The following is a 113,603-nucleotide window of genomic DNA, read 5'->3' on the forward strand; positions in this document are numbered from 1 at the left end:
GACGCGCCGGGCTGGAAGGCCCAGGACCCGCCGCGCGCCCAGGCCATCGTGGACTACGGCATCCACTCCCTCATCGCGGCCCCGCTCATGGCCCGGGGCGTCGTACTCGGCGTGGTCAACTTCTGGCGGTCGCAGAAGCAGGAACCCTTCGACGAGGACGAACTGTCCCTGGCCGAGGAACTCGTCGCCCGCGCCGCCGTCAGCATGGACAACGCGCGCCGCTACACCCGGGAACACGCCCTCGCCGTGACCCTCCAGCGCAGCCTGCTGCCGCGCGCCCTGCCCGAGCAGAGCGCCATGGACGTGGCGCACTTCTACCTGCCCGCGCAGTCCGGGGTCGGCGGCGACTGGTTCGACGTGATCCCGCTGGCCGGCTGCCGCGTCGCGCTGGTCGTCGGAGACGTCGTCGGACACGGCCTGCACGCCGCCGCCACCATGGGACGCCTGCGTACGGCCGTGCACAACTTCTCCTCCCTCGACCTGCCGCCCGACGAGATCCTGGCCCGCCTGGACGACCTCGTACAGCGCATCGACCACGACGGGGAGGGCGACGACGTCAACGGCGGCGTCCTCGGCGCGACCTGCCTGTACGCCGTCTACGACCCCGTGTCCCAGCGCTGCACGATGGCGCGGGCCGGCCACCTGCCACCCCTGGTGGTCGCCCCCGACGGCACGACGGAGATCGTGGAACTGCCGGCCGGACCCCCGCTGGGGCTGGGCGGCATGCCCTTCGAGACCGCGGAGCTGGACCTCGCGGAAGGCAGCCAGCTCGTCCTCTACACGGACGGGCTGATCGAGGAGCGGACCCGGGACATCAGCGAGGGGCTGGAACTGCTGCGCGCGGCCCTCAGCCACCCCGACCGGGACCCGCACGAGAGCTGCCGGGCCGTGCTCGACATGCTGCTGCCGCCCCGGCCCACCGACGACGTGGCCCTGCTCATCGCCCGGACCCGGACGCTCGGCCCGGACCGGGTCGCCCAGTGGGAGGTACCGTTCCAGCCGAGCGCGGTGGGCGCCATGCGCAACGCCGCGGCGAAGAAGCTCGACGAGTGGGGCCTGACGGACCTCGGCTTCGCCACGGAACTGATCCTCAGCGAGCTGATCACCAACGCCCTGCGGCACGGCAGCGCACCCGTACGGGTACGCCTGCTCCACGACCACAACCTGACCTGCGAGGTGTGGGACGGCAGCAGCACCGCCCCGCACCTGCGCTACGCCGCCACCACGGACGAGGGCGGCCGCGGCCTGTTCCTCGTCGCGCAGCTCAGCGAGCACTGGGGCACCCGGTACACGCCCGAGGGCAAGGTCATCTGGGCCGAGCTGGCCCTGCCCGGCGCCGCGGGCGGCACGGAGGCCGCCCTCGCGGCCTTCCTGGACGTGGACCCCATCTGACGGTCCCCGCGCCCCGCGGGCCCCTCAGACCGCGCCGGGGACGCCGCCCGGTTCCGCCAGCATGTCGTCGACGATCCGCATCCGGGTCTCCGGCAGGCGCTCCGCGATCGCCTCCACCATCATCGCGACCCCCTGCGGATCGGGCGCCGAACAGCGCTCGCGCGCCGCCTCGTCGGGCCAGCGGGCATACGCCACCCAGGTACCGTCGTCCGCCCGGTGCAGCCGGGAGCCGTAACTGCCGCACTGCGCGTGGATGGCCGCCGTCACCCGGTGCCAGCCGTCGGCGAACTGCTGCTCCATGCCCGGCCTGAGCCGCCATCGATAGATCACGGCGAACACGCCCCGATACCCCCGCATCATGATGTGGATCTTTGCTCGCCACCCTAGGGGGTGTCCCCCAGCGCCCGCCGAGCAGGCGGAAACAAACCCGGGGAGCTTCGCGGACGCGCTCGCTACCATCGCCTGGTGCACGCCGAACCCCGCCCCTGGTCCCCGTATCCCAAGATCCCCTCCAACACCCGGCTCGGGGAGGTCCGCGGGCGGAACTGGGTGGCCCACGAGAAGATCCACGGCGCCAACTTCGCCGTCGTGTGCGACGCGTCGGGCGCGCACCCCGCCAAGCGGCGCGAACTCCTCACGGACGGCGGGCTGGACGACTTCTTCGGCGTCGGCCGGATCTGGCCCGCGCTGTCGGTCGCCGCGACCCGCTGCGCCCGGCGCCTGCGCGAGGACACCGGAGCCCCGGTCTCGGCGGTCGTCACCGTCTACGGCGAACTCGCCGGCGGCCGGTACCCCCACCCCGGCGTACCCGCCGTACCGGGCGCGGAGCCCGTCCAGACCGGCGTCTGGTACGCACCCGAACTCCTCTGGCTCCCCTTCGACGCCACCGTCACCGACCACGACGGCCCGCGCTGGGTCGGGGACCGGACGCTGCGCGCGGCCGCCGCCGAGGCCGGGCTGCTGTGCGTCCCGCTGCTCGCCGAAGGCCCGCTCGCGCGTCTGCAGGAACTGCCGTCGGTCTTCCCCACCCGGCTGCCCGCGCTGCCCGGCAACCTCGCCGAGGGCCTCGTCGTCAAACCCGCCGACGGATCCCGCGAACCCGGGCGGCCCATGGCCAAGTTCAAGCAGCCCGCCTTCGCCGAGGACGAGCGCTTCGACGGCTCGCGCCCCTACCGGGCGCCCGCCGAAGGCGCGGCAGGAGTCCCCGGCTGGCTGCTCGCCCACGGCACCGGCCTGCTCACCCCGGCCCGGGCGGCGTCCGCCGTGAGCAAACTGGGACCGCGCACCCCGCCGGACGAGCTGGCCGCCGAGATCGCCCGCGACGCCACCGAGGAGGTGGCGCAGGCCCTGGGCGGCCTGGACGCGTCGACGCACCGCGCACTGGAGGAGTGCCTGCACGCCGGAGCCCTCACCCTGGCCCGCTTCGACGCCGCCGACCGCCGCTCCTGACACCACCGGCTCCGTCGGCACTGTGCATACTGCTGGCATGAAGTCCCCGATCGGCTCCCGCATCCACCTGATGATCACCTTCGTCCTGGTGACGTGCGGCGCGGTGGCCGGAGCCTGCCTCGGAGTGCTCGTGTCCGGCCGGCTGATGGCGGTGGTCTTCGGGGCCGTGGCCGGTCTCGGCGCCGCGCTCGGATCGTTCTTCTCCCGCCGGCAGGTCCTCGCCCTCTTCCAGCCCGACCACGAGGCCGTCCCCGCCGACGGCTACGCCGAAGGCCTCGCCGACGCCGCCCTCGTGTGCATCGCGACCTATCAGGCAGCCGTCTTCCCGCTCACCCCCGACGGGGTGACCGAGTCCGAGCGCGAGGCCCGCCGCACGATGGCCTACCGCATCTCCGCCTACGAGGGCCTGCCGTACCCGGTGCGGACCTCGGCGGCCGCCGCCCTCGAAGCCATCGACGACGGCGCGGACCCCAGGCTGGCGGAGACCGCGATGAAGGCGCTCTGCCTCACCATCTACGACAACCGCCACGGCCGCTGACCCCGGCGCGCGGGGGGCCGCCCGGTGCGCTGAGCGCATTGTCCGATCGGCTGGTCGGCAACGGTTGGGCCTCGGTCCGGCCGTCGGCAGTGGCCTGATGCGGATCATGGCGTTTTCCGGTTATGGAATCTGACGGGATGCTGTTCGCTCGGGCGCCGCTCGACGGTGTCGTCTGGCTCGACACACTGGTCCACGATCCGGACTGCCGGTCATGTCCGCGCCTGCGGGGGCCGGGAGAGGAATCCGAGGAGGCCGACCCCGACGCCGACGGGCTCCCGGTGCTGTCGGGCCGGGGCCGGAACTGGATGGTGGCCGCGTCCGCGGTCACGGTCGTTTCGGCCGTACTGACCGTCGTGGCGAACTGAGCCCTCCCGGCCAGGCCCCGCGCGCACCCGGGTGTGCGCGGGCTCACCTGCACCGGTGGAGGGTGAGCGTCCAGGTCCGGTGACTGTGCTCGCCGGGCCGGTCGGGGTGTTGTTCGGTGATGGTCGCGGTGATCTCGTCGCCGGCGCGGTGGAGCGCGCCGTGGTAGCGCCAGGCTTCCGCGGCGTCGATGGCGAGCAGTTCGGCGAGGACGGTGTCCTCCAGCCGGCGGCCGACGGCGCGCAGCACTCCGGCGTCGAGAACCAGGATCGTGCCGTCCGTGAGGACGAGCGGCTCCGGGGTCTGCGGGTCGGTGAGCGACGGTCCGCGTTCCACCGTGCCACCGGGCAGCAGCCGGACCACCCGGCTGCCGGTCGGGATGTTGCGGTCGGTCTCGACGACGCGGATGCCGGTCCCGATCACGTAGTGGCCGTAGCTGCGCCAGGAGTCGTAGAGGGCGCCGTCGCGGTCGTACGCCCAGGTGTCGAAGGCGTCGTAGCCCTCCAGGCCGAGCACGAACCGGCCGCCGCCCAGGGCCGCGCCGCGGGCGCCGCGCAGTTCGGCGATCCGGCTGCCGTCCGTCAGGTCGAGCAGCACGGCCGGGCCCAGGTTTCCCCAGGCCGTGTACGCGAGGGAGTCCGTCGTGACCAGAACCCGGCCGCCGGAGATGTGGGCGGCGTTGGGGACGCCGGAACAGAGCGCGGTCCAGCGGGTGCGTCCCGAGTCGTCGATGCAGCTGATCTTCCCGGCGGCACCGTGGATCCGCAGATCCTGCCGCCGGGCGAGCGGCCTGCCCCCGGCACGGGACGGGCCACCCGGCGGCAGACCGGCCCTGCGCCCCCGTGCCCGCACCGTGACCCGCCACCCGCCGGACCGGCCGTCCTCCTGCGATATCCCCATGGACCCAGATGCTAAGGCCGGCCGGACCGCGGCCCCGTCCGCAACCGTGGTCGATCCGACGACGCACCGTCACCAAGCTGTGAAGCTTCTGCGGGACGCTGGTGCTCAGCCAGCACGGCCCAGCCCGGCGCGTTCCGCGCATTCCCCAGGGGGGACCATCATCATGAGCACCGTACGCAAGGCCGCCATCGCCCTCGCCGCCGTATCCGCACTGGCCCTGACGGCCTGTGGCCCCACCGAGGACGGCGCGGCGGGCGGGTCCGGGACGCCCGCCGCGAGCCCGACCGCCGGGCCCGGCGGGAGCGCGACCGCTGCCCCCAGCCCGAGCGCGAGCGCGTCGAAGTCCGCGGCACCGAAGAAGACCACGACCCCGTCGAAGTCCCCGAAGCCGGGGTCGACCGACCCCGACTTCGACGTCTTCCCGTGCAGCACGTTCGACGTGACCTTCACCGCGAACCTGGCCGAGCCCACGACCAGCAGTTACCTGCTGAAGATCACCAACAAGGGCACCAAGGCGTGCAGGGCGCTCGGGCACCCGATCGTCACCTTCGGCGACCTGGACGGCCAGGCCACGCAGCGGGGCGCGGCCCCCGGCATCGAGGACGCGCTCCGCCTGGAGCCGGGCCAGTCGGCCTACGCCGGGCTCATGGGCGGCGCGAACGACGGCAAGGGCAAGACCGTCAACTCGATCGCGCTGACCATGAGCACCGAGTCCGACCTCAAGCAGACGCCGCTGAAGGCGTCCACTCCCGGCCTGTACGTCTCGCCCACCAAGAACTCCGTGACCGCCTGGATGAACAACGCGGAGGACGCGCTGAGCCTGTAGACCGGCCCGCCGGCCCCGCGTGGCGGTCGCCGGCACGTCCGCGTTCATCCGGTCGGCCGAGCAACGCAGGCCGGCCGCGCCCCGCCGGGTCAGGCTGTGGACAAGGACCGTCACCACCGCACAGACGAGGACCGAGCCCATGTCCCACAGCCGACGTATCAGCACCCTCGTGGGCGTCGCAGCACTGCTCCTGACGGCCAGCGCCTGCTCGGGCCTGGGCCGGAGCACCGTCGGCATGCTGACCTTCCGCGGACACGACTCGCCGGTCGAGCTGAGCTACTCCAACACGCCGGTCGTCGGCTGCCACAAGATCGGCATCCCGAAGGGGGCCACGCACGTCGAGAACAACACCCTCGTCGACATCGTCCTGTACCGGACACCGGACTGCCAGAAGACCGACAAGGCCGACGGGATCTACGTGGCCACCACCCTCTCGAACGTCACGGCCCCGGTGAGCCTGCCCTGGCGCAGCTTCAGCGTCATCCACTGACCCCGCACCCGCCTGCCCCCGGGCCCCGCCGCTTGCGGGCGGGCGCGCTCTGTTCCATAGTCCGAGGTATGGACGAGCGCGAGGCGGCGCTCCGACAGGCGCACGGCCATGCCGTCCGCTGGCTGGCCAGTCTGTCCGACCGCCCGGTTCCCGCCCGTGCCTCGGTCGAGGAGATCGTGCGCGCGCTCGGCGCCGAGCTGCCCGACGGGCCGAGCACGCCCGCCGATGTGGTCGACCTGCTCGCCACGGCCTGCGAGCCGGGGCTCACCGCCTTCCCCAGCGGCCGCTTCTACGGGTTCGTCATCGGCGGTACCGAGCCGGCCGCACTGGCGGCCGACTGGCTGGTCGGCGCATGGGACCAGAACTGCGTGATGCGCGCGGTCTCGCCCGCCTGCACGGCGGCGGAGGAGATCGCCGAAGCCTGGCTGCTCGACCTGCTCGGCCTGCCTCCGGACAGCGCCGTCGGTTTCACCACGGGCGCCACCATGGCGAACTTCACCTGCCTCGCCGCCGGGCGCGACACGGTGCTGCGGCGCGCCGGCTGGAACGCGGCCCATGACGGACTCGTCGGCGGGCCGCCCGTACGCGTGGTGGCGGGCCGGGACCGCCACATGTCGATCGACCTGGCCCTGCGCTACCTCGGGCTCGGCCGGCCCGAGCTCGTCGGGGCGGACGGCGAAGGACGCATCGACCCCGGGGCCCTGCGCCGCGCCCTGGCGGCCGGCCGTCCCGGCCCCACCATCGTGGTCCTCCAGGCGGGCGACATCCATTCGGGCGCCTTCGACCCCTTCACCGAGACGGTCCGTATCGCTCGCGAGGCCGACGCGTGGGTGCACGTGGACGGTGCGTTCGGCCTGTGGGCGGCCGCCTCCCCGGCCCACGCCCACCTCACCGACGGCTGTGCGGGGGCGGATTCCTGGGCCACGGACGCCCACAAGACCCTGAACGTCCCGTACGACTGCGGCCTCGCCATCGTCCGCGACCCCTCCGCCCTCCGGTCGGCGATGGGCGAGCGCGGCGACTACCTCATCCAGCACGAACACGGCGACCCCGTCGACAAGGTCCCCGAACTCTCCCGCCGCGGACGCGCCTTCACCGTCTGGGCCGCCCTCAGATCCCTCGGCCGCCAGGGCGTGGCCGACCTCGTCGACCGGCTGTGCCGGCACGCCGGCGCCTTCGCCGCCGGCCTTGTCGCGATGGAGGGCGCGACCGTCCTCAACGACGTGGTCTTCACCCAGGTCTGCGCCGCGTTCGGCGACGACGCGCGCACCGACCGGGTACTGACCCGCCTCCTCGACGAGGGCGCGGCCTGGATCAGCGGCTCCACCTGGCACGGCCGCCGCGTGATGCGCATCTCGGTCAGCAACTGGTCGACGACCGACGAGGACGTCGCACGCACCCTGGACGCGATCCGCCGCGCGTCCGACGGCACATGAGGACAGGTCAGGGCTCCTCACCGCCGTAGGCCGCGATGTCCTGCGCGACGTTGAAGTCCGGGCCGTGCTCCGCCCGCATGTCCTCGAACCACCTCATGGTGCGCGCACCTGCGTACGAGACCAGTCCCGGCGAGACGCCCAGCCGGAAGCCGCCGAGGAGCGGTTCGTCCTCCGGTGTGCGGGGGAGGATGTTCAGCGGCGACGGGCCGTCCGAGGCGTACACGACGCAGTCGGCGGACACCGCCAGCGGGAACAGGCCCGCCGTCCGCGCCGACGTGAGCATCTTGCGGTGCATGTTGGTCCGGCCCTTCGCGGAGACCGCGGCCCGGATGTCGGGTCGCCAGGTCGGGCGCTGCGGAGCCTGCCACGACTGCCCGCCGAGCAGGGCCAGACCACCCTCGGCGGTCGCCTCGATCGCGCCGAGCACGGCCGCCGCCCCGGGATCGCCCCGGTGGCGGCGGGCCATGGCGTCCAGCAACTCCTTCTCGGTGAGACCCGGGACCATACCGAGGTCGGCCATGGTGGCCAGGTAGCCGTCCCGCAGCCGCTCGTACCAGGGGTCGAGGTAGGGGGCGCTCCTGGTACGGACGTACGCCTCCAGGGGGTGGACCGCGAAGCCGAGTTCCACCGCGTACGCCAGGGTGGGGGTGGTGTACCAGGCCGCGCCCGTCGGAGGGCGCCCGTGCGGTGTGAACGGGGAGGGCAGGCGCGGGTCGAGGGTGATGTGGGACAGGTCCACCAGCCAACTGCCGGGAAGCGACTTGTCGAAGCCCGGCCGCCTGACGTGCACGGGGGCGTCGAGCCCCACGCCGAGCCGGCTCGCCGCCCCGACCGGCGCCAGGTTCACCCTGATGCCGACCACGTGGGACGCGCCGAGTTCGGCGTCGGCGGGCGGCCGCTGCCAGGAGTGCGCCTCCTCCATCAGCACCTGGTCCGGAGTGCGGCGGTGGCCGGGCGGGTGGAGGCCCGCGAGCATCGGGTGCCCGTCCGGGGCCTCGCACGGCGCGCAGTCCACCGCCTCCGTGAGCGCCGAGGGATTGGGCGCGGACACCCAGGCCCCGGTCCGCTTGTCCCGTACGGCACGGGTCGGCGGGCGCAGCGCGGTCATCAGCGACAGCCCCGTGGCCGCCGGAGAGCCGTGCGGGGTGATGACGCGCTCGGCGTACGTGCCGAGCACACGGGCGGCCGCGGCGGGCGGGAGCTGCGCGGTCGCACCCCAGTGGCGGGGGTCGAGTCCGCCCCAGGGCAGTACGCACAGCTGGACGCACTGCCGTCGGCTCCCCCGGGCGGGGCGGTACAGCCGGGTCCAGGAGCCGAATCCGGTCCGGGTCGGCTGCCAGCCCGACCGCCGGAGCCGTACGAGGACCTCGTGGCCGTCCGGGAGGGACCACCGGGAGCCGCCGGGACTGGGCGGGAGGCCGAACCGTTCGGCCGCGGCCGGGGTGAGGACGAGCAGCGGATCGGCCTCCCTGCCGTGGCGGTGCAGCCGCGGCGCGCCGAGGCCCGCCCGGGTCAGGGCCCATTCCAGGAGCTCGGCGAGCGTCGTCGCGGGGGAGTACAGCACGCGGCCGCCCGCGCAGTGGGCCCGTACCGTGCCGTTCTCGGCATCGACGACGGCCAGCGGCCCGTTCTCGAACTGCTGCGGTTCCGCGGTGGCCGATCCGTTCCCGAACTGCCGCGGTGCCGCGGTGGCCGCTCCGGCGGGCAGTCGCGGCGCCGCGGTGGCGGGCCCGGCGGCCCGGTTGCGCAGCCGGATCCGGGCGGCGACGGCGTTCTGGGCGAACTGCTGCGGTTCGGCGCTGCCGCGCCGGGCCATCCGGCGCCGGACGGCCCGCCAGGCGTCCTCCAGGCTCAGCTCCGGTCCCACGCCCGCGATGCCGTGTTCCAGCACGGAGATCAGCTCGCCGGTGAACTCCGGGAACGGGGCTCCCGGCGGGACGAAGGAGCGCCGTGTCGCGGGAGCCGACGTCAGGACGCAGTCCCCGTGGTCGTCCCCGTCCACCGCCTCCCCGCCGCCGGCCGGGTGCCCGGCGGGACGTGCGGTCTCGTCCAGGGCGTGCGCGAGGTCCTCGCGGGTCGCCCCGCCGATGCCGGACATCGCACCCGCCAGGCCGCTGTAGCAGCAGTCCAGCAACGTCACCCGGTGCCGCGCCCGGTACCCGGCCTGGCGCACCACGTCACGCAGTGTCCGGTACGGCAGCGACCCGATCTGCGGATGATCCGCGTCCGCCTCGGCCAGGGCCAGGTACAGCTTCTCGTCGCGGTCGCGCAGCCCGTGCCCGGCGAAGTGGACGAGGAGCGTGTCCGTGGCCTCCAGGGCCGCGTCCCGCACCGCGCCCAGTATCCGGGAGCCGGAGGCGTCCGCGCCCAGCACCGTGACGTGCGCGGCGGGCAGGCCCCAGACCGACGGGTCCTGCAGCAGCTCGGCGAGACGGTGTGCCCCCGCGGCGGTCGCGGGCAGCGGCTCCAGGTCCGGGTGGCCGTAGTCGCCGACCCCGATCAGTACGGCCCGGCTCGCGTTCGGATCAGGAACCGGCACCGGGGGATTCCTGCGAAGCGCCCTGCGAGAGGCCCGGGCCGGCCTGACCGCCGGCCAAGGCGCGCGCGACGCGCGCCGCGTCCTCCGCGGTACCGTCCTCGACGACGATGCGGACCCCGTCGTACTCGACCACCAGCTGCGCGCCGGAACGCTGCCGGGGCGGCAGCGAGGCGCGGAACGTCCGGTGCGCGTACACCAGCGCCGTGGCGGAGAACCCGGAAGAGACCGCGAGACTGATCCACTCGACCAGATCGCCCGACATGGCTCCGCTCGGGGCCGTCGCGCGGACCCGCCGGACGGCCGTGGACCGGGACACCTCGCGGTCCTGCGTCAGCCAGTCGGCGAAATCGCCGGTCAGCCCGGCGGTCCCGGACGCACCCGGGTCGTCCCCGTCATCGGCCCCGATCCTTACGCGCATGTCGGCCATCCCTGGTTCCCCCGCTTCTCCGTAGGTCCAACTGCCCTGCCGGCGAAGGCAGGAGTCGCCCTCACCCTATCCGTGTCGATCTTGCTTGATGCGCCGTTCGGTCCGGCGGGAGGCGAGGGTCACGGGCGTCGGGCCGTCGGGGCGGACGGTGATGCCGTACGCCGCCCCCGTGGGGACGGCCCGGAAGTCCGGGACGTGGTCGGGCAGCAGGAGTTCGAGCAGGGCGACCGACTCCCGCAGGGCGAACTGCTGGCCGAGGCAGGCACGGGGGCCGATGCCGAACGGCAGATAGGAGCCGGGCCGCGTCGGACGGCCACCGGGAACGGTGAAGCGCCTGGGGTCGAAGTGCTCCGGATCCGGCCACAGACCGGGATCCCGGTGGGTGAGGTAGGGGCAGACCAGCAGATCCGTGCCCGCGGCGACGCGGTAGCCCGCCAGGACGTCGTCCTCGGCGGCGTGCCGGGGCAGGATCCACGCGGACGGGTAGAGCCGCAGCGTCTCGCCGACCAGTGCCCGGATCGCCTCGCGCCGCTCCGCCGAGCCCGCGCGACCGGCCGCGAGGGCCTCCTCGCGGGCCGCGGGGTGGCGGTCGAGGAGCAGGTACAGCCAGGTGAGCGTGGTCGCGGTGGTCTCGTGGCCGGCGACCAGCAGGGTGACCAGCTCGTCCCGCACCAGCCGGTCGGTGTACTCGGGGTGCTCGGCCGAGGCATCGACCAGCACCTGGAGCAGCCCCGGCCCGTCGGGGCCCGGGGCGCCGTCCCGGGCGGCGGCCACCGCCCGCCGGGCGACCTCGTCGATCCTGGCCAGGTCGTCGGCGACGGCGTCCCGGGCGTCCACCCGGTCGGCGGGCAGGCTCGGCAGCGCCGCCACCACGGTGGCCACGGAGGTCAGTTCGTGCGCCGTGGCGTCGTCGAGCGGGTGCCCGGTCAGCGCCCGCCAGATGGTGTCCAGGGCGAAGCGGCGCATCTCCTCGCCGAGATCGAAGGTCCGCCCGGTGAGCGCGTGTTCGGCCCACCGTCCGGCCGTGGTCCGGGCCGCCCCGGCGATCCGCGCCTCGTAGCGGCGCATCCCCTTCCCGGTGAACTGCGCCTGCAGCAACTTGCGTTGGCGCCTCCAGGCCTCGCCGGTCGCGGCGAGCACCCCGTCGCCGATGAGCAGGCGGGCGCGGTGGGAACGCTTGACGTACCGGTCGGGGTGCAGGGCGAGGACGTGCTGGACCGCCTCGGGCGCGGTGACCAGGACGGTGGGCTGCGGCCCGAGCCGGAACGCGGCGACACCGCCCAGCCGTTCGCGTACCTGCGCCAGCAGGTCGACCAGTTCACCCCCGTGGGCGCGCCACCGCTCCACGCAGCCGGGGTCGGCCTCGGGGAGCGGTCGCCCCGCCCCGGACCGCTGCACGGTGGGCGGCCCGCTGCTGGCGTCGATGGCCACGGCTCTGCTCCTGTCCGGCTGTCGGGACGGTGACCGACGGATGCGTCGGCATCACGGACTGTACGGGGACGGACGGGTGCGGTGACAGCGCCGGAGGGCCGATGGCCCGATTCAGCCCGGTGGCTGGGGTTCGGGCCCGCCGATGCGGGCCGCGAGGAGGGCGATGTCGTCGTCGGCGGAAGCGGGCACCAGGTGGGCGATGAGCGAATCGCAGAGGTGGTCGAGCGATTGCTGGGGCGCGGCGAGCAGGCCGGTGAGTTCGGCCAGGCGTTCGTCGATGTCACGGCGGCGCGCCTCGATGAGGCCGTCGGTGTAGAGGACCAGGGTGCTGCCGGGCGGAAGGGCGATGTCGGTGGTCGTGAAGGAGATGCCGCCGACGCCCAGCGGGACGCCCGGCGGGGTCTTGACGAGGTAGACCGTGCCGTCGGGCTGGACCACCGCCGGGGGCGGGTGGCCGGCGCGCGTGACCGTGCAATGGCCGGTGGCGGGGTCGCAGACCACGTAGAGGAACGTCGCGAGCATCGGGTCGGACAGGTCGGCGAGGGCGGCTTCGAGCTGGTGCAGCAGGGCGGTGGGGGGCATGTCGAGGCGGCCGAGGGCGCGGACGGTCGCGGAGAGCCGCCCCATCACGGCGGCGGCCGCGATGCCGTGGCCCATGACGTCGCCGATGAGGAGCGCGGCCCGGCCCCCGCTGAGGGGCAGCACGTCGTACCAGTCACCGCCCACCTCGTTGACGTCGCTGGCCGGCAGATAGCGGTGGGCGATCTCGATGCCGGGCGGCGGGGTGACGTGCTGGGGGAGCATGCTGCGCTGGAGGACGACCGCGGTCTCGTGCTCGTGGTGGTAGAGGCGCGCGTTGTCGATGCTGATGGCGGCGCGGGCCGACAGCTCACCGGCGAGGGTGACGTCGTCGGAGCCGAACGGGCCGGTGCGCCCGGTGCGGTAGAAGGTGGCGACGCCGAGGACCATGTCGCGGGCGATCAGCGGCGTCATCATGAAGGAGTGCACGCCCAGCTCCATTAGCTGGGCCGGTTTGGGGGTGTGCCGGGCAGCGGGGGCGACGGCCCGCTCGTCGAGCTGGGCGATCAGGAAGGGCTGCCGGGCCGCGAGGGCCTGGGTGTACGGGGCGGTCGTGGGGAAGACGAGGGTCCGGCCCAGGGGCGCCAGGGCCTGCGTGACGGCGGAACCGGTCAGCGGTGCCTTCCCCAGACGGCGCAGGGCGACACCCCCGGCCAGTCCCGTGCCGGGTTCGATACCCCGGGCGAGGGAATCCAGGACGTCGACGGTGACGGCACTCGCGAGGTGCGGGACGGCGAGGTCGGCGAGCTCCTGCGCCGTGCGCTCCAGGTCGAGGCTGGCGCCGATGCGGGAGCTCGCCTCGCTGAGCAGGGCGAGACGGCTGCGACCCGCCTCCGCCTCGGTGTGGTCACGCTGCTGCATCGTGATGTCGAGGAGCGAAGCGATCACCCCGATCGGCCGGCCGCCGGGATCCTCCACGCGCACGTACGAGCACGACCACACGTGGTCGTGGTCCGGGTCGGCAGGGGTCCGGCCGGTTCGGCGCCGGTCGAGGACCGGCTCACCCGTCTCCAGGACCCGGCGCATCGCCTCCTCCATCTCGTCGGCGTTCACCTCGGGCAGCAACTGGGCCAGCCGCCGCCCCACATGGGCGGACTCCGCGAGACCGTTCATCGCCTCGAGGGCCGGATTGACCTGGAGGAACCGCAACTGCGTGTCGAGGACGCCGATCCCGACCGGCGAGCGGGCGAACAGCCCGTCCCAGACGGCCGACGAACCCCGGATGCGGCGGGCCGCATGGGCGTCCGCGGCGAAGACCAGCACGGCCGAGGCGCCGTGGCGGCGGTCCGGGACCGGGCAGGCCCAGATCTCCAGCTCCAGCGGGTGACCCTTGCTGTGCCAGGCGGTGACCGTACCCATGACCCCGCGCCCGGTCGCGGCCGTCTCCCACAGGGACCGGCCCAGGCTGCGGTCGGCGCCCGGATGGAGCAGATCGGAGATGTGCCGTCCCAGTACCTCGGGCGGGGCGTAGCCGAGGAGCTGCTGGGCGCCCTGGTTCCAGCGCACGATGATCCCGTCGTTGCTGGTGGCCACGAGCGCGACCGGCAGGGCGCCCAGCCAGCCTCCGGCATCCTGGGCGGCGCTGCTGATCAGATCGTCGAGCGGCATCTCCTCATGCATCCTGCACCCGCTCCTCGGGGGCGGCCCCGGCCTCGCGCCGCGCCGGCCCCGCCGGGGCGGCGTGCGCCACCGTCGACCCGGCCACCGTCGACCCGGCGCCGCGGCCGTGCCGCGGTCCGCCCGTGCGGCCACCCACCCGCTGCGACATGCGACTGCGCGTGGTCCACATCTCTCATCGTCGCCCGGATGGCACCGCGGCGCCCCCCGGCCGGGCGGCTCCGGCCGCCGCCGGGGCTTCGGCGCAGCGCAGGCGCCCGGCGGTCACGGGGGCGCCGTCGGCCACGTTGCGGTCGAAGGTGACGCTCCTGACCCGGACCGGCCGGTCGCCGACGGTGACCTCGACGACGGCGTCGAGCTCCGGGTCCACCTGCGTCCGGGAGCCGGGCAGGGCTGCCGCCACGGTCGCCGCGTCGTCTTCCCGGCCGGTGGCGTACCGGACGACCGGGGGCCCGGGCGGGCGTACCGCGGGGGCGGTCGCGGAGGAGTCGGTGACGGCGAAGCCGTTGCCGCGCAGGGCGGCGGCCACCTCGGCGTCGTCCACCCGGACGGCGATCCGGGCCGGATCGGCCGGGGCCGGGTTCTCCGCGACGGGCTGGATCCGGGTGTCGCCCGTGATCGGGCGGTCCGCGCCCAGGGCGGCCCAGAGCGCGGCGGACCGGGCCTCGTCCCACACCAGGGTGGAACCCACACCGGGGACGCGGTGGTCGAAGAGCCGGATGGGGACGGTCGCGAACTCCGTCCGGTCCGCCCGGAGGTGGCCGAGCGCCCAGCCGATCCGCACCAGGTCGTCCAGGCCCGTCCGTTCGTCGGTGCGTACGGTCTTCAGCAGGGTGCGTACGGTCCGCGCCGTGCTGATGGGGCCGGCCAGGGCCCCCTCCGCGGTGAGCCGGGCCAGCAGGTCGTTGACCACCCGCTGCTGGCGGCGGACCCGGCCGAGGTCGCCGGGCCGGAGGTCGACGTGACGGGCCCGGACGTAGCGCAGTGCGCGGTTCCCGTCGGCGAGGTGGCGGCCGGCGCCGATGTCGAGCCCGGAGTTCTCGTCCTTGAGCGGCCGGTCCGTGCACACGGTGGCGCCGCCGAGGTTGTCGACCGTCTGCTCGAAGCCCGTGAAACCCGTCTCCAGGTAGTGGTCGATGCGCAGACCGGTGGCCTTCTCGACGGTGGCCACCGTGAGCGGGCCACCGCCGAGCGCGAAGGCACCGTTGATCTTGCCGCGGCGGCCCGGGCCGGCGGCCGTGGCGGTGGTGGCCGCGTACTCGACGTAGGAGTCGCGCGGGATGGAGACGATGCTCGCGCGCCGCCGGTTCTGCGACAGGTGGACGAGCATCATCACATCGGTGCAGTTGCACCCCTTGCCGCCCACGTGGAGCCGCCGCTTCTCGGCCGCGGAGAGTCCGGCGCGGCTGTCGATGCCGACGACCAGGATGTTGGTGCCCCGGCCGCCGCCAACAGCACCGCCACCGCCTGCCGGCGCGCTCGCGGCCGAGACGGCCTGGGAGCCCGCGAAGGAACCGCAGGAGAGGGCGGCCAGCAGGGTCAGGGCGACAGCGGTACGACGCAAGACACATCCCCAAAATAGAACGAACCGACTGAAATGGGGAATGTACTGGTCTGCTGTGCGAGCGGCCGGTCTGTACGCGCCGGGATTCCTCCCGCCGGGGGCGGGCTTGGTACATCTGCCCGCCGCGGCGGGGAGGCCGGCGCCGGCCCGGTCAGCGCTCGGACAGCTCCGACGGGGCCTCCTGGACGATCCAGCTGTTGCCGTCGGGGTCGTCGAAGGTCAGGAAGGAGTTCCAGGTGCCGCCCTTGCCCTCCTGCCAGCCCGATGCGCCGAGGTTCCGGACGGGCGACACGTCCACCCCCCGGGCCACCAGTTCCTCGCGGGCCGCCTCGATGTCCGTGACGCACAGCTGGAGGCCGTGCAGGGTGCCGGGCTCCATGGTCCGGCCGCCGGGCGCTCCGGGCATCCCCTGGAGCATGGCGATGGAACACCGGGAACCGGGCGGCGTCAGCTGGATGATGCGCACGCCGGGGGAGACCTCGTCGTCGAGGTCGACGCCGAAACCGACCTGGTCGGCGTAGAAACTCTTCGCGCGATCCATGTCGGTGACAGGGACGGGGACGACTTCGAGCGTCCAGTTCATGGAGTGTCTCCTTCGGGGATCGGGGGATCGGGGGATCGGCGGGTCGCACGGCGGGGCGGGTCCACCGTTTCCCATGGAGGACCCGTGGCGCACGTCGAAACGCCCGGCGGCCGCCGACTTCTGCGGGAGGGACGGGGCGGTTGTCGCGGGTCAGTCGTCGGGGAGGACGCGGCCGTCCTCGTCGAGCGTCAGGTGGATGCGCGCGGGGTCCTGGCTGTTGACGTCGGACGGCCGCGGGCCCTCCGGCCCGTCGGGCCCCCAGCGCAGCAGGCGGCGGGTGCGGACGATCTGGTACAGCGTGCCCTGGAACTCCAGCCGGTCCACGCGCCCGGCCCGGAGCGTGTCGGCGGCCCCGGCGTACGCCGCCATCTTCGCGGCCCGCAGATCGGCGCTCTCCCCGCCGCCCGCGGCCGTCCACGTACGGGCGTCCGTGCGCGGGTCGGCGTCCTCGGGGATCAGACCGCGCATCCGCGGCCACATCCACGTCAGGGCGAAGTCCAGCGACTTGCGGGCGGCGTGCGGGGTCGCGTGCGGGCCGCTGACCGGCCGCCAGCCGTCCTTGGTCCGCTCCACGACGCTGAAGGTCGGCGGCATCAGCAGAACGTCCGGGTGGGTGTCCAGGGCTCGCCGCGAGTCGGCGCGCACCTCCTCGGGGAACCGGCCTCCCATGTAGCACAGGCCGCGCAGCGCCAGCTGCTCGAACGCCTGGGTCGGGGTGACCGGGGCGTCCGGATCCACGACCAGACCGTCGTCGATCGCGGGCTCCCGGGCCGCCCGGTCCCAGACGGGGACGAGAGGCTCCGGATCCGTCGGGCGCGGCGTCTCGATACCGCCCGGGCCCGAGGCCGCGTACTCCTCGGCCCGCACCACCCGGTACCGGGTCCCGGACACGACGAGTTCGTCGACGGGTTCGCGCTCCAGCCGGGCGACCGCCGCCAGCAGCTCGCGCCGCTCCGCCCGGTCCTGCGCCTCGTCCTTCGCATGGAACCACAGCCGCGAGTTCAGCCCGTCGCGTGCCTGCTGCGGGCAGCCGGACGTCACTTCCAGCACCACGCGCCACCGCGGCCCGTCCCCGGCGGACTGCGCCGCGACCCCGAACAGCGGGCCGCGCACCACCACATCGCCCGCCCGCGCCACGGCGTCGAGCGCGTCGGCTTCCACTGCGGCTTCCACCGGTTCCACCGGCACCCGCACCACCACCGGCCGCGACCCGCGCGGCCTCATGTCCCCACGGTCCATGGCCCCATCCTGCCGACCGGTGCGGTGCGCCGCCGCTGATTCGCGGATTCCCCGGCCCCGGGGGGCCCGCGGGCGGTACCGTCCGCGCACCCCTGACATTCGTCACTGTCCGACCGCCGGCACGTGCGCGAGCCTGGAGGAGGGAACGAAGCGGAGTGACGAGGGGCAGGGGGCGGCCATGGCGGTGCAGGGACCGACGACCGGACCGGCGACGGGGGCCGTGACACCGCGGCCGACCCGGAGCGGGATCTTACGGATATGGGCCCGGTCGCTGACGGCGGTGGTGCTGCGTCGTCCGCCGGCCCCGGGCCCGCGGCACTCGGCCGGGACGCGTCAGGTGGTCCTGGTCCTGGCGGTGACGGAGGTCGTCGTGGCCTTCCCGCTCTCCTCGATGCTGCCGCCCGCGGTCCGGCCGCTGCACGCGGTGCTGGAGCTCCTTCTCGTGCTGGGCGGCCTCGGCCTGGTGGCGGCGCTGGTCCGCCACCCGCACGAGGTGGACGAGGAGCGGGTGGTCCTGCGGACCGGATTCCTCGGCGACGTGACCCTGCCGCGCCCGGCGGTCCGCTCCACCTCCCCGGTGATACGCACCGTCCCCGGCCGCGGCCCGAGGCCCGTGCCCGGCGAACCGGACGCGGTGGCCTGCTCGGTGGAGAGCGCACTGAACGTGGCCGTGCACCTGGACCCGCCCGTGCTCCTGGACCTGGGCCCGGCCGGGCCGGTGGCGGCGGCGACCGTGTACGTCTCGGTGGACTCGCCGCCCGCCCTCGCCGAGGCCCTCCGCCGCGTGGTCCCGCCGCACCGGGGCTAGGCAGTCTCTTCCGGATCTTGCCGGCAAGATTCGAAAGAGACGGTTAGCCTGGACAGGGAGAAACCACCCGCCGGCACGTGGGGAGGGAGGTCCCCGTGGTGACCCCGAGACTGCGCCTGACGACAGTGGACGCGGGACCCTTCACCCTGCCGAGGAGCGACCTCCTGTACGGGGCGAGCGGCACGGTCACCGTCCCCTCGACGGTCGCCGTCATCGAGCACGCCACCCACGGGCCGATCCTCTTCGACACGGGCGTCAACCACCGCGTCGCCGACCCCGAAGCGGCCGAGGCCCACTGGGGTCCGGGCCTGCGGTCGGCGTACGGCGCCGAGGGGTTCACCCGGGCACACGCCGTCGACGCGCAGCTGGAGCGCCTCGGCTACCGCCTCGCCGACGTCAGGTACGTCCTCTACTCCCACCTGCACCTCGACCACGCCGGAGGGATGACCTACTTCCCGCACGCCGTGCACGTGGCCCAGCACGACGAACTGCGCCATGCCTGGTGGCCGGACCGGTGGACGGCCCGCGGTTACGCCTTCGCGGACTACGCGGGCAGCCGGAACTACGACTTCCTCGAACTGAGCGGTGACACCGACCTGTTCCGGGACGGCACGCTCACGCTCGTGCGCACCGCCGGCCACACCCCCGGCCACCAGGGAGTCATCCTCGACCTCGACCACCACGGGCGGATCGCCCTCATGGGCGACGCCGCGCACCTCCAGCAGGGGATGGAACACGACGTGCCGATGCTCAGCGACTGGAACACCCAGGAGAAGATGCTGACCTACGGGCGCCTGCGCGTGCTGTCCCGGTCCGGTATCCGGGTCTTCCTCTCCCACGACCCGGACCACTTCGCGGCCCTGCCGCACGACGGCGAGTTCTGGGACTGAGGAACGGCCGCGCGCCACCCCACCGGTCGCTGTCCCCCGAGGGGGTCCGGTGGGGTGGGATCGTGCAGCGAGGCAGCCCGCCTCAACCCTTGAATGGGAATGCTCCGACTGTAGGGCGAGCCACTGACAACGCCCGGACGGCCGAGCAGCCCGAACTCGAACATGCATCCGAGAGGTCGCCCGGTCCGGCGGGCTCGGAATGCCGGGCCCGCCCGTCCGGCGCACCCTGGGGAGAGGCGGGACCGGTACCGACACCGTTCCGCCCCTGGTGCCGCCCTCCGGCGGCCCCGACGCGTGGGGAGGCAGAACGCATGGCCAAGTCCGACGAACCGAAGGGCTGGGGGCCGCTTCCGGACCCGCCCCCGGAACTGTTCAACGTGCCCCCGGGCGAGCCGCTCGACGACGCACGGCGCACCGCGGTCCTCGACTGGACGGTGAACCAGTACGTCGCCCTCGGATGGCGCGTCGAATCGCGCTCCCCGACCCAGGCGGTGCTGGTGCGCGGCGGGAACGTCAACCACCTCCTGCACGCGATCCTGACCATCTTCACCTGCCTGCTGTGGGGCGTCGTGTGGATCGTGCTGGCCCTGGGCAACAGGACGGAGCGCGTCGCCCTCACCGTCGACCCGACCGGCCGCGTCCAGACCGTGCACGGTCCGGGCTGACCCGGACCGGCCGGTCCGGTCACACGTCCGGGAACTCCGCAGCGATGCCCAGCGTGGGGGCGATGGCCCGCCAGATCGTCGAGCGGGCCGCCGCGAGGTCCACCCGCGGGTCGTCGAGCATCAGCCGGATGCCGAGGCCGTCGCACAGTGCCAGGACCAGGGTGCCGAGCGCGGTGACGTCGCAGTCGGCGAACTCCCCCGAGCGGATGCCCCGTTCCACGGCCCCGCCGACCCACGTGTGCAGTTGGTCGTACAGGTCGACGGCCAGGTGCCGGGCCGCCGGATCGCGCTGGGCCCGCACCCACAACTCCTGCCAGAGCTTCCAGTCCTGGCGCAGCTCCGCGTCGGTCGGCAGCATGCTCCGCAGGATGCGGGCCAGGACGACCGAGGAGGGCACCGAATCGGGGACGTCCTCGGTGTCCGTACCGGTCTGGGCGAAGGAATGCGTCATCGCCTCGGCGAAGAGCTTCTCCCGCGTGTCGAAGTGGTAGTGCAGCAGGGCCTTCGACACACCGGCGTGCTCGGCGACCTTTCGCATGCTGACGTTCTCGAAGCCGATCTCGGCGATGACTTCGCACGCGGCCGTGAGGATTCGCTCACGCGTCTCGAGTGCGCGCTCGGCCTTGGTCACGTTGGCTGCTCCCCGTGTCGGCGCCCGTGGACCGGGCGGGTGGGCCCGGTTGCCGTGGCCACCACGCCACCATCCTCGCGCATCCGGCCGCCCCCGCGGTCGCCGTAGGTGTGGAAGCCCCTGCCGGTCTTGCGGCCCAGCCGGCCCGCGTCGACCATCCGGGCCAGCAGCGGCGGCGGGGCGTACAGCGGCTCGCGGTACTCCGCGTACATCGACCGCGCGATGGCCTGCACCGTGTCCAGGCCGATCAGATCGGCCAGGGCGAGCGGTCCCAGCGGGTGGGCGCAGCCCAGGGTCATGCCCCGGTCGATGTCCTCGGCCGAAGCGGCGCCGTGCTCGGCCATCCGCACGGCGGCCAGCAGGTACGGCACGAGGAGCGCGTTCACGACGAACCCGGCCCGGTCCCGGGCGCGCACGACCTCCTTGCCCAGTACCCCGGAGGCGAACGCGTGCGCCCGCCGGACGGTCTCGTCACCGGTGAGCAGGGAGGGCACCAGCTCGACCAGCGGGAGTACCGGTACCGGGTTGAAGAAGTGCAGGCCGACGACCTGCTCCGGCCGCGAGACGGCCGCGGCCAGCCGGATGACGGGTATGGAGGAGGTGTTCGTCGCGAGGACCGCGTCCCGGCGCTCCACCACCCGGTCGAGCAGGGCGAAGACCTCCAGCTTCGCCCGCTCGTCCTCCGCCACCGCCTCGACGACGAGGTCCCGGTCCGCCAGCCGTGCCGCATCCGTGGTCACCGCGATCCGGCCGACGGCGGCGTCCCGTTCGGCGGCCGTCAGTTTGCCGGACGCCGCGGCGCGGGCCAGGGAGCGGCTGATCCGCTCCAGGCCGGCGGCCGCGGCCGGACCGGACGCCTCCAGCACCACGACGTCCCGTCCGGCCCGGGCACAGACCTCGGCGATACCGGATCCCATCAGTCCGCAGCCCACGATCCCGACCCTTTCGACATCGGTCATCGATCGGTCCTCCCTCTTCTGGTGCTTGGCGCTTGCGGGGTTCCTGCTGCTTCTGCTGCTCCTGCTGTCGACGGGGCGGGCCCGGACCGCCGGCCCGGGCCGCCCCCACCTGTCACGCCCCGCCCGTCACTGCGGGGACGGCATCCGCAGAACGCCCGTACCGCGCTTGACCAGTTCGCCCGCGATGATCAGGCGCTGGATCTCGGAGGTGCCCTCCCAGATCCGGTCGACGCGCAGTTCGCGGTACAGCCGCTCGACGGGGTACGAGCGGTCGTAGCCGCGCCGGCCGAAGATCTGCAGGCACCGGTCGACGACGCGGCCCGACGCCTCGCTCGCCGCCAGCTTGGCGATGGCCGCCTTCGCGTGCAGCGTCTTGCGGTCGAGGACGCCCTCGTCGACCTCCCAGGCCACCTGGTGGGTGTACGCGCGGTTGACGGCGATGTCGACGGCGCTGTCGGCGAGCATCCCCTGGATCAGCTGGAAGTCGGCGATCGGGGAGCCGAACTGACGGCGCTCCACCGCCCAGTCCCGGGCGAGTTCCAGCGCCCGCTCCGCCGCCCCGATCGTCCGGGCGGCGATCATCAGCCGTTCCTCGGTGAACCACGAGCGCGTGATGTCGTAGCCCTGGCCCACCCCGCCGAGCACCGCGTCGTCGGGCACGAACACCTCGGTGAAGGTGAACTCGGGGTGCTCGTAGACGAAGGTGTGCATCCAGCGCGGCACCCGGGTCATCTCGATGCCCGTCGTGTCCTTGTCGACGAGGAAGAGGGTCGGTGCGCGCTCCTCGCCGGCCGCGGCCAGCACGATCATGAAGTCGGCGTGGTCGCCGACGGTCACGAACCACTTCTCGCCGTTGAGCACCCAGCCGCCGTCGGTCCGCGTCGCCGTGGTCCGCAGGCTCTGCGGGTCGGAGCCGGCCTCGGGCTCGGTCACCGCGTAGCAGTCCCGGCGCTGCCCGCGGATCACGGGGACGAGGTAGCGCTCGCGCTGCTCGGGCGTGCAGAAGGACAGGGCGTTGGCCGGACGCCACACCATGTCCCACAGCGCTCCGGTGAGCCGGCCGAGCTCCGCCTGGACCGTGACCTGCTCCAGGATGCTGAGGCCCGCGCCGCCCCACTCCACGGGCATGTTGACGGCCTGCAGCCCGCTGTCGAGGACGGCATCGCGGATCGCGGTGTGGGCCTGCGGCGGCAGCCCGTTGTTCTCCTCGCAGTCGAGCTCGTACTTCGTGATGAAGTCGGTGAGCGCGCGCGCCGCGCTCCGGAGCTCTTCCTGACGGGCGGTGAGGCGGAAGTCCATGTCTGTCTTTCCTCTTCGGTCGTGGTGGGGGAGCGGTCGTCAGGAGGTGGGAAGGGCGAGGGCCCGGGTCCCGCGTTTGATCAGCTCGTTGGCGATGATCAGGCGCTGGATCTCGGAGGTGCCCTCCCAGATCCGGTCGACGCGCAGTTCGCGGTACATGCGCTCGACCGGGTACGTACGGTCGTAGCCGCGCCCGCCGAAGATCTGCACGCACCGGTCGACGACCCGCCCCGCCGCCTCGCTCGCCGCGAGCTTCGCCGTCGAGGCCTTCGCGTGCAGCGTCTTGCGGTCGGTCTCCGGCCGGTCGGCCTCCCAGGCCACCTGGTGGGTGTACGCGCGGTTGACGGCGATGTCGACGGCGCAGTCGGCGAGCATCCCCTGGATCAGCTGGAAGTCGGCGATCGGGGAGCCGAACTGACGGCGCTCCACCGCCCAGTCCCGGGCGAGTTCCAGGGCCCGCTCGGCAGCGCCGACGGTCCGGGCCGCGATCATCAGACGCTCGTCGGTGAACCACTCCTTGGTGAGCTCGTAGCCGTTGCCCACACCGCCCAGCACGTCCTCGTCCGGGACGAACACGTCGGTGAAGGTGAACTCGGGGTGCCCGTTCACCGCGGAGTGCATGAAACGGGGGACCCGGGTCATCTCGACCCCGGGCGCCTGCTTGTCCACGAAGAACAGGGTCGCCGCCCGCTCGGGCCCCGCATCCGCCTGCACCAGCAGGAAGTCGGCGATGTCCCCGCAGGTCACGAACCACTTCTCGCCGTTCAGCAGCCAACCGCCGTCGGTACGCGTCGCCGTACTCGTGCCCGACCCGGGATCGGAACCCGCACCGGGCTCGGTCACCGCGAACGCGTCGAACCGCTCGCCCCGGATGACCGGCAGCAGGTACTTCTCCCGCTGCGCCTCGGTCCCGTACGCGAGGACGTTCGCGGGCCGCCAGGGAATGTCCCACAGGCAGTTGGTCACCTTGCCGAACTCCTCCTCGACGATGACCTGGTCCAGCAGGGACAGCCCGGCGCCGCCCCATTCGGCGGGCATGTTGATCGCGTAGACACCGGCGTCGACGGCGGCGCGGGTCAGCTCACGGACCGTTTCGACGGGCAGTGGGCCGCCGGCCTCCTCGGACCGGTCCTCGTAGGTCATCAGGAGCCGCGCGTAGGCGGCGGCGCGGGCCTTGAGGTCGGCCTGCTCGGGCGTGTAGCGGAAGTCCATGGGTCGTCAGTCCTCCAGAGCACGGGGGGTGGGGGTGGGGGTGGATCGGTCAGTGCAGGACGGCCCGCGCGTCCAGGGCGAGCGCGCCGTCCGGGCGCACCAGCAGCGGGTTGACCTCCAGCTCGGCGATCTCCGGGTGCGCCGCGGCGACGCTGGTGATGCGCTCGATGACGGCCGCCGCTGCGGCCACGTCGACGGCCGGCCGGCCGCGTACGCCGTCCAGCAGCGCCGCACTGCGCAGACCGCGCAGCAGCGCCTCGGCCCGCCGGGCCGGTACGGGCGCGAGCGCGAAGGCGACGTCGCGGAGCGACTCGGTGAGGACACCGCCGAGCCCGACCAGGGCGATCGGCCCGAACCGCGGGTCCTGGTTCACGCCCACGATCAGCTCGATGCCGTCCGTGAGGTCGGCCATCGCCTCGACCGAGTAGGAGGGCGCACCGAGCCGGGCGTGCATGTCCCGGTACGCGGCGAGCAGCGCGTCCCGGTCGGCCAGGCGCAGCGCCACACCGCCGGCGTCGGACTTGTGCAGCACGTGCAGGGCCTTGAGCACGTACGGACCGTCGAACTCGGCGGCCGCGGCGAGCAGTCCGGCTTCGTCGGTGATCTCGCGCGCCGCCGGGAACGGCACGCCGGCGGCGTCGAGCAGCGCCCGTACCCCGTGGTAGCCGGGGTCCGCGAGCGGTGCGGCGGCGGGCGGCAGCGGGGGCACGCCGGGGGCGTCGGCGTCCGCCGCCCCCCGTCCGGTCATCGCCGCCAGCGCGCGGGCGGCGTCCTCGGTGGCGGCGAACACCGGCACCCCGGCCCCGGCCAGCACCCGGCAGCTCGGCGACCGCGGGTACATCGACTGCACGACCAGCGGCTTCGGCGCGGCGGCGAGGTGCGCGACGATCTCCTTGGCGGCCCGGGCCTCGCCCTCCGCCAGTACGGAGCCCCCCGCCGGGCCGCCGCCCAGACCGCCCTCGGAGGCGGCGTACCCGCCGAAGTAGCCGGTCATCAGGACGGCGTCGACCTCGTCGGCGGTGAGCAGCGACCCGACCGTGTCCGCGTAGGACAGGGGCCGCTGTTCACCCATCCCCGCCAGGTCGACGGGGTTGCCGACCGAGGACTGCTCCCACAGCACGCTCCGCAGCACGTCCTGCGTCGGCCCGCCGAGCTCGGGTACCTCCAGCCCGGCGTCCTCGGCCGCGTCGGCGGCGACCGCGCCGTGGCCGCCGCCGTCGGTGAAGACCGCGGTACGCCGGCCGCGCGTGCGCACCCCGGCGGCCGACGCGGCCAGTACGACCGTCATCTCCCGCGGCGTGCGGACGAGTTCGACCCCCGCGTCGCGGCAGGCGGCGGCCACCACGTCGGCCGAGGTGGTCAGGGCCCCGGTGTGCGACTGCGCGCTGCGCGCGGAGGCGGAGCCCCGGCCGGCCGTGAGCAGTACCACCGGCTTGCCCGCCGCGGCGGCGGCCGCCGCGAAGGCCCGGCCGTCGCCGAAGTCCTCCGCGTACACGGCGATCGCCGAGGTGGCCTCGTGGCGGGCGCAGTCCTCGACGAGGTCGACGAGGGTGACGTCGGCCTGGTTGCCGAGGGAGACGAAGCGGGAGAAGCCCAGGCCGTGCGCCTCGCCCCGGAGCTGGAGTTCGAGGGCGAGATTGCCGCTCTGGCTGAGCAGGGCGACGCCGCCGGGGGCGAAGCGGTCCGAGGCGAGGTACAGCTCGGTCGTGTTGTCGGCGATGCCCAGACAATTGGGGCCGACGAGGACGGCTCCGGCGGCCCGTACCCGGGCGGCGACCGACCGCTGCCGGGCCAGGCCGGCGGGACCGGCCTCGGCGAAGCCCGCGGTGATGGCGACGATCGCCCGCGCCCCGCAGGCCAGCGCCTCGTCGACGGCGGCCTCGAAACCGGCGCCGGGTACGGAGATCACCACCAGGTCGACCGGTTCGCCGACGGCGGTCAGGGAGGCGACCGCGGTGCGGCCGAGTACGGTGCCGCCGCGCCGGTTGACCAGGTGCACGGGCCGTCGGCCGGGGGCGCGCAGGGCCTGGGAGGCCACGGCGTGGCCGTACTTCGCGGGGTCGTCGCTGGCGCCGACGACGGCGACCGAGCGGGGGTCGAAGAGGGCGGTCAGATCGCGTCCCATGTCATCCCTCCACGCGGAGGGCGGAGTTGGGGCAGCTTTCGACGCAGGCGCGGGCGGCGTCCTCGGTACCGGCCGGGACCAGTACGGCGATGACGTTCGCGTAGCCCCATTCGTCGAGTTCGACCAGGTCGGGTGCGGGTTCCTGGCACAGTCCGTAGCCCTGGCAGCGGGTGGAGTCCAGCAGGAGTTTCACGGCGTTCCTTTCAGCGCGGGCGCAGGGGTCCTGGGGGTGGTGGTGAACCGGGAGGCGACCTCCGGTACGGCCACGGTGAGACGGTGGCCGCCGTCCTCGGGCGTCGCGTCGGCGCACACCGGGCACGGCACGGCGAGGTGGGAGCGGACGAGCCCGGGGAAGGCGCGGAGCAGGCTGCCCGCGATCCCCGCCGCGGCGTCGAGGAGTCCGCAGGCGCCGCGCCCGGTCAGGCCCCGCGACCAGCGGAGCAGGCTGTCCGCGGTGTCCGGGCCGGCGGTCCCGGCGGCGAGGCCGTACAGGGCCTTGCCGACGGCGGCGGTGCCGGACACGCAGACCCCGCACTGGCGGGCGCTCTCGGCCGCGAGGTGGGCGGCCGCGTCGGCGGCGGTGGTCACGGGGCAACCGCCGGGGGAGAGGAACCGGATGGCTCCGCACCCCAGGGCGGTGCCGGCGGCGGTGAGCGCGCCGGGTTCGAGGGGGAGGTCCAGGGCGCGGGCGTCGACGAGTCCGCCGAACAGCCCGCCCATCAGGGCTCCGGTCGCGTCGGGCGTCCCGTACCGCGCGGCCAGCGTGCGCAGCGGGACTCCGTGGGGGACCTCGGTGAGCACCGGTTCGGCGGGGCCGCCGCCGGACAGGGTCACCAGGGTGCCGCGGGCGATGGCGCGCCGCAGGTCGGGCCGGGTGGCGGTGAGGGCGATCCGGGCGAGCGTCTCGACGTTGGACACCAGGGTCGGCGCACCGCCCACGCCGCGCTCGAAGGGGCGGGGCGGCTTGGCGGTGGGCAGCGCCGGGCCGCCGTCGATCCGGCGGACCACCGCCGTCTCCTCGCCGGCGACGTAGGTGTGGCCGGTCTCGACGACTTCGACGGGCAGCGGCGGCGGGTGTTCGGCGAGGGCCCGGCGTACGCTCTCGGCCGCCGCCGGGTCCGAGAGGTACACGAAGCCCCGTACGGCGCCGGTGACCGCGGCGGCGCGGGCGAGGCCGTCGAGCACCAGGTGCGGCCGGGCCCGCAGCAGCCAGCGGTCCTTGGCCGAGCCCGGTTCCCCCTCCTCGCCGTTCGCCACCACGACGGGGCAGCCGCCGCGGTCGCGGACGGAGCGCAGTTTGACTGCGGCCGGGAATCCGGCGCCGCCGCGACCGAGCAGCCCGGAGGCGGCGAGGTGGGCGAGCAGTTCCGCCGGGCCGGTGGCCGTGCCGTAGCCGCCGGTGGCGCGGTAGGCGTCGGCGCTCTCGGCGGCCTGCGGCGCCGCTCCGAGGACGGTGCCCGGCGGCTGCGCCGTCGGGAGTCGGATCGTGGTCATCGGCCGGTTCCTGTCGTGGTGGGGGTGCGCAGGGTCCGTACGGCGCGCTCCAGCGCGGTGCGGTCCTGGGCGGTGCGGCCGTATCCCGGTCCCGGGAGGCCGATGAGCATGCGGTGGTGGTCGAGGACGACCTCGCCGGCGAGCAGGGCGGCGGCCCGGTCGCCCGCCCGGGATCCGGCGGCCACGCCGGTCACCAGGTCGGTGACCTCGGCGAGGTAGCGGAGCCAGCTGTGCCGGCTGCCGCGCAGGATCAGGCGCTCCACGCGGCGCCGCTCCCGGGCCGTCAGATCATCGGGCGGTGGCCCTGCGGACGCACCGTGTGACGAGGCGCGCAGGGCGGCGACCGCCGTGGGGAGTTCTCGCTCCGGTTCGGGGGTGAGTCCGAGCCAGTCCAGACGCCGACGACCGCTCATGCGTGCCTCCGGGGAGATCGGAAGATCGGGGAATCGGGAGATCGGGTGGGATCCGGGTGCGGGCCCGGTACGGGCCGGGCGGGCCGCACGGCGGCCGGGTCCGCCCCTATGAGCAGGGGCGAACGGGGAACGGGGCCGGTGCGGCGACAGGAAGACGCGTTTGCTGACCGATCGGTCAGGCAAGAATTACGCTAGCTGACCGATCGGTCAGTGAACAAGTCTTGACCCGGTGGAAATGAGCCAGCAATGTGGCTGTCCAATCGGTCAGCCGGTTCCGGCCTCCCGCCCCGGCCGCCTGCCCGCCGCCCGGGGCCGCCCTGCCCTGCTCCCACCGCACCAGCCTTGCCTCGCCATCGAACGCCGACACCGATCGCCGCACCCGGCACGGAGGAGTCACCGATGCACTCAAGAGCTCCCGAATCACCGACCGGCCGTACCGGCCGGTCCGAACGCACCACCGGTCCGGCCCGCACCGGCCCGACCGGCCCACCGGGCCACGCCGCGGCCCCTGCACCGGCCGGCCGCGAGGCCCCCGCCATCGACGCCCCCGGCCCGGCCCTCCCCGCCCGGTACTACACCGACCCCGAGACCGCCGCCGCGGAGACCCGGCACGTCTTCGGGCGGTCGTGGCAGCTCGTCTGCCACGAGTCCGACCTGCCGAACCCGGGAGCGCGGCTCGCCGCCACGGTCGCCGACCGCGAGGTCCTCGTGGCCCGCACCGAGGACGGCGGTCTCGCCGCCCACCTCAACGTCTGCCGCCACCGGGGAACCCGCCTGGTCACCACCCCCGAGCCGGACGGAAAGGCGATCCGCTGCCCGTACCACGGCTGGACGTACCGCCTCGACGGCAGCCTGGTCGGCGCCCCGGAGGCCCGCCAGATCCCCTGCCTCGACAAGCCGAAGCTCGGCCTCTTCCCGGCCCGCGCCGAGTCCTTCCTCGGCTTCGTCTTCGTCAACCTAGACCCCGACGCCGTCCCGCTGGCCGAGAGCTGCGCGGGCCTCGCGGAGGCGGTCGGCCACTACGCCGGAGCCGACCTGGTACCGATCGGCCGCGCCCGCATCCACGACCTGGCCGCCGCCGAGGTGCAGCAGGCCAACTGGAAGGTGGCCGTCGACAACTACCTGGAGGGCTACCACGTCCCGGTCGCCCACCCCGGCCTGATGCGGCTGCTCGACTACCAGGGCTACACCTGCGAGATCGAGGAGTCCTACGCGCTCTTCGCCTCACCCCTGCGCGACAAGCCGTCCTCGAACTGGGCCGAGCGCCTCTACCAGCGCATCGCCGCCCCGATGCCGGGGCTCGGCGAGGCCGACCGCCGGATCTGGCGGTACGCGGTCATCTACCCGAACACCCTCATCGACTTCTACCCCGACCACGTGCTGGCCTGGACCGCGATCCCCACGGCGGTGGACCGCGTGGCCGTACCCGGCGCGTTCTACACCCGCCGCGGCACCGGCCTGCGCACCCGCCTCGCGCGGCGCCTGAACATCCACATCGGCTGGATCACGAACGACGAGGACGCCGAGCTGGTCGCCCGCGTGCAGAAGGGGCTCTCCACCCCCGGGTTCGAGCCGGGACCGCTGTCCCGCCGGGAGTCGGCGGTCGGCTGGTTCGCCGGCCGCATCCGGGCCGATCTCGACACCCCCGGCGACTGAGGCCCGCCCCACCCGCCCGGCCCCGCCCACCACGCCACGACCGCACCACCGCACGACCACAGCGCGGCGCCCCCGCCCCCGCACCGTCCCCGCCCCCGCGCCGCGCCCGCCGCACGACCGAGCCCCCACGTACCGCTCGTTCCCCGCCGTCCCCCTGCGGCCCCTACGGAGAGGACCCCATGTCCCCCGAGGCACTCCCCCCGACCAGACGCGCTTTCCTCCGCGCCGGCACCGCCGCCGCCCTCGCCCTCACCGCCTCCGGATGCGGCTTCGCCACCGCGGACGACCCGGCCGGGCGGGCGACCGCGGAAGCACCCATCGACGTCAAGGTCGACGGCGACCTCGTCTACTTCAACTGGGCGGACTTCGTCGACCCCGCCGTCTTCGAAGGCTTCCAGAAGGAATACGGCGTCAAGGTCGTCCAGTCGAACTACGACTCCATGGAGGGCATGGCCGCCAAGCTCAATGCCGGCAACCGCTACGACATCATCTTCCCCACCGCGAAATGGGCCGAGCGCCTCGTCGCCGGCGGCCGGCTCCGTACGATCGACCACTCCCGCCTGCGGGGCGCCGAAGCCGTGTTCGGCGGCTACGGCTACTTCGCCGACCCCTGGTACGACCGCCGCTCCGCGCACACCGTCCCGTTCACCATGTACAAGACGGGCATCGGCTGGCGCCGGGACCGGCTCGGCGACCTGACCGGCTCCTGGCACGACCTGTGGAACGAGAAGGCCAAGGGCAAGGTCTTCGTCCTCGACGACCGCGACGAGGTGCTCGGCCTGGGCGCGCTCAAGCTCGGCCTCGGCCTCACCACCGGCGACCCCGGCGACCTCGCCCGCGTCACCGACACCCTGCGCTCGCTCCGCCCCCGCCTGCGCGGCTTCTCCAGCGACAGCTACAACAACCTCCTCAACGGCAACGCCGACATGACCCAGGCGTGGAGCGGAGACATGGCCGCCATGCTCGCCCAGGCCGAGGATCCGGCCGTCTTCGGCTTCGAGGTCGCCCGCGAGGGCGCCCCCGTCAACTCCGACTGTTACGCCATACCCGCCAACGCGCAGCACCCCGGCACCGCGATGCTCTTCATCGACTACATGCTCCGCCCGGAGAACGTGAAGAAGAACATCGAGTACATCGGCTACCCGATGCCGGTCCGCGGCACCGAGGACACCTACGCCGCGCTCGTCGAGCCGTTCCCCCAGTGCCTGGTGACCGCCGACGACCTGGCGGCCGACCTCTTCTTCCGCAACGGCGACGCCGGGACCGAACGGGCCCGTGACGCCGCCTGGACCGACGTGAAGGCCGGCTGACATGGCGACACGAAGCAACCGCACCGGGACCGCGCTCCGGCCGCCCCGGGAGCCGGCCGAGCCGCGAACGCCGTCCCGGAACCGGAACCGGAACCGGACCAGGCCCGCGCCCGCCCCGGGCACTCCCGCCCGGATACGGCAGCCGCGCCTGTGGACCTGGCTCCTGCTGCCCGGCACCCTCTGGATGGCCGGCTTCCTCGTCGCCTCCCTCCTCCTCGTGGCCACCCTGGCGCTCGGTACCACCGACCCCCTCGGCAACCCGCGCTTCGGGCTCGACTTCGCCAACATCGCCGCACTGGCCGACCCCGCCTACCGCACCGTCCTGCTGCGCTCCCTCGGCTACGCGCTGATCACCTGCCTGATCTGCCTGGCCGTGGCCTACCCGGTGGCCTACGCCATCGCCCTGTGCGGCGGCCGGTTCAAGAACCTGCTGATCGCCGCGATCGTCGTCCCGTTCTTCGCCAACTACCTGGTCCGGATGTACGGCTGGTCCGTCGTCCTCTCCGACGACGGCCCGCTGCTGAAGGCCCTGCGCGCGACCGGTCTCGCCGACGACGACACCAAGATCCTCCAGACCGGTGCGGGCGTGATCGCCGGACTCGTCTACGGCTTCGTCGTCTTCATGATCATCCCGCTGTACGCGGCGATGGAACGCATGGACACCTCGCTCATCGAGGCCGGCCGCGACCTGTACGGAGGCCCCCTGCGCACCTTCTTCTTCGTCACCGTCCCCGCCACCCGGCAGGGAGCGGCCGCCGGTTGCGTCCTCGTCTTCCTGCCCGCCATGGGCGACTTCGTCAGTGCCCAGCTCATGGGAGGCCCCGACCAGATCATGATCGGCAACCTGATCCAGGACAAGTTCTTCCAGGGCCAGAACTGGCCGCTCGGCTCGGCCCTCACCATGCTGCTGATGGCGGTCCTGTTCCTCGGGATGCTCGGCTACCTGCGACGTACCCGCAAGGACGAGGCGGAGGCCGCCCGATGAGCACCAGTACCGGCACCAGCACGGACACCAGTACCGGCACGGGCGCGGGCACCGGCCGTGGCACCCCGCGGCGCCGCCGGCGCGGAGCCGAGCGCCGGCCCCGCTTCGCCATCGCCGTCACCGCCCTCTTCTTCGCGCTCCTCTACCTCCCCGTCGGCGTCGTCGTCCTGTTCTCCTTCAACGCCCAGAAGTCCCTCACCGTCCTCGACGGCGTCAGCCTCCGCTGGTACACGTCCCTCCTCCACGACGAGGTACTCCTCGACTCGCTCGGCATGAGCCTGCGGGTCTCCCTGGTCGCCATGGCCGGCTCGCTCGTCCTCGGGGTGGCCCTGGCCCTGGGGCTCGTACGCAGCCGCGGCCGCCTCGGCTCCTTCGCCGGCCTGATCATGCTCGTCCCGCTGATCACCCCGGAGATCGTCACGGGCGTCGCGGCGATGCTCCTCTTCAAGGGCCTCGGCATCACCCTCTCCACCACCACCGTGATGCTCGCGGAGATCACCTTCTCCGTCTCCTACGTGACGGTGATCCTCCGCTCCCGCATCGCCGCCCTCAACCCGGAGGTCGAAGAAGCCGCCATGGACCTCGGCGCCACCCGCGGGCAGGCACTGCGCCTGGTGACCCTGCCCGCGCTGCTGCCCAGCATCCTCGCCGCCGCAGTGCTGATCTTCGCCCTCGTCTTCGACGACTTCGTCCTCGCCTACTTCACCACCGGAGTGGACCCGCAACCGCTGTCCGTGCGCATCTACTCGGCGATCCGGTTCGGCGTGCAGCCCACCATCAACGCCGTCGGCACCCTGATGCTGGCCGGCTCCATCGGACTCATCGTCCTCGCCCTCGCCATCCCGCGCCTGTTCGGGCGCAAAGGCGGCCTCGACCTGCTCTCCGGGAAGTGACACCCATGCCCGCGACACCCGAGCACCCGACCCCCACGGCCGTCCCGGCCCCCACCCCGGCCGCGACGCCCCTGCTGACCCCGACGCCCGTCCACCCGACCCCCGCCGTCCGGCTCGACCACGTCAGCAAGCGGTACCCCGCCGCGGGCGGCGCCCATGCCGTGCGCGACGTCGAACTCGACATCGCCCCCGGCGAGTTCTTCTCCCTGCTCGGACCCTCCGGCTGCGGCAAGACCACCCTCCTGCGGATGATCGGCGGCTTCTCCGACCCCACCGAGGGCAGTGTCCTCCTCGACGGCCGGGACGTCACCGGCCTGCCGCCCGACAAGCGCAACGTCAACACCGTCTTCCAGAGCTACGCCCTCTTCGACCACCTCTCCCTCGCCGACAACGTGGCCTTCGGCCTCAAGCGCAAGGGAGTCGGCCGCGCCGAGATCCGCGAACGCGTCTCGGGCATGCTCGAACTCGTCCAGCTCGGGCACCTGGCGAACCGCAGGCCGGCCACCCTCTCCGGCGGCCAGAAGCAACGCGTCGCCCTCGCCCGCGCCCTCGTCAACCGGCCCCAGGTCCTGCTCCTCGACGAGCCGCTGGCCGCCCTCGACCTCAAACTGCGCCGCCACATGCAGGTCGAGCTCAAGCAGATCCAGCGCGAGGTCGGCATCACCTTCGTCTTCGTCACCCACGACCAGGACGAGGCCCTGACCATGTCGGACCGCCTCGCCGTCATGAACGAGGGCCGCGTCGAGCAGTGCGGAACGCCCGAGGACGTCTACGAGCGCCCCACGAGCAGCTTCACCGCCTCCTTCATGGGCACCTCCAACCTCGTCCCCGGCACCTACCGATCCGGCCGGGTCGTCCTCGACGACGGCCCCGAACTCCCCGTCGGACAGCGGCCGTCCGTCTCCGAGGGCAGCAGGGTCAACCTGTCGATCCGCCCCGAGAAGATCTGGCTGTCCGACCTGGAGCCCGACATGGCCCGCGCCACCGGGGTCGTCCGCGAGACCGTCTACTGCGGCCCCACCACCACGTACCTGATCGAACTGGCCCCCGGTGTCACGGTGTCCGTACTGGAGCAGAACACCGTCCGGTCCCGCAGGGAGGACCGCTGGAGCGGTGGCGAGCGCGTCGAGATCGGCTGGAAGCCCGAACACTGCCTCGTCCTGGACTGAAACGGCCCCGACCGAAGGAACACCCCCATGAACCACGACGTCATCGTGCTCGGCGCCGGCCTCTCCGGCCTCGCCGCGGCGCGCGACCTCGCCGCCGGCGGAGCCGACGTCCTCGTCGTCGAGGCCCGCGACCGGGTCGGCGGACGCGTCGAACAGACCGAACTCCCCGACGGCCGCCTGGTCCAGCTCGGCGGAGAGGTCGTCGGCCGCGCCCACACCGCCTACCTGGACCTCGCCGCGGAACTCGGCCTCACCCCGGTCCCCAGCTACGTCGCCGAGCCCGGCGCCCTCACCCGCGCCACGCCCGAAGCGGTCTCCGCGGGCGATCCGCCCCACTGGTTCGGCCCCGGCGACGACGCCTGCCACCAGAAGGTCACCGCCGCCTTCCGCACACTCGCCCGGACCGTCGACCCGGCCGCCCCCTGGTCCCACCCCGACGCGACGGCCCTCGACCGGTCCTCCGTCGGCGACTGGCTGCGCGCCCAGGGAGCCACCCCGGCCGTCGTCCGCCTCTGGGAGATCGGCCAACTCGCGCTCGCAGACGGCTCGTACGAGCGCACGTCCCTGCTCGCCGCCCTGCGCAAGCACGCCGCCGTCCCCGGCCCCGGCGCCTACGACTACGAGGCATGGGAAGGCCTGCGCGTCGCCGAGGGATCCGCCACGGTGGCCCTGCGCATGGCGGACGCCCTCGGCGGACGCATCCGCACCGGCGCACCCGTCGAGGCCGTCACGGTCGCCCGGCCCGGCCACTGCTCCGTACGGCTGGCCGGCGGCGAGACCCTCACCTCCGGCGCCGTCGTCAGCGCCCTGCCCGTCGGCCCGCTCCGCCGGATCGCGGTCACCGGCGTCGGCGACGAGCGACTCGCCTCCTTGCACCGCCAGCGCAACGCCCTCGCCGCCAAGTTCGTGGCCGCGTACGACCGGCCCTTCTGGCGCGCACTCGGCCGCAGCGGCCTCTCCGAATGCGAAGGGGTCCTCGGCAGCACCTGGCCGCAGAGCGACGGCATCCTCTCCGCCCTCGTACCGCCCGAGAGGCTCGGCGTCCTGCTCGCCGCACCCGCCCCGCTGCGCACCCGCGAACTCCTCGCCGAGATCGCCCGCCTCTACGGGGACGACGCCCACCGGCCGCTCGCCACCTACATCCGGATGTGGGGCACCGACCCGTGGACCCAGGGGTACGTCACCCAGTGGACCCCCGGCGACGTCATGGCCATCGGCCCCCGCCACGGCACCCACGAACCCCCCTTCTACGTCTGCGGATCCGACCAGTGGGTGGCCGGTTACATGGAAGGCGCCGTACGCACCGGACGCGACGCCGCCAAGGAGGCGCTGCGCCGTGGCTGACCCCGTGCTCAACCACGTGGCGGGCGTGGACCGGCCCGCCGCCTCGGGCGAGACGATGGAGCTCGTCGACCCCGCCACCGGCCGGGTGCACGGCCACGCCCCGCGCTCCGGCCGGGCCGACACGGACGCCGCCTGCGCGGCCGCCGCAGGCGCGTACGCGCACTGGTCCACGACGACACCGGCCGTACGCCAGCGCGCCCTGCTCGGCATCGCCGACGCGATCGAGGAGCACGCGGAGGCCTTCGTGGCCGCCGAGTCCGGCGACACCGGCAAGCCGCCGCGGCAGTTCAGGGCCGAGGAACTGCCCGCGATCGTCGACACCCTGCGCTTCTTCGCCGGAGCCGCGCGCAACCTGCCGGGCCTCGCGGCCGCCGAGTACACCGAAGGCCGCACCTCCGTACTGCGGCGCGAACCGGTCGGGGTCTGCGCCCAGATCACCCCGTGGAACTACCCGCTGATGATGGCGGTGTGGAAGATCGCCCCGGCGCTCGCCGCGGGCAACACGACCGTGCTCAAGCCCGCCGACACCACTCCCGCGTCATCCGCGCTGCTGGCCCGCGTCGCGGCCGAGCACCTGCCGCCCGGCGTGCTCAATGTGGTCTGCGGCGACCGCGACACCGGACGCGCGCTCACCGCCCACCCGGACGTGGCCCTCATCGCGGTCACCGGCAGCGTGCGCGCCGGCCGGCAGATCGCCGCCGCCGCGGCCGCCGACCTCAAACGCGTCCACCTGGAGCTCGGCGGCAACGCCCCGGTGCTCGTCCACGACGACGTGGACGTGGCGGCGACCGCCGCCGCCCTCGCCGCGGTCGCCTACTACAACGCGGGCCAGGACTGCACCGCGCCCACCCGGCTGCTGGTCCACCACCGGGTGCACGACGCGTTCCTCGCGGCCTTCGCGGCCGAGACGGCAGGGCTGCGCACGGGCGCCCCGGACGAGCCGGACGCGGACTTCGGCCCGCTGAACAACGCGGCCCAGCTGACCTCGGTACGGTCCCTGCTCGAGCGGCTGCCGCGGCACGCCCGGATCGTCACCGGCGGCGCCCGCCTCCCGCGGCCCGGCTTCTTCCACGAACCCACCGTCGTCGCCGGCGTGCGCCAGGACGACGAGATCGTGCAGGAGGAGATCTTCGGCCCCGTGGTGACCGTGCAGCCCTTCACGGACGAGGCGGAGGCCCTGTACCTGGCCAACGACGTCCGCCACGGCCTCGCCGCCAGTGTGTGGACGAGGGACCACGACCGCGCCATGCGCGCGACCCGGGCCCTGCACACCGGCATCGTCTGGGTGAACACCCACGGCACCACCGTCTCCGAGATGCCCCACGGCGGGGTCAAGCACTCGGGCTACGGCAGCGATCTCTCGATGGCGGGGCTCCTGGACTACACCCAGGTCAAGCACGTCATGCTGTGAGCTCGCCCGGGGTGCCCCCACGGGATCAGCCGTTCAGGGTGGCCATCAGCTCGGGTGCGTAGCGGTCGCCCGAGGCCACGCCGTAGGGCGCCACGGCGTCGATGGCGGCCAGCTCCGCGGGGGTGATCGTCACGGCGGTGGCGGCGATGTTCTCCTCCAGGTAGCGGCGGCGCTTGGTGCCGGGGATGGGGACGGCGCCCTGGTGGAGGGTCCAGGCCAGGGCCAGCTGGGAGGGGGTGACGCCCTTTTCGGCGGCGAGCCGGCGCACCTGGTCCACGACGGCGAGGTTGCGGTGGAAGTTCTCTCCCTGGAACCGCGGGTCGGTGCGGCGGAAGTCGTCGGCGGCGAAGTCGTCCGGGCCGGTGATGGCACCGGAGAGGAAGCCGCGTCCGAGCGGGGAGTAGGCGACGAGCCCGATGCCGAGTCGGCGCAGGGTGTCCAGTACGCCGTCGTGCTCGATGCCGCGCTCGAAGAGGCTGTACTCGGTCTGTACGGCGGCCAGCGGGTGCACCGCGTGGGCGCGGGCGATCGTGGCGGGGGAGACCTCGCAGAGCCCGATGTGGCGGACCTTGCCGGCCTCGACCAGCTCGGCCAGGGCTCCCACGCTCTCCTCGATCGGCACGTTCGGGTCGACGCGGTGCAGGTAGTAGAGGTCGATGTGGTCGGTGCCCAGGTGGCGCAGGGAGCGGTCGGCCGAGCGGCGGATGTACTCGGGGCTCGCGTTGTGGCCGAGCAGGGTGCCTTCGTCGCTGAACTCGATACCGGTCTTGGTGGCGACCACGGCCGACCCGCGGCGGCCGGACAGGGCCTTGCCGAGCAGCTGCTCGTTGCGGAAGGGGCCGTAGCCCTCGGCGGTGTCGAGGAGGGTGACGCCCAGCTCCAGGGCGCGGTCGATGGTGGCGAGGGACTCGGTCTCGTCGGTGGCGCCGTAGTGGGCGCTCATGCCCATCAGGCCGAGGCCCTCGGCGCCGACCTCCAGTCCCTGGCCGCCCAGTGCGCGGATCTCCATGGTGTGCTCCTCACGAAAAAGTAACTAACTGGATAGTTTGAGTCTGCGACGCCTCGGCCCGTCTTGTCAATAACTGGATAGTTACTTGCTAGGCTGCGGCCCATGGCACGGGATTCCAACGCGACGAAGGCGCGGCTGCTCGACGCCGCCTTCACCGAGTTCGCGACGTACGGCATCGCGGGCGCGCGCGTCGACCGCATCGCCGAGGCGGCGCAAGCGAACAAGCGGCTCATCTACGTCTACTACGGCAACAAGGAGCAGCTCTTCGACGCCGTGCTCCAGCGGGCCCTCGCGACGGGATCGGAGTCCGTCCCCTTCGACGTGGAGGACCTGCCCGGCTACGCGGGGGCGGTCTTCGACCACCTCGTCGAGCGGCCCGCGCTGATGCGCCTCGTGCTGTGGAAGCAGCTGGAGCGCCCGGGGGCCGCGGACGAGGAGTCCATGTCCTACGAGGGCAAGATCGCGGCGGTCCGGCGGGCGCAGGAAGAGGGCCGGATCGATGCCGCGGTGCCCGCGGCGGACGTCCTGACGCTGGTCATGGGCCTGTCGCAGGCCTGGTTCGGCGCGGTGGGCGGCCCGGCGGCGGACGCGGCGGGCACCGGCTGGGCCGCCGAGCGGCTCGCCGAGCACCGTGCGGCGGTCGTGGAATCCGTCCGCCGCATCACCGCCCCCGCGCCCCCGGCGGCCGGAGCCTGAGCGGATCCACGCTCAGCGGCGCGGCCCGGCGAACTCCAGCAGCGTCCGCTCGTACCGCCCGCCGAAGCCCACCCGGGTGACCGCCCGGAACGGGAACTTCGACAGGTTCGGACTCCATCGCGCCTCGGTGTCGATCTCCCGCAGCCGCAACGACTTCGGCCGTACCGCGGCCACCTCGCCGATCCAGCAGGCATCCGGCGCGACCCGCTCGACATGCAGGGACACCAGCCCGAACGTCCGGGAGGCCCCCACCGCCAGGTCTGCCGGCCCGTCCAGGACCGGCGCCGGCTCGGGCGCCCGGGCCGGCCACCGCCCGCGCCGCCGCAGCGCCCGGACGGTCAGGCAGTCCGGGCCGCCCCGCCACCCGACCTTCGTGATGTCCGCGGTGCGCACCGCCGCCCAGCCGTCGAGCCGGAGATCACTGCACAGGGCGATCAGGGTCCACGCCGCGCTCGTGCCGACGACGAATCCGTCGAGCCGGTCGGCGCCCCGGATCGCCGACCGGTGGACGCGGACCGGAATGCCCGACGACAGGGCCTCCGCGAGCCGTGCCGCGACCTTGTCGTCCGCCTGGTGGGTGCTGTCCATGTTGTCCCCATGCTTCATGGACAGATCCTGCACCGCCCGGGGGCGCGGCGGCACTCGGGTTTCCGCCGCTCCCCGTCTCCGCGTCAGCGGGCGAGGAACGGCCGCAGCGCGGCGAGGAGTTCGACGGGGGAGTCGAGTGCGATGAGGTGGGCCGCTGCGGGGAACTCGACCAGGGTGGCACCGGGGATCCCGGCGGCGTACCGGCGGGCGATGTCCTGGAAGTCGGCCACGTCGAGCCGGCCGATCCCGACCAGCGTGGGCACACCGATCGTCGCGATGTCGCCGCCCGCGCCGCCCTGGGAGTGTTCCCCGACCGTGTCCTGGTTCACCAGCGACGTCCGCACGGGGGTGCGGAGCCGTTCGGCCAGGCCCGGAGCGACGTCCTCCCAGCCGCGACCGGGCCCGCGCAGCCACATGTCCAGGTTCACGCGGACCGCGGCGTCCAGGTCGCCCGCGGCCAGGGCCGCCGTCTCGGCCTCGTCGTAGGCCACCATGTCCGCCGACCAGCCGTAGCCGGGCCACGGCGGGGCGAGCAGCGTCAGCGACCGGACCCGGCCGGGGTGGGCGAGGGTGAAGTTCACGGCCACCCGCCCGCCCCAGGACGCGCCGACGAGCCGGACGCTCTCGTGACCGAGGTGGTCCAGGAGCCGGCACAGGTCATCGGTCTCCGTGAACGGCCCGGTCGGGGGTGCGGACTCACCGAACCCGCGCAGGTCGTACCGGATGACGGTGTTCTGTTCCGCCAGGGCGGGCACCACCGCGTCCCACATGGTGTGGTCGGCGACACCGGCGTGCACGAGCACCACGGGCGGACCTTCGCCGGTGACGGTGTAGGAAAGGTGGCCGAGATCGTCAGCAAGGATAAGCATCCGCAGATAGTCGCAGGTCAGCACCGCGCAGGCCATCCGAATTCACGGCACCGCGGACTCATATGGACCCATCGCGCCGGAAAGCGGACGATGCGAGCAGTTCCCGCAGGAGGCCCACGACGAGCCCGGGCCGTCCCACGAACGGGGAATGGCCCGTCCGCCACTCGCGCAGACCACGTAGGTGGAGGGAGCGTCCTTCCAGCTCTGGCGCTGCGGAACCCCTCGCCCGCAGCCGGGGGCCTGGGCTCGCAGGAGGCCGACCGCACGGGCGGCGAGCGGTTCGGGGCAGTCGTCGTAGAGGGCGGCCGCGGCCGGATCGGGGCACAGCCGGGTCGAGCCGTCGGGCCCGGGGCGGATCGCCTCCCGGAGCCGAGAGGACGCCCCACCCAGACCGGCCGCGCTCTCACCGGCGTCCGGCACGAAGGCCGCCACGTACACCAAGTGCCCTGCTCCGCGCACCCCGGTGGAGCTCGGGAACCACGACCTCGGTTCCGCAGGCCCGCAGAGACCCTGCCACTTCGGCGAAGTGCTCAGGACGGTGATACAGGCCGTGCACGAGCACCACAGCGGCCATGCGCCCCGCCTCACGGTCGGCATCGACCCAGTGATCTTCACACGGCAAGATCCGGAAGAGACGGTCCGGTTCCTCCGGCCGGTCCGACAAAGTGCGTGGACGGACCGTCGATGATCAAGTATCGTCCGAACCCGGACCACATCGCACGAGACGAACGGAAGGAGGCGAGTGCCGTGCAGTTCTCAACCATCCAGCGCTCCCTCCCCGTTACCCCGGTGTGGTTCATCTGATCCGAGGCCGGGAGCGCACCACGCAGTACCCATCCCGGAGGATTCCATGACCGACCCGGTCATCCGCGCGCTCGACGAGAGCGACGCCCACCTGTTCGACGCACACCCCGATCCCCTGAACGCCCGCGCCGCCCACGAGCGCACCACGCACCGCCCCGACTGGAAGCGGGTGGCCCTGCGCGACGGCACGGTCGTAGCCCGGGGCGCCTGGTGGGGCGGCGCCGACGACAAGGAACCCGTCAACGTCAACTGGTTCGACGTCGCCGAGGGCGAGGTGGAGGCGGGGGCCGAACTCCTGCGCTCCGCCCCCTGGCAGGTCGAGCTCGAGATCAACCTCCCCGGCGACTGGCGCGACCACCCCGACCTGACCGCCGCCGCCGAGACCCGCTTCGCCGCCGCCCGGGCGGCCGGCTACGAACTCCTGGTGGAACGCTTCCTCTACCGCTGGACCCCGGAGTGCGGACTCCCCGAACGGCCCGGCCGCCTCGTCTTCGGCGCCGAACCCGACGACGCGGTCTTCTTCGACGCGCTGCGCCGCATCCACTCGGCCACCCTGGACGCCCACGCCCTGAAGGCCATAGCGGAGGGCGGCCTCGACCAGGCCGCCCAGGAGGAGCTCGACTTCTTCCACTGGTGCCCGTCCCCGCGGGAGTGGTGGCAGGTCGCCCGCACCCCCGAGGGCGACCTGGCCGGGATCCACATCCCGGCGCACAACCCCTCCGGACCGACCATCGGATTCATCGGGGTCCTCCCGGAACACCGCGGCCGCGGCTACGCCTACGACCTCCTCGCGGAGTGCACCCACTTCCTGGTGGAGCACGGCGCCGAGGCCGTGACCGGAGCCACGGACCGGGGGAACTTCCCCATGGCCGCGAACTTCGCCAAGGCCGGCTTCCCCGTGGTCCGCGAGCGCGTCAACTTCCACCCCGCCGCCCCGTCCGCCTCGTAGCAGCGGACCGACCCTCGCCCCGCGCCGTGCTGTTCCGGCTGCGGGGCGAGGCCCGTGCCGCTCCGTACACTGACGGGCATGGCATGCCGCATCAGTGAGCTGGTCATCGACGCCGCCGACCCCGAGCGGCTCGCCGCCTTCTGGAGCGAGGTCCTCGGCTACGCCGAACTCGGCCGGGAGGACGACGGGAGCATCGAGATCGGGCCGCCCGACGCGGGCTTCGGAGGCCCGCAGCCCACCCTCGTCCTCAGCCCCGGCAGCGCCCCACGGACCGGCAAGCTCCGGCTGCACATCGACGTCAACCCCACCGACCGCGACCAGGCCGCCGAGCTGGAGCGCCTCCTCGCCCTCGGCGCCAGGCCCGCCGACGTCGGTCAGACCGGCACCGAGAACTGGTACGTCCTCGCCGACCCGGAGGGAAACGAATTCTGCCTCCTGCACAGGCGGCTCCCGCCCCTGTGACCACGCGGCCCGGCCTCCCCGGCCTCCGTGTCGACGGTATGTCAGAGCCCGTGGAGCGTCACGGTCGCAGTGGCTTCGCGCAGCTGCGGGGTCTGGGCCTGGATCAGGTGGAACAGGGCCTCCCGGGCCAGTCGGCCCGCCGTGTTCCCGTACTGCACGGCCCGCCCGCCGGTCGCCGCCACACAGGCGGTGGCGGCCCTCACCGCGAGGTCCAGGGCCGCGGCCCGGACCCCGGTCCGCGCCGGTACCTCCTGTTCGGGGGCGAGTTCGTCCCGCAGGGCGTACGCCTCGCTACGCAGCCGGGCGGCCTCCTCCGCCAGCCGGTGGGCGAGCGTCCCGTACGTGGCTCCGGCCCGGGGCGCGGCCGCCAGCAGCAGGTCGACGGCTGCGCGCAGATGTCCGAAGACGGCCGGATTGGCGTTCGCGTTCTCCAGATCGTAGGACCGGGCCCATTGCGACCTGGGCTCGACGGAGATCACGTCCTCCAGCGGCACGACGACGTCCCGCAGCTCGACGGCGGCCGTGTGCGTCGCGCCCATCGCCCACAGCGGCGGTGACTCCACCGCGGCCATGCCGAGGCCGGTGCCCGGCCCCCTCGGGCAGTCGACCCGTACGAACAGGGCTCGGTCATCGGCGGTGACGGCGCCGATGACCGCCGTGTCCGCGAGACCCCAGCCCGTCATCCAGGGCACCCGGCCACGAAGCCGCCACCCCTGTTCGCAGCGCTCCGCGGACACCGGCGGCCGCGGATGGCGCAAGTACGCGAAGCCCGCCGTGGCCTGGACGGCACCCGTGCCCAGTCCGGGCAGCCAGCGGTCACGGAGTCCGGTGTTGGCACTGGCGGTCAGCGCCTTCACGAGGCCGAAGTGCTGGGTGTAGACGAACCAGGTGGACGGATCGACGGCGGCGAGGATCTCGTGGACCTCCCGGACCACCTGACCGCGGGTGCAGCCGCCGCCCGGTGCCGGTTCGTACCCGAGGACTCCGTGGGCGCCGCTGCGGGCCAGCTCGTCCAACCGGGCGCGGGACACGCCTTCGACGGCGGTGCGCTCCGCATCGGGCGCCAGCACGGTGGCCGCCACGCGCGTCACCGCCCCGACCAACGGCTCGGCCGCCAGGCCCGGCGGCGTCTCCAATGCCGTTCCCCCGCCCGGTACGCCTCGCATCAGCGCCGGTCGGGAAGATGCCAGCGGTGCGGGGCGGCGAGCGCGTCGATGCTGTCCGGCCCCCAGGTTCCCGGGGCGTACGGCTCCACGGGAGGGGGCGCGTCCAGCAGCGGGGCCGAGACCTCCCACAGGCGCTCGATGCCGTCGGATCGGGTGAAGAAGGACTGGTCGCCGAGCATGGCCTCGAGGAGGAGGTGCTCGTAGCCCTCCAGGGAGTTGTCGGCGGTGAAGGAGCTCCGGTAGCCGAAGACCATGTCCGCCTCCGCCAACCGCATGGCGGGACCGGGCTCCTTGACGAGGAACCGGGCGGTGATGGAACCGGGGTCGGCGAAGTCGATGACGAGCTCGTTGCCGCGGCCGTCGACGGCCGCGCGCGCGTTCAGGGGGAACATACCGAGGACGGGCTCGCGCAGGCTCAGGGTGACGACGTGCCGGCCCTCGGCCAGTGCCTTGCCCGAGCGCAGGAGGAAGGGGACACCGGCCCAGCGCCAGTTGTCGATCTCGACGCGCAGGGCGGCGAAGGTTTCGGTGTCCGAAGCCGGATCGACACCGGGTTCGGCGCGGTAGCCCGCATACTGCCCGCGGACGACGTGCGCGGGATCCAGCGGCCGCAGGCTGCGGAAGACCTTGACCTGCTCGTCCCGGAGCGACCGCGCGTCGAGGACGACCGGCGGTTCCATGGCGACGAACCCGAGCAGCTGGAAGAGATGAGTGACGATCATGTCGCGGAAGGTTCCGGTGCCCTCGAAGAAGTGCGCACGGCCCTGGATGTCGATCTGCTCGGGAACGTCGATCTGCACATGGCTGATGTGCTCGCGGTTCCAGAGGGGTTCGAAGAGGCCGTTGGCGAACCGGAGGGCGAGGATGTTGTCCACCGCCTCCTTGCCGAGGAAGTGGTCGATGCGGAACACGCGGGACTCGTCGAACACGGCGTGGATGGCCCCGTTGAGGGCGCGGGCGGACGCGAGGTCGGTCCCGAAGGGCTTCTCGACGATGACACGGGCGTCCTGGGCGAGGCCCGTGGCGCCGAGGAGTTCGACCATCGAGGTGAACGCGACGGGCGGGACGGCGAGGTGGAACAGCCGTCGCGGGGTGCCGCCGACGGCCTGCTCGGCCGCGCGCACAGCCGCCACCAGCGGCTCGGGAGCCTGCGGATCGGCCGAGCCGAAGGACAGGGCGGACTCGAACTCCTCCCATTCGGGGCCCTCGGGGCGCGAGCGCCCGAACTCCGCCACGGCCTGGAGTGCGTGGGCACGGAAGTCCTGGTCGCTCAGGGCCTCGGCCGCCGGGGCGGAGCCGACGATGCGGTAGCGCCGCGGCATCAGCCCCGCCTTGGCGAGATGGAACAGGCCGGGCAGCAGTTTGCGCCGGGCCAGGTCTCCCGTGGCACCGAAGAGGACGATGACGTGGTCGGCCGGGCCCGACCCGGGTGACGGTGCGGACTGCGCGGACTGGGTGGGCTGGGTCATGGCGGGCATCCTCACGCGTCGGCGCCGGGGCGCTCCATGGCACGACGTACGGGACCGGTATCCGTCCGCCCGGGTCCGACCCGTACGAGGTGCACGGGTGGGCCCGAGGCCATTCGCCGCACTTCCGTTCCGGGCGGTCGCATCGTGTCGCATCGCCCTGAGCACCCACTGTGCGTGTTCACCACTGTTCCGGCACCCGGGATTCCACCACCCGGGTCACGGGCGACGGGTCCGTTTCGCTGACGGTCGGGTGTCGCCCCCGGCACTAGTCTCGGACCGTGGGACAGCCTCTGGAGAGCGTCGAAGGCGCAGGACCGTTCGTCACCCGGCGCACCTGGCGGCGTCCCGAGGGGGACACCGTGGTCTGGGATTCGCGGCTGGCCCGCAAGCGCGGCACGCTGTCGGTCCGGAGCCAGGGGGACACGGCCGGCCGGGCCGCGCCCGCCGAGCCCGGGGCACTGCGCCGCCTGCGCAGGCTCAACGTCGTCGCTTCCGGTGCGTTCGTCATCGGCGGGGCGCTGTTCGCCGTCGGCGCCGCGGTCTCCCAGTTCGGCTCGGGCGATCCGCTCGTCAGCGCGTGGGTGTACCTCGTCGGGGGGCTGTTCTTCAGCACCGGGGGCTACGTCTCGGTCCTGCAGGTACTGAACGCGCCGCGGCACGCCGCGGGCGGCGGCTTCCTGGAAACCGCCCGCTGGCGGTGGTGGGGGTACGAGCCGATGCGGCTGGACTGGCTGAGCACGTTCGTCCTGTTCAGCGGGACGCTCGTGTTCGGCGTCAACCTCCTGGACTCCTTCCTGGAGGGCCTGACCGTCCAGCAGGTCAATCGGCTTATCTGGACCCCTGACGTCATCGGGTGCGTGCTGTTCCTCGTCTCGGGGCATCTCGCGTTCGCCGAGATCTGTCATCGGCCCTGGCCGTGCATCCGCTCCCGCAGTCTCGGATGGTGGGTCGTGGCGGTCAACCAGCTCGGTTCGGTCCTCTTCATGGTCTCGGCGCTGGCCGCCTTCACCCGTCCCGCCACCGGAAGCCTGGTCAACGTCGACATCGCCAACTGGGGAACGCTCACCGGTGCGCTGTGCTTCTCGGTCGGCGGGGTGCTGCAGCTCTTCGAGCGGCCGTAGCCGGCCCGCGGCCGCCGTACGGAGTGGACGCGCTCATCCGTCCGGCTCTCGTCGAGGAACGGGAACCAGGGAGCGGCCCGGTCAGGTTCGGTAGGGGTACAGGGCCACGCTCTCCGATCCGACGCTGATCTGCACCCAGGAACCGTCCAGGCCGCTGGGGACGGGTGATGCCAGGTCGAAGAGCACGGGCCAGTGGCCCATCCGGAGGCAGGCGGCGCCGTCGTCGGTCAGGTGGAGGCGGCCACTCATGAGCACCCGGTCGCCGTCCTGCCGGAGTTCCGGCTCGGCGGCAGCGGCCGGCCAGGTGTTCCGGCCCCAGTGGATGTCCTCGTCGACGTGCCATTCGATGAGGTGCCGGCCGTCGGCATCCTGGGGATCACCGCGCCAGACCACCACGGCGGTTCCGACCGGGGTGTGAACCCGAACCGTCATGTGCTGTTGCGGGCTCTGCGGCAGGCTCTCCGTGCGGACCGACATCGCCTCATCATGCATGACGTCACGTCTTGGGACCGAGGAATCGTCCGGTGGCCGTGGTCAAGCGGCGGTGAGCCAGTCCGGGTATGAGTTGGCGAGGTCGTCGCGGCAACGCACTGGTGCTGTTCTCTGCCATGACACCGCATGGTGTCACCTCCCCGGCAGACAGCCCTGTGACCCGTTCCGGCGGCGCCAGAACGGGTGGTCCGGCCACCGCCGTTCCTCGGCGTAGGACTGGGCGTGATGGTGGTGGTAGGCGTCCGCCACGCCGTTCAGGAACGAGGCGTACGACGCGAGGGCGCCCGTGTCACCGGCCAGGCAGCGGTCGACGGCCAGGCCGGCGCGGGCCCCGGTGTGCAGGGCCGTGAGGATGCCCTGGGAGGACAGGGGGTCGAAGGCGATCGCGGCGTCCCCGGCGGCGACCCATCCGGGGCCGGCCGGCGGGGACAGCCGCAGTCCGTGGGCGGCCGTCCAGCGCGGCGCGGTGGAGCCGGCCCGGTCGTAGCCGCTCAGACGGTCCCCTACGTGGCGGGTGCGCTCCGCCGCGTACCGGAATCCGTGCGCGGTGCGCAGCCCCGCCGGGGCGAGGTCGGCGTCGGTGAGATGGGCGACCACCCGCCCGGCGGGCACCCTGGCGGTGTACCACCAGCCCTCGGGCACCGCCTCGACGAGCGTACGCAGCTCCAGGTCCTCGGCGGGTCCGGGGCCGCGGGTCCGGTCCGCCCCGGAGCCGCCGAGCAGCGTGAAGACGGCCACGAGCCGATCCTGCCGGCGGCGCGGGGCCAGGCGGCGGCCGATGAGGGCGCGGCGGCCGGTCGCGTCGACGACCCAGCCGCTGCGCACCTCCGTCACGGCGCCGCCCCGCTCCCGCAGCAGCAGGCGCTGCTCCCCGGCCGTGTTGCGGTGGCCGATCACGGTGGCTCGCCGGATCAGCGCGCCCGCGGCCACCGCGGCCTCGCGCAGGAAGGCGTCGAAACGCCCGCGGTCGAGGTGCCAGCCGTGGCCGTGCGGGTCGAACAGGTGGCTGTGGCCGTGCAGCCGCGCCGATCCCCAGGACGCGTAGGTGCCCGGGCAGACCAGGTGCGCGTCGGCGGCGAAGGTGGTCCAGAGTCCCAGGTCGTGCAGCAGGGGCCGGGCCGCCGGCGGCAGGGTCTCACCGATCGTGAAGGCCGCGGCGGGGGCGCCCGGCGGGCCGCCGTCCACCAGCAGGACGCGTCGGCCGGCCCGGGCCAGGACCAGGGCGGCGACGGCCCCGGCCGGGCCGCCCCCGGCCACGACGGCCTCGAAACGTCCGGCGTGGGGAACCGGGCAGGTCCGGGCGGTCACGGCGTCTCCGGGAAGCGGGCGACCTTCTCGAAGTATCCCGCCATCACCTCCCCGTCGGGCCGCCCGGCCGAGGCGATGGCGGCGGCCACCGCTTTCTCCCGCACCGCGGGATCGGCGGCTTCGGGCACGTGCAGGCACACCAGGTTCCGCAGTGGGGGCGGTGCGTGTTCGGGATGGAAGCTCACCTCGGACTCCACCAGCATGCTCGCGGGGAGACTCACCGGGTCGCCGGAACCGGAGCTGGAGTCGGCGGCGGGGCCCTCCCGGCGCGCGACGATGCCGAGCTTGCCGAAGTCCTTGACCATGGCGTTCATCTGGGCGACGCGGTCGGACGGCAGCCATCTGTCCCACACCGCCCTGTCCTCGAAGGCGGTGCGGCGGTCCTCCGGATCGGCGGCCGGGTCCACGGCCGTCCGGTAGTTCTCCTCCGTCAACACGTGGTTGGGCACCCGCGCAGGCCAGAAGGTGGGCAGGTACGGGTCGTACCGCGGCCCGAAGCCCAGGTAGTACCCCGACCGGCAGCGGGCGGTGTCGGTCTGCCAGGGCACGGCCATCCAGCGGGTCAGCCCGCCCGGCTCCTGGCCGTACACCGGACCGTCGACGGCGAGCGCCGTCTGCGGGGTGAGCGTGGAGCCGTAACCGGGTTCGGGCCGCGCCGGGTCGCGGTGGCGCACGCGGAAGGGCGCGGAGTACAGGCTGGCGTGCCGCATCGGCCAGGTGAGCTCACAGCCGGGGTGGAAGGCGTCGGCCAGGCAGTACGAGAGGGCGGCCCGGTCGAGGGCCGCCGGGCGCTGGGCGAGCGGCAGGGCGTCGAGCGTCGTGGGCGGCGCGGCCCGGGGGTCGTAGTCGGCGTCGAAGTCCCCGGCGGCCCAGCGGGCCAGCATGTCGTACTGCAGGGGGGAGAGCGCCAGATGCTGCCGCGCGGAGACGGGCCGTACGCTCATCGAGTCGCCGTAGATCGGCGGCCAGGGCACGGGGGAGAGGCCGTCGCGGTCGGGATCGCGCATCATCGCCCAGATCTGCCGGCGCAGTTCGTCGCGCCGGGCGCCGTGGCCGGCCAGCTCCGCCAGTCGCTCGGGAGCCAGGAAGTGCTCGCGCCCACCGTGACCGAAGAGGGCCGCGATGCCGCGGTTGACCCACTGCAGATCGCACAGGCGGCGCAGCACCGGCAGCACGTCGTGGGTGAACGAGACGCGCTCCGGGGGCGCCAGCATGCCCGCGGCCACGAAGGTGTCGCACATCAGGTCGTACATCGTGCGCACCGACTTGAGCTCCGGCGCGAAGTTCGGGGGAGCTACCACCACCCAGGCCGGATCGACCGGGACGTCCCTGCCGTCGATGCGGACCCGCGCGGTGACCGGGCCGTCGCAGGTGTCGTCGTGCCAGCCGTCGTTGTTGGCGAAGTGCGTCGCCTGGGCGGCGGGGTAGGAGGCGGACACCCCGCGCCCCCCGAGGAACAGCAGGCGGCCGGCGCCGTCGGTGCGCAGCTCGCCCAGGTGGACGGGGTGCCCCAGGAACGTGCCCGAGTCGAACGCGTACTCCGGCTTCCCCGCGCGTTCGCGGCCCCGGATCGAGCGGGGTCCCGGGGTGATCGCCAGCCGGTGGCGTTCCCCCGCGGGCACCGTGGTGAGGTTGCGCAGTGTGGTCGCGGGGGCCTGCGCCGCCTCGGGGATGTCCAGGGCCAGCTGGAACTGGTACCAGGCGGCCTTCTTGTTGGCCACCTCCACGGTCCAGTGCAGGTCGGCGTTGTCCGCCGTCAGCTCGGCCACCGCCTCACCGGCGGCGTTGTAGCCGTACACCCGGAACCGGACGGCCTGCCGCTTGAGCGCGCCCCTCGCGTCCTTGTACGTGCCGGTGGCCGGCGGGGGAGCGCCGTCGACCTCCGGGGCGAGGAAGAACTCGTCCGCGCTGTCGCCGACCCTGGCCACGCCGATCGCCGGGTGCACGGCGGCCCGTACGATCCGGGTGTCGCGGCCGTGCGGCTCGGTGGCGGCCGGCCGCGCGGGACCGGGTTCCGCCGCCGGAATGCCGTTGGCATCGCGCCGCCGGGCCGCCGACGCGTGGTAGACGACCTTGCGGGCCTCGGCGATGCTGCCGACGGGCCGGTGCTCGGACAGGCTGTGCCAGGGGTTGAAGGCGAGGTTGTCCCCGTACGCCTTCTGCCCCCGTGCGGTCGTGTCCTGCTGATGCAGCGTCAGCGTGGCCACCTTCACGGGGACGCTCTCGTCCTCCTCCCAGCGCACGGTGGCCCGGTCCAGCGGCATCCGGTCCGGGTCCGTCCGGAACTGGAGCAGCAGGTCGAAGGCGGCCGGGCCGGCGGCCAGGCGGTGGCGCAGGTCCCCGCGCAGGAAGGAAGGGTCCTCGTCCGGCGGAGTGGCCCGGGGGTCACCGTCCGCGCAGCCGGCCGGGACGAGCTTGTACTTCACGTGCCGGTCCGGTCCGAAGGAGTACGGCAGCACGCCCCAGTACGTCGACGTGAGCGTGCTCTCGACGGGCTTGCGCATGTCCGCGAGGATCTGCCGGGTGAGGGGGTGCTGCTGCTGGTACGCCGCCGGGTCCAGCTGGAACTCGCACATGTCCCGGGCCGTGTCGACGAAGAAGACGTCGTGGTTCTGCAGCACGAGGTCCTGGGTGTCGGCCCGGGTGTCGTCCTGGAGGAGCTTCGGCCCCGGCACGCCGAACAGTTTGACGCCCCAGCCGGCGGTCCTGCGCAGATCCGGCCGCTCCGGCTGGGTGTCACTGGACATGCGCACCCAGGCGGTCAGACCGCCCTGTTCCGCGGCGGCTTCGAGGAAACCGATGCGGAGCTCGGGCGGCAACCCGGGGACGACCGTCAGCACACCGCGGGCCGCCCCGTGGAACTTGACGAACACCGGCCGCAGGAGGGGATCCTGCCCCCGGGCGACGCGGTCCCCCATCCGCTCGCCCACGAACTCGGCCATGATCCCGGCGATCGGCTCGTTGACGCAGTCGCGCGGGGGCGGCTGAGTGGGACTGTCTGACACCTCGGGGCTCTCCGCCATGGCTCTGCTCCTGCCTGTCGAGGGCCGACCCGGGGCCGACCGCGTGCTGGCGCTCCTGGCGGGAACCAGCCTGCCCCACAAAGCGCCAGATAAGGGGCAACCCGTGCCGTCGGGTCGTCCCTGCCGGGCAGTGGACCCGTGGCGCCTCCACCCGGCGCCGGCCGCACCCGTCCGAGCCCGCGGCCCGTCGCGCAGGGATGATCGAATTGTCAATGTTGCCGCTGGTAGGGGCGGTGGGGCCCCGTGGCGCACGGGATTCACGGAAATGTCCACCACGCACGCCGGCCGGCGCACGCCGGCGCGCGGGACGTTTTTGTCCGCAGGGCAGAAGCCTTGCCCAGGGCGGCGCCGTGCGCGGTAGCCTCCGCAAGAGGGGCATGCTCCGGAAAAACTTTTCCGAAAGCGATTGTTCGGAGCGCGCCACGCCCGAAATCAGCCGGTGTTCGCGGACCCGCGGACACCATGGACCTGCCGTCGTCTGCGCACCGCGCACTCCCTGGAGGGACACACGTGAAGGACTCGAAGGACAGGCTGGAAGCACTGCGGGCCGAGATCGAGCGCCGCAATCCCGCGCAGCCCGAGTTCCACCAGGCGGTACGGGAGGTCCTCGAATCCCTGGCCCCCGTCTTCACCGCCCGGCCCGAGTACGCCGACCCGGCCGTGGCACTGGTGGAGCGCCTCACCGAGCCCGAGCGGCAGATCGTCTTCCGTGTCCCATGGCAGGACGACCGGGGCCGGGTCCACGTCAACCGCGGCTACCGCGTCGAGTTCAACAGCGCGCTCGGCCCGTACAAGGGCGGTTTGCGCTTCCACCCGTCGGTGGACATCGGCGTGGTGAAGTTCCTCGGCTTCGAGCAGATCTTCAAGAACGCCCTCACCGGCCTCGGGATCGGCGGCGGCAAGGGCGGCAGCGACTTCGACCCGCACGGCAGGTCGGACGCCGAAGTCATGCGGTTCTGCCAGTCCTTCATGACCGAGCTGCACCGGCACATCGGCGAGCACACCGACGTGCCCGCGGGCGACATCGGTGTCGGCGGCCGCGAGATCGGCTACCTCTTCGGCCAGTACAGGCGCATCACCAACCGCTGGGAGGCCGGCGTCCTGACCGGCAAGGGGCAGGGCTGGGGCGGCTCCGCGATCCGGCCGCAGGCGACCGGCTACGGCAGCGTGCTCTTCGCCGCCGAGATGCTGAAGGTCCGGGGCGAGTCGCTGGACGGACTGGGAGCGGTGGTCTCCGGCTCCGGCAACGTCGCGCTGTACACCATCGAGAAGCTCCAGCAGCTCGGCGCGAACCCGCTGACCTGCTCCGACTCCCAGGGCTACGTGGTCGACGACAAGGGCATCGATCTCGCACTGCTCAAGCAGGTCAAGGAGGTCGAGCGCGGGCGCGTGAGCGAGTACGTGGCGCGTCGCGGATCCTCGGCCCGGTTCGTGCCCGGCGGGCGGGTCTGGGAGGTGCCGGCGGACATCGCCTTCCCTTCCGCCACGCAGAACGAACTGGACGCGCAGGACGCCCGTACGCTCGTCGCGGGCGGGGTCAAGGCGGTCTCCGAAGGCGCCAACATGCCGACCACCCCGGAGGCCGTACGGATCCTGCAGGAGGCCGGGGTCGCGTTCGGGCCCGGCAAGGCCGCCAACGCGGGCGGGGTGGCCGTCAGCGCCCTGGAGATGAGCCAGAACGCCGGCCGGGTGGCCTGGAGCGCACAGCGGGTGGAGGACGAGCTCGCCGCCATCATGCGCTCGATCCACGCCGTCGCGCACGAGACGGCCGAGCGGTACGGCGCCCCGGGCGACTACGTCACCGGCGCGAACATCGCCGGATTCGAGCGGGTCGCGGACGCGATGCTGGCACAGGGCGTCATCTGATCGGACGATCCATCTGATCGGACGATCACTCCGCGCGCTCGGGTGGGCCGGGTGGGGGCCCTGCTGCCCCCCCTGCGGCAGCCCGCGAGGACGGAGACGGCCCCGCACCCCGGCCCTCAACCGGGGGCGGGGCCGGTCCGGTTCATCCGTCTCAAGGGGCAACCTGCGCCGTGCCACGGCTCCTCGCGTTCACCCGCGCTGCCGCCCGTGGGCGGGTCAGTGGAGGGTCAGGGCGTAGGTGAGGAGGGCGAGGGTGACGGTGGTGAGGACGGTGCGCCAGGTGTTGGCGTTGTTCCAGGGGGTTTCGTAGGCGGTACGGGCGGTGTGGGTGGTGGTGGGGTCGGTGTGTTGTTCGGGGTGTCCGGCCTCTTCGAGGGCGTTGTTGAGGGGGATGTTGACGCGGGCTGTGATGATCATGGAGGCGAGACACGCGGCGAGTGCGGCCGCGAGCGGCGCGATGGTGTCGCGGGTGCCGGAGTCGGTGGCGTGGAGGACGAGGGTGGCGGTGATGAGCAGCGGGGCGCCGAGGTAGGCGAGCATGAACCAGCCGTTGAGGATGGCCTTGTTGATGTTCTGCATGGTTTCGACGGTGGTTCTGTCGGTGCTGCGGGCGAGGCCGGGCATGACGGCGACGGTGAATGCGTAGAAGAGCCCGCTGGTGAGACCGGCGGTGATGGTCGCGGCGATCAGGGTCAAGGTTCGTGCGGTTTCCACGTGGTTCCCTTCCGTGGTGTTCCGGTCGGTGCCTGAGGGCCGGGTGGGCTGGGCGGCAGTGCGGTGCCGTGCCGGGCAGTGCGGTGCCGGGGTCGGCGGGTGGTACGCGCCGGGATCCGCCGGGAGCGGTGCTGACGGGCCGTGCCAGGTGGGCGGGCCGTGCGGCGGTCTGGGATTTGGCTGATCATAAGGGTCGAGTGGTGTGTGTGGCCCCGTGGTGTGGTGGGGTTGTGTTTTCTTGTCGTTGTTCTTGGGGGTGTTGTCGTGCTGACTGCTCTTACCGGGGCTTTCGGGGACCGTGGGGATGCTGTTTCGGTCGCGGGCCGTGCCGCGTCGTACGAGGATCTTCTGGGTGCGGCGGGGGCGGTGGCCGCGGATCTTGCCGAATGGGGGCCGGTTCCGGCGTTCGCGGTGACCGCGACGCCTTCGCTGGAGACGGTGGCCGCTGTGGTGGGCGGTCTCCTGGCGGGGGTGCCGTGTGTGCCGGTGCCGCCCGACGCGGGGCCGGTGGAGCGCGATCACATCCTGCGGGATTCGGGCGCCCGGCTGCTGGAGGTGGACTTCGCCCGCCGTGTGCCCTCGCCCGGCCCCCTGCCGTCGGCGGGTCCGGCGAGGGCGGGGGAGTCGGCGCTGATTCTGTACACGTCGGGGACGACGGGTGTGCCCAAGGGCGTTGAGCTGAGCAGGGCCGCGATCGTCGCGGACCTGGACGCGCTGGCAGCGGCGTGGGAGTGGGGTGCGCAGGACGTCCTGGTGCACGGGCTGCCGTTGTTCCACGTCCACGGGCTGGTGCTGGGTGTGCTGGGGGCCCTGCGGACGGGAAGCCGTCTGGTGCACACGGGCCGGCCGACGCCGGAGGCGTACGCGGCGGCCGCGGCGACGGGCGGGAGCCTGTACTTCGGTGTGCCGACCGTGTGGTCGCGGATCGCGGCAGCGCCGGGGGCGGCCGAGGCGCTGTCGGGGGCCCGGCTGCTGGTGTCGGGGAGCGCGGCCCTGCCGACGCCGGTCTTCCGTGACCTGGAGCGGCTGACGGGGCACCGGGTCGTGGAGCGGTACGGGATGACGGAGACGCTGATCACGGTGAGCGGGCGGGCGGGGGGCGCGGTGGCTCCCGGTACGGTCGGTACCGCGCTGGAGGGTGTCGCCACGCGGGTCGTCGCCGAGCCGGGGGCGGAGATCGGTGAGCTCCAGGTGAAGGGGCCGACGCTGTTCTCGGGCTATCTGGGCCGGCCGGATGCGACGGCGGCCGCGTACACGGAGGACGGCTGGTTCCGTACGGGTGACATCGCGTCCGTCGACGCGGAGGGTGTGCACCGGATCGTGGGGCGGGCTTCCACCGACATGATCAAGTCCGGGGGATACCGGATCGGCGCGGGCGAGGTGGAGAACGCGCTCCTGGACCATCCACGGGTGCAGGAGGCGGCGGTGGTGGGTGTGCCCGATGCCGATCTGGGCGAGCGGATCGTGGCGTTCGTCGTGGCCGAGGGCGTCAGCGGCGGCGAGCTCACCGATTTCGTCGCGGCGCGCCTGTCGGTCCACAAGCGTCCGCGCGAGGTCCGCTTCATCACGGCGGTACCGCGCAACGCCATGGGGAAGCCCCAGAAGCGCCTCCTGCTGGAAGGGGAGGAGCGGGGCCGGTCCTGAGGAGTACCCGGGGTCCCGCAGGTGACGCAGCGGTTCTTGGGCGGGCACTGCGCCCTGTGCTGCACCGGGCCTCCGACCACCGGGTTTCCGGCCACCGGGCCTCCGGCCCGGAGGTCCGGGTCCGGATGCTTCGGACCGTCGACCTGGACCGGATCGCGGCCCGCACCGCCCGTGATCTACTCCCGACCATGCCGCTGTTGATGCTGGATCTCGACAACACTCTGATCGACTGCGACACGGCCTTACGCCCTGCTGTCGCCGCGCTTCTCGTCGAACACCGCCTCCCCGACACTGATCTCACCTGGGTCATGAACATCGACGTCGGCGGCTGTACCCCCGGGAGGAGGTCCCGGCGGCCCTGACGGGGCGATACCGGGACGCGGCGCCCCGCGAGGCTGTTCACGCTCTGCTCGACCATGGTGCTGCCGATCGTGTCGCGCTGATGGACTCCTCCCGCGGGCTCGGGAGAGGGCCCGGGCCGACGGCTGGACCTGCGTGATCGTCGCCAACGGCAGTGCCGCTCAGCAGGAAGCCAAGATCGGCCGTGCCGGACTCGACCGGCTCGCCGTGAACACCGTCGGAGTGCCCCTCAGCGGCGCATGGGCCATCGGCGATTCGCCCCATGCCGACATCGTCGGCGCGAACGCACTCGGTCTGCGAAGCCCGGCGCGGGGCGTGGTGACGACGCGATGGTGTTGTCAGGCAAGGGCGTTGACTGCGGGTCAGTTGCTGCGGGCGGTGATGTCGCCGTAGGAGGTGGTGGCGCGGATGGTGAGGCCGGCGGCGGCGCCGTCGGTGTTGCTGAGGGTGTTGTGGATGCGGCCGTAGGCGGTGCCGGCGTCGAGGGTGGCGGAGACGCCGCGGGCGGCGCCGACGGTGATGTCACCGGCCTGGGTGGTCAGTTCCACGGTGCCGTCGACGGCCTCGGCGATCCGCAGGTCGCCCTTCTGGGTGGTGAGCTGCGCGGCGCCGCCCAGGCGTCCGACGGTGATGTCCCCGGCCATCAGGGTGAGGTGGGCGCTCGCGGTCTCGTCGAGCTTGACCGTGCCCTGGGCGCTCTCGAAGGTGACGTCACCCAGGCGGCCGACCCCGCGGAACTCGGCGGCCGCGGTCCTCGCCTCGACGCGGGAGCCGGCGGGCAGCTGGACGGTGATCTCGACCGAACCCGGGTGGTTGCCCAGGACCCGGTTCTTCACCGCTGCGGCCGCGATCCGCAGCACACCGTCGCGGTACTCGGCCGTGGTCCGCTCGGCGGCCTTCACGTCACGGCCCTTGGCGGCGTCCGCCGGAAGGATCTCGACGGTGGTGTCGGCCCGGTCGGCCGCGATGAACCGGATCAGCCCGGCGGGCACGTCCAGGACGGCGGCGATCGGGGCGGCGGTGGCGAACTTCTGCATGGTGGCTTCTCCCTCATCAGCGGCTGCGCTCCGTGCGCCCCGCGGTTTCTGATGAACGAAAAGCTACGTTGCGTTCGCTGAACTAGCAACAGACTTGTTGCGCTAAATCTGCATCACTGCAGGTCAAGAGTTAGATTTCATTGCAATGGTTTCGAGCCTAATGCGACGTGCGCCACGTCGTTCGTTGCAATGGAATGGAAGTGAACGCCAAGGCGGGCAGCGGCCCCGGGAGGTGCGGCCGACGCAGGCGCCGGAGCCGCTGCTCCGCGTCAGCGAGGGGTCAGGAGGCAGAACTCGTTGCCCTCCGGGTCGGCCAGGACCATCCAGTGGATGGCGGACTGGTCGATACCGGGGTCGGTGGCGCCCAGGGAGCGCAGTCGGGCCGCTTCTGCTGCCAGGTCGTCACCGCGGTAGGGGCTGATGTCGAGATGGACGCGGTTCCACACGGTCTTGGTGTCGGGGGTGCGGACGAACTCCAGGTAGGGGCCGACGCCCTTGGCGGAACGCAGGGTGGCGTGGTCGTCGGCGACCTCGTGCAGCGTCCAGTCCATCGCCCCGTCCCAGAACCGGGCCATCTCTCGCGGGTCGGCGCAGTCGACCACCACCGCGGCGATCGGCCCGGTGTCCCGGTAGATCGGACGGGGCTCGAGGACGCAGAACTCGTTCCCCTCAGGATCGGCCATGACCGTCCAGGGGACATCGCCCTGACCCACGTCGGCGAGCGTCGCGCCGAGATCCTGCAGGCGTGCGACCAACTCCGCCTGATGGGCGGTCGAGGTGGTGGCCAGATCGAGGTGCACCCGGTTCTTGACCGTTTTGGGTTCCGGGCGGGCGATGATGTCGATGCAGACCGCCGAGGGGTCGGGATAGGCGAAGCCCACGGGTTCTAGGTTGGTCACGCCGGGTGCCTCGCTGTCGATGCCCCACCCGAGCGCCTCCGCCCAGAACCGGCCGAGCGCGGAGTCGTCCTGGGCCTTCATATTGATCTGCACAAGTCGTGTTGCCATGCCGCAGATCCTAGAAGGCGTGGTCGGCCCGGCCCGCGGCGGACGCCACGCGCTCGACCCTTGGTCCCCCGGGCAAGGCGCGGCCAAGGGTGAGGGTGTGCGCCGAGTGGTCGACGATCGGCTTGCCGGGGTGCGGGCCCTGGTGAAGCATCAGATTACGGGATGTGTCGCCTGCGCATCGTGATGCCACGATGCGCGGCGCGTCGTCCGCTGCCCGCTTGCTTGCCCGACCTCATGAGGAGTGGCCATGGAAGACAGCCTGCTCAGCCGCCGACGGCTGTTGTGGGGTGCTGCCGGCGCGGCGGGTACGGCTCTGGCCGCTGTCGGGCTTCCCCAGCTGATCGGGTCCGAGGAGAAGGTGAAGGCCGCGCCGCCGAGACCCGTGCGCAAGGCCCCCGTCGCCGCCGCCGGGCCGCCTGCGCGCCGGCGTACGGACCCCTCGGTGGACTACGCCCCCGCTGTCTGGGTCGAAGCCTCCGAGTCCAACTACACGTCCTCCGAACGTCCCGAGGCGTATCCCATCGAATACGTCGTCATTCACCTGACAACGGACATCATGCCGATCATGTTCACCAAGTTCAAGGACCCCGCCGAGAGGGTGTCCGCGCACTACATGATCAGCGCAACCGGTACGCAGATCGCCCAGTGCGTGCGCGAGCGGGACGTGGCCTGGCACTCCGGCAGCGTTTGGTACAACCACCGGAGCATCGGCATCGAGCACGAAGGCTGGACCGATCAGCCGGTCTACAACACCAAGATGTACGAGGTGTCCGCCGTGCTCACGGCCACGATCTGTGCGAAGTACGACGTGCCGGTCGACCGGGACCACATTCTGGGCCACGTGGAGGTCCCGCTGTCCACTCACGACGACCCCGGGACCGTGTGGGACTGGGACAAGTACATGAAGCTCGTCGAGAGCGCCCGCCGGAACATCAGGACCTGACACCACCGGGTCGACCCCATCACGCGGGCTTGCCGTCGCCGTAGAGCCACGTGTCCCAGATCGAGTCGAGGTCCCGGCCGGCCCTGGCCTCCACGTACGCGGTGAAGTCGTCCGTGGAGGCGTGGCCGTGGCGGTGGCTCAGGGTCCAGCCCCGCACCAGGGAACGGAAGCCCTCGTCGCCCACGGCCTGGCGGATCTTGTGGATCACCATCGCGCCGCGCACGTACACCGGCTGGCCGGAGATGTCCGAAGCGCTCGGCGGCTGGGCGGGCGGGAAGTCCCACTCGTCGTCGTCCGCGGCCTTGGCGTGGTTGCGGTCGAAGTGGTCCTGGGCGCTGGCCCCGCCGTGGTCCTCGGTCCACAGCCACTCCGCATAGGTCGCGAAGCCCTCGTTGAGCCACATGTCCCGCCACGTTCGCGGGGTGACGGAGTTGCCGAACCACTGGTGGGCCAGCTCGTGCACCACGTTCGTGGTGTGGAAGATGCCGGCCGGAATGGTCGGCCTGGTCTGCGTCTCCAGGGCGTAGGGCACATCCGCCGCCTGATCGACGATCACCCCGGCCGCGGAGAAGGGGTAGGGGCCGAACCTCCCCTCGGACCATTCCATGATCTCCGGGAACCGGCCGAGGACCGCTCCGTCCTCGTCCACGCCCGCCGTCGTGTCCATCGCCGACACGACCGGGACGCCCGACCGGGTCCGGGAGGTCGTGATGTCGTAGCTGCCGATTGCCACGGTCGCGACATGGCTGGCCATGGGCTCGGCCTGGTGCCAGTGGAAGGTGGTGCGGTCGCCACTCGTGCGCCGGGAGCTGAGCAGCCCGTTGGAGATCGCCTGCAGCCCCTTGGGGACCGTGACGGTGATGTCGTACGAGGCCTTGTCCGAGGGGTGGTGGTTGCCCGGGAACCAGGACATCGAGCCCGTCGGCTCACCGAAGGCGACCGCTCCGTTGGCCGTCCTCAGCCAGCCCTCGCGCCACCCGTGGTCATGGGTGATCGACTCGGGGGTGCCCGCGTAGCGCACGACGCTGCGGAAGGCCGCGCCCTTCTTGAGGTGATCACGGGGCTGCAGGGTCAGCTCCTGCCCGTCCTGCCGGACCCGCGCCTGGCTGCCGTCGACGGTGGCGCCCAGCACCTCCATGCCGAGGAGGTCGAGATTGAAGGCGCTGAGGTCCGCAGTGGCCTTCGCGGTGATCCCGGCAGTGCCCTCCAGTCGGCCGCTGCCGGGGTCGTACGCCAGCGTCAGGTCGTAGTGGGTCACGTCGTAGCCGCCGTTCCCGAGCTCCGGGAAGTACGGGTCACCCGCGCCCGCGGCAGCGGGGTGCCCGCCGCGGAACACCGTGCCGGATGCCTCCGACCGGGCACCCGCTCCCGCGTCCGGACCGGAACGGGGCCCCGTCCCGGCGCCGCCACGGCCGTCGGACCCCGAGCACGCGGGGAGTACGGCGAGCAGGCCCGCGACCGCGAAGGCGGCCAGACGTCCGGAAGTCTTCACGCAGCCGATCATGACCCAGCCCCCGAGCGCCCCGGCCTCGCCACGCCGCACCGATGGCCCCTCCGGCTTCCACGTCGGCACCGCAGATCACGAAGGTCACCGGCGACGCGGCAGCCGGCCTTTCGCTGGCCGGCCACGATCCGATGTCCGAGGTCATGGGGCTGGCAGACACCTGGTGGAGAGGCGCTGACTCGCTGATCGCGATCTACGGGGGAGAGGCCGAGTGCCTCTCCGCTCCGAAAAGCCGAACCGCCTGCATCTACTCCGGCCTCGACGAGTGGGCACTGCGCCCTTGACGTCCGGGCGGGTGCGTCGACGCGCCGCGAGGGGCATCCGGCAAGATCCGGACGAGAGGACCCGGCGCTCAGCCGACCCCGTCGAAGACGGACGCCAGCGCGGCGCGGAGCTGTTCGTCCTCGCGGATCATCGCGTGGTCGGAGCCGTAGACGACCAGGCGGCGGTCCCCGGTCACGAGCGCGGCCAGCCGGTCGCGCTGCGCCGGCGTCAGGGCGGCGGCGCCGAGCGCCCGCAGGGCGTCGCAGGCGCCCTCGAGGTCGGCGCGGGTCTCGGCCGAGTGCAGCGCCGCTTCGGCGAGCCGGGTACGGTCGAGGCCCGCCGGATCGGCGACGGCGAGCAGCCCGAGGACGGCCGAGGGCGCTTGGGCCGGGTCGTCGAGGAGAGCGTGGAGCCGGGCGGTCAGCGGGCGCCCGGCCGGGCCGAGCACGGCGAGCTCGCGGGCGGCGCGGGCAGCCGTCCGGTGGAACCACTGCTGGCCCTCGCTCGCGTCGAACACCGAGGCCAGCAACGGGACGACCTCGGCCGCATCACCGGCGATCCGCCACAGGGCGAGCGCCAGGGCCAGGTCGCGGTCCACCTCCGGCGTGGTGTCGCGGTCGGCGGTGCGGCCGAGCGCCGTCCGCAGGGCCGGGGCGAGGCGGGCGGCCGCCGGGCCGAGGCCGGCCACGGCGCGGGCGCCCTCGGCGACGCCGCGCACACCGGTGGCGAGCGAAGCCTCGGCGGCGGCGAACAGCGGCCCGGCCTCGCCGGTCAGCTCGTACAGTGCCCGCGCCACGAGCAGCTTTCCGGCGCCGGCCCGCAGGGCGGTGGCGGCCTGCTCGCGCTGCTCCGGCCCGACGCCGGCGGCGACGGCGGTGATCGCGGAGGCGGCGTACGGGAACACGGGCAGGACGGCGCACAGTTCGGGCAGCGCCCCGCCGGCCCGAGGGCCCCATTGCCGCAGCAGGTGGACCAGCCCGGCGGTGTCGTTGTGCTGCTCGGTCGTCGAGCAACCGCAGTCCCTGCGCCCCTCGGAACGCTCCACTGCCTTGGCGGCCAGTCGAGTGCGGACCGCGGCGAACAGTTCCGGGTCGAACGGGAAGGGCGCATCGGCCGGGGCGTAGGACCCGGCGGCGCACTGCATGGCGCGCGGGCGCCGGCCGAAGGCCCGGGCCAGCAGCGGGGCGGCGGCCCGCGGCGACACCAGGACGAGCGCGGCGAGGGCCTGGTCGGCCGCCTCGTCGTCCGGCTGCGCGGCGAGTTCGGCGAGGACGGGGGCGGCCTCGGCAGCGGCCGGGCCGATCTTGCCCAGCAGCTGGGCGGCCGCCCAGTCGGCGGCGAGCGGGACGATCGCCGGGATCAGCCGCTGCGGGGCGCTGCGGGACAGGGTGCAGGCGTGGTCGGCCGCCCAGAGGGCCTCGGCCCGCACCTCGGGGCGCTCGTCGCGCAGCGCGGCGTCGAGCAGCACGAGGGCGCTCTCGCGGTCGGCGTCGCCGTCCCGCCGCAGCAGGATCCCGACGATGGAGCGCAGCGGCTCCCGGTGTTCGTCCGCGTAGCCGGACCCGGCCGTCTCACGCGCGGGCAACAGGCCGAGGACGGCGTCCCGGTGCGCGGCGAGCCACGGCTCCTCGGCGTTCAACGAGGCGAACACGGCGGCCAGGCGCAACGGCGCGGGCGTGTCCGGGCCGAGCAGGGCGCGAGCCTCGGTGACGGCGCCCGCGCGGTCCAACCGGCCGTACGCGGTGAGGAGTTCGGCGCGGACGACCGGTTCGGTCTCGGCGGCCAGGCGGGCCCGGACGGCGGGCAGGGCGGTGCGGGTGTCCCGGGTGTGCCCGACCGTCCAGCCGGCCGCCTGCCGGACGGCGGGATCCTCATCGGCCAACAGCGTGCCGAGCAGCGGCAGCTGGGCGGTCACGGCGGCCCGGACGGCGCCCGGCTCGACGTCGTACTCGTCCTCGCTCTCGGCGAGGCAGCCGAGCAGCCGGAGCGCGTCGACCGTCTGCCTGCCGGAGGCGGCGATCCGGGCGAGGTACGGGGCGGCGTCGACGCTGGCCGCGTACACGGTGCCCTGGTGCACGATCGAGCCGTACAGCTCGCCCAGTGCCTCCTCGGCGTCCTCACCGCCCGCGGCGAAGGTGCGCAACAGCCCGGGCAGGTCCTCGGCGGGGCCGTAGGCGTGGTTCACGGTGGACCAGGGGTGGGCGTCGAGCCCGGCGAGGGCGGTGGGGAGATCCATGGCCGTGATCTTCGCAGGGGCCTCTGACATCCGTTCGGACAGGTGCTGCGGGCAGGTCCCGGACCGTTCGATCAAGTGGCGCCAGTGGCCGAAGAGTTCGAGGTCCGCCAGGTGGTACTGGGCCACGTGTCCCGGCAACTGGCACACGCCCCGGCCGCCCGGCTCTGCCCGTCGACTCCGGTCGCGGAGGAGCAGATGGCCGCGGCACCGGCGGAGCCGGTCGGTGAGCTCCCGTGCGAGGTCACGGGCCGGCGCGATGCCCTCTCGGACGGCCATCACCCGGGCCGTCTGCGCGGATCTCCCCCACGCGAGGGAGGCGGATCACCCTCGAGTACGAAGACCCGACGCGGAGGGAGACGTGATCGTGAACGCATGACGAGTTCTCCCGACCCGAGACGGGTGCCCGGCGCATGAACGCGATGGCAGCCGTACACGCCGCCCGGCGCTGGCGACCGGCGCGCCGCCCGGTCCCGGTACCCCTGAGATGGGCCTGGCCCGCGTACCTGTCCGCAGTCGACCAACTGGTGTACGCGGCGGAGAAGGGCTACTACGCAACCCAAGGGCGCCTGGGCATTCCCGGCGGACCACCGGTCACCGCCTCCCAGTACGCCGACGTCCCCGATGTCGCGCTCGCGCAGTGGACGCTGGCCTCACTGGGCGTGCTCTCAGCCGTCATGGCGCTCGCCGCCGTACGTCCGTGGGGCGGCCTGCTCCCGCGCCCGCTGCTGCTCCTCGGGCTGTGGGGAACGGCCGCCCTGGCGGCCGTCAGCCAGATCCACGTGGCCCGGGAAGTCCTCTTCGGTTCCGGTCCCGCCGACTGGTCGGCGCGAGCCGCAGTGCAAGGCGTCGTAGGCCTGTGCCTGTGGCTTGCCATGGCCTGGCTCTTCACGCGCCGACGAGGACAGAACCCCACAGCCACGGAGAAGACGGCGCGAGGCACGGAATGAAGGAAGCAACGGATGACCGGCCTCCCACGCGCCGCACCCTGTCCGTACGCCGATGGGCCCCCTACGCGACCTGTGTCTGGACCCTCGCCGGCTACGGAACGCTGAAACTCTACTGGGCGCTGGGCGGCACGGCGCTCACCTCCAGTGCTCCTCTGCCCCGGTCGGGCCGAGAGGAACTGGTCGTGCAGACCCCCGGCGCGATGGCCGGCCACTGGATATCGGTCGGCCTGGTCCTCCTGGGCGCCTTGGCGGCGCTCGCCACGGTCCGGCCGTGGGGGCACGTGCTGCCACGCCGGCTCCTGGCCGTGCCGATGTGGATCATCGGCGCCCTCATGGTGCTGCGCGCCTGCGGCGCCTTCGGCTTCGGCTTCATCGGCGACATCATGGTGCTGACGGGCCACCTCCACGTGGACCCGCCCGACACCGGGATCGCGCACCACGTCTCCCGCATGGATCTGCTGCTCTGGTCGCCCTACTTCCTGGTCTGGGGCCTGCTGTGGGCAGCAACCGCCTGGGCCGTGCCGAGGCGACCGGCCCGCTAAGGCTTGTCCCGCAAACCGCCTGTTCAGGGCCTGATGGCATGATCGAGGCGTGATCAGTGAACCCGGTCAGTCCGGTGCGATGAGGTATGTCCTGTTCGATGTCGATGGCACGTTGATCGATGCCGTGGACAATCAGCGCCTGGTCTGGCGGACGTGGGCAGAGCGGTACGGTCTGGACCCTGATGAGGTCTACCGAGTGGCGCTACGGACGAGGCCGATGGAGACCTTCGCGCAGGTCGCTCCGGACCGGGACGCTGAGAAGTGCCTGGCCGCACTGCACGAGCTGGAGGACGAGGACGTCCGCACCGGCACCTATACGGCTTTCGACGGCGCCTCGGAGCTGCTGAACGCTCTGCGGCCCGGGGCCTGGGCGCTGGTGACGTCGAACTATGAGCACCGGGTACGTGGACGTTTCGCCCGGACGGGCTTGCCGGTCCCGGAAGTCCTCGTGGACGCCGCCGCGGTGGAGGAGGGCAAGCCGTCACCAGTGCCGTATCTGCAGGCCGCCGCGCGACTTGGCGCCCAACCGGAAGACTGCCTGGTCATCGAGGACGCCCCCTCCGGGGTGCAGTCCGGGCTGCGGGCCGGGATGACGGTGTGGGGCGTCAACGCCCCCGCCGCGGTGGACGGCGTGCATCGCCACTTCGACACCTTGCACGAAGCGGTCCGCGACATCCTCGCCTTCGTCTCCGGACCCCACCCTCACCGGCTGGAGGGTTCGTGACCACGGCGCCGGAGCCGTCTTGGACAGTCCCGTTCACCGGGCTGAGCCCGCGCCGATTCACGAAACCGGTGTCGGCACTGCGTCGCACGGAAGTCGATGCCACCCGCCGGGGCAGACCGTGGAGCCCGCCGCCGGCAGACAGAGCCCCGCTGGTCACGGCTTACTCGCGCACGGACTTGACGATGCGCCAGGTCGCCCCGCTGGGTACTCCACCGACCACCAGGTCGTCATCGACGCCGACACCCGCAGGGTCGTCGTGGTCGGACGGCCCCTTCGCGGGCAACCGCAACGACTGCAAGGCGTGGGAGCAATCCGGCGCCGAAGACGCCGTCGGGAAGACGATGACGATCGCCGACGGCGGCCACCCGGGCTCCGGGCTCGTCCGCATAGCCCCGTAGCAGCTGCGCCGTCCAACCCGACTCGAAGGTCTTTTGTGGGACAAGTCTTAGGCCGTCTCTTTCGGATCTTGCCGGGCCCGCGGCGGCGCCCGGCACCGCACCCGGCCTTCAGGTACGGCCTCAGGAGAGAACCCATTGGGGTGGGTGGCCGGGGTCGGCCGGGCAGGTGAAGACGTGCAGGTCCCGGTCCCGGCCGAAGCGGAGCCGGGTCGGCTCGCCAACGGAGCGGCCGCCCTGGATCGAGGCCTTCCCCCCCCGCAGGGACGGGTCGCGGTCCTCCAGGGGTACCCAGCTGTGTGAGCCGGCGTCCGCCTCCTCACCGGCGGCGGTCAGCAGCAGCCGCATAGGGGTCGCGCAGGATTCGCAGTCGACCGGCATCGGGCCCGTGGACGCCCAGCTCGGAAAGCCGCCCACCCGCCAGCCGGGCGGGATCGACAGGTCGAGCTGGTAACTGGGGGCGTCAGGGCCGTGTTCCGCGGTCCGGGCGTCCTCCCATGCGTCGATGCGGGCGATCAGAGAGGCGGGCAGCGTGTCGTCCTCCGCCCAGGGGTAGGTGTCCACCTCTTCGGGATGCAGGACACACGGCTCGGGGAGTTCGTGCTCCCATCGCAGCATGGGCACCTCGGGCGGGGGAGCGAGGAACCGCCCCCCCGCGCTCGGTCTCCGCGGCCCGCCGCCACCGCAGGTGGTACCGGCGCGTCAGGTGCGGGCCGTGGTTGAACGGGCAGCGGAAGATCTGCACCAGATCCGCGCCGCCGGGCCCGGCCGCCAGGGCCGGGATGTCCCGGCGGAAGAACTGGGCGAGGCCCACGAACGGCACCGGGCCGTCTTCCCAGGGCGTTCCGGAGCCCTGCCACGGCTGACTGCGCGGCCGGACGCCCGCGGCCCGGGCACGTCGGATCGCGTCCGGCTCGTACCCCTCGGACTCGGGCCGGTGGGGCTCCCGGCAGAGCGGCCACGGCTCTTCGGCCGGCCACAGCATCGGTCCGCCGACATGGCTCTCGCGCATGCCGGGTCGCCCCGGCCGGGGGTGCAGCCGGGTGGTCCGGCCCCGATGGGCGGCGAGCTCCGGGAACACCGCCTCCACGGGCACGGGTCGGGTCGGCGTGGTCCTCGTCATGGGCAGACCGTACGTGGACGGGGAAACACCGCCCGAACGGATTGAGCCCCGGTGGTGTCCAGGACCTCCCGGCGGTCGGGAGGTGCTGGACACCACCGGCATGTTCAACGGAGCGTCGATGGACGCTGGTTACCCGATACCGCAACCGGGCCGCCGACCGGTCGAGCGGCGCCTGCCCGCGACGACGCCCGAGTCCCGCGAGCGTGACCGGCCAGAGCGCTCAGCGCCCTTTCGGAGCCGGTCGACGCCAGGTGCGGCGAGCGTGTGCCGGCCGCTCGCCGGCGGATCGGTGGCGGCGTTCGGTGAGCATCCCCTTGCCCTCGGGTACGCCGGTGGCGGCCGAGGCGACGGCCCGGGCCGAGTTTGCCGCGGGCGAGGACGAGAATGGTCAGCGCGGTGGCGGCGCCGCAGGCGGGGAGCGCGGCGAGAACACCTGGTCGGGCGGCGAGGGCGGCGGCGAGCGCGGTTCCGGCCGCCTGCCCGGTACCGACCGACAGGATCAGCCAGGCGTACGCCTCGGTGGTGCGGGAGGCGGAGGCGAGAGCGTCCACGGTGTGGAAGCCATTGGTGATGATCAAGGTGAAGAACAGCCCCGGGATCGCCATGAGGGCGAAGGCGGTCCGGGGTCCGGGCTGGGCCAGCAGGGGCGTCCAGCCGAGGAGGAACAGGGCGCTGGTGGTGATGAGCTGCGATCGGGTCGTGCCGGGCCACGCCCGGCGGGCGTAGACCAGACTGCCCAGGAAGCTGCCGGTGGAGAACACGGCAGGAAGAAGTCCGCAGAGCATCGCCTGCCCGTGCGTGCCGGCCAGGCCCGCGGCCCACACGTTCATCGCTCCGAACGTGAACCCCGTTCCCGCCAGCGCGGTGAACAGCAGGACCAGGCCAGCGCTCATCAGCCGTCCTCTTTCGGTCACCCCGGCGGCAGGACGCCAGGTCTGCGATGGTGAGGAGGTCAGGACGATCGTCGTGCCCGTCAGCCCGAGGGCGGCGGTCGCGGCCAGGGCCGTGTCGGGCCCGTGCGTGGTCGCCAGCCACGAGGCGAGCACCGGGCCGGTGATGTAGAGGAGTCCCTGCGAGCCGGTGTCGAGGGCCTGCACGACTCGGCGCCGCCCCAGGTCGGGCAGGACTGTCGGCCAGAGCGCCCGGAGCCCTGCCTCCAGCGGCGGCGTGACCAGACCCGCGAGCCCGACCACCGCGGTCACCGCCGCAGGGTGTCCGCACGCCCGGATCAAGGGGAGCGTTGCCAGACAGCCGGCGTTGAGCAGTACCGCAGGTGCCGACACACGGGTTTGACCGTAGCGGTCCATCAGCCTGCCCTTGACCGGCTGGGACAGGCCGGACGCCAGTCCGTAGAGGGCGGCGAGCATTCCGGCGAAGGACAGCGACCCGCCGCCGCCGGTGATCCACAGGACGATCCCCACGGGAACCATGGAGTTGGGCAGGCGCCCGATCAGGGTGCCGCCGAGCAGGCGGGCAACGTGCCGACTGCCCAGCACGGCGCCGTAGGTGGCGAGCGGCGGGGCGGTGGTCGGGTGTTCGGCCAGGGTCAACAGGGCAGGGCTTTCCGTCGGAGGGACTGCGGGGCGGGGCGGGGCAGGGTGTGGCGGGGTGGGAGCAGTGCAGGGTCCGGCGGGCCGTCGCCGCCGCCGTGGACGCGGTGGTGCCGGCCGAAGGCGCTGCGGCCACGTGTCCGGTGCCAACGGCTGGTGAGCGGGGCGCGGTGCGGGGTGTGATGCGGCGGCAGGACCGCGGCGGCTTCCTCCAGATGCCGGCCGGCCTGTGCGAGGTCTTGGACATGGCGGGTGGTGTGCCTGAGGGCAACGGCGGGTGGACGTCGCTCTCACGGCAGGCCCGAGTGCTCGGCAGGGCTGCCCGGATGGCGCAGGTGCCGGGGAACCCGGAGCGGGAGCGTAACCCGGGGACGACCGGCCGCCGCGGAACTTGTGATCTTCCGACAAGGACTGGGGCAGCGACCGCAGTTGCGGCGGAAGGCGGTGCCGGCGCGGGCCGTACGCGCGTCGTGCGACGTACGGAGGAGGCCCGGTCGGCGCTGACGGGGCCAGGTCCGGACAAGGTGTCCCGAAGCCGGCGATCGGCGCCCTGCCGGAGGCCGGTCGCCCTTCTTCGGCCTTCGGCAGGGACACGCGGACCGTCTCGCCCGGACCGTCGCGGCGGGCGCGTTCCCCGGCAGCCTCTCGCTCGCGCCGGCCGTGCCGTGTTCAACCGGCCCTCGACCGCACCGGACGCGATCGCCAAGGGCGCTCCCCGCGACCGGCGGGTGGCGGTGCCGACCGGGCCGGGGCGACGTCCTCGCGCGGGTCGGCCGGCCGTCCGCCTCGCCCGGAGTCGGCGGCACCGGGCGACGGTGACACGCCCGGCCGGACCGGACGGCCGAGCTTGTCCGCCGCGGCGACGTCGCACTACGGTGCCGGTGTGGACCTCTTCACCCCATCCTGGACGGCCTTGCGCACGGCGGTCGCCGAGATCCCGGACCCGGACTTCGCACGGCCGTCGGGCTGCGCCGGCTGGCTCGTACGGGACCTCGTGTGCCACCTGGTCATCGACGCCCAGGACGTCCTGATCACCCTCGCCACGCCCGCCGCGACGGAGCCGACCGTCGACGCGGTCACCTACTGGCACGTCGAGGACCGGCCCCCGACCGGCGAGGACCCGCTCGACGCCCTCACCGTCCGGCTGGCGGCCGCGTACGGCGACCCGCACCTGCTCCGGTTCCACCTCGACGACGTCGGCTCCGCCGCCGGCCGCGCCGCCGGACTCGCCGACCCGAAGGCCCGGGTGGGCACCCGCGACGAGGTCCTGACCGTGGGCGACTACCTCGGCGCCTACGTCCTGGAGTGGACGCTGCACCACCTCGACCTGATCGCCCACCTCCCGGACGCGCGGACCCGGCCGCTCGAGGAGAGCCTGGCCCGCTCCCGCGCCATGCTGGAACGGATCGCCGGGGCGCCGTTCCCCACGTCGTTCACCGACCGGGACGCGCTCCTGATCGGCACCGGCCGCAGCGCGCCCACCGACGCGCAACGGGCCGAACTGCGCGACGCGGCGGTGAGGTTCCCGCTCGTCCTGGGCTGACCCGCCCCGCCCGCGCCGGTCAGGGGGTGCTGAGCGCCTGCGGGCGGCCGAGGTCTCGTTCCGCCGAACGGATGCAGTCGTCGAGCAGCAGGGCGTCCGCAGGGATCACAGCAGCCCCTTCCCACGTTGAACCGTCAAGAGGTGCGCTCCGCGCTGACGCACCGCACCGCACTGCTGACCCATGGGATGAGGAAGATCCGATGCATGCCGCCGAGGAGAACCGGCCCGAGCTGGACCCGGTCAGCGTCCTGAACGCGAAGAGGACGCTGCTCCAGCTGCTCGGCCGGGCGGGGGTCTCCGCCGACGATGCGGAGGGCCTGATCGCCCTGGTCGAGGCGGGCGCCTTGGCCGGGGCGTGCGAGGAGGTCGGCGCGCTCGGTGGGTCCGTACCGGGGGACAAGGGCGAGCCGTACGAGTCGGGCTGGCTGGACGGTGCCCGCGCCGTCACCGACGAGCTCCGCTCGATCGCCGAACGGGCGCTGCGGCAAACCGTCGACCCCGACGCACCGGGCGTCGCCTCGGCCGCCCGCCCACCGGTCGGCCGCATGGAGGTGGAGCAGGCGAAGGCAGCCGTCAGCCCGCTCTACCTCGCCTTCACGGCCGCCTCCGACCTCGACCCCGGGGCCACCGAAGAGGTACTGCGCGCCGTCCTCGCCACGATGACCCCCCGGCAGAGGGCCCGGTACGCCGGCCGGCTGGCGGATTTCGTCGCAGCGCACCGGGCCCGCCTGGAGCGCTTGTACGTGGAGTACGGGCCCGGCAGTCCCACCGCCATCCACGGCCGCTACTCCCTGCTGCACTCCGCCACCAGCATCGCCGTGCTGGAACGGCTCGCCGTGCCGACGGCCGCACTGCGGGAGGAGTGGGACGCAGCCGAGCTGCCGCCCGCCTGGCTGGACGGTCCGCTGAGGGCCTGGGAAGCGGTGGGCTGACCCGCGCGGTCGGCCCGCGGCCGTTCACCTCAGGGCGAAGAGCATGTTGACCGAATTGTAGTAGTTGGGCAGGTGCACCATCTCCGATCCCGGACGCGGCGGGTCGGCCTTCGGCCAGTTCCGCGGGCCCAGCAGATGGTCGGAGTAGTCGGTGTGCCAGACCTTCGGCACGAACCAGATGCGGTACGCCCCCGGTCGCGCGTCCGGTTCGAACCGCCAGAGTTGCGTGGCGCTGCCCGCGCCCGTCCGGCAGTCGCGCAGGGTGACCTCGACGAGATTCCCGCCGCCGGTGGTTCCGTCGAGGCACGTGCCGGTGCCCGTGTTGCGCAGCTGGTAAGCGTTCTGACGGGCGGCGGGCAGCTGCTCCCAGCCCTGGTCGGCCTTTCCGGTGCACTTCTCGAGCTGCAACGGGCTGCCGGAACCGGGGCCGCCCGGGCCGACGCACAGCCCCGAGGCCACATGGACCAGGGCGGCGCCGGTGCGCTGCGCCGAGGGCGACGCGGAAGGCGCCACGGCGGAGGCCGAGGCGGACGGGGAGGCGGGCGCGGAGTCGGAAGGGACCGGAGCGGCGGGAGCGGTGGCGAAGGCCGCCGGGCCGATGGCCGTGACCGGTTCGGTTTCCGGGAGCGGGCCGCCCGGGGCCACGGACGCGGTGGCGGGAGCCGCGGCCCGGCCGGCACCATCGATCTCGGAGTCGCCCGGCAGCAGGACGACCACGCCGGCCGCCGTTCCCACCACGGCCGCCGCGGCGGCCCATTTCACCGCGCCGACCTTGGCTCCGGCGAGCTGCGTCCCGTTCAACGTGCTCGAAGCCAGCTGCGTGCCGCCCCCACCCAGGGCCGACAGGAAGGAAGCGGGGTTCCACAACAGGATTCCACCCAGCAGCAGCACGCCCAGACGGCTGTTGACATCGCGCAGGTCGCGCTCGGCCCGTGCACAGTCGTCGCACCCCTGAAGGTGGCGGCCGAGATCCCGGGTGAGGCGTCTGCCCGGTCGGCGCAGCCTGGCGGCTATCTGACCGCCGTAGTGCTTGCACTCGTCACTCGCGCTCTGGTCCAGGTGAGCGCGCAGGTAGGCCTCCCGCAGGCCTTCCCGTGCACGCGACACCAGTGAGCCGACGCCTCCCGCCGATATCCCGAGGCGTGCCGCGGTCTCGGCCGCCGGCTCGTGTTCGACGACGGAGTGCCACAGTACGGCCTGCCAGCGCTCCGGCAACGACCGGTAGGCACGCAGGACCAGCGACCCCTCCTCCGCCGAGAAGACGGCGTCCTCGGTGTCCTGACCGTCCGAGAGCTGGGCCGCCCACTCCTCGAAATCGTCGGACAGCCGAGTACGGGCGGTGTCCCGCGCCCACACGGCCGCCAGACGCCGCACACAGGTCAGCAGGTACGGTCGCCAGGCGTATTCGGGGCCGGCTCCCCAGGCAATGGCCCGGTAGGTACGGGCAAAGGCCTCGGCGGCGAGGTCCTGGGCGGTGGACAGGTCCCGGCAGCAGGTGCGGGCATAGGCGAGCACCGAGGGATGGTGACGGGTGAACACCTCGTCCATCACGTCGCTGACCGCCGCGTCGGACTCCGACGAGTGCCCGCGCAGCAGGGCGCAGAGCTCGCCGTCGCTGAGGCTTCGAAGCTGCTGCTTACGGGCGGTACCTGGTGAACTCAACACGTGCTCCCGTGTGGCTTGCTGATGACCCGGGCGTCGGTTCCGGGGGCATCCGTCATGAGGGTGCGACGCTGCGCCCGACCGGAATTCGCGCAAGTGTGCACCCTTGCAGGGCCGCACGCAAACGGGAGGCACAACCGGAAGCGCTGGCCCGGGCGGCCGGTAGAAGGGCGGACGGGCGAACCTCGCCCGCCGGAGCACAACGTGGCTGCCGAGACCGGCCAGTACCGGTACATCCGGGGCGATCCGGGAGGCCTGGGAGATCTGGTGCCCGGTAGGTGACGGTGACGGCACACGCCAGGAGGCGGGTGCCGTACGGGCTCGCGGGCAAGGCGATGATGTGCCCGCAGCCGTGTTGCTCGGAGGCACAACTCGCCTCCCCGACAATTTCGTTGTAGGGGGGGACCCCGGGTTCGTGAGGATCGCGGCGATCGCGTCCGGGGAAAGCCCGGTTCGCGGTAGAAGAGGATCTGTCGGCCCCGTCCCGCCCGTCCCGCCCCGGCGCGGGGGGCGTTGTCGTACGGGCGATCTAGCATGAACCAACCCTGATCAGCCCGGGCCGCGACGCCGCCGACGCTGCCCCGGCCCCGCGCGAGGAGCCGCACCATGCCGTCCAGCACCACCGACCGGCCGCCGTACGTCGTCCCCTGCGCGGGGTCGGCCGCCTCCGGGGCGCCGTATGCCCTCGTCGGCGCCGACGGGCAGCTGGTGCGTGCGCCGGACCTGAGCGCGGTCGGGGTGTTCCACCCGGACGGCCGGGGCGGGTTCGTCGCCCCCGCCGCCGACCCGGAGGGCAGGTGCGGCTACCTCGACCACCGCGGCGCGTGGCTGTCCGAACCGGCCCTGCCCTACACCGAGGCGTTCGAGGACAACGGGCTCTCCCGGTTCCGGGCGGAGGACGGCCGTTGGGGCTACGCCGGAACGGACGGCACCCCCGTCATACCGGCGACCCTGACGGAGGCCCACGTCTTCCGACAGGGCCTGGCCGCCGCCCGCACCGAGGAGGGGACGGGCTACATCGACCCCACCGGCCGCTTCGTGATACGCCCGCAGTACGCCGCGGCGGGGCAGTTCGCCCCGAACGGGCTCGCCGCCGTGAAGTCGGCCGACAGCGGGCACTGCGGATACATCGACCGCGCGGGCCGTACGGTCGTCGAGCCGCGGTTCGACGGGGCGAGGCCCTTCGGCCCCGGTGGGGCGGCGCCCGTGCGGGTGGGCGACCTGTGGGGCCTGATCGACGAGAAGGGGGAGTGGGTCGTCGAACCGTCCTTCCCGATGCTCAACGCCTTCCACGCGAACGGCCTCGCCTACGTCCTGGGCGGTACCGTCGGCGCCCACTTCCGGGGCTTCCTCAACGCTCGCGGCGAAGTGGTGATCAAGGCGAGCGGCCGGATGTCCGACAGCTTCCGGTGCGGGCTGGTCCGTTTCGACAACGGCTACGCGCACGGCTACCTCGACGCCGCCGGTGAGGAGGTCATCGAGCAGCAGTACGAGTGGGCGGAGGACTTCGACGCCGCCGGGGCCGCGGTGGCCCACTACCTCGGACCCGTGGAGGGGGGCGACCCCGAAGCAGCCGGTGCCGCCGCCGATCGCCCCTCAGGGCGGGCGTGGGGAGTCCTGCGCTCGGACGGACGGTTCATCCCTGTCCACCATCTCGAGCCCCTGACCGATGCCGGGGGCTGGGTTCTCGGGTTCGGCTTCGGTACCGGACTCGCCGCGTTCGTCACCCGCGACGGCGCGGTGGTCCACGTGGACCGCGACGGCATGGACGTCTGCCGGGTCGAGGGGGCCACGGACGGGGCCTCCCTGCGCCTGGTGAACCGGGGCGGGGCGACCCTCTGGGAGACCGTCGGGGCCGAGGGCACCTTCGAGTCCGTGGAGCCCACCCACTGCCAGGAGGCCCACTCGTACCTGGTCTACCCCGGAGCACCGGAACGGGACGTCGCCGACCTCGCGGAGGAGCTGCTCGCCGCCGAGCCCCGCCCCTTCGAGCCCTGCTCGCTGATCTTCGACGACCGGGAGGACCCGTACGAGCCCGCCGAACCCGAGGACGACCCGGACGCGGACGGCACCTCGTTCGGCGCGATGAGCGTGATCGCGGAGATCTTTCTCGACGCCGAGCACCAGCACGACTTCTCGTTCCTCGAGGACTGGACGAACGAACGGTTCGGCGAGATCCGGGCCGACACGATCGGCCGGCTCACCGCCCGCTTCGGCGACCCGCTCCCGGGAACCGAGCTGTTCCTGCGCTGCGGCGACGGCGAGTCGTCCACGGTGTGGCAGGTCGGCGCGCGGCAGCTCGTCCTGCAGTCCTATTGCCTGGTCGGAGACGGGGACCTGGAGATCCAGCTCTGGCTCGCCGCCATCGCTCCGTCCGACGAGGACGCGCAGCCGTAGCCACCGGCCGCACCGGCGCGGTGTGCTGCGTGCGAGACGGCTGCCCCCCCCCGGCAGACGGTGGCCGGGGAGATCCCGAAGCGCGGAGCGAGCTGCCGCGAGGCGAGGTTGTTCCGGTCGGGCAGCGGCAGACACCAGGAGAATTGCCCACGGCCGATCCTGCCGCGGCACCTTTCAGGCGGACGGCTCCAGGGCTGCGAGGGCCCGCTCGTGGGCGAGGGCCAGGGCGTCGGGGGCCGGGCACGGGAGGTCCGGGACGACCCCGGTGCCCTCCCAGTTGGTCCCCGAGACCGGATTGACCGACCGGCCCACCGGGATCGACGCCTCCAGGTGCGGATGCAGGGTCCAGCCCTCCCGCGGATGCGCCCCGCCACCCGTGGTCTCGCCCACCACGACCGCCCTGCCGAGCTGCTGCAGGTCGTAGGCGAGCTCCTCGGCCGCGGAGAAGGTGCGGGGGCTGGTCAGCACGTACACCGGCTTCTCACCGCCGAAGCGCGGGCCGGGGACGTACGCCGGTGACCAGGACTGCTCGCGGCGGTCGCCCTTGCGCCAGTGCATGGTGTTCAGCAGCGTGCGCTCGTCCAGCAGGTGGCCGCACACGAAGGCGACCGTGTCGGGGGAGCCGCCGCGGTTGCGGCGCAGGTCCAGGATCAGCGCCCGGGCCCGGGAGGCCACCGCCAGCGCGGCCCCGAGCGGCTCGGCGGCCCACTCCAGCGGGAAGAGGTTCGGCGTCAGCTCCAGGACGGCCACCCCGCCGTCCAGCAGCTCCAGGCGCGGTATGCCGCCCAGCGACGCCTCGAAGTCGCGCCGCATCGCCGCGAGCGTCGCGGCGTTCTGCTCTTCGGGTACCTGCTCGGCGTGGTGAATCAGCCGCAGGTGCCGGTCGCCGTTGCGGGACTGCAGGTCGGCGGTGACCACCCGGCCGAGGTCCTCGGCGGTGGCGACGTCGTAGGCGCCGTCGGCCAGACGCCTGCGGACCAGGTCGGCGAGCTCCTGGCCGAGCTCGGGGAAGACGTAGTGCGCGGCGAGCAGCCGGGCCAGTTCCTCGACGACGGGGGCGGGCTGAAGGGATGTCAGAGTCGGCATGGCGAGGAGTAGATCACCGGCCTTGCGAAAGAGTCAAGAGCATTAGACACTTACGTCATGACGCACAGCGACACGGACACCGGCGGGGACGAGGCGGCCTGGGAGCCTCCGGAGGAAGTCCAGCACATCGGCGCGCCCGAGCAGTACGCGGCCCTGGCCCACCCGCTGCGCCAGAGGCTGCTGTTCGCCCTGAACCAGCGGCCGGCCACGGTCAGCCAGCTCGCGCTGCTCCTCGACGCGAAGAAGGGCAACCTCGCCCACCACCTCAAGGTGCTGAGCGACGCTGGGCTGATCGCGGTCGTCAGCACCCGTACGGTCCGTGGCGGCACCGAACGGTACTACGGGCGCACCGCCCGCAGTCTGGTCGTCGCCGAGCCGCAGGCGGTCGGCACCGCCGCCCTGTTCAGCGCCTTCGCCCAGGAGATCGACCGTTCCCCGGTCGACCACCTGCTGCGCCTGCGCCACCTCCGACTGACCCCGGCCGCGGCCCGCGAACTCGGCGAAACCCTCGCCCGCCTGGTCGACGAGGCCGAACAGGCCCCGGAGGGCGAACCGGTGCACGGCGTCCTCGTCTCGCTGTACACCGCCCACGACCCGGACCGGGACGCGCGCGCATAGGCCTTTGCGGGCCGAGCCGTTGCGGTCCCGGCTGTGGCCGGCGTGGACCGGCTGCGGATCGCGTACGGAAACCGCAGCCGGGCCGGCAGCGGCACTGTCGCGGGGCGTGAGTGCCGGGGCCCGGACCGTACGGGGCGTTGCCGCCCCTGAAGGCGCAGACGGGCATGGCCGATCCCGTTGCGGGCGCGGTAGGAGCGGGCCCTGGGGGCGAGGAGGGAGACCGTCGCCCGGATGCGGGGCTGAGATCAGGGAGTTGGCGATCTCCGTCGTCGACCACCCCCACTGGGCGACCGTGGCGCGGGAAGAGGCCGTCTCCGCGCACATGCAGCTGATGAAGCAGGGCCACGCGGAGGATCCAGCCGAGTCCGAGGCGGCGCAGGACGCGTGGCGCCGGCGGCTCGGTCACGCGCTGGGCCAGGTGCCGAGAGCGCGGGCCAGCCGGTCGCTCTGGTCAACCGCCGTCTGATGCTGTGCGTCTTCATGTCCTGCTGGCCATGGCGAACTTCCTCCGCCAGGCCGAGACGGCGATCGTCCTCGGACGTCACGAGTGGACCGGCAGCACCGCCCGGGCCTCCATCGCCGTCACCTCCCCGGCCACCCCGCGGTGGGCGGCGGCCAAGCTCGTCCTGGCCAGGCCGAAGCGCCCACCCAGCCCGGGGACGCATCCCATCGCGCACTCGACGCTCTTGACCGCGTGCCGACCGCGTGCCGGCAGCGCGCCGGTGCGGACCCGCCGCGGGGCGCTGGCGCCGGACCGGTGGCCGGATCTGCCGGCTGCCGCCGAGGCGCAGTTGCCGGACGGTCTGGTCCTCGACACGAACCCGTCGTCCGGGACACCGGAGCCGGCCGGCTGTCCTTCGAGGCGTTGCGGCGCCGGGTCGCTTCCCGCGCCTGCGGCGTCCCGGCCCTGGCTGCCCGGTGGCCGGCCTGCTTCGTCGCCGTCGCCCTCCTGCGGCACGACGGCCAGGAGTTCCTTGCGCGCCGCTGCGCCGTTGCGCCGTTGCGCCGTTGCGCCGTTGCGCCGTTGCGCCGTTGCGCCGCTGCGCCGTTGCGCCGCTGCGTCGGGCGGCCGGTCGGCTGAAGGCCGGCGGGGCCGGGCGGCCGGGTCCTGTCGTCAGCGGGCTCCGGCATCCTCAGGATCCGGGGTGGGCGGGGGGTTGTGGCAGGTCACGTCCTTCGCGGGCAGCCGTCCCGTCGACAGGTACGCGTTGACGGGTGTGTTGGCGCAGGCCGTGGGGTTGGAGAGATACACGCCATGCCCTTCACCCCCCAGTGCCAGCACCATCCGCGACCCTTTGAGCGCCTGGTGCAGCCCCCGGCCGGTGCCGAGCGGGGTCATCGGATCCCACTCGTTCTGCACGGTCAGGACATGGGCCCGGGTCTTCATGGGCGTGGCGGGCTCCAGTGGCCGCTGCCAGAAGGCGCACGGTTTGATGTTCGACGCGAAGTCCCCGTACAGCGGGTGTTCCACCTTGTCCCGCGCCGCGTCCCGCGCGTACTGCTCCGGATCGCGGGGCCAGCTGTCCGTGTCCCCGCACACCACGGCCCAGTACACGGCGGTGGCGTTGCTGGCGGGAGCGGCGTCCGGACCTTCCGACGCCCCTCCCGCGTCGACGCCCGGGCCGGCTGCCCGGACACCGTCGAGCGGTGACCGGGCGCCGGACCCCTTCCTGTGGGAGCCCTTCCCACTCGCGCCCGGACCGGTGCCAGTCGCCGGCTGGGGCGCCTTGTCGGCCGATGCCTTGATGGACTTGATGACGACCGAGGCACCGTGGGGATCGAAGAAGAGCGACGGGTCGGCCCTGATGTCGTCACCCGTCATCCTCTCCCCGTAGTGGATGATCGGATCCCGGTCGGCCCGCGCCACCAGCGCCCAGAAGGTGGCCGAGACCGCCTCGGGCGTGGCTCCGAGCCCGTAGGTGTCCGAGCGCTCTGCCGCCCACCGCGTCCACCGCTCGAAGGCGGGCTCGGCTTCGGTCCCCCACGCCTGGATCATGCCGCGCCAGACGCGCCCCGGGTCCACACCGCTGTCCAGAACGAACCGGTCGGTTCGCTCCGGGAACATCTGGGAGTACACCGCGCCGAGGTACGTCCCGTACGAGTAGCCCAGGTACGAGACCGTGCGTTCCCCCAGTGCGGCGCGGATGACGTCCATGTCGCGCGCCGTGTTGCGGGTGGTGATGTACGGAATCACATCGCCCGACTTCTCACGGCACTTGTCGGCGATTCCGCGCGCCCAGGACACGTCCGCGGCGAAGGTCTCGGGCCGGTACGCACCACCGACGCCCACCTCCGCTTCGCTCAGATCACCACAGCTGATCGGGCTGCTCTCGCCGACGCCGCGCGGGTCGAAGCCGACGAGGTCGTAGCGGTCGCGGACCTCCTTGGGCATCTCGGCATTCGCCCGTATCGGCCGATAGAGACCCGCGGTCCCGGGGCCGCCGGGGTTGAGGAGGAGGACGCCCCGCCGCTTGGCGGGGTTCTCACTCTTCATCCGGGATATGGCGAGGTTCAGGGTGCGCCCTTCGGGACGCCGGTAGTCGAGCGGCACCTTGAGGGTGGCGCACTCGTACGCCGCCGGCCGATCGGGGCTGCATCGGTGCCAGGCCGGCGTCTGTCGCATGTACGCGGGGGACGGAGCGGCGGAGGCGGATGGCGCCGCCAGCCCGGTAAGGGCGGCGGCTAACAGTCCGGAGGTGGCGAGCAGCGGTGCGAGACGTTTCATGCGAGGGATCCCGTTCTTTCGTCGGGTCAAATCGCTTGCGTCTCCACTGTGTTGGGCGAGCGGATCAAGCCGGATCATTCCCAGGAGTGATCTTCCGTCCCCCGCGCGTAGCATCTGAAATCCAGACACCTGACCGAGACTCATCCCCGAGATCCGCTGATCGTGACACCATGGCTGCCGTCGGTGATCGAATGTGCGCAACGCGACCGTACCGCTCCGTGCGGACGCCGCCCGGTCGGTCGCCGAGCACCTCACCGCGGTCGCGCCAGTACGTCCGTGGACGGGCGCGAAGTTCTCGGTGGCTTTGTTCACGGGTTCAGCAGGTCCTGGCGCACATTCCGTGAGGACGATCAACGGTGCTGGAGGTCGTCACCGTCGGCGGGCCTGCTGTTCGATCAGCCCAGCCCTCGATGTTCGAGCACGACTCGTAGGAGTAGCGCGTGTCGCGGTCCCACTCCTTTCCGGTGGTGCGTCTGTAGGCCCGGTCCGGTGTGCAGAGCAGTGGCTCGGCCCAGATGAGGTCGGTGACGTAAGGAGTGAAGGCCGCAGGGTATTCGAGGACGCTGTCGAAGACGGTGCGGCCGGCGGCGACGACCGCGGCACGGGTGTAGAGAAAGGTCGAAGTGCAGGACGAGGGCATGGCGCTGCCGCCGACGGCCGGACGACGCCACGGACCTCGTGAAGGCGGCCGAGCATGCCAACGCCGAGCTGCTGTACGAGATGACGCCCGTGAATCCGAAGCGCTGATCGTCGAGCAGGGACTGCGCATCGAGGCGCAGAAACAGAAGTCGGCGATGCCCCGGACAGAGGCCGATGTCCTGCGCGGACAGGTCCGACGGCCCGGCGCCCGGAGCAGAAGATCGAGGAGCCGTACGCCCGGGACCCTGTCCCCACCACCCGCGTCCTCACGCTGCGCCTGACCTGCGCCCCGGTGCCGCCGGAAACGCGATCGGGGCGGGCCCTCGGGCATCCGCATCAGTGGTGCCGGGGGCTTCAGCTGTGGCAGCGGAAGTCATCGAGACGTTACGTCCGACCCGGTCCGCGACCGAGGTCAGGCCGCGGTTCGGGAACGGGCGCGCGCTCACGGCCGTCTCCACCCACGGGTGGTGCGACGAGAGCCGGCCGCCGTCACCGAACGACAGGAGTCCTCCGTGCCCGCGCTGCGCCGCCCGTCCCGCGTGACGGCGATCTACCTCGTCCTGGCCGCCGTACTACTGGCCGCCGGCGTCTTTGCCGTCCGTCAGGGCCCGGCGGCGGGCCTCCTCCCCGAAGCGACATGGGGCGGCTGGCGGTCCCAAGAGGTGCTGCAGTGGTCCGCGCACATCCGAGTCAACAAGTGGGCGCACGCCGCCGAGGCGGAGATCCACATGGGCAAGGCCGAGTCGATCACGCTCAAGGCGTACGGCGAGGACGCCCACGGCACCACGGGCATGTTCCCCACGGCCTTCACCCTCACCCCTGACGGGAACCTCACCGGGCGCGAAGTCACTGTCACTGACTGATATTTGACGGAGTGACCGCCTGCCGCGGGGTTCACTCGAGGACCCGGCGCGATGGCGGTCCGACCTGCCAGGTGCACGCAAGGCCCGAAGGGGCCTGCGACGCGTGCCGCCACCGTGCCACACAAGCCCGGCAGACCGCCCCGCCCCGCCCTGCCCTGCTGCTGCGCGTTCTCGCAGTTCTGGGGAGGGGGAGGCGCCTGCGGGACTGCCAGTGCGTGCAGGAACGGTTCGCCGTCCACCGGGGCGGGGGAGAGCTTCAGTGGCCGCCCGCAGGAATCCGGACGCCGATGCGCTCGTACTGCTGCTCCTTGCTCTCGTCGTCGTCCTGTTCCTGGGTGTCGTTGGGTACGTGATTGCCACGCACCCGAATCCGATCACTCCTGCGCCGCCGCTGACGACACCCGGCACAAGACTCGAGGGGCGCTGCCCGCAGCGCCCCCGCCCAGGACGCGCATGGCGCGAAGTCCGCAGCTCACCAGCAGGGACGGCGCGGATCACTTAACGAGCTGGCTGAAGAGTCAGGTTGGTCGGGAATCCTGCCGTCCCCACTCGCGGCCAACCCGTGGGGCCTTGGCCAATGGGACGTCGACCACTCCGCCCGGACTCGCCATGCTGTGACCGATGGTCCGCGACTGACGGATACCGGGCTGCTGACGCTCGCGGTCGTGCAGGCCGTGTCCGGGCGCCGATGTCAGTGAGCGCGGGCGGTTCCTTCTCGATGACCCGTGGCCGGCCCTGGCCGCCGACGCGGAAGGGGAGGACCGGTGGTCCGGCTGGTCCACCTAGGCGGACGCCGACGCGTCGGCCGGGCTGCTGCCGTCCGGCCCGTTGCCCGGGGCCGGCGGTCCGGCGGCGGCGCCGGGGGTTTCCCGGCCAGCCCGTTCCAGCCGGGGAGGAGGCCGGGACGGGGCGACGAGGTGCCGTTTGGAGCCGCGCGGGCAGCCCGTCGTGCGTGTGGGCCTACCGGACGACGCCGGGGATAGGGCGGGCAAGCCGCGGGCCCGTTCCGGAAGTACGCCACTCGCGGGGCGTTCGTCTCCAGTGTCCATGCGTCTGTCCGGGCCGCCCTCCTCCAGATGCCAGCCCTCCGCACTGTCTCTCGCGGCAGGGGGCCGGAGCCATGAGGCGGTCTCCGGATGTCCATGGGGCGACCCGCCCCACTGTGGATGCATGGCGGACCAGACTGAGATCGTGATCCATCCAGTGTCGCCGCAGGGCGGGCGCAAGGTCACCGAGCACGCCCTGCGGCGTGGAAGGCGGACCTCGGCAGGGCGTTCACGCCCGCGGACGTGTCGGAGTTCCCGAGGCGGGCCAGCCCGGAGCCCCTGTACAGCCCGTAGTCCTGAGGGCGGGCCACCACCCTCGCCCGTCCGCAGCTCTCGTCCTCGGCCGCCGCGATCGGCTGGTGTGCCCGGCCTCAACGGCGACGGAGCCTGGACGGCATCATGTCCTCCATGACGAACAGAGCAGCCCTGCACCCTGCCCGGATACCGAGGTACGACGTTGGCCCGCCAGCCCCTTCGCTCTGTCAGCCGACCGCCTGTCCGGGCGGCGGCCACCGCACCGGCGCCGCGACGGGCGCACGCCATGACGGTGAGTCCGGTCTGCACTCCGCCGCCGGGGACGGCGCCCGATTTCGACCGGCAGCTCCGCCGACAAGGATGCTGAGTCGGCATGCATGAGATCCGATGTGAGATCGACACCGAGTTCCGCGGTACCGAGGCGCTGGCCGATCTCGGCTGGCGTTGGCTCACCGAAGGCGCGGAGCGCCTGGAGGGAGAGTCCTTCCCCGCAGTCCTCGATTCCACCGGACAGGTGGAGGAGTCAATCAAGAAGTCGGTGCCGTGCGGCCCGCCCGGGTCGCTCTGGGGCTTCCTCAGCGCCCACATTGTCGGTCGAGGGCGGGTCAGCCGCCGTTCCCGGGTGCTGACCCGCAAGAACCTGCCGATGCTGCGCAAGTGGCTTTCCCTGGACGTGCAGTTGGCCGAGACCGCGGTCTACCGGCTGGACGACCGGGGCATGCCGGGTGAGGAGCTCCTGCGGATGGGTGTCGCGCGCGACGAGAGCTCCAGGGCGTGGGTCAGGCTCAGCGCGGAGACTTCCGAACGACGCTTCGGGCCGGCCGCTCAGGCGAGCATGACGCAGCTGCTGCGGGACTTCTCGCAGGAGGTGGACCCGTCCTACGCCCAGGTCGGCTACGGCCTGACGCTGGGGCGCACCGAGCACGAGGAGCGGGTCGGTCCGCCGCTGCCCTCCATGACGCTGCCGGACTCGCGACGGCTGCTGCGCGGGTACGAGTGGCTGATGGTGATTCCGCGCGAGATCGCCGCGAAGCTCGGTGGCGGCGACGGCATCGCCGCGGCCGGCGACTTCCACCGCGTCGAGACCCTGCGGGACGGCGCGGTGCTGCTCCAGGTCACTCCGGAGTTCCACGGCTTCACCGGCGAAGCGATCGAGCGGACGTGGCAGCTGGTGCGCCCTGCGCTGAGGCCCGGGATGCCCAGGCGCTACGACTCCGACCCGGGGCGCCCGCCGAGCCGGATCCGGTACGCAGACATCGTCTGACCCCAGAGCCGACGTGGCCGGGACATACGGACCACACGTCCGGCAGCCCTGGGCATCCGTTCGGCGGAAGCCACCACCGGGCAACCGGGGGTTGAGGCACTTGAACCGGCGGACGGCCAGCCGGACCGCCACCCGCGCGGATCTCAGGGCGGCATCCTCCGGACACCGCTCATACCGGCCGTGCACTCGCCACGGCAAGAACGCACCCCTCGCAGAGCAGCGAAACGGCAGGCATGGCTGTCCGGGTGGGACGCAGCCGCGTTCGAGCGCGTCAACGCCCGACACAACCCGGAAGGGGGAACAGCGACTGCGGGCAGGACCTTGGCTGCCGTCACACGTCGCTGGTCACCGCCTCGGTCGGCAGCATCCAGCCCCGCTCTGGCAACCGTCGGGGTGGGACGAGTTCTGGCCTGTGGGGCTATGTCAGGTGCTTCTTCGGTCGGGGTCGGGGTCGGGGTCGGGGTCGGGGTCGGGGTCGGGTGTCGAGCGGGAGTGGGCGGCCGCGCTGGAGGAGCTGCGCAGGACGTTCTCTTTGACCACCCTCTACGAGGTCGTCCACGTCTGGTGGGGCTTCGGCCAGTAGGACCCCGACGACCCCGAAGTGCGTGCCCCGGTCACGGCGAGATGGGCCCGGTGCGCACAGTGCGGAGCACTCGGTGAACTGGCCTTCGACGACCGCCCGGACCAGGCGGTGCAGCGCGCTGGGGACCACGTCCGCGCGATTTCCCCCGGGTGCTCCGGCGGGTCTGGCGGAAAGCGGGACAGGCAAGCTGTGGGGGAGCCGTCCGTGACGTCAAACCGCCGGTGGAGCCGAGGTCGGCGCCGGCCGCGGAAGCTGTACTGGCACCGACGGCTCCGCGGGCGCGGGCGGTGGAACAGGAGCGGACGACCCCTGGTTCACACCCGAGGACGACTCCGGCGTTTCCTGCATGCCCGGCAGTTTGCGACCAGGAGGGCGAGACCCATGGGGACGAGCACGAAGAAGAAGAGCAGAACCGCCGCTATGTCGACAGCCGAGAACACCAGACCCCCCTTGAACGCGTTCAATGTGAACGCGTTCAAGATAGTCGCTTCGGTGCCTTCTCGGAAGGGGGCCTCACCGGCCCTGGGGAACGTCGGTGCAGCGATTGGCGCTGAGATTGATCATGGTCAGGGGTTGAGCCTGCCGCCCCGGTTCTCCTGCTCTCGGCAGGCTCTGCGCTGGGCCGTTACTACGAGGGGGCCCTGGCTGCCGTCGAGCGGCTGGCGGCGGGCGAGGATCCGGCGTGCGCGGCGTGCGTGGCGCTGACCGGCAGGGTGCAGCGCCCTGACCGCGCTGCAGCAGCCCGATACGGGCCCGTTCCAGCCGGGCTCGGTGCCGGTGGGCGGGCCCGTGCCGTCGCTGCTGCGCGACCGGGCGGCCGCAGAATGTCAGACGATGTTCTTGTAGAGGTCTCAGCCGGTGCCGAACTTCACCCGGGCGGCGAAGGTCGCAGTGCCGGTCTTGCCCGTCGACGAGTACCGGTACACGACGCCGTTCGGGAGTCGGCAGAGCAGGTCACCCTTGCTGTCGCCGTCGATGTCACCCGGGACGAACAGCTTGTCGTACTGGTCGAAGCCGCTGCCGACCTGCTCCCGGGCGGCGAACGGCGCGGTGGCCGTGCCCGTCCCCTTGAAGAGGAACAGGCGGCCGGAGGTGTCCCGGGCGAGCAGGTCGGGCCGCCCGTCGCCGGAGTAGTCGCCCGCGCCGACGAGCGCGTCGTAGCCGTTCCAGCCGGTGCCGACCTTGATGCGCGCGCCGAACTTGGTGACCAGCGCACCGTCGCCGGGGTGGAGCCACAGGGTGCCGCCTGAGTCGCGGCTGAGGAGGTCGCCCCTGCCGTCGCCGGTAAGGTCACCGGGGTCGACCGTCACGATGTAGTTCCACGCCGTGCTGACCCGCTCGCCCTGGATGTACAGGTCGCTTCCGATGTTCTGCACGTAGGTCGCGTGGTTGCGGCTGTTGAGCCCGGTGGCGTACGCGGTGCGGGAACCGGGCGTCTCCTTGCCGGCCCAGGCCGGCGGCGTCCGGTAGTCGCCGTTGGCCAGGGCGCTGTACTTGGCGAGGTCGTTGTCCGCTTCGGTGCCGAGGTTCTGTGCCTTGCCGTAGAGCGGCGTGGTGCCCGCGCCGACGATGAACTTGTTCAGTTCATAGCCACTGCCGAAGTAGGCGGGTGCGGCGAACTTGCCGCCGCCGACCGACTTGAACCAGTACTCCACGCCGTCGCGGTCTCGGGCGAGGAGGTCGCTCAGGCCGTCGCCGTCGCCATCATCCGAGCCGGTGGTCACGTTGTAGGCGTTCCAGCCGTCGCTGACCTTGACACGTGCCTTGAGCGGGGCGGTGGCGCTGCCGGCCCCCTTGTGGAACCTCAACTCACCGCTCAGCGTCCGGGTGAGGACATCGCCCAGGCCGTCGCCGTCGACGTCGCCGGCCCCGACCAACTGGTCGTAGATCCCCCAGCCCGAGCCGACCCTCCCGGCCGTTGAAGGGTTTGCTGCCGGTGCCGGTGCCGGTGTACAGCCACAGGTCGCCGGCGTAGTCACGGGCCAGCAGGTGGGGGTGCCGGTCCCCGGTCAGATCCCCGGTGGCCATGATGCCGTTGTAGATCTGCCAGCCGCGGCCCGACCGCAGCGGCGCCGACGTGCTCGTCATGCCGTGAGAGCGAGAGCAGCTCGGCCTTGGTGGTGCCGCCCACCGGCAGCAGCAGGTCCTTGAACGAGGCGCTGGGGTCGGGGTCGGTCTTGGCGATCGTGTATTCGGTCCAGGTCTTGATCGACGACAGGTAGACGGCCGTGGTCTGGTCGTACTCCATGTCGCCGTCGCCGTCGCCGTCGCCGTCGCCGTCGTGGCGCGGCCGGGCAGGACGACGCTCGGGTGCTCGCGATCCCCGCCCGGACACGTGTCGCTGTGCGCTCGGAGACACACATCCACGCGTGAACGGTTCCCGCTTCCACCTGTGCCGCGCCTTGGACCACGCCGGTGGAAGGACTGGATCAATCCTTTTCCACAGGCGGAGTTGACGGGCCGAGGGCTTCGACCGGCGCGCCGGGCACTACCGTAGCGGGGCGCGGGCAGCTCGGGTGGTGTTTCGGTACTGGGTCGACAGGCGGCACGGACGGCGCAGTCGTGACGGGCAGGCTCGTCCGGTCAGCCGTGCCCGACGTGCGGGTCAGGGTCGGGTGGGTGCGGCGGCCAGGGTGGCGGGCGGCTATGCGCAGTGCGACCATGACGGGCTCCCCGCCGTGGCCCTGCAGCCGTCCGCCACCCCCTCCGAGCGCTACGCAGGCCCCAGCCGGCGCGTTCTGCCGCCGCTTCCGGTGAGTGGTCCAGTGTGCAGACCGGCGGCTGTTGCCGGTCTTCGAATCGAGGACCAGTTCCTCGTCCATGTCTGCCAACCCCCGCTCCAACTGCGGATCAGGGATGTCGATGGTCGGACGGGGCGCGGGAACCCCAGGCAGAGGGCACCGCAGCGCCCGGGGCGAGATTGGGGGGCTTTGCCACCGCGGCCGCTTCGGCGCGGGCCGCGGGGAGTCAATGCCAGCAGGACGGCCGGACGCGGAGCAGCTCGGTCCGCAGCACGGGGGTGCCGTCGACCGGTGCCGGGTCCTCCGCGGTCGGCTCGATTCCTCCGGCGGCCGTTTTGTCGAGTGTTGCCAGGCCGTCAGGGCCGACCGTGCCGAACACCGTGTAGTTCGGGCGTAGTGCGGAGTCGCCGTAGACGACGAAGAACTGGGAGCCGTTCGTGTTCGGGCCGGCGTTGGCCATCGCCAGCAGGCCGCGCCCGTACAGGCGGCGCGCGCCGGTCGGATCGGTCGGTGCCGGCGGCAGGTCCACCGGCAGCTCGTCCTTGTACTTGTATCCGGGCCCGCCCTCACCGGTACCGGTCGGATCGCCGCACTGCAGGACCTTCAGCGTCGGATACGCCGTCAGACGGTGGCACACCGTACGGTCGTAGAAGCCATGCCGTGCCAGGTGCAGGAAACTCTGGACCGTGCACGGCGCCTTGGCACGGTCCAAACGCAGCGGGAGCGGGCCCTGGCTGGTCGGAACAGCCATGTCAACCGTGCCACGACTGGGCGTGCGCCGCGGGTCGGGCGGCAATGGAACATCCCGCGCGGGCGGCTCGTCCGGGGTCTGTGTGTACTGGCAAGGGCCGTGCGTGGTGCGCGGCGGAGCGCCGTCGGAAGCGGCGGCGACACTCCCCCCGGACACGACTAACGCCACGGCCGCTAATGCACTGATGAGTGCTCGGTTCATCTTGCACGCCCTCCCGATGATCGCCAGGTCTTGGAGCGGTCGCAGTCTAGGGCGTGGTGTGGTCGGCGGGAATGGCCAACGACAGGAGGCCGGCGCGGCCGACCCCGAAGCCCCGTGACGATCCGCACCGCGAGTTCGTCCCAAGGCTCCAGGACCTGGTAGGCGGTCATCGCCGTGGCTCGGCCGTCGATCGTGGCGTCGAGGTCGGTGTGGGAGGGCGGGCGGGCGGCCGGTGGTCATGAGGTCGCGCAGGAGGCGGGCGGAGCGGTCCTCGACGTTCTCGACGTTCTCGTCAAGGTTGAGCTCCGCGTACACCACGTAGATCTTCGCCCCTGGGGTCAGCGTGTGCCCTTTGGGGACCGCCGCTGCGCATCCAGCTCTGCGGAGACGCAGCGGAGACAGACCATTGTCCGCCAGAGGTGAACACCCGTCCGAACGAACTTGACGGTCACTACAGTCCAGTCGCATGAGGACGGTCACAACGCGTGCAGTGGAGTATCCAGCCGACGACCTGACGATGATCGGGCACCTTGCGCTCCCGAGCGGTGCCGATCGCAGGCCTGCAGTCCTGATCGGACCCGAGGGGATGGGGCTCAGCGACGTCGAGCGCCGCCGGGCCGAGGCCCTGGCGGAGCTGGGGTACGTGGCACTGGCCTTTGACCTGCACGGCGGGCGCTATTTGAGCGACCCCGAGGAGATGCTGGCCCGTTGCATGCCGCTGCTCGCCGATCCCGACCGGATGCGGTGCATCGGCCACGCGGCGCTCGACGTGTTGGGCTCCGAACCGCGGGCCGACCTCGCCCGCGTTGCGGCCATCGGTTACGGCACCGGGGGCGCCGTCGCGTTGGAACTCGGGCGCGACGGCGTCGACCTGCGCGCGATCGGGACGGTCAATGCACTGACCACGGGCCGACCGGACGAGGCGGCACGCATTCGCTGCCCGGTGTGGGTCGGAGTCGGTTCGGAAGACCCGATCATGCCGCCCGCGCAACGGGAGGCGTTCACCGCCGAAATGCAGGCCGCAGGCGTCGACTGGCGCCTCACGGTCTACGGCGGAGCCTTGCACGCCTTCCACCACCCACCGGTCGACCACGCCGCGCCCCCTGGCGTCGGCTACCACCCGCGGCACGCACAGCGAGCGTGGCGCGACATCCTCGACCTGCTCGCCGAGTGCCTACCCATAACGCAGTGATGCGGTCGGCCACTGACGCTCACGCATGCCCGCCAGCCCCGTCCCCGTCCCCGTTTTCGTCTGCTCCGGCAACGGCCGGCCGCCGGTGAAGGTTGAGAGCCTGTGGGCGGTGGACCTCGGCGACGGCACGGTGCGATTGGACGCCACACCCTGGTTCGTGAGCGGAGTCGCCGGACACCCTTGGCGGCGTAGACGGAGGCCATGAGCGCGAAGCCGACGGGGGCGATCCAGAACCAGGATCTGGCCACCGTGAGGCTCAGCAGCGGCCCGCCGATGAGCAGCAGGGTGCCGACGGTCTCCAGCAGTTCGAGACGTGCCCGGGAGCGCAGCGCGAGGTCGGTCCGCGCAGTCGGTGGACGATGGGCACGAGGCCAACGGCTTGCAGGACCGCCAGACCGAGAAAGATCCACACGTACCAGTCGGGTATGTCCACGACGCGCACTGCACCGTCCGAGCCGCGACAAAGATCCGAATGGAGGGCACAAGGCGCGCCCCGCGCACCGAGGGCGGTCGCGCGGAGGTCAGTTGTGGCGTTCCGTCCGCTCGTCGGGCGGCAGCAGGTCTTTGGCTCTGCGCTCCATCAGGACCGGCAGATAGGTGCGCACTCGCGCGCGTACCGGAGTTCTTCGTAGGCCGTCTGTACCGAGCTCTGGACCAGCGCCGCGTCCAGCCGAGAGTGTGCCTTCATCAGCCGCTCGGTGACGTGGCGGAAGGCAACTGCATCCTCCGATTCCGCCATCCCGCGCCTCACCTTCCTCAAAGGGACCGCTCGTCCTCGGTTTCACGGAGCGGCGTGCGGCAGGTAAGTCGGTCTTCTGCCGCTGTGCGCCGCCCAGGCGGCTGGACGGCCGCAGGCAGTCATCACCGCGACCGGCAGCGGCGGGCGCAAGACGTTGCCACGCACTCACGGGGCCCCGGAGGTGTGGGCCGGGGCTGGTGATCACCGAAGGCAGGGGTGGGGCGATGGACGGGTTCACCACCCGGCTGTTGCGGCACAGGACGGACCAGGACGTCCTCGGCGAGCTCGCCAGGAGGGCCGCAGCCGATCCGGACCGGCCCGAAGAACCGGACCGGCTGGAGACGCTCACCGAGCAACTGGAGAACGTGAATGCCACTCCAGCGGCGCTGCAGGACCTTCGCGGATGCCTGCGTCCGTTACGCCTCCCGCGGAGCACTCTCGGCGCGCCCTGCACATCATGTGGCGGGGCCACTGCCGTCGGGTCCGTGCCCAAGGGCCGGCGGTCTGAGCGCCAGTGCTGGGGGCTCGCCGGAGCCTATGGCGATCTGTTCCCCAGGGTCCCTCCGGGGCGGGTGAAGCGTCCCGCACCCCGGCCGGGCGCCCCCAGAGGACGGCTTCCGGCGCGCCTGGCGGCAATGGCGTCAGGATCAACCCCTTACGCCCGGGTCAGGGTGACGGGGTCGGCGTGCCACTTGCGCCCCCCCACGTTCGGGAGAGGTGAACGCGACGGGGCGTCGGCTGCAGTCGCACGGCAGGTCGGAGGGGTCTTCCCATCGGGGTCGATGTCCCGCAGGATCCCTGTTCTGCCGTGTGCGTCCTGGACGCGCTGCACGATGTCCGGCCGGTCGATCAACCACCTCCCCTCCGGCACCCCGGAGGGGTCCCCGGTGGGCCGGCACACGACAAGCCGTGCCGCGGCGCCCGCGCACTGCGGGCAATCCCGGGCCAGTTCGGCATCGTGCCGGGGGAGTGTCACGCGTACCGCGGTGCCCCGGCCTCCGCCGGGCGTGCCGGGCGTGCCGGGCGGCCGCCCGAGGGCTGCGTGGCGACGGCCTGTCCGCCGAAGCGGTGGCGACCGGGCCCGGGACGGTTCGGGACGGTCTGCTCCGGGGCTCCGGTCACGCTCCTGACCGTGCAGGACGGACAACGACACGGGTCGCCGGTTGCCCGTCGCTCGGAGTCGCAGTGCGTCAGTAGCCGGTGCCGCGCTTGACCTGGGTCCGCTCGGTGCTGTGGGCCGCTCCCTTGTCGTCCAGGGTGCGGCATGCGTCGGCGATGTCCTGGGTCAGACGGTCGATCTGTTCGCGGCTCAGGGTTTCCTTGACGAGGGCGCGCAGGATCTTCACCCGTTCCGCGTTGGGCGGGAGGGTGTATGCGGGCACCATCCAGCCCCGTTCGGCCGAGAGCTGCCAGGCGATGTCGGACTCGTCGTAGGCGTGCTGGCCGGCGAGACGGAAGGCGACCAGCGGCAGCTGCTCGAGGTCGCTCCCGATCACTTCGAAGCGGCCGCTGTCGCGCAGGTTGTCCGCCAGTGCGCGGGCGTTCTCCTGCATCGTCTTCATGACGTAGGTGTAGCCCTGGCGGCCGAGGCGTACGAAGTTGTAGTACTGCGCGAGCACCATCGACGCACCGGTGGAGAAGTTCAGCGTGAACGTCGCGTCGGTCTTGCCGAGGTAGTTCTCGTAGAAGACGAGGTCCTTGGCGAGGTCGGCCTCTTCGCGGAAGACCAGCCATCCGATGCCGGGGTAGACCAGTCCGTACTTGTGTCCGGACACGTTGATCGAGCGGACCTGCTCGAGCCGGAAGTCCCATTTCGAGTCCGGGTAGAGGAAGGGCCAGACGAACGCGCCGCTGGCGCCGTCGACATGGATCGGAATGTCGAGGTCCCGCTCTTTGCGAACGTCCCGCAGGAGCTTGTCGATCCCGACGACGTCGTCCTTGTGGCCGGTGAACGTGGTGCCGAGGACGGCGACGACGCCGATCGTGTTCTCGTCGAGGCGGGGCTCCACGTCCTCCGGGCCGATCGTGTACTTGTCCTCGGCGAGCGGCACGATCCGCGGCTCGACGTCGAAGTAGCGGCAGAACTTCTCCCACACGACGTGGACGTCACCCCCGAAGACCAGGTTGGGCCGGTCGGTGGAAAGACCGGCTGCCTGGCGGCGCTCGCGCCACTTCCACTTCAACGACAGCGCGCCGAGCATGATCGCCTCGGATGAGCCCTGGGTCCGGCATCCGGTCGTCCTGCCGGGCGCGTTGAAGAGGTCCGCGAGCATGCGCACGCAGCGCTGCTCGATCTCGGCGGAGATGGGATACTCCGCATGGTCGATGAAATTGCGGTGGAGGTTTTCGGCGATCAGCCGTTGGGCCTCCGGCTCCATCCACGTGGTGACGAACGTGGCGAGGTTGCGCTGCGGGTCACCCTCCATGGCGAGATCCACATCCACGAGCCGCATCGCGTCCGTCGCGGACATGCCTTCCTCGGGGAAGGTCTCCGAGGGAGCGGGCACCGTCAGGAAGCGGTTACCGAAAAGAGCCGAATCGTCGCGCTTGGTCATGCCTCGATTCAACAGCGCCGGAGCCTGCCGCGGCCGAGGGACACACCGCGCGACCGACGCGGCCGGAGACACCCGGCACGAACGGGCCAGGCGCGCACCGGGTAAGGCCGTCGGTCGTCGGAAGGCGGCGCCGTCGTGGCGGGCAGCCACGGGCGGCCGGTGCCTCAGGCAACCCTGAGCGACGGTTCTCTGTCGGTGACGGCCGGGAACCCGGGACACATGGACAGCGATGAGGAGCTGCTGCGGTCCGGTCCCCGGAGCGGGCCACCACGGCCCGGATCCGGGCTCGTGGCTCCTTCCGGGGTGGAATCACCTGACGCTGTCGTGGATCCTCGAGGAGGTCCGGGAGTCCGGCGGTGCCCTCGGAACAGCTCAGGGCGCCACGGAGACGGCTGGAGGCAAGCGGATCGGCGTCCGTGATCGAGCGAAGAGGGTCATGGCGGGTCGCCGACCTGCTCCCGCTGCTGTTTGGCCTGCTCGACCGCGTTCACGATAAGACGGACCGCGACACTGAGGAGCAGGAGGTTCACGGTCATCTGCCCCGTCGTGAGCAGCCGGGCCGGCTCGCTGCGCGCCACGATGTCTCCGAAGCCGACCGTGCTGAACACGGTGACGGAGAAGTACAGAGCGTCGGTCCGTGACAGTGCCTCGCTGTAGCTGCCCGGTGCGTTCAGGTCCACCAGCCGGTAGACCGCTGCGAACAGCAGCACGACCAGAGGGATGCTCAGTGCCAGTGCCTCCATGGCACGTAGGCCGGGCCAGGGGGACAGGGTGATCCTGCGGATCTGCCACGCCAGAAGCAGCGTCAGCCCCGCGAGGCACCCGACAAGCACGAGAATGGGGCCTGTTGTCAAGGTCGAATCGAACGGCAGCAGGTAGTAGCAGGCGATCAGGATGCCCGCCGTTGTCAGTACACGTGCGATGGAAAGTACTGCTTGCCGACGGTCACTGCCCGTCTTGTTCACACTTCAGCTCCATGATCTATCCCTGCTCCCGGCCCACTGGCCCTGCGCCTTCCTCGGTCTCACTCTCTGGGTGGTCTGCGTGCCCCGTACCAGGCGCGCCATGGGATCGCTGACACGGCGACCTCCTTGTAGCCCGTTTGGAAGCATGTCGGTGAAGAGGTGCATGGCTTCCGCATCACTTGCAACTCCGTTGCCGCCGAAGGCGCCGGCAGCCGCTGCAGGCCGCCCGGGGAAGGAGGGCAGTCCGCCCGCCCGCGCCGCCCGCGCCGACCGCAGGCATTGCCGACGGGCTCGAATCGTGGCCCGCCCTGGGGGTTCGGTCTGGCCAACGGTCCACTCTCACCCGTCGCCGACCATGCATCGCCCCGGCCCCGCCGGAGTCGAACCCGTACCCACCGACTCGTCGAGCGCCTCCCGCATCCGGTCCCTGGCCGGGCGGAGCGCAACATCGCGCTCTTCATGTACACGCGGCAGCAGGCGGACTGTGGTGACCGCTGTGTCTGGAAACCGGACGGAGGCGGGGGAACCGGGTGACTTCAGCAGTGTCTCCGCGAGCCTGGCGGCCAGGACCGTTGCCTGCCCAGCATCGAGCGGCAGCGTGCCCGTGGGCTTGCAGGGGCCGAGTCGTCCTGTGCTGCCTGCGGAACCCGGCCGGTGGAGTAAATGGGGCGCTGACCTCGTCTACTGGCACCGCAAGCGAGAGCGGTGGCGCATGATCGCCGAAGGTGCCCCCACCAGCGCGACCGCCGATTACCTGCACAACCTCTTCGAGCCCCGCCCACCGCGCGAGCGATCGCCGGTCTGGAGAAGGCCCTGGCAGCCGTCGGGCTCCTCGACGAAGCGCTCTCCCTCGACTTACGTCGGCCGCAGGACTACTTCGGACGCGTCTGGGCCACCGCCTTCCGGGGCCGGGAACTGGCCCACTCGAAGGCCCCGACGACGACGGTCTCGAGGGCGAGTACGGCACCGACGAGGACGAGGACGAGGACGAGGACGAGGAGATCGAGTAATGTCTGGTCCCGGTCCGACCGAGGCAGCCATCGCTGCCCGACGTCAGCAGACCACGGACAAGCTCCGCCAGGTCGAGAAGGCCATCGCACAGCTGCGGAGAGAACGCGTTCGGCTCGCAGTGCGGGCAATCGCTGAACGCGCGGAGGTGTCCGCCACGTTCCTCTATGAGAACGCGGAAGCCCGGGCTCTCGTCCAGCAGGCCGTTGCCGCCAGCAAGAGCCGTCACGACCGTCAAGCGGGTGAAAAGTACGACCGGATTGAGGCGACCTGGAGGGAGCGAGCCCACAACGCCGAGAGCGAGCTGACCCGCACCCAGGAGGAAGCGTTCGCCCAGCGGGAGCGGATCGGCGAGCTCATGGGACAGATCCGCGACTTCGACCAGATGGTCCCCGGTGAGTCCGTCCAGCACCTGGTCAGCAAGAACACGATCCTCGAGCATCGAGTCCAGCAACTGACCCAAGAGCATCGCAAGCTCCAGGAACGGCTCGAAGGAGCCCGCTCCGACCTCCGATTCTCAGACGAACGCATCGCTGCCCTCGAAGCCCAGCTCCTCGAACACCACCGGACCCGACCCGCCGGTTCTCCGCTGCGGGGCTTGTCAGCGTTCGTGTGAAAGTGCACAGCCCGGTACGTGGCTACGTGCTCACCCTCGTCCCCCTGGGAGGGTCTGTATCATGCCCGGGACTTCTTCGAGCCGTGACCGAGGGCCGATGCTCCTTGTAGTTCCCAGTAGCCGCTCGTCTCGATTCGGTGGCCTCACGCTTCCATATTGGGGTCATTCGGGCATGGGGAGGCCTTTTCGAGCCCGGCAGGTGGGATGACTGCAATACGCGACCCATTGCCTGGTCTTCCGGCATCTGGAGAGCCCTCTCACTCATAGCGCAACAGCCGGGATGGTTGGGGGCGGTCCTCCCGATCTGGAAGGACCGCCCCGCACTGCAGGCCACCGTCTCCTGTCAGGAAGCCTTCCCATGCTCTGCGACCACCGGTGCGATCCCCGTTCCCGCGCTGCGGCACGACCCCGGACAGGATCCGGACGAGGCTGCGTGACAGGCCACTAGTGGCGAATCAGAAGTTCGCCACTGCTTGTTCAGCCCTTCTGGAGCCACAGCCTGTAGCCGTCGCTGGTCGGGCGGCAGTCCCAGCTGTAGACGTTGGCGTGGTTGTCCCAGTACCACGCGCCGCGGTCGTCGCAGGTGGACTTATAGGTGAAGTATTGGTTCGTCGGCGACCAGTAGAGCGGGAGCGCGCTGGGCTCTGCTGCCGTGGGCGCCACGACGACCGACGCCGTGGCTGCCGGAGCGGCGGCAGCGGCGGGGGTTGCGGTGATCGCGAGTGCGAGCGCGGCGGCGGCCCCCACGCTTCCGAGGACGTTGCGAATGATGCGCATGCTGAACTCCTTGATCTGTAGGTTGCGTTGACCCGTGCGATTGCGTCTCACGTGTGAGGTGCTGGCCGGCTCCCCTGGTGTTTGCATCACCGAGTTGAGCGGCTGCCTGATTGTTAGGCAGGCCGTTGTGGCGGGTTAGCCGCTTCCGCGCCCACCGCACCACTCGGGGCTGCCGTCCCTACCATCGGATTCGAGCGCGGGTCCGCGCTATTCGATTCGGTCGTAGCCGAACCGAGGGTCCTGACACGGGGCGCCTGAACCGTTCACCAGACAGCGAAGAGGCTGTGTGCTAGGGGTGTTGCACGGCTGAGGACTTGCTCACGTGACGTTCACCGGCGAGCCGGCACCGACGGAGGAGCCAACGCTCGCCGTTGTCGTGCTGCAGCGATCGGATGCGTTGTTCGCCATGCGCGGTATGCCGACCGTCGGCGGGAAGTGGCGCTCCGACGGACAGAAATCGCCCAGGAACACAGGCAAATCGACTCGTCTCGGTCTGCCCTGAAACGAGCGCAACGTGAAGCATTCGGCTCAGGCGAATGAGGAGGTCGGTGCGCTGCGATTGCACTTCACCACGGAGGACCTGGCGCGCGTGAAGATCAATCTGCTGGGTCCGCTCGCGGAGACAACACTGAGCTTGTGGAACCTCCAGCGGCGGGACGGCAAGGCGCTGTTCCATGGCTGGCGCGCACGAGCCCACTCGTTACAGGAGATGGGCCGGACGCCGCGAGATTCCTCAGCTCGCCGGACGGTGGGCTGGTGGACCTGTTCACCCTGGTGGGCACTGCGGAGAGTACGGGTGAGGGCCTGGAGCGGCTGGTCAGTTCGCCACAAGGCCCTCTACGTGCGGAGTTCGCCGTACTTGGGGCAAGCAGGCGGCGGGCGCAGTGGCTGTCCGGGGTGATGGCGGCCGACCGGGGGGCAGTGGCCCCGTACCGGGGGCGCGTCCACCACCACCTGGACGGGGAGGTGGCGCGCCGAGGGCGCCTCATGATGCGGGGTGGGGTGACGGCGTTGCTGGAAAGCCTGTGCCCGATGGCCTTGTGGAATCCCCCCGCGCTGGAGATCCCGGACCAGCGGCCGCTCGTCCACCCGGCCACCGACTTCCACCTGGCGGGGCGCCCGCTGGTTCTGGCTGCGTCGGTGTTCTGCGGGCCGGTGCCGCAACTGTTCGCCGGCCAGGCAGGCGCCGTGGTCATGGTGTATCCGGCTCTGAGCAATCCGGTCGACGCGGTCGGTCTGTGGGATCTCTCCGCTAATGCACGCCGGGCCGATGCTCCGGTGCCACCGGCCCTGGCCGCGCTTCTCGGCCGTACCCGGGCGGTCGTGCTGTGTGTGATCGCCGACCATCCCGCGTGCACCACGACGCATCTGGCCCAGCGGGCGGGGATATCACCGGCCAGCGCCAGCGAGCACGCCACCACGCTGCGCAGCGCCGGACTGGCCGCCCTCACCCGCGAGCGGAAAGCTGCCCTTCACACGCTGACCCATCTCGGCCTCGCCCTGCTGAACACCAACGGTTTGGCTCCGGTCGGCACGTGAAGCGCGGACCCCGAGCCACCAGTGCCGTATCGGCACCTTGCGGGTTCGCGGGGTACGAGGAGCAATGCGGTTGTTACTGAGGTTGTGGGCGTGGTGTCGTCAGTGTGAGTCCGGTCCCGGTGAGGAATCCCTCGATGAAGTCCCACATGCGGCGGTCTTTGTGGACGTTCAAGCTGTCCCAGATGAGGACGATGGGTGCGCCGAGTTGCTGGTGGGCGGCGATGAGGAGGTCGCGGTACTCGGTCCAGGCGAAGCTCTTGCGGCCCCCGGCCCTGTGATCGGTGTGTCGTTTCGGCCGGTAGATCAGGCGGGAGCGTTCGCCGGGTTTGTAGCAGCACAGGGCGGCGGTGGAGAAGCGGCGCTGGGAGCGTCCGGGGACCCGGATGACGGGTGTGGTGCCGCGTCGGCTCCAGGTGCGGGAGGTCGGCGGCGTCACCGAGAATCCGGCCTCGTCTTCGAAGACGATCCAGGCTCCGAGCGCCGCCGCGGTGTTTCCACGTGCGGCCACACGTCCTTCACCCAGCCGGCCACCGCTTCCTCGTCCCGCTCGAGAGTCCGGCGCGCTGGAACCTGGTGGCTCCAGCCGTGTCTCCGCAGCATCTGCGAGATGCCTGACAGTGTCATCGACGTGTGGAACCGTCGGCCGATCAGGGTCTTGATCCTGGCCAGCGTCCACCGCTGGTCCGGCTATCCGTGAGCGACCGGGCTCTTGGCCGGCTCCTCCTCGAGCGCGGCGAACAGTGCGTCGCTCAGCTTCGGCTTGGACGCGGGGCCACAGGATCGAACCCCGTTCCGGCCGGCCGCCTTCCAGGCCTTCCGCCATCGCTGGACCGACCGGGGCTGACCCGTAACTCCTGCGCGATGTCCGTACTGCCCCGCCCGGCGGCGAACATCGCCACTGCTTCCATTCGGATCCGCTCACGGAAGACTTGCCTCTCCGCGGTCAGACCCCCACCCTGCGGATACCTCATACACCCGGCATACCGCGACGATCACCGATCGTCAGCCCCTACGACAGGACGACTTCAAGGTCAGTAGAGCTCTCGACCAGTGACCAGGCCACTCCACTTGCTGTGGTTGCCATGGGCTGGGCCGCAGCCGCTCAAACCGTCTCGTTTGGTTCACCGAGTCCGACTACAACAGATTGCCGCACCACGGTTGCGGCTGTGCACCGGCGGTCGGGGTGGTCGCGTCGGATCGCCGCGTGACCAGGGCCTTTCACCGGGTCCATCCCGGTGCTCTCGTGGCCGATACCTCAGTGCCGTCAGACCTCGGGTTCTGGCTCGACTTCTGGGGTGCCGCATCGGTGGCCAGAGGCTCTTGCATACAAGCTGGGAGAACTGGCAGGCCAGGTTCGACGCCAGGACAAGCACGCGGGGATTGGCTCCACAGAAGAGCCGGAGTCACAACTGGCGACCAGAGCCCCGCACTCCGCTTCGGCGTCCGGTTAGGTAGTCGCGGCTCGATCCGCGCCCACTGCACGTCGGCCAACGGTGTATTTGGGCCAAGGTGCAGGTGATCCAGACGAAACGATCTAGTTGTCTCCGACACCGGAACCGGGACGCGCCGAATCCACGTCGATCATCAGGACGACCTTGCGATATGCCGAGATGACACGACGGAGACCGCAGTATGCCTACCGCCGAAGACCATGCCAAGCCCGCACTTGCGGCCGGGGTGAACGACTATGACGGCTTTGCCGAGGCGTACTCGGCACTGAGCGAGACCAGTCTCCTGAACGCCTACTACGAGCGGCCCGCGATGCTGTCCCTCGCCGGGGACGTGGCCGGCCGCCGGATCCTCGACGCCGGCTGCGGCTCCGGCCCCCTGTTCGGTGCACTACGCGATCGGGGTGCTCTCGTCACCGGCCTCGACGCCAGCGCCGAAATGCTGGAGCTGGCACGGCAGCGGCTGGGTGCCGACGCGGCCCTGCATGTGGCCGACCTGGGTGACCCGCTGCCGTTCGCCGACGGTGAGTTCGATGACGTCCTGGCCTCGCTGGTGCTGCACTACGTGGAGGACTGGGGCCCGACCCTGGCCGAGATGCGGCGAGTACTCAGGCCCGGCGGTCGACTGATCGCGTCGGTGCAGCATCCTTTCGTGGACTACGCCATCCAGGACCCTCGGCCCGACTATCACGCGACCACCAGCTACACCCAGGAATGGACCGACCTGGTGGGGCAGAGCGCCCGGATGAGTTTCTGGCGCAGGCCGCTGCACGCGATGACTGACGCCTTCTCCGCCGCCGGTTTCCGTCTGGCCGTCATCAGCGAGCCACAGCCCGATCCGGCCGCCCGCGAGCTCTACCCCGACGACTTCCAACGCTTCTCGACCACGATGTGCTTCCTGTTCTTCGTTCTGGAGGTGCCCCCGGCTACCGGCTCGGCCGAGTAACGAGCACCCGCGGTCCGCTCAGGAGCCGCGTGCTCGCCCCGGCCGACTCCCGGCCACCACGCCAGAAATCGGACCGCCCGACCGTTCCTCCGAGCCGCGTTCGGGGGCTTCACGGAGGACGGGTGGTACTCGTGCAGCCGTTGGCGAAGAAGAGTTGCTGCCACCGCGCAACTCTGTGATGAACGCCTCGCCCTCGGTGGGAGTCCACTGCCACGGATACAGGCCGGTGAACTCGAACATCCGCTGCACCACGTGCAGCCGCGGGCCGATCGTCGAGACCCGCAGGAAACGGGCAGCCTGTTGCCTGGCTTACCCATCCTTCATCGCCTCGAACACTGCCGGTGCGGGGTCGCGGTGAGCGACATTACGCGCGAGAACAAGGCGCGCCGATCCAGGCGCTTCAAGAGCCACAAACGGTGTTGTATCAGCCGCAACAATGCACGGACCCGAGGCCCTGACCGGCAAGGACGACAGCAGTCAAAACGCGCAGAGTGTTGTGGCCGATGCAATTCATCCTGTTTGCAGCGGTCTGCCACAGGAGAACGCCGATGCGGTACATCCACAAGCCGGAGTCGAGTTGCTGGCGTTCGTAGAGCCGTACCCGCTCGATGGCCTGTCCGTCGGGGAGGATCAGGGCGATCGGGGCCGACGGAGAGGGATCTGACACAGTCAGGGCGGCGGGCCGGCAGCTCTTGCCGGGCCTGCTTGCAGGGCGCGCGGAGCGGTGACGCTGGGGCGCCGTACCTCGCGCAGGGAGATCCGCACCGTGCGCAGGGGCTGGTCCGAGTGGGTGCCCAAATGGCCACCTGCGGGCGGGGCTTGGCGGTGGTCTGTTTCGTTCATGCTGCTGCCTCCCCGTCGGCCGGTGCGGAGGTGTGGGTGCGGGCGGCTCGCCGGAGCTCGACGCCGCCGGCCCGCCAGGTGGCGGGGGCCGCCCAGTGGGGATGGGTGCACAGGTTTCCGGAGAGGGTGATCAGTCGGCGGCGCAGTGCGGTCGTGCCCGCCCCGGCCGGGGCCTGAGCGAGTTCGGTGTAGGTCTGCTCCCACGCCCTCTGGAGCGTGATCAGGTCCTCGGGGAAACGGAACGGTGGTCGCACACTCCAAGTAAAACATGTGTTCGATTTTCTTGGCGAGTGCTCCACTCCGGTCATCACGGTGTTGTGACTTAGCGTTTTAGTTGGCCGGTTAGCGGTCCAGTCGGCCGGTGTGAGCGTTGAATTTCGGCCGCAGGGTAGCGGTCGGCCCACTTTCGGTGACGAGCTCGGCGAAAGTGCGACGCGAAACGCCGACAGGCCTGTGTGCTGGCGCCATGGCTACCCCGCCTCCGCTGTGCCCACTCTCGTTGTCGGACCGGTCTGGTCCCACAACTGCTCCTTCGGCGAGCCCGCGGTCCTGTTCGAGGTTCCGGAAGCGGGCGACGTGCTGGGTACCGGGCCGGGTTGGCCACGGTGGTGGGTCGCCACGTGGCGGTCCGCACAGGGAGAGCGGAACGGGCTTCCGCTCCGGCAGCCCGTCTCCACCTCCAGCAGGTGCTGCTCCCGGATCCGGGCCGTGGCGAGATCGTGCTGGGAGGACGCCGCAGCGTCCCGATGCGCAAGGAGAAGGCGCCCGCCGGGCCAGCCACCAAGGAGTCCGGGTCCGGGTCGCGCTCGGGTGAGGGCGCCCGCGTACCGGTCGACCTGCCGGCCGCTGCCGAACCGGACCCTGCGCGCCTGGCGCGCCGAGACGGCGCGGGGGCACGCAGTAGCGGCGTACGTGGTCTTCCACGACGCGACGGTGCGGGATATCGCGACGCGGCTGCCCACCACGACGGAGGAGCTGGGCACCATCGGCGGCTTCGGCGAGGCCAAGCTCACGAAGTACGCCAAGGGAGTCATCGGCACCTTGGCGCAGTGCAGCGCCACGGTTCCCGCCCCTGCCTCGGCGCCCCCGGCCGTTTGCGTCGCTTCTGCCCCTGCCGCTCCGGCTCCCGCCGGTCCGGTTCATGCGGCGTCCCCGTCGGCGGCACGGCCTGCGGCGCCGGACGCCGAAGAGCCGCCCTTCGACCTGGACGAGATGCCCCCGGCTCCTGACGGCCACTCGGGAGCCCGCCGCCGACCGTGCTCGGGATGCAGCCTGCGCCGTTGAGGCGTTGCATGGTCAGTGAGGCCTCCTCCGCTCGGGGATCGACGTCCTCATGCTGCGGAGGCAGCCATGCTCACCATGCTCCGGATGCGGACCTGCGCCGTCGTCATCTTTGCGCTACTGAGCGTGAGCGGTGGTTACGCGTACGGCCTACCCCCAGTGACCAGCCAGGCGACGACGGACCAGCGCCTCGCCCCGACTCCACCGCCCGCGCCGTACCCCTCACCCGCGCGCAGGCGCTCAACCTGCTCGGCGCGGGCACCCCCGTCGCGGGCCGGTACGGCGGGTTCGAAATGCTGCGGCTGCCCACCATCCGATCGCAGTTCCCTGAGCTGGCCGAGAAGGCCGGACGCGAGCAGATGCCCTACCCCGGCTTCCTCGCCGAACTCCTGCTGGCGGAGTACGACGACCGGGCCCGCCGCCGCTCAGAGCGCCGCATCAAGGCCGCCGGATTCCCTCGCGACAAGTCGCTCCGCAAGCTCGACTTCGACGCAAACCCCAACATCGAAGCGGCTGTGATCCACACCCTCGCCAAATGCGAGTGGATCAAGAAGGGGCTGCCCCTCTGCCTCGTCGGGGACTCAGGCACCGGAAAGTCCCACCTGCTGATCGCGCTGGGCACCGACGCGGCGATGGCCGGCTTCGGGGTGAAGTACGTCCTGGCGACGAAGCTGGCCAACGAGCTCGTTGAAGCCGCCGATGCGAAGCAGCTCACCAAGACCATCGCCCGCTACGGTCGCGTAGACCTGCTCTGCATCGACGAACTCGGCTACATGGAACTCGACCGCCGCGGCGCCGAACTCCTCTTTCAGGTTCTGACCGAACGCGAGGAGAAGAACAGCGTCGCCATCGCCTCCAATGAGTCCTTCTCCGGCTGGACCAAGACCTTCACCGACCCCCGCCTCACCTTCGGCGGCAACATCATCGAAACCGGCACCGACTCCTACCGCCTGGCCACCACCCGAGCACACGCCGAGCAACAGCCCGTCCGCTGAACCGGCGGATCAGCACTCACTGAACGCTCCCAAGGGATCCGAAGACTCGCACCACCCACTGATCTATCCGGGCTGCGAAGTCACATGCTGAGGCGATGTCAAAAGCCGGAATAGGTCCGAAATCGTCAAGGCCGTCGAAGAAGTCCACGTCAGCCCAGCCGCCGCGAAACAGAACCACCTGCAACTCGGCCTCCGCCGAACCCGAGATCACCACACCGAGGGAATCGGGATCGGTCGCCCGAGCCCTGTCGGTCTCCAGAGGCTGGGGCCACTTCGCCTCTCCATCCCGCCAGGTCATCTCTCCGACCTCAAGGCCGGCCGACCTCCAGCGCTCAACTCGCTCGAGTAGCAGCACGGCCGCTTCGTCAAGATCAACAACTCTGTCCATGAAGGGATCATCCCTCATGGGCAGAGCTCAGCAGCCCGGAGCATGCAGCTGACCGATCGCGTGGCACAACAGCCCGATGTTCCTGCTTTTCGCCGACATCGCCAGGGCCACACGAGCTGGGGCGTTCCCCGGATCTGCCGACAGCCGTTCCCGCTGGTGACCTACGCGGCCAAGCGGTGAAGGCCACCGACGGTCACCCCCTCTTGGGCCGGATTCGCGGCGAGGGCAGCAAGAACGTGGACCTGAAAACCCTGCACCTGTACGCCGCCGCCCTCCTGGCCGACACCAACCTCGTCCTGCACCAGGCGCCCGCGATCCTCGATACCGGTGTCTGTGCGCAGATCCTCACCCGCACCGCCCGTGGTTCGGGGAGGGTTCAGGAGAGCCAGTCGGCATAGCGGGTGGGGGCGAGGTGGGCGTCCCTGTCGGTGAGGACGTCTCCCTTGACGACGGCGAACATGCCGGCGGCGGGGTCGGTGACGACGGTGCGGCCGTCGGACTTGTGGGACAGGGCGAGCCGGCCCAACTCGTCCAGGGAGAAGACCTCGGGTCCGGCGATTCTGCGAATACCCCCCAGCGGGGCGCCCGCAGCGACTTCTGCCACGGCGGCAGCCACGTCCCTGGAGGCGATCGGCTGGATCGGCGTGGCGGGCAGCCGGACGGTGTCGCCGTCGGCGGTCCAGGACAGGATCGCGTCGATGAACTCCATGAACTGCGTTGCGCGGACGATCGAGTAGGGGATCGGTCCGGCCGTGAGGATGTCTTCCTGGAGCGCCTTGGCCCGGTAGTAATCCAGTTCCGGCACCTGGTCCACGCCGACGATCGAGAGGATGACGAAGTGGCGTACGCCACCCTTTTCGCCTGCGGCCAGCAGGTTGTCCATCGAGGTCCGGAAGAAGGCCAGGGAGGCTTCGTCGAAGGTCGGGGAGTTCGTCAGGTTGACGATGACGTCGGCCCCCGCCACCGCGTCGTCCAGTCCCTGGCCGCTGATGACGTCGACTCCGGTGGACTGCGAGTGCGGCACCGCCTCGTGACCGGCGGCGTTCAGATTCGTGACGACCTGCGACCCGATCAGCCCGGTACCGCCCATGACCGCGAACTTCATGACATGCCTTCCGTCAGGAGGCGTGTCCGAAATGTGACACGCGATCCCTATTCTGGCGTCTGATGCAAGGTCAGGGCGGCATGTCCGGCCAACGGGTCGCGGCGTGCGCCTCCTGCCGCAGGCCGCATCCTGGCGAGTAGTCGGCAACCGCTGAGTCAGGCGCGTCTGTCGGCCCGGCGGGTATGGGTGTGCGCGGCCCCACCCACCGACTTCGGGGAGACGGGACGCAGGCGAGAAGCAGCCATGCGGTTCATGTGCCGCATGTTCTCTGCCGTATCCGCCAGTTCGGCGATCGAGGCGAAGGGCAGTGGGCCACGATGCGGAGATGGCCCCGGGGACCTGATCGGAGACCTGTGTATGGCGCGGTCGGCGCGTGGCATCGGGCCGGCGATGTCTGCTGCGCTTCACGAGACCAGGGCACGGCGCGGCAGACCATCCGCCGTTTCCACCGGCAACGGCATGTCCTGGAACGGAGGTGCAGGTGACTCATCGGCACCGGCGTGGCGACGTCCGCCCGTCGGCGCGCAGGATGGTGGTGGTGCAGTGTGCGCTTATACGCCGGCGGACCAGGCGCGCTGCCCGGGCTGCATCGAGCACGGCGCCGAGCCCGGCAGACCCCGATGCGGCATCCGCCCCGCGCGCGGCATCATCCGGGCCCAGAGCGACCGGCTGACCTGAACACCCTCGCCGCCGATCACGGCACCACCAGGCCCGTCATCCACATGGCCACCCGTGGCATCCACATCCGCCGCGTTGGTTCGTGGAGGGGTGCGGGTGAACCTCCGTGTGTCCGCTATGTCGGCGCCTGGATCGCGAGCTGCGTGTCCAGGTCGTAGACACGATATGGTCCGCTCGATAGTTCGAAGCCTTCCGGTCTGCCGGAAGGCTTCTCGCGTTCTCGAGGAGGATCAGATGGCAGACTTTGTTGTCCGCAGAGCGGGCGCCGAGGACCGAGACGTCCTGGAACGACTCTGGCCACTTTTCCTGCACGACCTGTCGGAGTTCTGGGGCGTCCTGCCGAACCCGGACGGAACATACCGCCGCGAGTGGCTGGAGTCGGCGATCGGCGATCCCACCTGGTCGGCCTATCTCGTATGGTCTGGTGACCGGCCGGTCGGCTTTGCGTTCGTACGCGCCCTGGACAGCGATGCGCGTGTGCTGAACAGCTTCTTCGTGGTGCGTGGGGCACGCCGGTCGGGCCTCGGGTTGCGAGCGGTGCAGGCCGTCCTGGCGGCGCACCCCGGCCGATGGGAGATCGCTTTTCAGGAGGAGAACACGGGCGCGGCACGCTTCTGGCGTCACGTCGCTTCCGAAGTTGCCGGCGAGGCCTGGACCGAGGAGCGGCGACCGGTGCCCGGGAAGCCCGAGCTGCCGGGGAACACATGGGTTGCCTTCGAGGCGCGGTAGCCCTCCTGTGCGCGTCCACGACTGGACCACCAGCCGCACCGCCCGGATCCCCGCCGCCGTCTGAGGGCTGGGCCACCGCGCACCCCCAGGGAGCTACCGGGCCAGGGCAGGACGGCTCCTGGAGGCATGCGGCTATCGGCCCGGCGCCGAAATCACCCCCGGCATCCGCTGCTCCACCCGCCGAACCCGCCGGACCCTCACCCCCGCCGCCCAGGCGGAAGCCACCGCCCACGGCTTCCGCACCGAGCTGCAGAAGATGGCCGCAAGCGTGCGCACCGCCACAGGCGTCACCCTGCACCCCGAACCCGTACGCGAGTGACTGCCCACGCAAAGGTCATCAAGGCTGGTACGTCCTCCCCGAGCTACTCAGCACATGCCCACCTCGGTAACTCCGACAGTTGGGCCACTGCTGGATGCCTGCCGGGGCCGTCCCTGCCACCGGTACGTGGCCCAAGCTTCATACCGGCACAGGCGGCTCAGGCCGCCCAGGTGGGTTCGGCGGTGGAGCCTGCGGGGTCGGCGGGGATCGGCCGGATCACGGCCTCCCGGGCGGGGCAGTGGCGTGCGGTCAGCCGTGCTGCCCACGCGCGCCCGGTACGCCCAGTACGGTCCGGAACTGTTCGAGCGCCACACCGACGCGGCCCGTCGCCAGGTAGGCGTGGCCCAGCCGCGAGCGGATGTCCATCTCCAGCCAGTCGTAGGCGGGTTCGGTGAGCGGGGACAACAGATGATGCTGGATCAGGGCTTGGTGATGGAGGGCCACGGCCGCCGCCGAGTCGCCCACGCCCAGCTCTGCTGTGCCCAGCCGGGTCAGTCCCCGTGCGCAGAGGAAGACGTCCCCGGCCTCCTCGACCAGGGGGACCGCCTGGCGCAGCAGGGCCTTGGCCTCGGCGTACCGGCCGAGACGGAGGTGGATGTCGGCAGCGAAACTCAGGACCCTGCCGAGCAAGCGCGGTCTGCCGCTCCGATCGGCGTGGGTACGGGCCTCGGCGAATCCGGCCAGTGCCTCCTCGTTCCGGCCCTCCAGCTGGTGGGCGAGGCCCTGGATGACGAACCCGATCGAGGCGATCCAGTCGTTGTGCGGCGGCCGGGACGCGGCCAGTCCCTCGGCGACATCGACGATCGCCCGGTCCCCCTCGCCGACGCTGATGTCGACGGACGCCAGCCCGATGAGGGCCCGGGTCTCTTCGGCATGGTCGCAGTCGCGCCGGCTGAGGCGGAGCGCCTCGGTGAACAAGGTCCGCGACTGCGCGTACCGGCGCTGGAACACGCCCGTGTAGGCGAGGCAGTTGCGCAGGGCGAGGGCCATCCTGGGGTCGGTGGCCCCGTTCACGTGCGCGAGCGCGATCTCGAGAGCGGTCTGGGACTCGTGGTAGCGGCCCTGCCGGGTGAAGTAGTCGACCAGCGCCTCGGCGATCCAGCACGCGAGGTCGACCTCGCCGTGGGCCACCGCGTGTCCGACGACGTCGACGAGCTCTCCGCCGGCCGCGTCCAGCCAGCTCTCCGCGTCCTTCCAGTGTGCGAACAGGGCTCCGGAGGGCTGGGGGCCGGTCGGGAAACCGGTCGCGAGGCCCCAGTCACTGGAGATCCGGGCGGCGTCCAGGTAGAGGCGCAGCGCGGCCGTACGCGCGCCGGCGGCCTCGTCGGGCAGGGCTTCCGCGAGGCGCCGCGCGTGCACGCGCACCAGATCGTGCAAGCGGTAGCGGCCCGGACGCGGCTGTTGCAGAAGGCTCGCGTCGACCAGGCTCTCCAGGATCCGCTCGGTGTCGTGGAGCGGCCGGCCGAGCATGGCCGCCGGCGCCAGCACGTCGAACTCGACCGTCGGCGTCTGGCCCAGGGCGCGGAATCCGAGCTGCTGATCGGGTGCGAGCTGGTCGTACGACAGCTGGAAGGCCGCCTCGACGCTGCGGTCCCCGATGCTCAGTTCGCCGAGCCGGCGTTCGTCGCCCGCCATACGGCCCACCAGGTACTCCACCGTCCAGGTGCGGCGGTTCTGCAGCCGCGACCCGGCGATGCGCAGTGCCAGGGGCAGCCCGTCGCACAGTCCGACCAGCCGACGCGTCGCCTCCGGCTCGCGGCCCGCGCGCTCCTCTCCGATGAGGTGCGTGAGCAGTCGCACCGCACCCCCGCCCCGCAGCGGCTCCAGCGTGACCCGCCCATCGGCGTCCAGTTCGGGCAGCCGTCGGCGGCCGGCCACCAACACCCTGCTGCCCGCTCCTGCGGGCAGCAGGGGTCGCACCTGGTCCGCGTCCAGGACGTCGTCCAGCACGAGGAGCAGCCGCAGCGGGCTGGTCGCCGCGCGCCAGGCGGCGGTGAGTTCCTCAAGGTCGCTCGGCAACTCGCCCTTGGCCGCGCCCAGGGAGCGCAGCAGGCGCTGCAGTGCCTGTTCGGGAGTCTGCCGCCGCTGCGTGCTGTGCGCGCGCAGGTCCACGAACAGGCTGCCGTCCGGGTAATGGTCGCTGAGCTCACGGGCGGCGCGTACGACGAGCGCGGTCTTGCCGACACCGGCCGTACCGTCCACCGTCAGGACCGACAGGGATCCGGGGGCGTAGGCCGCGGTCAGCCGGGCGAGTTCGTCCTCCCGGCCGACGAGGCGGCCGGCGTCGCCCGGCAGTTCATTGACGGTGCGGCGGGTCCGGGGCCGGGCGGGTGGTGCGGTGGCCCGGGTGGCGGCGGGACCGAGCAGGTGTGCGTCGTCGCGGCGCAGCACCGCTTCGTACAGCCGCTGGAGTTCCTCCCCCGGATCGACGCCGAGCTCGTCACGCAGCCGTACGCGCATGCCCTGATAGGCGTTCAGGGCCTCCGCCTGGCGTTGACAGCCGTACAGGGCCCGCATCCGAAGCGCCAGCAGCGACTCGTCGTGCCGGTCGGCCGGGGACAGGACCGTGAGGTCGTCAAGGGCGTCGCCGAACCGGCCGAGCAGGACCAGGCACTCGAGCCGCTCCAGCCGCAGCCCCCGCCGGCGCTCCCGGAGCCGCTCCCGCTCGGCCTGCGCGAACAGCCCCGGCACGCCGGCGAGGGGCTCGCCCCGGAACAGGGCGAGCGCCGAGGACAACTGGTCGACGGCCCCGGCCAGCTCGCCGGACGCCTTCGTACGCCGCGCCTCGGCGCCCCGTTCGGCCAGCTCCGCCACATCGAGCCGGACCCTGTCGACAACGAAGCGGTACCAACCCTTTCCGCTGCGGATCACCGACTCCGAAGGGCGGGTGCCCTCCGCATCGAGCGCCCGGCGCAGCGGATTGACGTGACTGGCCAGCACTTTGTGACCGGACGCGGGCGGCTCCGCCCCCCACACCCCGTGCATCAGCTGCTCATGGCTCACCACGGTTCCCCGGCTGAGCAGCAACGCGGCAAGCACGGCCTGCCGCTTGACGGGCCCCAGATCCAGCGGATCTCCGCCCCGGCACGCCCGTAACGGCCCGAGCACCGCGATCCGGAGCTGCCCGGGAGCTGCGCTGTCCATGGAGAGGCCCCGCTTTCGCACATCATCGGAATTTCATCTGCCCTGCAGCGTGTCCGGTCATGGTTGCAGAGATGTGAGGGAGAACGGCCGACAAGCCGGGGAGCGCAAGGGGCACGGTGTGATCGAGTTGACGAGCGTGATCAGGGACCTACGGGTGGAGCTGGGCCGGGCGATCGTCGCGGCGGAGGGCGAGTCGCTGCACTTCGAGCTGGGACCGATCGAGCTGGAACTGTCGGTCGCGTTGGAGCGGTCCGGGCAGGCGGGGGCGAAGGTACGGTTCTGGGTGATGGAGTCCGGTGCGGAGGCGGCGGTGAACTCCGTCTCGGTCCAGCGCATCTCGCTGGCGCTGCAGCCGGCCCTGGCGGGGCGGGACCGACCGCCGTTCATCTCCGGCCGCGCAGACGCACACGAGCAGTGAGCGCCGTCGTGGGCGGGCCGGCGGAGCCGGACGGGCTCGACCGGCGCAGGGCGGTCCAGGTCATCACCACCTGCGGCACGGGGCCCGGAGGGCGCGGGTCGGGCTACCAGGTGGCGGGGAACGTGGTGCTCACCGCCGCGCACGTGGTGTGCGGAGCGGAGACGGTGCGGGTGCGCTTCCTCACCGAGGACGGCGGCACGTACGAGGTTCAGGGCGAACCGCTCTGGGCGAACTCCGCCGTGGACATCGCGCTGATCGCCCTCGCAGACACAACCGTCGGCGGATCGGGCACGGACAGCGCCGCTGGCGTCGCGGCCGCGCCGGTCCGTTTCGCCCGTGTGGCGAAGCCGGTGGAGTGCGAGGCGCTGGGGTTCCCGAGGTTCAGACTGCGGACCGGGACCGGGACCGGGACCAGGACCGGGACCGGGACCAGGCCGCCGGACGGCGGCGCGGCCGTGCTGTACCGGGACTCCCACCACGCGCGGGGGGAGGCCACCCCGTTGTCGAACCAGCGCGAGGGCAGCCTGGAAATTACCCTGAACTCCTCCCCGGAACACGACCCCGAGCGGAGCCGTTCGCCCTGGGAGGGCATGTCGGGGGCCCCGGTATGGAGCAGCGGGTGCGTGATCGGGCTCATCACCAAGCACTACCGCTCCGACGGGCTCGGCACGCTCGCGGCGAGCCCGGTGGACCGCTGGTACCGGCAGGTGAGCCCGCAGCAGCTCGGCGAGCTGAGCTCACTGATCGGGCTGCCCGCGCATCCGCGCGGACTGGAGGAGCTTCCCCGCAGACCGCCGCTCCCCGGTGTGACGGACCTGCGGGAGGCCGCCGGGCTGCTCGCCACCAGGGTGGCCGGACAATGGCGGAAGGAGGAACGGCGGCGGCGTGTGCACGACCCGTTCCCGCTCCCCGTGCGCTTCCGAAATGCCGATGCACGCCTGCTCGACCACTGGGCCAAGATCATGGCCGCCGCACCCGGGACGGATCCGGCGCCGCTCGCACTGACCGGCAGCACCGACCGCATCGTGGAGGTGTACCGGTCCGTCCCGTCGGGCCGGCTGGTGGTGCTCGGCGAGGCCGGGGCGGGCAAGACGATCCTGACCCTGCGCTTCGTCCTCGACCGGCTGGCCGCCCGAATGCCGGACGAGCCCGTACCGGTGATCTTCAGCCTGGGGTCATGGAACCCGACCACCGTCTCCCTGCGCGACTGGATGTGCGACCGGCTGATACGCGACCACGGCCTCGCCGGCCCCGCCGCCCACGGGGGAAATCTGGCCGGCGCACTGGTCGACACCGGCTGGATCCTGCCCGTCATGGACGGATTCGACGAAATCGCCGAGGGCCTGCGACGCCCAGCGCTCGAAGAGCTCGACCGCACCACCACCCCGCTGCTCCTCACCAGCCGGACCAAGGAGTACGCCGAGGCCGTGGAGGCCCGGCCGCTGCCGAAGGCCGCCGTCGTCGAGCTGGACGACCTGACCTTGGACGACATCGCCCTCTATCTGCCCCTCACCAGCCGTCCGGGCGTCGACGGAGGTACGCACGGCACGGTGTGGGAACCCGTCCTGGACGGGCTGCGCCGGCAACAGCGGACCCCGGGCGCGGAGAACCTGGCCAGGGTGCTCGTCACCCCGCTGATGGTCGCCATGGCCCGCGCCGTCTACAGCGACGCCACCGGGCCCGACCCTGCACGACTCCTGGACACCACCGAGTTCGCCGGCCCGGAGGCCCTGCAGAGGCATCTGCTGGCCGCGTTCACCCCGGCCGCCTACGAGCCCACGCCCACCGAACGCGGCAGCCGCCGCCGCAGGCTGGACTGGAACCCCGAGCGAGCGCAGCAGTGGCTCGGCTACCTCGCCGCGCACCTGGACCAGCTCGGCAGGGCGGCCACGGGCGTTCCGGCACGTGACCTCGCCTGGTGGCAGCTGGGCAGCACGATGAGCCGTTCCACGCGGATGCTCGTGATCGGATTCCTGGCGGCACTGGCCCTCGGGGTGACGACCGCCGTCGGCAACGTTCCCGTGGACTTGGTCGCGACGTCGTTCGGGCTCGGGTTCGCGCTCGTGCGGGGACTCGTGGTCGGGCTCCTGCACGCGCTCGTGAACGGGCTGTTCTTCGGGCTCCTCTACGGATTCGTGTCGCGGGGCGAGGCAGAGCCGGCCCGCGTACGCGTCCAGGTCTTCGGCAGGACCGGGCGCAGGCGTACGGAAGTCCTCCCCAGGTTCCGGCTGGGGCTCGGGTGCGGGGTCCTGGCGGCGCTCGCGCTCCTGTTCACGGACAGGTTCGTCGTCGACTCCCTGGGACTCTCGGACGGCCTGGACGGCGGGCTCGCGGGGGCCCTCGTGTTCGTACCCGGGCTCGGACTCGGGGCCGGGTCGGTGCTCGGGCTGCTGGCCTGGCTGGAGGTCCCCCTCGACGTCCGGTCCGGTGTCAGTTCCTCGGAGCTGCTCGGCCAGGACCGCAGGAACGTGCTCTTCCATCTGCTGGTGTGGGCGCTCGTGTTCGGGACGGGAGCCGGTTGTGCCAACGCGGTCACGGCCGGGCCCGTGTGGGGGCTGCTGGTGGGGCTCGCGTTCGGGATCGAAGCCGCATTCGCGGGCGGACTCGCGTACGGGCTCGCCTTCACCGCGTGGGGCCAGTGGGTGGCCCTCGGGCGCATCTGGCTGCCGCTCACGGGGAAGTTGCCCTGGCGGCTGATCGCCTTCCTCGACGACGCCTGCGAGCGGGACGTCCTGCGCCAGGCCGGCGCGGTCTACCAGTTCCGTCACGCCCAACTCCAGGACCATCTGGCCCGGGCCTTTCTGGCCGGCGGCGCAGGCGGCGGCCCCGCGACCACCGGCACCACGGCCGACGCGGCCCCGAGAGCGGCCGGTCCCACGCCCGCCGACATCGTCACCGGCCGACCGACCCGGTGACGGGCAGAACACGGTGGTGACCCGCCCATCCCGCCCCGAGACGCATTCCTCCGAAGCTCCGAGAACTCACAACAACCTGATGGGGATCAACATGAGAAACGGCACGCACGCCCAGAACCCTCCGAAGCCACGCGGCTCGCTTGGACGGTTGGTGGCTGCGGCGGCTGCGGGCGGGGCGTTGACACTCCCCGCAACCGGACCCGCGGCCGCGGACCCGGTGTCACTCACCCTGCGGTACACGTGCTCGACCACCTTGATCGGGAACCTGCCGGTCACGGTACGGATCCACGCGGACATCCCTGACTCGGTCGAGGTCGGAACGCCTACCCGGAGCTTTCCCGTCAGCGCTGCGGTCCCGGTACCCGCGGATGCCGCGATGGTGCTGGCCGGCATCGGGGTGACGGACATCGAGGGCACGGTGGAGACACGGGTGAGCGTGACGGCCCCGGAGGGGGAGAGCCGGGTGAACGTGCCGGTCCGCGTAAAGGCCGGTGTCCCGGCGGCTGGTCCCTTCCACATCGAGGCCTCGGGTTCCGCCCCGACGCTGACCTTCAAGCAGGCCGGCAGCGCGCGGATCACCGTCGACGACCTCGTCGCGCACCTCGCCCTCAAGAACGCGAGGGGCGATGCCGTCCACCCGGGCGAGATCACCGCCCGGTGCACGCCGGACCCCGGACAGAACAACGTCCTGACCCCGTTCCGCATCACGGACCCCCGTCCCGGCCGAAATCCCGATCCCGACTCCGGTCCCACGCCCGCGTCCACCCCCGATCCGGGTCCGGGCGCTGACACGGACACGGACACGGACCGGACCGCGCCCGGGGCAGCAAGCCCTGCCGGTCCGCCCCCAGCCACCGTTGCACCGACAACCACCCGAACCACGCCGGATGCCCCGGCCTCCATACCGCAGGACGCCCTCCCCGAGACCGGCGCCGACCCCGGCTTGCGCCTGCTCGGCTGCACGGGCCTGCTGTCGGCCGCTGGTGCTGCCGCCCTCTTCGTCACACGCAGACATCGGCGCCGCCCGCACGGCCACCTCCCTCCCACGTGACCTCCTGTGCTCCGGTCACGGAAGCCTCCGGACAGACCTCCCTCGGGGCAGGGCACCCCTCACTTGGGCCGAACTCCCTCGATGCGGCCGAACGCGCACTCGCCGCCCTCGATCCCCTCGGCTTCGACATCGAGGTCATGAGCGCCGTCGACAACACGCTGCAGGCCTTCGTCCGCGGCTGCGCCATCGGCGAGCTCGCCCAACAGGAAGCCGTCCGACGCTCCGGAGCCGGCACCGGGGAATGGATGGACGCCCACGCGCCCTACCTCGACAAAGTCGTCAAGGCCGGGCGCGGGTTCGAACCGGGACGGGAACGATTCCTCGACGGATGGGAAGCCGGCCTCCCCGCGCGGCCCCTGACGATCCGGCAGCAGCAACCGGGGGTTCGTCGGGGAACTCTCCACCGCCTGGCAGAGTCCGGCAGTCAGGAGGCCACGGTCAGCACGATCTTGCCCTGGAGGTGGCCCTGCGCGGCTCGCGTGTGTGCGCTGCCCGCCTCGGGCAGCGGATAGGTGCTGTCCACCCCGACCCGGAGCGTGCCCTCGTCGAACAGGCGCCCGATCTCGGCGAGCTGAGGACCATTGGAACGCACCTGGGTGTCCGAGACCGTGATACCCAGACGTGCCGTCACTTCCGGGTCGTACTGGGCGAAGAACACCGGAAGCATGGTGCCGCCGCGCTTGAGCACGGTCAGGAAGCGTGAGCTGTCCGGGCCGCCGACGGTGTCGATCACCAGGTCGACACCGCTGACCGTGTCCGCGGCCCGCGCCCTGGTGTAGTCGATGAATTCATCGGCGCCGAGCTTGCGCAGGAACTGCTCGTGCCGGCCCGAGGCCACCGCGATCACGTGTGCCCCCTTCCATTTCGCCAGCTGCACCGCGAAGTGCCCCACTCCACCGGCGGCCCCGTTGACCAGCACGGTCATCCCCGGCGTGATCGGCACCGGCCGGTGCACCTGGCCGGTGAAGGGAGACGGCGCGTCATGGCCGAGATCAACCAGGTACTGCCAGGCCGTGAGCACGGCCATCGGCGCCCCGGCCGCCTGCACGTGGTCGATACCGGCCGGCTTGTGGGCCAGGTCCGAAGCCGGCGCGGCCACGTACTCGGCGTAGGTCCGGCCGCCGAATCCGGGGAACCGCAGCATGCCGAAGACCTCGTCGCCGACGGCGAACCCCTGCACGTCCGGGGAGACTTCCT

The 113,603-nt window shown here is 72.2% G+C and carries 98 protein-coding genes and 4 pseudogenes (2 of these 102 cut by a window edge); 50 read left to right on the forward strand and 52 right to left on the reverse strand.

All coding sequences use genetic code 11. The features are described 5' to 3' along the window. Positions 1 to 1,392, forward strand: partial view of a SpoIIE family protein phosphatase gene (locus ACXNSR_RS38305; protein WP_458643504.1) — the 3' portion only. The gene continues 1,236 nt to the left of window position 1, outside the view; only the last 1,392 of its 2,628 coding nucleotides appear in the window; its start codon lies beyond the left edge, outside the window; the stop codon is at positions 1,390 to 1,392. A gap of 24 nt (positions 1,393 to 1,416) precedes the next feature. On the opposite strand, the gene ACXNSR_RS38310 is transcribed toward ACXNSR_RS38305, so the two are convergent. Beyond that, positions 1,417 to 1,752, reverse strand: a complete 336-nt coding sequence (locus tag ACXNSR_RS38310) for an antibiotic biosynthesis monooxygenase family protein (RefSeq protein WP_458639948.1) — start codon at positions 1,750 to 1,752, stop codon at positions 1,417 to 1,419. Between the two features lie 105 nt (positions 1,753 to 1,857). Here ACXNSR_RS38310 and ACXNSR_RS38315 point away from each other — a divergent pair, with 105 nt between their 5' ends. The 3 genes from ACXNSR_RS38315 to ACXNSR_RS38325 all read left to right on the forward strand — a co-directional run bounded on the left by ACXNSR_RS38315 (position 1,858) and on the right by ACXNSR_RS38325 (position 3,744). Next, positions 1,858 to 2,841, forward strand: coding sequence for an RNA ligase family protein (locus tag ACXNSR_RS38315; protein WP_458639949.1), 984 nt, complete (start codon positions 1,858 to 1,860; stop codon positions 2,839 to 2,841). A gap of 37 nt (positions 2,842 to 2,878) precedes the next feature. Further along, complete coding sequence (locus tag ACXNSR_RS38320) at positions 2,879 to 3,379, forward strand: hypothetical protein (RefSeq protein WP_458639950.1); 501 nt, start codon at positions 2,879 to 2,881, stop codon at positions 3,377 to 3,379. 137 nt (positions 3,380 to 3,516) lie between these two features. Next, positions 3,517 to 3,744: a hypothetical protein gene (locus ACXNSR_RS38325; RefSeq protein ID WP_458639951.1), complete on the forward strand. Its 228-nt coding sequence runs from the start codon at positions 3,517 to 3,519 to the stop codon at positions 3,742 to 3,744. Between the two features lie 43 nt (positions 3,745 to 3,787). On the opposite strand, the gene ACXNSR_RS38330 is transcribed toward ACXNSR_RS38325, so the two are convergent. After that, positions 3,788 to 4,642 carry a hypothetical protein gene (locus ACXNSR_RS38330; protein WP_458639952.1) on the reverse strand — a complete coding sequence of 285 codons (855 nt, stop codon included), beginning with the start codon at positions 4,640 to 4,642 and terminating at the stop codon, positions 3,788 to 3,790. Between the two features lie 163 nt (positions 4,643 to 4,805). Between ACXNSR_RS38330 and ACXNSR_RS38335 the strand changes: the two genes are divergently transcribed. The 3 genes from ACXNSR_RS38335 (at position 4,806) to ACXNSR_RS38345 (ending at position 7,394) form a co-directional block, all read left to right on the forward strand. After that, entirely contained in the window at positions 4,806 to 5,468 is a 663-nt protein-coding gene (locus tag ACXNSR_RS38335) for a DUF4232 domain-containing protein (protein ID WP_458639953.1), read from the forward strand. A 139-nt stretch (positions 5,469 to 5,607) separates the two neighbouring features. After that, positions 5,608 to 5,958, forward strand: a complete 351-nt coding sequence (locus ACXNSR_RS38340; protein ID WP_458639954.1) for a hypothetical protein — start codon at positions 5,608 to 5,610, stop codon at positions 5,956 to 5,958. Positions 5,959 to 6,026: 68 nt separating this feature from the next. Continuing rightward, positions 6,027 to 7,394 (forward strand): pyridoxal phosphate-dependent decarboxylase family protein, encoded by a 1,368-nt coding sequence (locus ACXNSR_RS38345; protein WP_458639955.1) that lies wholly within the window; start codon positions 6,027 to 6,029, stop codon positions 7,392 to 7,394. 7 nt (positions 7,395 to 7,401) lie between these two features. Here the strand turns inward: ACXNSR_RS38345 and tap are convergent, their stop codons facing one another. The 7 genes from tap to ACXNSR_RS38380 all read right to left on the reverse strand — a co-directional run bounded on the left by tap (position 7,402) and on the right by ACXNSR_RS38380 (position 17,373). Continuing rightward, on the reverse strand, positions 7,402 to 9,933 hold the full coding sequence (tap, locus tag ACXNSR_RS38350; protein ID WP_458639956.1) for a telomere-associated protein Tap: 2,532 nt from the start codon (positions 9,931 to 9,933) through the stop codon (positions 7,402 to 7,404). Further along, on the reverse strand, positions 9,920 to 10,351 hold the full coding sequence (locus ACXNSR_RS38355; protein ID WP_458639957.1) for an effector-associated constant component EACC1: 432 nt from the start codon (positions 10,349 to 10,351) through the stop codon (positions 9,920 to 9,922). The genes tap and ACXNSR_RS38355 overlap by 14 nt, the downstream gene beginning before the upstream one ends. A gap of 75 nt (positions 10,352 to 10,426) precedes the next feature. Continuing rightward, entirely contained in the window at positions 10,427 to 11,785 is a 1,359-nt protein-coding gene (locus ACXNSR_RS38360) for a cytochrome P450 (RefSeq protein WP_458643505.1), read from the reverse strand. Between the two features lie 117 nt (positions 11,786 to 11,902). Further along, positions 11,903 to 13,990 (reverse strand): SpoIIE family protein phosphatase, encoded by a 2,088-nt coding sequence (locus ACXNSR_RS38365; protein WP_458639958.1) that lies wholly within the window; start codon positions 13,988 to 13,990, stop codon positions 11,903 to 11,905. Positions 13,991 to 14,162: 172 nt separating this feature from the next. Continuing rightward, complete coding sequence (locus ACXNSR_RS38370; protein WP_458639959.1) at positions 14,163 to 15,551, reverse strand: LCP family protein; 1,389 nt, start codon at positions 15,549 to 15,551, stop codon at positions 14,163 to 14,165. A gap of 151 nt (positions 15,552 to 15,702) precedes the next feature. Beyond that, positions 15,703 to 16,134, reverse strand: coding sequence for a VOC family protein (locus ACXNSR_RS38375; protein WP_458639960.1), 432 nt, complete (start codon positions 16,132 to 16,134; stop codon positions 15,703 to 15,705). Between the two features lie 150 nt (positions 16,135 to 16,284). After that, positions 16,285 to 17,373, reverse strand: a complete 1,089-nt coding sequence (locus ACXNSR_RS38380) for a DUF5954 family protein (RefSeq protein WP_458639961.1) — start codon at positions 17,371 to 17,373, stop codon at positions 16,285 to 16,287. A 280-nt stretch (positions 17,374 to 17,653) separates the two neighbouring features. Here ACXNSR_RS38380 and ACXNSR_RS38385 point away from each other — a divergent pair, with 280 nt between their 5' ends. From ACXNSR_RS38385 to ACXNSR_RS38395, 3 genes are all read left to right on the forward strand, one after another. After that, positions 17,654 to 18,181 (forward strand): hypothetical protein, encoded by a 528-nt coding sequence (locus ACXNSR_RS38385; RefSeq protein ID WP_458639962.1) that lies wholly within the window; start codon positions 17,654 to 17,656, stop codon positions 18,179 to 18,181. A gap of 95 nt (positions 18,182 to 18,276) precedes the next feature. Then, entirely contained in the window at positions 18,277 to 19,071 is a 795-nt protein-coding gene (locus tag ACXNSR_RS38390) for an N-acyl homoserine lactonase family protein (protein ID WP_458639963.1), read from the forward strand. Between the two features lie 311 nt (positions 19,072 to 19,382). Further along, a complete protein-coding gene (locus ACXNSR_RS38395) occupies positions 19,383 to 19,736 on the forward strand; it encodes a hypothetical protein (protein ID WP_458639964.1) in 354 nt (117 codons plus the stop codon). A gap of 19 nt (positions 19,737 to 19,755) precedes the next feature. Here the strand turns inward: ACXNSR_RS38395 and ACXNSR_RS38400 are convergent, their stop codons facing one another. From ACXNSR_RS38400 to ACXNSR_RS38435, 8 genes are all read right to left on the reverse strand, one after another. Beyond that, a complete protein-coding gene (locus ACXNSR_RS38400) occupies positions 19,756 to 20,367 on the reverse strand; it encodes a TetR/AcrR family transcriptional regulator (RefSeq protein WP_458639965.1) in 612 nt (203 codons plus the stop codon). Further along, positions 20,364 to 21,326: a 3-hydroxybutyryl-CoA dehydrogenase gene (locus tag ACXNSR_RS38405; RefSeq protein ID WP_458639966.1), complete on the reverse strand. Its 963-nt coding sequence runs from the start codon at positions 21,324 to 21,326 to the stop codon at positions 20,364 to 20,366. Before ACXNSR_RS38405 ends, ACXNSR_RS38400 begins: the two co-directional genes overlap by 4 nt. Positions 21,327 to 21,452: 126 nt before the next feature. Continuing rightward, complete coding sequence (locus ACXNSR_RS38410; protein WP_458639967.1) at positions 21,453 to 22,625, reverse strand: acyl-CoA dehydrogenase family protein; 1,173 nt, start codon at positions 22,623 to 22,625, stop codon at positions 21,453 to 21,455. Between the two features lie 39 nt (positions 22,626 to 22,664). Next, positions 22,665 to 23,837: an acyl-CoA dehydrogenase family protein gene (locus tag ACXNSR_RS38415; RefSeq protein ID WP_458639968.1), complete on the reverse strand. Its 1,173-nt coding sequence runs from the start codon at positions 23,835 to 23,837 to the stop codon at positions 22,665 to 22,667. Between the two features lie 49 nt (positions 23,838 to 23,886). Further along, positions 23,887 to 25,962 carry an acetate--CoA ligase family protein gene (locus ACXNSR_RS38420; RefSeq protein ID WP_458639969.1) on the reverse strand — a complete coding sequence of 692 codons (2,076 nt, stop codon included), beginning with the start codon at positions 25,960 to 25,962 and terminating at the stop codon, positions 23,887 to 23,889. Position 25,963: 1 nt separating this feature from the next. Further along, positions 25,964 to 26,155 (reverse strand): ferredoxin, encoded by a 192-nt coding sequence (locus tag ACXNSR_RS38425; protein WP_301363693.1) that lies wholly within the window; start codon positions 26,153 to 26,155, stop codon positions 25,964 to 25,966. Beyond that, entirely contained in the window at positions 26,152 to 27,456 is a 1,305-nt protein-coding gene (locus tag ACXNSR_RS38430) for an NADH-ubiquinone oxidoreductase-F iron-sulfur binding region domain-containing protein (protein ID WP_458639970.1), read from the reverse strand. The genes ACXNSR_RS38425 and ACXNSR_RS38430 overlap by 4 nt, the downstream gene beginning before the upstream one ends. Further along, positions 27,453 to 27,869 carry a hypothetical protein gene (locus ACXNSR_RS38435; protein WP_458639971.1) on the reverse strand — a complete coding sequence of 139 codons (417 nt, stop codon included), beginning with the start codon at positions 27,867 to 27,869 and terminating at the stop codon, positions 27,453 to 27,455. Before ACXNSR_RS38435 ends, ACXNSR_RS38430 begins: the two co-directional genes overlap by 4 nt. A gap of 399 nt (positions 27,870 to 28,268) precedes the next feature. Here ACXNSR_RS38435 and ACXNSR_RS38440 point away from each other — a divergent pair, with 399 nt between their 5' ends. The 7 genes from ACXNSR_RS38440 to ACXNSR_RS38470 all read left to right on the forward strand — a co-directional run bounded on the left by ACXNSR_RS38440 (position 28,269) and on the right by ACXNSR_RS38470 (position 36,637). Continuing rightward, positions 28,269 to 29,525, forward strand: a complete 1,257-nt coding sequence (locus tag ACXNSR_RS38440) for an aromatic ring-hydroxylating oxygenase subunit alpha (RefSeq protein WP_458639972.1) — start codon at positions 28,269 to 28,271, stop codon at positions 29,523 to 29,525. 179 nt (positions 29,526 to 29,704) lie between these two features. Beyond that, positions 29,705 to 30,835 (forward strand): polyamine ABC transporter substrate-binding protein, encoded by a 1,131-nt coding sequence (locus ACXNSR_RS38445; protein WP_458639973.1) that lies wholly within the window; start codon positions 29,705 to 29,707, stop codon positions 30,833 to 30,835. Position 30,836: 1 nt separating this feature from the next. Beyond that, positions 30,837 to 31,820 (forward strand): ABC transporter permease, encoded by a 984-nt coding sequence (locus tag ACXNSR_RS38450; RefSeq protein ID WP_458639974.1) that lies wholly within the window; start codon positions 30,837 to 30,839, stop codon positions 31,818 to 31,820. Beyond that, a complete protein-coding gene (locus ACXNSR_RS38455; protein ID WP_458639975.1) occupies positions 31,817 to 32,713 on the forward strand; it encodes an ABC transporter permease in 897 nt (298 codons plus the stop codon). Before ACXNSR_RS38450 ends, ACXNSR_RS38455 begins: the two co-directional genes overlap by 4 nt. A gap of 5 nt (positions 32,714 to 32,718) precedes the next feature. Further along, entirely contained in the window at positions 32,719 to 33,882 is a 1,164-nt protein-coding gene (locus ACXNSR_RS38460) for an ABC transporter ATP-binding protein (RefSeq protein ID WP_458639976.1), read from the forward strand. A gap of 27 nt (positions 33,883 to 33,909) precedes the next feature. Continuing rightward, positions 33,910 to 35,226, forward strand: coding sequence for a flavin monoamine oxidase family protein (locus ACXNSR_RS38465; RefSeq protein ID WP_458639977.1), 1,317 nt, complete (start codon positions 33,910 to 33,912; stop codon positions 35,224 to 35,226). Next, complete coding sequence (locus tag ACXNSR_RS38470) at positions 35,219 to 36,637, forward strand: aminobutyraldehyde dehydrogenase (RefSeq protein WP_458639978.1); 1,419 nt, start codon at positions 35,219 to 35,221, stop codon at positions 36,635 to 36,637. Before ACXNSR_RS38465 ends, ACXNSR_RS38470 begins: the two co-directional genes overlap by 8 nt. A 25-nt stretch (positions 36,638 to 36,662) precedes the next feature. On the opposite strand, the gene ACXNSR_RS38475 is transcribed toward ACXNSR_RS38470, so the two are convergent. Then, the gene (locus ACXNSR_RS38475; RefSeq protein ID WP_458639979.1) at positions 36,663 to 37,646 is read right to left on the reverse strand and encodes an aldo/keto reductase; all 984 of its coding nucleotides are present in this window, start codon (positions 37,644 to 37,646) and stop codon (positions 36,663 to 36,665) included. 102 nt (positions 37,647 to 37,748) lie between these two features. Between ACXNSR_RS38475 and ACXNSR_RS38480 the strand changes: the two genes are divergently transcribed. After that, entirely contained in the window at positions 37,749 to 38,342 is a 594-nt protein-coding gene (locus ACXNSR_RS38480; RefSeq protein ID WP_458639980.1) for a TetR family transcriptional regulator, read from the forward strand. A 12-nt stretch (positions 38,343 to 38,354) separates the two neighbouring features. Here ACXNSR_RS38480 and ACXNSR_RS38485 read toward each other — a convergent pair whose 3' ends face one another. The 3 genes and pseudogenes from ACXNSR_RS38485 to ACXNSR_RS38495 form a co-directional block, all read right to left on the reverse strand. Then, positions 38,355 to 38,948: a hypothetical protein gene (locus ACXNSR_RS38485; protein ID WP_458639981.1), complete on the reverse strand. Its 594-nt coding sequence runs from the start codon at positions 38,946 to 38,948 to the stop codon at positions 38,355 to 38,357. A 65-nt stretch (positions 38,949 to 39,013) separates the two neighbouring features. Then, complete coding sequence (locus tag ACXNSR_RS38490; protein WP_458639982.1) at positions 39,014 to 39,799, reverse strand: alpha/beta fold hydrolase; 786 nt, start codon at positions 39,797 to 39,799, stop codon at positions 39,014 to 39,016. A 58-nt stretch (positions 39,800 to 39,857) separates the two neighbouring features. Then, a pseudogene (locus ACXNSR_RS38495) lies at positions 39,858 to 40,373 on the reverse strand (alpha/beta hydrolase). Positions 40,374 to 40,649: 276 nt separating this feature from the next. Here ACXNSR_RS38495 and ACXNSR_RS38500 point away from each other — a divergent pair. Both ACXNSR_RS38500 and ACXNSR_RS38505 read left to right on the forward strand, forming a co-directional pair. After that, the gene (locus tag ACXNSR_RS38500) at positions 40,650 to 41,552 is read left to right on the forward strand and encodes a GNAT family N-acetyltransferase (protein ID WP_458639983.1); all 903 of its coding nucleotides are present in this window, start codon (positions 40,650 to 40,652) and stop codon (positions 41,550 to 41,552) included. Positions 41,553 to 41,630: 78 nt separating this feature from the next. Then, the gene (locus ACXNSR_RS38505; RefSeq protein ID WP_458639984.1) at positions 41,631 to 42,014 is read left to right on the forward strand and encodes a VOC family protein; all 384 of its coding nucleotides are present in this window, start codon (positions 41,631 to 41,633) and stop codon (positions 42,012 to 42,014) included. 41 nt (positions 42,015 to 42,055) lie between these two features. Here ACXNSR_RS38505 and ACXNSR_RS38510 read toward each other — a convergent pair whose 3' ends face one another. Beyond that, complete coding sequence (locus ACXNSR_RS38510; RefSeq protein WP_458639985.1) at positions 42,056 to 43,150, reverse strand: acyl-CoA dehydrogenase; 1,095 nt, start codon at positions 43,148 to 43,150, stop codon at positions 42,056 to 42,058. Between the two features lie 29 nt (positions 43,151 to 43,179). Beyond that, positions 43,180 to 44,649 (reverse strand): glucose-6-phosphate dehydrogenase, encoded by a 1,470-nt coding sequence (gene zwf / locus ACXNSR_RS38515; RefSeq protein ID WP_458639986.1) that lies wholly within the window; start codon positions 44,647 to 44,649, stop codon positions 43,180 to 43,182. Between the two features lie 278 nt (positions 44,650 to 44,927). Between zwf and ACXNSR_RS38520 the strand changes: the two genes are divergently transcribed. After that, the gene (locus tag ACXNSR_RS38520; RefSeq protein WP_458639987.1) at positions 44,928 to 45,770 is read left to right on the forward strand and encodes a hypothetical protein; all 843 of its coding nucleotides are present in this window, start codon (positions 44,928 to 44,930) and stop codon (positions 45,768 to 45,770) included. An 81-nt stretch (positions 45,771 to 45,851) separates the two neighbouring features. Here the strand turns inward: ACXNSR_RS38520 and ACXNSR_RS38525 are convergent, their stop codons facing one another. The 3 genes from ACXNSR_RS38525 to ACXNSR_RS38535 form a co-directional block, all read right to left on the reverse strand. Next, a complete protein-coding gene (locus ACXNSR_RS38525) occupies positions 45,852 to 46,247 on the reverse strand; it encodes a hypothetical protein (protein ID WP_458639988.1) in 396 nt (131 codons plus the stop codon). A gap of 147 nt (positions 46,248 to 46,394) precedes the next feature. Next, positions 46,395 to 47,570: an FAD-dependent monooxygenase gene (locus ACXNSR_RS38530; RefSeq protein ID WP_458639989.1), complete on the reverse strand. Its 1,176-nt coding sequence runs from the start codon at positions 47,568 to 47,570 to the stop codon at positions 46,395 to 46,397. Then, complete coding sequence (locus ACXNSR_RS38535; protein ID WP_458639990.1) at positions 47,567 to 50,593, reverse strand: LodA/GoxA family CTQ-dependent oxidase; 3,027 nt, start codon at positions 50,591 to 50,593, stop codon at positions 47,567 to 47,569. Before ACXNSR_RS38535 ends, ACXNSR_RS38530 begins: the two co-directional genes overlap by 4 nt. Positions 50,594 to 51,055: 462 nt before the next feature. Between ACXNSR_RS38535 and gdhA the strand changes: the two genes are divergently transcribed. Further along, positions 51,056 to 52,459 carry an NADP-specific glutamate dehydrogenase gene (gene gdhA, locus ACXNSR_RS38540; protein WP_458639991.1) on the forward strand — a complete coding sequence of 468 codons (1,404 nt, stop codon included), beginning with the start codon at positions 51,056 to 51,058 and terminating at the stop codon, positions 52,457 to 52,459. A gap of 216 nt (positions 52,460 to 52,675) precedes the next feature. Here the strand turns inward: gdhA and ACXNSR_RS38545 are convergent, their stop codons facing one another. After that, positions 52,676 to 53,173 carry an anthrone oxygenase family protein gene (locus ACXNSR_RS38545; RefSeq protein ID WP_458639992.1) on the reverse strand — a complete coding sequence of 166 codons (498 nt, stop codon included), beginning with the start codon at positions 53,171 to 53,173 and terminating at the stop codon, positions 52,676 to 52,678. 264 nt (positions 53,174 to 53,437) lie between these two features. On the opposite strand from ACXNSR_RS38545, the gene ACXNSR_RS38550 reads away from it, so the two are divergent. The 3 genes from ACXNSR_RS38550 (at position 53,438) to ACXNSR_RS38560 (ending at position 55,570) form a co-directional block, all read left to right on the forward strand. Then, entirely contained in the window at positions 53,438 to 54,817 is a 1,380-nt protein-coding gene (locus ACXNSR_RS38550; protein ID WP_458639993.1) for an AMP-binding protein, read from the forward strand. Between the two features lie 125 nt (positions 54,818 to 54,942). Next, positions 54,943 to 55,179, forward strand: a complete 237-nt coding sequence (locus ACXNSR_RS38555) for a hypothetical protein (protein ID WP_458639994.1) — start codon at positions 54,943 to 54,945, stop codon at positions 55,177 to 55,179. Positions 55,180 to 55,312: 133 nt separating this feature from the next. Then, positions 55,313 to 55,570: an HAD hydrolase-like protein gene (locus ACXNSR_RS38560; protein WP_458639995.1), complete on the forward strand. Its 258-nt coding sequence runs from the start codon at positions 55,313 to 55,315 to the stop codon at positions 55,568 to 55,570. On the opposite strand, the gene ACXNSR_RS38565 is transcribed toward ACXNSR_RS38560, so the two are convergent. The 3 genes from ACXNSR_RS38565 to ACXNSR_RS38575 form a co-directional block, all read right to left on the reverse strand. Next, complete coding sequence (locus ACXNSR_RS38565; protein ID WP_458639996.1) at positions 55,540 to 56,214, reverse strand: DUF4097 family beta strand repeat-containing protein; 675 nt, start codon at positions 56,212 to 56,214, stop codon at positions 55,540 to 55,542. The two genes, ACXNSR_RS38560 and ACXNSR_RS38565, sit on opposite strands and share 31 nt — an antisense overlap. A gap of 269 nt (positions 56,215 to 56,483) precedes the next feature. After that, on the reverse strand, positions 56,484 to 57,221 hold the full coding sequence (locus tag ACXNSR_RS38570; protein ID WP_458639997.1) for a VOC family protein: 738 nt from the start codon (positions 57,219 to 57,221) through the stop codon (positions 56,484 to 56,486). Between the two features lie 10 nt (positions 57,222 to 57,231). After that, complete coding sequence (locus ACXNSR_RS38575) at positions 57,232 to 57,372, reverse strand: hypothetical protein (protein ID WP_458639998.1); 141 nt, start codon at positions 57,370 to 57,372, stop codon at positions 57,232 to 57,234. Between the two features lie 96 nt (positions 57,373 to 57,468). Between ACXNSR_RS38575 and ACXNSR_RS38580 the strand changes: the two genes are divergently transcribed. Continuing rightward, on the forward strand, positions 57,469 to 58,164 hold the full coding sequence (locus ACXNSR_RS38580; protein ID WP_458639999.1) for an N-acetylmuramoyl-L-alanine amidase: 696 nt from the start codon (positions 57,469 to 57,471) through the stop codon (positions 58,162 to 58,164). A gap of 19 nt (positions 58,165 to 58,183) precedes the next feature. On the opposite strand, the gene ACXNSR_RS38585 is transcribed toward ACXNSR_RS38580, so the two are convergent. Together ACXNSR_RS38585 and ACXNSR_RS38590 are read right to left on the reverse strand one after the other, a co-directional pair. Next, positions 58,184 to 59,656 carry a M1 family metallopeptidase gene (locus ACXNSR_RS38585; protein ID WP_458640000.1) on the reverse strand — a complete coding sequence of 491 codons (1,473 nt, stop codon included), beginning with the start codon at positions 59,654 to 59,656 and terminating at the stop codon, positions 58,184 to 58,186. Positions 59,657 to 60,020: 364 nt separating this feature from the next. Beyond that, a complete protein-coding gene (locus ACXNSR_RS38590; protein WP_458640001.1) occupies positions 60,021 to 62,294 on the reverse strand; it encodes a HEAT repeat domain-containing protein in 2,274 nt (757 codons plus the stop codon). 284 nt (positions 62,295 to 62,578) lie between these two features. Between ACXNSR_RS38590 and ACXNSR_RS38595 the strand changes: the two genes are divergently transcribed. The 4 genes and pseudogenes from ACXNSR_RS38595 to ACXNSR_RS38610 form a co-directional block, all read left to right on the forward strand. Further along, the gene (locus ACXNSR_RS38595) at positions 62,579 to 63,115 is read left to right on the forward strand and encodes a hypothetical protein (protein ID WP_458640002.1); all 537 of its coding nucleotides are present in this window, start codon (positions 62,579 to 62,581) and stop codon (positions 63,113 to 63,115) included. Next, complete coding sequence (locus ACXNSR_RS38600; protein ID WP_458640003.1) at positions 63,112 to 63,657, forward strand: DUF3995 domain-containing protein; 546 nt, start codon at positions 63,112 to 63,114, stop codon at positions 63,655 to 63,657. Before ACXNSR_RS38595 ends, ACXNSR_RS38600 begins: the two co-directional genes overlap by 4 nt. A gap of 49 nt (positions 63,658 to 63,706) precedes the next feature. Next, positions 63,707 to 64,381, forward strand: a complete 675-nt coding sequence (locus ACXNSR_RS38605; RefSeq protein WP_458640004.1) for an HAD family hydrolase — start codon at positions 63,707 to 63,709, stop codon at positions 64,379 to 64,381. Beyond that, positions 64,378 to 64,764, forward strand: a pseudogene (locus ACXNSR_RS38610) (IS5/IS1182 family transposase); the annotation flags it as partial. The gene ACXNSR_RS38605 and the pseudogene ACXNSR_RS38610, both read left to right, overlap by 4 nt. A gap of 135 nt (positions 64,765 to 64,899) precedes the next feature. Here the strand turns inward: ACXNSR_RS38610 and ACXNSR_RS38615 are convergent. Both ACXNSR_RS38615 and ACXNSR_RS38620 read right to left on the reverse strand, forming a co-directional pair. Then, positions 64,900 to 65,394 (reverse strand): hypothetical protein, encoded by a 495-nt coding sequence (locus ACXNSR_RS38615; protein WP_458640005.1) that lies wholly within the window; start codon positions 65,392 to 65,394, stop codon positions 64,900 to 64,902. Between the two features lie 609 nt (positions 65,395 to 66,003). Continuing rightward, complete coding sequence (locus ACXNSR_RS38620) at positions 66,004 to 67,449, reverse strand: MFS transporter (protein WP_458640006.1); 1,446 nt, start codon at positions 67,447 to 67,449, stop codon at positions 66,004 to 66,006. A gap of 883 nt (positions 67,450 to 68,332) precedes the next feature. On the opposite strand from ACXNSR_RS38620, the gene ACXNSR_RS38625 reads away from it, so the two are divergent. Continuing rightward, complete coding sequence (locus ACXNSR_RS38625) at positions 68,333 to 68,992, forward strand: maleylpyruvate isomerase N-terminal domain-containing protein (protein WP_458640007.1); 660 nt, start codon at positions 68,333 to 68,335, stop codon at positions 68,990 to 68,992. A 200-nt stretch (positions 68,993 to 69,192) separates the two neighbouring features. Continuing rightward, positions 69,193 to 69,924 (forward strand): hypothetical protein, encoded by a 732-nt coding sequence (locus tag ACXNSR_RS38630; RefSeq protein ID WP_458640008.1) that lies wholly within the window; start codon positions 69,193 to 69,195, stop codon positions 69,922 to 69,924. A 24-nt stretch (positions 69,925 to 69,948) separates the two neighbouring features. On the opposite strand, the gene ACXNSR_RS38635 is transcribed toward ACXNSR_RS38630, so the two are convergent. Further along, a complete protein-coding gene (locus ACXNSR_RS38635) occupies positions 69,949 to 71,586 on the reverse strand; it encodes a sigma-70 family RNA polymerase sigma factor (RefSeq protein ID WP_458640009.1) in 1,638 nt (545 codons plus the stop codon). Between the two features lie 606 nt (positions 71,587 to 72,192). Here ACXNSR_RS38635 and ACXNSR_RS38640 point away from each other — a divergent pair. Next, on the forward strand, positions 72,193 to 73,983 hold the full coding sequence (locus tag ACXNSR_RS38640; protein WP_458640010.1) for a WG repeat-containing protein: 1,791 nt from the start codon (positions 72,193 to 72,195) through the stop codon (positions 73,981 to 73,983). Positions 73,984 to 74,033: 50 nt separating this feature from the next. Here the strand turns inward: ACXNSR_RS38640 and ACXNSR_RS38645 are convergent. Next, positions 74,034 to 74,120 (reverse strand): annotated as a pseudogene (locus ACXNSR_RS38645) (helix-turn-helix domain-containing protein); the annotation flags it as partial. Positions 74,121 to 74,157: 37 nt separating this feature from the next. Beyond that, a complete protein-coding gene (locus ACXNSR_RS38650) occupies positions 74,158 to 75,069 on the reverse strand; it encodes a S41 family peptidase (protein ID WP_458640011.1) in 912 nt (303 codons plus the stop codon). Between the two features lie 57 nt (positions 75,070 to 75,126). Here ACXNSR_RS38650 and ACXNSR_RS38655 point away from each other — a divergent pair, with 57 nt between their 5' ends. Both ACXNSR_RS38655 and ACXNSR_RS38660 read left to right on the forward strand, forming a co-directional pair. Beyond that, complete coding sequence (locus ACXNSR_RS38655) at positions 75,127 to 75,687, forward strand: ArsR/SmtB family transcription factor (RefSeq protein ID WP_458640012.1); 561 nt, start codon at positions 75,127 to 75,129, stop codon at positions 75,685 to 75,687. Positions 75,688 to 75,940: 253 nt separating this feature from the next. Beyond that, the gene (locus ACXNSR_RS38660) at positions 75,941 to 76,153 is read left to right on the forward strand and encodes a hypothetical protein (RefSeq protein WP_458640013.1); all 213 of its coding nucleotides are present in this window, start codon (positions 75,941 to 75,943) and stop codon (positions 76,151 to 76,153) included. A gap of 75 nt (positions 76,154 to 76,228) precedes the next feature. Here the strand turns inward: ACXNSR_RS38660 and ACXNSR_RS38665 are convergent, their stop codons facing one another. Together ACXNSR_RS38665 and ACXNSR_RS38670 are read right to left on the reverse strand one after the other, a co-directional pair. After that, a complete protein-coding gene (locus ACXNSR_RS38665; RefSeq protein ID WP_458640014.1) occupies positions 76,229 to 76,645 on the reverse strand; it encodes a hypothetical protein in 417 nt (138 codons plus the stop codon). 156 nt (positions 76,646 to 76,801) lie between these two features. Continuing rightward, complete coding sequence (locus ACXNSR_RS38670) at positions 76,802 to 78,310, reverse strand: alpha/beta hydrolase (RefSeq protein WP_458640015.1); 1,509 nt, start codon at positions 78,308 to 78,310, stop codon at positions 76,802 to 76,804. A gap of 1,208 nt (positions 78,311 to 79,518) precedes the next feature. On the opposite strand from ACXNSR_RS38670, the gene ACXNSR_RS38675 reads away from it, so the two are divergent. Further along, positions 79,519 to 79,914: a hypothetical protein gene (locus ACXNSR_RS38675; RefSeq protein WP_458640016.1), complete on the forward strand. Its 396-nt coding sequence runs from the start codon at positions 79,519 to 79,521 to the stop codon at positions 79,912 to 79,914. Between the two features lie 1,674 nt (positions 79,915 to 81,588). Further along, positions 81,589 to 82,479, forward strand: a complete 891-nt coding sequence (locus ACXNSR_RS38680) for a hypothetical protein (RefSeq protein WP_458640017.1) — start codon at positions 81,589 to 81,591, stop codon at positions 82,477 to 82,479. Positions 82,480 to 83,913: 1,434 nt separating this feature from the next. Here the strand turns inward: ACXNSR_RS38680 and ACXNSR_RS38685 are convergent. The 3 genes from ACXNSR_RS38685 to ACXNSR_RS38695 form a co-directional block, all read right to left on the reverse strand. Then, positions 83,914 to 84,939 (reverse strand): FG-GAP repeat domain-containing protein, encoded by a 1,026-nt coding sequence (locus ACXNSR_RS38685; RefSeq protein ID WP_458640018.1) that lies wholly within the window; start codon positions 84,937 to 84,939, stop codon positions 83,914 to 83,916. Positions 84,940 to 85,037: 98 nt separating this feature from the next. Then, the gene (locus tag ACXNSR_RS38690; RefSeq protein WP_458640019.1) at positions 85,038 to 85,310 is read right to left on the reverse strand and encodes a hypothetical protein; all 273 of its coding nucleotides are present in this window, start codon (positions 85,308 to 85,310) and stop codon (positions 85,038 to 85,040) included. Between the two features lie 719 nt (positions 85,311 to 86,029). Further along, a complete protein-coding gene (locus ACXNSR_RS38695) occupies positions 86,030 to 86,554 on the reverse strand; it encodes a peptidylprolyl isomerase (protein ID WP_458640020.1) in 525 nt (174 codons plus the stop codon). A 667-nt stretch (positions 86,555 to 87,221) separates the two neighbouring features. Here ACXNSR_RS38695 and ACXNSR_RS38700 point away from each other — a divergent pair. Next, complete coding sequence (locus ACXNSR_RS38700; RefSeq protein ID WP_458640021.1) at positions 87,222 to 87,947, forward strand: dienelactone hydrolase family protein; 726 nt, start codon at positions 87,222 to 87,224, stop codon at positions 87,945 to 87,947. A gap of 580 nt (positions 87,948 to 88,527) precedes the next feature. On the opposite strand, the gene ACXNSR_RS38705 is transcribed toward ACXNSR_RS38700, so the two are convergent. The 3 genes from ACXNSR_RS38705 to ACXNSR_RS38715 form a co-directional block, all read right to left on the reverse strand. Beyond that, positions 88,528 to 88,686, reverse strand: a complete 159-nt coding sequence (locus tag ACXNSR_RS38705) for a hypothetical protein (RefSeq protein ID WP_458640022.1) — start codon at positions 88,684 to 88,686, stop codon at positions 88,528 to 88,530. A 1,190-nt stretch (positions 88,687 to 89,876) separates the two neighbouring features. Next, a complete protein-coding gene (locus tag ACXNSR_RS38710) occupies positions 89,877 to 91,241 on the reverse strand; it encodes a glutamate decarboxylase (protein ID WP_458640023.1) in 1,365 nt (454 codons plus the stop codon). A 434-nt stretch (positions 91,242 to 91,675) separates the two neighbouring features. Continuing rightward, positions 91,676 to 92,206, reverse strand: coding sequence for a potassium channel family protein (locus ACXNSR_RS38715; protein WP_458640024.1), 531 nt, complete (start codon positions 92,204 to 92,206; stop codon positions 91,676 to 91,678). A 1,009-nt stretch (positions 92,207 to 93,215) separates the two neighbouring features. Between ACXNSR_RS38715 and ACXNSR_RS38720 the strand changes: the two genes are divergently transcribed. Then, positions 93,216 to 93,830, forward strand: a complete 615-nt coding sequence (locus ACXNSR_RS38720) for a DUF6262 family protein (protein ID WP_458640025.1) — start codon at positions 93,216 to 93,218, stop codon at positions 93,828 to 93,830. A 477-nt stretch (positions 93,831 to 94,307) separates the two neighbouring features. Here the strand turns inward: ACXNSR_RS38720 and ACXNSR_RS38725 are convergent, their stop codons facing one another. After that, entirely contained in the window at positions 94,308 to 94,607 is a 300-nt protein-coding gene (locus ACXNSR_RS38725) for a hypothetical protein (RefSeq protein WP_458640026.1), read from the reverse strand. Between the two features lie 322 nt (positions 94,608 to 94,929). Between ACXNSR_RS38725 and ACXNSR_RS38730 the strand changes: the two genes are divergently transcribed. Both ACXNSR_RS38730 and ACXNSR_RS38735 read left to right on the forward strand, forming a co-directional pair. After that, a complete protein-coding gene (locus ACXNSR_RS38730) occupies positions 94,930 to 95,109 on the forward strand; it encodes a hypothetical protein (RefSeq protein WP_458640027.1) in 180 nt (59 codons plus the stop codon). Positions 95,110 to 95,363: 254 nt separating this feature from the next. Beyond that, positions 95,364 to 96,146 (forward strand): winged helix-turn-helix domain-containing protein, encoded by a 783-nt coding sequence (locus ACXNSR_RS38735; RefSeq protein WP_458640028.1) that lies wholly within the window; start codon positions 95,364 to 95,366, stop codon positions 96,144 to 96,146. Between the two features lie 133 nt (positions 96,147 to 96,279). On the opposite strand, the pseudogene ACXNSR_RS38740 reads toward ACXNSR_RS38735, so the two are convergent. Beyond that, positions 96,280 to 97,117, reverse strand: a pseudogene (locus ACXNSR_RS38740) (IS630 family transposase); the annotation flags it as partial. A gap of 661 nt (positions 97,118 to 97,778) precedes the next feature. Between ACXNSR_RS38740 and ACXNSR_RS38745 the strand changes: the two are divergent. After that, positions 97,779 to 98,540, forward strand: a complete 762-nt coding sequence (locus tag ACXNSR_RS38745; protein WP_458640029.1) for a class I SAM-dependent methyltransferase — start codon at positions 97,779 to 97,781, stop codon at positions 98,538 to 98,540. A gap of 839 nt (positions 98,541 to 99,379) precedes the next feature. Here the strand turns inward: ACXNSR_RS38745 and ACXNSR_RS38750 are convergent. Continuing rightward, complete coding sequence (locus ACXNSR_RS38750) at positions 99,380 to 99,637, reverse strand: hypothetical protein (RefSeq protein WP_458640030.1); 258 nt, start codon at positions 99,635 to 99,637, stop codon at positions 99,380 to 99,382. Positions 99,638 to 100,193: 556 nt separating this feature from the next. Here ACXNSR_RS38750 and ACXNSR_RS38755 point away from each other — a divergent pair. Together ACXNSR_RS38755 and istB are read left to right on the forward strand one after the other, a co-directional pair. Further along, positions 100,194 to 100,667 carry an HRDC domain-containing protein gene (locus ACXNSR_RS38755; protein ID WP_458640031.1) on the forward strand — a complete coding sequence of 158 codons (474 nt, stop codon included), beginning with the start codon at positions 100,194 to 100,196 and terminating at the stop codon, positions 100,665 to 100,667. Between the two features lie 242 nt (positions 100,668 to 100,909). After that, positions 100,910 to 101,659, forward strand: coding sequence for an IS21-like element helper ATPase IstB (gene istB, locus ACXNSR_RS38760; protein WP_458643506.1), 750 nt, complete (start codon positions 100,910 to 100,912; stop codon positions 101,657 to 101,659). A 16-nt stretch (positions 101,660 to 101,675) separates the two neighbouring features. Here the strand turns inward: istB and ACXNSR_RS38765 are convergent, their stop codons facing one another. Then, positions 101,676 to 102,047 (reverse strand): hypothetical protein, encoded by a 372-nt coding sequence (locus tag ACXNSR_RS38765; protein WP_458640032.1) that lies wholly within the window; start codon positions 102,045 to 102,047, stop codon positions 101,676 to 101,678. A gap of 176 nt (positions 102,048 to 102,223) precedes the next feature. On the opposite strand from ACXNSR_RS38765, the gene ACXNSR_RS38770 reads away from it, so the two are divergent. Next, entirely contained in the window at positions 102,224 to 102,445 is a 222-nt protein-coding gene (locus ACXNSR_RS38770; RefSeq protein WP_458640033.1) for a hypothetical protein, read from the forward strand. On the opposite strand, the gene ACXNSR_RS38775 is transcribed toward ACXNSR_RS38770, so the two are convergent. Beyond that, complete coding sequence (locus ACXNSR_RS38775) at positions 102,424 to 103,152, reverse strand: SDR family oxidoreductase (RefSeq protein WP_458640034.1); 729 nt, start codon at positions 103,150 to 103,152, stop codon at positions 102,424 to 102,426. The genes ACXNSR_RS38770 and ACXNSR_RS38775 overlap by 22 nt on opposite strands. Positions 103,153 to 104,064: 912 nt before the next feature. Between ACXNSR_RS38775 and ACXNSR_RS38780 the strand changes: the two genes are divergently transcribed. Continuing rightward, positions 104,065 to 104,559, forward strand: a complete 495-nt coding sequence (locus tag ACXNSR_RS38780; RefSeq protein WP_458640035.1) for a GNAT family N-acetyltransferase — start codon at positions 104,065 to 104,067, stop codon at positions 104,557 to 104,559. Positions 104,560 to 105,127: 568 nt separating this feature from the next. On the opposite strand, the gene ACXNSR_RS38785 is transcribed toward ACXNSR_RS38780, so the two are convergent. Continuing rightward, entirely contained in the window at positions 105,128 to 108,022 is a 2,895-nt protein-coding gene (locus ACXNSR_RS38785) for an AfsR/SARP family transcriptional regulator (protein WP_458640036.1), read from the reverse strand. Between the two features lie 118 nt (positions 108,023 to 108,140). Between ACXNSR_RS38785 and ACXNSR_RS38790 the strand changes: the two genes are divergently transcribed. The 4 genes from ACXNSR_RS38790 (at position 108,141) to ACXNSR_RS38805 (ending at position 112,918) form a co-directional block, all read left to right on the forward strand. After that, positions 108,141 to 108,440, forward strand: a complete 300-nt coding sequence (locus ACXNSR_RS38790; protein WP_458640037.1) for a trypco2 family protein — start codon at positions 108,141 to 108,143, stop codon at positions 108,438 to 108,440. Beyond that, positions 108,437 to 111,355 carry a trypsin-like peptidase domain-containing protein gene (locus ACXNSR_RS38795; RefSeq protein ID WP_458640038.1) on the forward strand — a complete coding sequence of 973 codons (2,919 nt, stop codon included), beginning with the start codon at positions 108,437 to 108,439 and terminating at the stop codon, positions 111,353 to 111,355. The genes ACXNSR_RS38790 and ACXNSR_RS38795 overlap by 4 nt, the downstream gene beginning before the upstream one ends. A gap of 91 nt (positions 111,356 to 111,446) precedes the next feature. Further along, positions 111,447 to 112,406, forward strand: a complete 960-nt coding sequence (locus ACXNSR_RS38800) for a DUF6801 domain-containing protein (protein ID WP_458640039.1) — start codon at positions 111,447 to 111,449, stop codon at positions 112,404 to 112,406. Further along, a complete protein-coding gene (locus ACXNSR_RS38805) occupies positions 112,403 to 112,918 on the forward strand; it encodes a TetR/AcrR family transcriptional regulator C-terminal domain-containing protein (RefSeq protein ID WP_458640040.1) in 516 nt (171 codons plus the stop codon). Before ACXNSR_RS38800 ends, ACXNSR_RS38805 begins: the two co-directional genes overlap by 4 nt. On the opposite strand, the gene ACXNSR_RS38810 is transcribed toward ACXNSR_RS38805, so the two are convergent. Continuing rightward, positions 112,831 to 113,603: the 3' portion of an NADP-dependent oxidoreductase gene (locus ACXNSR_RS38810; protein WP_458640041.1), read on the reverse strand. It continues 226 nt past the right edge of the window; the window shows 773 of its 999 coding nt (coding positions 227-999); the start codon falls outside the window, past its right edge; its stop codon occupies positions 112,831 to 112,833. The two genes, ACXNSR_RS38805 and ACXNSR_RS38810, sit on opposite strands and share 88 nt — an antisense overlap.

It is taken from the genome of Streptomyces sp. NC-S4 (genome assembly GCF_054353315.1).

What these genes read in the sequence shown, in the direction of transcription:
- ACXNSR_RS38710 (WP_458640023.1), bottom strand. Translation starts at nt 91,241, where the DNA reads ATGACCAAGCGCGACGATTCGGCTCTTTTCGGTAACCGCTTCCTGACG.
- ACXNSR_RS38575 (WP_458639998.1), bottom strand. Translation starts at nt 57,372, where the DNA reads ATGCTTCACCAGGGCCCGCACCCCGGCAAGCCGATCGTCGACCACTCG.
- ACXNSR_RS38380 (WP_458639961.1), bottom strand. Translation starts at nt 17,373, where the DNA reads ATGGACCGTGGGGACATGAGGCCGCGCGGGTCGCGGCCGGTGGTGGTG.
- ACXNSR_RS38455 (WP_458639975.1), top strand. Translation starts at nt 31,817, where the DNA reads ATGAGCACCAGTACCGGCACCAGCACGGACACCAGTACCGGCACGGGC.
- ACXNSR_RS38415 (WP_458639968.1), bottom strand. Translation starts at nt 23,837, where the DNA reads ATGGACTTCCGCTACACGCCCGAGCAGGCCGACCTCAAGGCCCGCGCC.
- ACXNSR_RS38485 (WP_458639981.1), bottom strand. Translation starts at nt 38,948, where the DNA reads ATGAAGCATGGGGACAACATGGACAGCACCCACCAGGCGGACGACAAG.
- zwf (WP_458639986.1), bottom strand. Translation starts at nt 44,649, where the DNA reads ATGACCCAGCCCACCCAGTCCGCGCAGTCCGCACCGTCACCCGGGTCG.
- ACXNSR_RS38745 (WP_458640029.1), top strand. Translation starts at nt 97,779, where the DNA reads ATGCCTACCGCCGAAGACCATGCCAAGCCCGCACTTGCGGCCGGGGTG.
- ACXNSR_RS38630 (WP_458640008.1), top strand. Translation starts at nt 69,193, where the DNA reads ATGCATGCCGCCGAGGAGAACCGGCCCGAGCTGGACCCGGTCAGCGTC.
- ACXNSR_RS38695 (WP_458640020.1), bottom strand. Translation starts at nt 86,554, where the DNA reads ATGGCTGTTCCGACCAGCCAGGGCCCGCTCCCGCTGCGTTTGGACCGT.
- ACXNSR_RS38785 (WP_458640036.1), bottom strand. Translation starts at nt 108,022, where the DNA reads ATGGACAGCGCAGCTCCCGGGCAGCTCCGGATCGCGGTGCTCGGGCCG.
- ACXNSR_RS38410 (WP_458639967.1), bottom strand. Translation starts at nt 22,625, where the DNA reads ATGGACTTCCGCCTCACCGCCCGTCAGGAAGAGCTCCGGAGCGCGGCG.
- ACXNSR_RS38500 (WP_458639983.1), top strand. Translation starts at nt 40,650, where the DNA reads ATGACCGACCCGGTCATCCGCGCGCTCGACGAGAGCGACGCCCACCTG.
- ACXNSR_RS38775 (WP_458640034.1), bottom strand. Translation starts at nt 103,152, where the DNA reads ATGAAGTTCGCGGTCATGGGCGGTACCGGGCTGATCGGGTCGCAGGTC.
- ACXNSR_RS38720 (WP_458640025.1), top strand. Translation starts at nt 93,216, where the DNA reads ATGTCTGGTCCCGGTCCGACCGAGGCAGCCATCGCTGCCCGACGTCAG.
- ACXNSR_RS38405 (WP_458639966.1), bottom strand. Translation starts at nt 21,326, where the DNA reads ATGACCGATGTCGAAAGGGTCGGGATCGTGGGCTGCGGACTGATGGGA.
- ACXNSR_RS38765 (WP_458640032.1), bottom strand. Translation starts at nt 102,047, where the DNA reads ATGGACAGAGTTGTTGATCTTGACGAAGCGGCCGTGCTGCTACTCGAG.
- ACXNSR_RS38465 (WP_458639977.1), top strand. Translation starts at nt 33,910, where the DNA reads ATGAACCACGACGTCATCGTGCTCGGCGCCGGCCTCTCCGGCCTCGCC.
- ACXNSR_RS38340 (WP_458639954.1), top strand. Translation starts at nt 5,608, where the DNA reads ATGTCCCACAGCCGACGTATCAGCACCCTCGTGGGCGTCGCAGCACTG.
- ACXNSR_RS38655 (WP_458640012.1), top strand. Translation starts at nt 75,127, where the DNA reads ATGACGCACAGCGACACGGACACCGGCGGGGACGAGGCGGCCTGGGAG.
- ACXNSR_RS38535 (WP_458639990.1), bottom strand. Translation starts at nt 50,593, where the DNA reads ATGGCGGAGAGCCCCGAGGTGTCAGACAGTCCCACTCAGCCGCCCCCG.
- ACXNSR_RS38430 (WP_458639970.1), bottom strand. Translation starts at nt 27,456, where the DNA reads ATGACCACGATCCGACTCCCGACGGCGCAGCCGCCGGGCACCGTCCTC.
- ACXNSR_RS38395 (WP_458639964.1), top strand. Translation starts at nt 19,383, where the DNA reads ATGGCCAAGTCCGACGAACCGAAGGGCTGGGGGCCGCTTCCGGACCCG.
- ACXNSR_RS38595 (WP_458640002.1), top strand. Translation starts at nt 62,579, where the DNA reads ATGAACGCGATGGCAGCCGTACACGCCGCCCGGCGCTGGCGACCGGCG.
- ACXNSR_RS38565 (WP_458639996.1), bottom strand. Translation starts at nt 56,214, where the DNA reads ATGCAGAAGTTCGCCACCGCCGCCCCGATCGCCGCCGTCCTGGACGTG.
- ACXNSR_RS38700 (WP_458640021.1), top strand. Translation starts at nt 87,222, where the DNA reads ATGAGGACGGTCACAACGCGTGCAGTGGAGTATCCAGCCGACGACCTG.
- ACXNSR_RS38780 (WP_458640035.1), top strand. Translation starts at nt 104,065, where the DNA reads ATGGCAGACTTTGTTGTCCGCAGAGCGGGCGCCGAGGACCGAGACGTC.
- ACXNSR_RS38480 (WP_458639980.1), top strand. Translation starts at nt 37,749, where the DNA reads ATGGCACGGGATTCCAACGCGACGAAGGCGCGGCTGCTCGACGCCGCC.
- ACXNSR_RS38650 (WP_458640011.1), bottom strand. Translation starts at nt 75,069, where the DNA reads ATGCCGACTCTGACATCCCTTCAGCCCGCCCCCGTCGTCGAGGAACTG.
- ACXNSR_RS38450 (WP_458639974.1), top strand. Translation starts at nt 30,837, where the DNA reads ATGGCGACACGAAGCAACCGCACCGGGACCGCGCTCCGGCCGCCCCGG.
- ACXNSR_RS38375 (WP_458639960.1), bottom strand. Translation starts at nt 16,134, where the DNA reads ATGAACTGGACGCTCGAAGTCGTCCCCGTCCCTGTCACCGACATGGAT.
- ACXNSR_RS38670 (WP_458640015.1), bottom strand. Translation starts at nt 78,310, where the DNA reads ATGCGACAGACGCCGGCCTGGCACCGATGCAGCCCCGATCGGCCGGCG.
- ACXNSR_RS38705 (WP_458640022.1), bottom strand. Translation starts at nt 88,686, where the DNA reads ATGGCGGAATCGGAGGATGCAGTTGCCTTCCGCCACGTCACCGAGCGG.
- ACXNSR_RS38475 (WP_458639979.1), bottom strand. Translation starts at nt 37,646, where the DNA reads ATGGAGATCCGCGCACTGGGCGGCCAGGGACTGGAGGTCGGCGCCGAG.
- ACXNSR_RS38690 (WP_458640019.1), bottom strand. Translation starts at nt 85,310, where the DNA reads ATGGAGTACGACCAGACCACGGCCGTCTACCTGTCGTCGATCAAGACC.
- ACXNSR_RS38420 (WP_458639969.1), bottom strand. Translation starts at nt 25,962, where the DNA reads ATGGGACGCGATCTGACCGCCCTCTTCGACCCCCGCTCGGTCGCCGTC.
- ACXNSR_RS38355 (WP_458639957.1), bottom strand. Translation starts at nt 10,351, where the DNA reads ATGCGCGTAAGGATCGGGGCCGATGACGGGGACGACCCGGGTGCGTCC.
- ACXNSR_RS38600 (WP_458640003.1), top strand. Translation starts at nt 63,112, where the DNA reads ATGAAGGAAGCAACGGATGACCGGCCTCCCACGCGCCGCACCCTGTCC.
- ACXNSR_RS38580 (WP_458639999.1), top strand. Translation starts at nt 57,469, where the DNA reads ATGGAAGACAGCCTGCTCAGCCGCCGACGGCTGTTGTGGGGTGCTGCC.
- gdhA (WP_458639991.1), top strand. Translation starts at nt 51,056, where the DNA reads ATGGACCTGCCGTCGTCTGCGCACCGCGCACTCCCTGGAGGGACACAC.
- ACXNSR_RS38640 (WP_458640010.1), top strand. Translation starts at nt 72,193, where the DNA reads ATGCCGTCCAGCACCACCGACCGGCCGCCGTACGTCGTCCCCTGCGCG.
- ACXNSR_RS38330 (WP_458639952.1), bottom strand. Translation starts at nt 4,642, where the DNA reads ATGGGGATATCGCAGGAGGACGGCCGGTCCGGCGGGTGGCGGGTCACG.
- ACXNSR_RS38555 (WP_458639994.1), top strand. Translation starts at nt 54,943, where the DNA reads ATGCTTCGGACCGTCGACCTGGACCGGATCGCGGCCCGCACCGCCCGT.
- ACXNSR_RS38725 (WP_458640026.1), bottom strand. Translation starts at nt 94,607, where the DNA reads ATGCGCATCATTCGCAACGTCCTCGGAAGCGTGGGGGCCGCCGCCGCG.
- ACXNSR_RS38680 (WP_458640017.1), top strand. Translation starts at nt 81,589, where the DNA reads ATGCATGAGATCCGATGTGAGATCGACACCGAGTTCCGCGGTACCGAG.
- ACXNSR_RS38445 (WP_458639973.1), top strand. Translation starts at nt 29,705, where the DNA reads ATGTCCCCCGAGGCACTCCCCCCGACCAGACGCGCTTTCCTCCGCGCC.
- ACXNSR_RS38320 (WP_458639950.1), top strand. Translation starts at nt 2,879, where the DNA reads ATGAAGTCCCCGATCGGCTCCCGCATCCACCTGATGATCACCTTCGTC.
- ACXNSR_RS38435 (WP_458639971.1), bottom strand. Translation starts at nt 27,869, where the DNA reads ATGAGCGGTCGTCGGCGTCTGGACTGGCTCGGACTCACCCCCGAACCG.
- ACXNSR_RS38325 (WP_458639951.1), top strand. Translation starts at nt 3,517, where the DNA reads ATGCTGTTCGCTCGGGCGCCGCTCGACGGTGTCGTCTGGCTCGACACA.
- ACXNSR_RS38490 (WP_458639982.1), bottom strand. Translation starts at nt 39,799, where the DNA reads ATGCTTATCCTTGCTGACGATCTCGGCCACCTTTCCTACACCGTCACC.
- ACXNSR_RS38345 (WP_458639955.1), top strand. Translation starts at nt 6,027, where the DNA reads ATGGACGAGCGCGAGGCGGCGCTCCGACAGGCGCACGGCCATGCCGTC.
- ACXNSR_RS38615 (WP_458640005.1), bottom strand. Translation starts at nt 65,394, where the DNA reads ATGCTGCGATGGGAGCACGAACTCCCCGAGCCGTGTGTCCTGCATCCC.
- ACXNSR_RS38505 (WP_458639984.1), top strand. Translation starts at nt 41,631, where the DNA reads ATGGCATGCCGCATCAGTGAGCTGGTCATCGACGCCGCCGACCCCGAG.
- ACXNSR_RS38310 (WP_458639948.1), bottom strand. Translation starts at nt 1,752, where the DNA reads ATGATGCGGGGGTATCGGGGCGTGTTCGCCGTGATCTATCGATGGCGG.
- ACXNSR_RS38335 (WP_458639953.1), top strand. Translation starts at nt 4,806, where the DNA reads ATGAGCACCGTACGCAAGGCCGCCATCGCCCTCGCCGCCGTATCCGCA.
- ACXNSR_RS38440 (WP_458639972.1), top strand. Translation starts at nt 28,269, where the DNA reads ATGCACTCAAGAGCTCCCGAATCACCGACCGGCCGTACCGGCCGGTCC.
- ACXNSR_RS38570 (WP_458639997.1), bottom strand. Translation starts at nt 57,221, where the DNA reads ATGGCAACACGACTTGTGCAGATCAATATGAAGGCCCAGGACGACTCC.
- ACXNSR_RS38460 (WP_458639976.1), top strand. Translation starts at nt 32,719, where the DNA reads ATGCCCGCGACACCCGAGCACCCGACCCCCACGGCCGTCCCGGCCCCC.
- ACXNSR_RS38800 (WP_458640039.1), top strand. Translation starts at nt 111,447, where the DNA reads ATGAGAAACGGCACGCACGCCCAGAACCCTCCGAAGCCACGCGGCTCG.
- ACXNSR_RS38365 (WP_458639958.1), bottom strand. Translation starts at nt 13,990, where the DNA reads ATGCATGAGGAGATGCCGCTCGACGATCTGATCAGCAGCGCCGCCCAG.
- ACXNSR_RS38525 (WP_458639988.1), bottom strand. Translation starts at nt 46,247, where the DNA reads ATGTCGGTCCGCACGGAGAGCCTGCCGCAGAGCCCGCAACAGCACATG.